This window comes from Bacillus ndiopicus (assembly GCF_000612805.1).
Lineage (GTDB): Bacteria > Bacillota > Bacilli > Bacillales_A > Planococcaceae > Metasolibacillus > Metasolibacillus ndiopicus.
This window is the reverse complement of the sequence record NZ_HG964407.1, coordinates 1-115,343: the sequence shown is the minus strand read 5'-3', so window position 1 is coordinate 115,343 and position 115,343 is coordinate 1. Positions and strand designations below refer to the sequence as shown.

The following is a 115,343-nucleotide window of genomic DNA, read 5'->3' as shown; positions in this document are numbered from 1 at the left end:
GAGATTTCAGGAGATTAGGCAGATAGTTTTTATTGATGAAAATGATTTTTTACGTGAGAAATGTTTAGATACTGATAAACTTTATGCTGCTCTTCGCCTAGGTGATTCTATTCTATTAGAGCCAACTATCGACGGTGATATAAAGTATAGAACATATCGTCAGCTCGGCTATTTAAATAGGCTAGCAGGGTGTATTGCTACGTCATTATATTACATAAAGGAAGCATTAGATTATTTCGAACCTAAGGGCGGAGAAGAGTATCTAATATCGCTAATTAACTACGGGGAAGCTATCAAGCATGCAAAAGAGTATGAAAAGGCATTAAGTTTATTTGAACAAGCATTAGCGTACTGTGAGGAGCATCATTTCCAACAATTCGAGGATAGTATATGGCAATTTAAGGGTAAGTGCTATTTAGAGCAGGGCAATGTAACGACTGCAGAGCGCTGCTTTTATAAAGCATATATGATTCGTAAAAAACGCAATGATAAAATGATGCTCGTTCCGTCTGAAAATGCGTTGAAGTATATAGGGAGAATTAAACGTTAAAGGGGGTGTCGGGAAAGTTCAAATTTTCCCGAAATCCCTTTATTGCTATGTTAGCGATTTGTTGTAAGCAGGTAACTCAAATCATTTATATTATTTAAAGAAATCATAAGCATTTTTAGCCAACAAAATAATAGTTACAACGATAAATAATATGCGAACATAGCCGCTGCCGCGTTTAATCGCGTATTTTGACCCACATATAGCTCCGGCAATTTGTGCTACCCCCATTATTAGACCGTATGTATAATTAACTTGTCCGAGTGATATAAACATAAGTAACCCACCGATATTGCTACCGAAGTTTAAAAATTTTGCATTGCCTGCTGCCTTCAAAAAATCAAAGCCTACGATAAGAAAAGCAAAAATTAAAAATGAGCCAGTTCCAGGACCTAAAAAACCATCATAAAAGCCGATTACAAAGAGCACTAACAAAAAGATAACTAGTTTTTTACGCGATAAATTTTTATACGTAGAAAGATGTCCCCAATCCTTTTTAAAAATTGTATAAATAGCTACAGCTGCTAGCATCACAAGCATTAAAGGCTTTAAAATTTCTGGATTGATTAAATGGACAACCCAAGCACCGAGCATCGAGCCGAAAAATGACAGTGGAAACCATTTATAAACAGACCTAATATCTAGTTTTCCTGAACGATAAAATGTAATAGTGCTCGTTAAAGAGCCTAGCGAGCCTGCTAGCTTATTTGTTGCTACTGCTGAAGCAGGGCTAAGTCCAGTAAATAATAAGGCTGGCAATGTAATAAGACCACCACCACCGACAACAGAATCGACAAAAGCAGCTAAAAAGCCAAAGAAAATTAAAATAACTATAAGTGAGATATCTAAATCAAGTGGCATTATATAACCTTCCTTCTACTTTACAATTGAATCGTACATGAAAATAGGTAATAATGACAACAATATTTTGCTATAGTAAAAGGTAGCATAATAAGAAAGAAGTGATGGCAGATGAAAAAGTACCAGCATTTATTATTTGATTTAGACGATACTTTATTAGATTTTGGAGCGGCAGAGGATATGGCGCTTCATCGCTTATTTGAGGAGCAAGGAATTCCTTTAACAGAAGATGTAGAGGTAAAATATCGTCAAATTAACGCTGGCTTATGGACAAGGTTTGAGCATGGTGAAATTACACGTGATGAAGTTATCACGACACGCTTTGCTAAACTATTTGAAGCATTTGGACAAGAGGTAGACGGTGAGCAATTTGATGAGAAGTACCGTAATTATTTAGCCGAAAGCAAAGTGTTTGTTCCAGGTGCATGGGAGTTAGTAAACCAGCTTGCACATAAATTTGATTTATACTTAGTAACAAATGGTGTGTCTACAACGCAATATAAACGATTGCAAATAACAGGACTAGCACCGCTCTTTAAAAATGTATTTGTATCAGAGGATACAGGCTATCAAAAGCCGATGAAGGGCTATTTTGATTATGTATTTGACCGCATTCCAAATTTCAATACCGAGGCAGCACTTATTATTGGTGATTCCTTCTCGGCAGATATAGTGGGAGGTATTCATGCAGGTATCGACACATGCTGGTTCAATCAACAAGGAAAACAGGGTGTAGAAAATTACGAACCTACATATGAAATAACTGAATTGCAACAATTAAAGAAAATAGTATTGTGAGTAAAACGAGGCTCAAATGAATAAACGCATGAAATCATAATTTTTTGCTTTGATTCCATGCGTTTTTTAATTAACTAAGCTTAAATTCACTACAAGCGTAAAACGTACAACCGTGAGTGTAATTTATTAAGAAAAGTAAAATCCAGTACATTCGATTTTGTGACATTATTGATAATGTAAAATAGTGTTATTAATTTCGTTTTCTTCATAGTTCGTTGCTTACGATCGTTATCGTTGTCACCGCATATTGGCAATAGCTGTAGCAAACTGAGTGGATGTTTGTACAGATTGATGCTGCGGTGGTGATTTTGATTCCATTAACAATAGAGAAGAATAGTATGCATCTGAAATTGCAATGAAATACATGAAAAATAAAATGATCCTTGTTCAATGATGATTCAACAAAAATTTCTCCTTATACTTTAAAAATTGCTAGCCTAGTTATTATACGATGGCGCCAAGAAAAAGTTTCAATTAATCAACCATACGTTTTTTGCACAAGATAATTGCAGCAACCCAAGCGGCGATTGTCCATAATACAATGCCGATCATTGGAACTAAACTATCCCCTTGAGCTAGGTCAGCTAATTGAGAGCTTGGAAGCCATTTAGCAATTTTAAGTACTGAAAAGCGTTCTGCAAACATTGAAATAAATGGGCCAAATGGGAAGATTATTACTACTGGTAGTACTGTGAACGTTGTTTCCATCGTTGATTTAGCAAATAAGCCACAAATCGTTCCTAAAGCAGCATAGAATACTATAGATAAAATAATTGCAATTATCATTGTAGCAGAAGGTGTATAGTTTACTGCGTAACAGCATAGAGCAATAATGATAACTGATATCGTTGAAACTAATGCACTTTTGCCAATTAAAATATCAGCAAGGGAAGCAGGAGACAGCAATAAACTACGCAATGTATTACGCTCCTTCTCCTCTGCAATAAGAGCAGCTTGCACAAAGGCTGTCACCATCCCAAAAGTGATAGCTAGTGGAAATAGCATTTTTTGAGCTGCATCAAACTCCATATCGCGATATAAAAAAGCCATAATAATTGGAATAAATACCATTACAGAAATAGCGTAGTTGCGAGAAAACTCTTTATAATCCTTCATAAAAATAGCTTGAATACGTGCAATTGAAATATTCATCATTGTAAATCACTCCCTGTAATTTTCATAAAAATATCGCCTAAAGTTGGTTCGTTGGAAAAGATTCGAGAAATTTGATTATTTGCCATCCAATCATGTAAAGACTGTGCATTTTGTGCATCGTTTTTAATAACTTGAGATGAGCCATCCTTCAATTCGACAGTGATTGTTTGCTCACTATATTGTTCCTTTAATTGTTTAGGTGTACCAATGGCTTGAATTGTCCCTTTATTTAAAAAGGCTACACGGTGACATAGTGTGTCAGCTTCTTGCATATCGTGGGTTGTTAAAAAGATTGTTGTGCCAAGCTCATTTAAAGCGCGCAATCCTTTGTAAATATGTGCTGTATTAACAGGGTCAAGTGCAGAGGTTGGCTCATCTAAAAATAGTAAGTCAGGCTTATGCAAAATAGCTCTTGCTAATAAAACACGCTGTGTCATACCTTTCGATAGCATACTTACTTTTTTCTTTCTTTCTCCATATAAATTGACAAATTCAAGTGCTTCTTTAATAGCTGTATTAGGTACATTATAAAGTTTGCAATAAAGTGCCAAGTTTTCTTCAATAGATAAGCGAGAATAAAGACCACTATTATCTGTTAAAATTCCGAATTTTTCCCTGTTTTTGCTATCCTGCATTGCGCTAACAGGCATATCAAAAACAAATGCTTCGCCTGCATCTTTATGAAGCTGCGCAGTTAATATTTTTATAGTAGTTGTTTTACCAGAGCCGCTTGGGCCAAGGAAACCAAAAATTTCTCCTTTTTGAATAGAAAATGTAACATCTGCTAAAGCATTTGATTGTTGAAATGCTTTTTTTAAGTGACGAACATCAATAATTGTTGTCATATTGTATTTCCCCTCCGTATTCGTGATGTCTTTAATGTAATGCAAAAAAAAGAAGCTTACATTAGATTTATGGCGAAAAGAGGGGAAATAAGGGTAATAAGAGAAATAGAATGGTTGAATGGAGCAAATTATTTCCCCGGAAATTCGCTAAATTCCGATAAGCTCTTTTAATGAGGCAAGTTTATTTTTAGATAAAGGCACTGTTGTTTTATTTGTGGTATGGATGGATAGGCTATAGCTATTTTTAGTCCATGTAATAATTTCTCGTACCTTTTGTAAATTGACTATGTAAGAACGATGACAACGGAAAAAGCCAAGTGGTATAAGACGCTGCTCAAGTTCTGTTAAGGTTAGTGAGCAAGGATATGCTTCACCAGCTACATAAATTGAAACATCACCTTCGACACTTTCTATATAATCAATTTCAGGCGGGTTAAATAAAATAATCTTGTCATTTTTCTTTGTTGGAATTTTTTCAATTTTCATTGGAGAAAATGTTGCTGTATCATTTGTTGCTGTTTCTTGTCCTGCCACATCTAATAATCGCAAGCCCTGTGCATCTAAGCGGTTTGTTTCATGACAAGAAATAAGTAAATCCTCTAAATTATTTGAGAGTAACAAAATCATCTTTTGAGACATTTTTTCAAATAATTGTACTGTTATATATTTGGGAAATTCCTCCATATTTTGTAATGGTTCTTCAACTATAATAATGGAAGCAGGCGTTAAATAAAGCTTTAAATAGTGGAGTAATTGGCGATTACTTTTTGAAAGCTGATTTATTTTAATATTTTGACAGTCAAATAAGTTAATAAGCTGTAATAATGCTTCAACTGTTTCAGATGAGTTGAATAGCTTTCTGTAGAAGGCAACATGCTCTCTCACTGTTAGACGTTCATAAAGATTGTCGTCCTTCAAATGTATATAACTATTTGGCTGTTTAATGAATGCTTTTAATACATATTGAATTTTAGCTTGGTCTGTATAAATTCCCATAATAAATGCTTGTTGATACGTAATGGTTAGCTTAGGACAAATAATATTGCCAGCTTCAACGTATGCGGGAATGTCGATTGTCTTTGGTTGCATGTAAAAAACCTCACTTTGAGTAAGCTAATATTATTATATAATAGTACAGAGCGTGTTAAAATATATAGTTAATGTTACTGCGATAATAAGATTTAAAAATAAAGGAAGTGTTATAATGATGACACCATTTTTAACTGTTGCAGAAGTTCGTTTAATCGAACAGCAATTAGTGAAAATAGTAAATGCAAAAGCCTCATCAAAAGATGCTAATATACTATCAACAGTGAGGGAACTTGCTTTAACAACATTGAGAGAGAAGCTACCACTTGCAGAAAATCAAGAAACGCTGTTAAGGGCTGTTGAAACTGTAGAGGATCGCTTAGATGTAACATTATTTGTCGAAAACTTACAGGCGTATACAATTCCGTTTAAAGCAATTTCTGAAAAAGGTATTGAAAAGTTATTTAAAAAAGATAAGAAACTAAAAATACCAAAACTAAGTGAAATCGACTGGAAGGGCATTAGCTACTTATCATGGCAAGATTCAGGCACACATCGCCAATATATTGTTATTGAGCGAGAGGGCAATTTCACGGGCTTACGAGGAACGATTGGCAATACAAATACGAAAGGTGTTTGTGCAATTTGTAATGAGCATTCAAATGTCCATCTTTTTACAGCAAAAGTAAAAGGACAGGCTGATGCTTATAAATCATATAGTCAGTATATTTGTGATGACGCAGATAATTGTAATCGTCGTTTAAAGGACTATGAAAAACTTGTTCAATTTGTTGAAAATAATTTGAATTAAATGAGGGAGAAAGCATAATGAACAAGGCTATTCTTTTGCTTGTATCTGTCCAATTTTTCGTTTATGTGGGATTCGGTTTAATCATCCCTGTTTTACCTGAGGTCGTTGTGAAGCAAGATTTTCACCCAATGCATGTGGGAGGCTTGTTGACCATCTATTCACTAGCAAGCTTCTTTACAGCACCTTTGTGGGGGCGCCTATCTGATAAAGTAGGGAGAAAAAAATTAATATTAGTAGGTTTGCTTGGCTTTAGCGCAAGCTTTATGTTAGTTTCAGTATTTATCCACTCATTGCCAATGCTTTATGCTTCACGCATTGTTGGAGGATTATTTTCAGGTGCTCTATATACAGCAGTAACAGGTTTTATTGGCGATATTTCTACAGAGGAGAATCGCAATAAATATATGGGCTTTATGGGGATGTCAATCGGCTTAGGGTTTATTTTTGGCCCAGCAATTGGCGGCTTACTCGGTGAAATAAGTCTAAGAGCACCATTTACTGTTTCAGCAATTTTAATCTTTGCGTTATTTTTCTATGCATTAGCAGTACTGAAGGAGCCAGACACTTACCGTAAAACAGAGGGACGTGCTATTATCCCAATGGCTGCTGGACAGCTTTTTAGCTATCGCATTCGCTACTTATTTATATTTTCATTTCTCGTTACATTTTTATTAGCAGGCATTGAATCTACACTACAGCTGTTCCAAATGGATGCAATTCAAATTACGTCAGCGCAAATTGGCTCACTCTTTTTATTTAGTGGCTTTGTTGACTTTTTCATTCAAGGAATGGTTGTTCGTAAAGTGAAGGATGGGCAGGAGCCAAAATGGCTAATGGCTGCGCAAATCATCACAGCAATTGGACTATTTATGTTACCTTTTACGAATAGTCTTATGTTTGCTGGAGCAGCACTTTGCGTATTTACAGCAGGAAATGCTCTTGCACGTACTTTGAATACATCGCTTGCTTCAAAAGAATCAGGTGGTTTGTACGGTACAGCGGCGGGAGTTATTTATTCAATGGATAGCCTAGGGCGTATTATCGGGCCACTATTCTTTACATGGCTACTGACAGTTGCTAGTGGAAAGACGTACTATTTATCTGCAAGTATTGCCTTTGCAAGCATTATATTGTTATGGATTTTCCAAAAAAGCATAAAGTCGTTGAGACAAGCCAAATAGAGCTACTTTTAAAGTAGCTCTATTATTTTTGGATTAGTACCTTGCATTAAACAATAGTGGATGCTATACTACTAATTAATAAATAGTAGTGGAGGGGGGAGCAAAATGAATCCACAGTTTAAAAAGGGTGTACTGAATTTATGTGTACTTGCATTGCTAGAAAAGCGTGATATGTATGGCTACGAGCTGGTGCAGGCGATTTCTAGTAAAATTGATATTTCTGAAGGGGCGGTATATCCATTACTCCGCAGATTAACTGCAGAGGGTTGTTTTACAACATATATGGTGGAATCGACAGAAGGACCTGCAAGGAAATATTATCAGTTAACAGACACAGGCAAGGAACAGCTAGATACACAAAAAATGGAATGGCAGCAATTTTATCAAGCGGTAAACGATTTAGTAAATAAGGGGGAACAATAATGATGGAACAACAATTTTTAAGTAAACTGGAGCAAGCATTAGTAAAGTTAAATGACAGTGAGCGCCAAGATATTATTCGTGATTTCAAGGAGTATTTTGCAAGCGGCCAGGCAGAAGGTAAATCAGTAGAGGAAATGATTGCTTCATTAGGTGATATAGATGAATTAGCAGCAGAATTATTGAAAGCTTATTCAGAGCAAGAATTCGTACAAACATCGAATATTGTGAAGGAAGATGAGTTCAACCATATTAAAATTGATAGTGAGCTCGCTTCTGTTCAATTATTACCGTCTCAAACAGGTAAATTTTATACAGAATTAAAAAGCAAAGGAGAGCAATTCACAACGGATGTGACAATCGCTAATGATACGCTGACAGTCAAAATTGAGCGACCAGAAAGTACATTTAAAATTTTCGGTTTAAATATTAATTTCAATTTCAACACTGAAGCAACTGCCATGATTTATGTGCCAGAAAAGCTTTATCAAAGCATTGTTATTGAAAATGAAGTAGGTGGCTCTGTTATTGAAGGACTACAAGCAAAGGACATTAAATGTCATACATCTGTCGGTAAGGCCAAGTTGAAAAAAGTACTAGTAAGTGATTTATATGTCAAATCAAGTGTTGGTAAGGCAGAGCTACAATCTGTCCATGCAACAACAGCGATTGTTAAAAGTGAAGCAGGAAAAGTAGTAATTGAAGATTGTACGGCAGAGAGTTGGGATGTGAAGTCTGAGGCGGGGCGCGTTGACTTAATCAATATTAAAGGTGAGATTGATGCGCGTACAGAGGCAGGAAAAATCATTATGGACGTTGAAAGCATCACGAAGCCATTAAAATTAAAAACAAGTGTAGGTAAAATAGAGGTATTTACAAAGGAAACGATCGACAATGCTACTATTGAAGCAAAGTCAGAGCTGGGAAAAATCTCAATTTATGGCGAGCGTGGCAAGCGAACAGTTTATGGTACAGGGGAAAATCTTATTAATTTAAAAACAGAGCTAGGTAGCATAATAATAGAGAAAAAATAATTTGGCCGTTATAGTTCTAATAGTGCGTAGTCAAGAGGTTGTAAGTTTGTTACAATAACAGTAATAAACGATTGATGTATGAGGTGACACGCCAAATGATGTGGATGCTGCTAGTTGTTTTCTTATTAATAGGTATAGTAATGCTTGTTGTTTATAAATATGATGATTCTTTATTTAGCAAAGCGACATCGTATTCGATTTTCGAGGTGTTAAATAATAGCAGGGTTCGATCATTGTATAAGCTGACAGAGGAATTAAAGGCGACAAAAGAAAAGTATGATATTTTATTCGATGTTCAGCTCCTTCCAAATGAGAAGCCAGTAGATGCTATTATTATGCATTCCTCAGGAATTTATATAGTTAATATTGAACAGAAAAAAGGATGGATTGCTGGCCGTGAGCAAGATGTAGAATGGTCGCAGCTCTTATATAAGGATAGAAAAAAATCTTTCCCTAACCCAATCCATTTAGCACAACGTAATATATATAAATTACGCGATTTACTGCCAACGATACAAGAAGAAGCATTTAAGGCAATAGTTATTTTTACAAATGAGTGTTCTTTCCAAAAGATTGAGCTTAATTCTGACAAAGTGGATGTGTTTAAGACAAAGGATTTAAAAGGTTGGATTGCTCAATTTGGTGGGCATGAGGCGCAATTATCGTCTGAGAACGTACAGGCGGCTTACGATGTATTAAATGATAGCAACAATACCCAGCAATTAACAAAGCAATTGGCTTAAATTCAAAACACTTTTAAAGGAGTACGTAGGCACTTCTTTAAAAGTGTTTTTTCAAGCATCTAGTTATAATTCCTGTACAATAGATAATACAAATAGCGCTTGCTTAATCAAGATAAAGCGTTTGGCTCTTGGGAATGGAAAGGGGAGTAAGATGGGACAATTATCTAAAAGGGAAGTAAGTATTCGGTATACTCAACAACATATTACTATGTTTTCTTGCCCGTTTTGTCAGAATGAAATGCAACTGACTGATACGGGAACGATGAGCTGTACTAATAAACATTCATTTGATATGGCGAAGCAAGGCTATATGAATTTTATGACAAAGCCTGTGGCATCAATGTATAGCAAGGAATTATTTGAGGCACGCCAAGAAGTTATTACTAGCGGTCTGTATGACCCATTGCAGCAAACAATCGTTAGTTTTTTATCAAGTAATCAAGTTATTTTAGATACAGGCTGTGGTGAAGGCTCGCATTTAGCTCGAATTTGCGCGCAACTACCAAATGCAGTAGGTGTTGGCATCGATATTGCTAAAGAGGGTATTTTAGCAGCTGCAAAGTTTTATAGTGAGAAAATATGGTGTGTTGGTGATTTGGCGAATAGTCCGTTTCAGTCAGAGAGCTTTTCTACCATTTTAAATATTTTATCCCCAGCAAACTATGAAGAATTTAAGCGCTTGCTTAAGCCGAACGGAAAAGTAATCAAAGTGGTGCCACAAGAAGGCTATTTAAAGGAGTTACGTGTCCAGGCATTTGCTGATTCAGACAAGGAAAACTACTCCAATGCACAGACCGTGGAACGATTTAAGGAAAGCTTCAATAAAGTAGATGTGCAACGCATTACTTACACGGTTCCACTTAATACAAAGCTTGTAGCAAAATTATTGCAAATGACACCGATGGGCTGGCATATTAAAAATATAGAAACAGTAGAGCTACCACAAATTACGATAGATGTAGATATTTTAGTGGGAGAAGTATAACAAAAAGGGGAGATTTGTATGAAGCGCATTTTAGTATTAGGTGGAACAAGATTTTTCGGTCGTAAATTAGTAGAGCTATTATTAGCTGAAGGACATCAAGTGACAATTGCAACGCGAGGGAAAACGGGCAATCCATTCGGAGATAATGTCGAACATATAGTTGTTGATCGCACAAAGAAAAATGATTTGCAGTCACTAATGGAAAATCGTACATTTGATATTGTATACGATAATATTTGCTATTCTCCAAATGAAGCAAAAGCATTTTGTGATGTGTTTAACGGGAAAATTGGCAAGCTTGTTTTTACATCAACTTTATCAACATATGAAATTGACGGTGCTGTAAAAGTGGAAGAAGATTTTGATCCATATAACTATGCGATTCGTATGGGAGATACAGAGGATTTTACTTATGGAGAAGGAAAGCGTCAGGCGGAGGCCGTATTTTTTGAGTATGCCGAATTTCCAGTTGTAGCAGTGCGCTTCCCTATTGTTATGGGAGTAGATGATTATACAGAACGATTACATTTCCACGTAAAGCGTGTGGCACAAGAAGAACCAATTGGCTTTGTAGATATGGATGCAGAAATGTCATTTATACATGCAGAAGAAGCGGCACGATTTTTATTATGGGCTGGACAAACAGCGGTCGAAGGGCCATTTAATGCAACAGCAACAGGCGCTATTACATTGCAAGGATTAATGGATTTAGTAGAGAAGGCGACTGGTAAAAAAGCGAAAATTGCACTTTTAGGCGATGATGAAATCCGCTCCCCGTACGCTGTTCCTAAGTCATGGTATATGAAAAATGATAAAGCCACAGAAGCAGGCTTTGAGTTTTCAAAGCTTGATAGTTGGCTAGAAAATTTAGTGCAAGACATCGCAAAGCAGTATGCTTAATTGAAAATGCGCATCTTTTTGATTAAAATAAAGGTATTAAAAAATAAGGTAGGGCAATGATGTGTATAAATTAGCAGCAAATATTTGTAAAGTAATTTTAAAAATAAATGGCGCAAAGGCAAAGGTTTATGGTGAAGAAAATTTACCAAAGGAAGGTGGCTTTGTCGTTGCATGTACACATACAGGTTATATCGATATTATTAATCTAGGTGTATCGATTTACCCACGTGAAATTCATTTTATGGCGAAAAAGCAGCTGTTTGAAATAAAAGGTCTTGGCTGGTTAATTGATAGATTAAATGCGTTTCCTGTAGATCGTGATAACCCGGGGCCAAGTGTTATTAAAATTCCACGTCAACTTATTAAGGAAGGCAAAATTGTAGGTATTTTCCCAAGCGGTACGCGCTCAACGGAAAATAATGATTTGAAGCAGGGGGCTGTAACCATTGCGCAGCTAGCAAAGACGCAAATTGTACCTGCTGCTTATATCGGTCCACGTATTGTTGGTGAGGTATTTAAACGTCAAAAGGGCCATCTAATTTATGGAAAGCCTTTTACAGTAGAAAGCGGTAAAGAAGCACGCGATGAAGCAACAAAGTTTTTAGAGCAAGAGCTTCTTCGTTTAACAGAAGAGTTAGAATCAAAATTATCTTAATTTAGCGTATCTCATAAATTTTGAAGGGAGCTAGGTCATAAATCAATTACGCCTTGGCGTAATTGCGTCCAGATTTTTTCGAGCTCGCTCGAAAACTCCCCTTCCAGATCTGTGACATCCGCCGGAGGCTTAACTTGAATCAGCAATACTTTTTGCGATGAGTAACCGTGGGAGCACATGTTTTTCTGCGACGAGTAACCGCAGGAGCACATGTTTTTCTGCGACGAGTAACCGCAGGAGCAGGAAATTTGGTACTCCCTCTGATCTAGTTACTTTTCCTGTATTCCTCCTGCCACTTATAGAATTGGGGACTTCTGTATCTGTACCTGTCGCTTCGCTTTTGATACAAAAAGAAATTGCTGAATCAAGTTAAAGGTGGTCATTTGTATGCGTATATTATTTGTATGTTTAGGTAATATTTGCAGGTCTCCTATGGCTGAGGCTGTTATGCGTGATTTAATAGAGAAGCGTGGGCTAAGTCGGGAAATAAAAGTAGACTCTGCTGGAACAAGCAACTGGCATGTCGGAGAACTGCCACATAAAGGAACGCAAGCGAAGCTAGGTGAGTATAGTATTTCGACAGCGGGCATGCTGTGCCGCCAACTAAAAAGTAGCGACTTTATAGAATTTGATTATATTGTAGGGATGGATGCAAGCAACGTGGATAATATCCGTGAAATGCTTAATCAGCCTGATGATACGAAAATTTTCCGCTTTTTAGATATAACACCACATCAAAAAGATATACCAGATCCGTGGTATACAGGGGATTTTCAAGAAACATATGACCTTTGCTTTGAGGGCTGTGAGGCTTTGTTGGAGAAGGTTTTAGCAGATAAAAAATGAGGATGGGACAGAACTTATTTTTTTGAAAAAAGCGAAAATGGATAATAATTTTTCCTCTTCATCAAGTTAAATATTCCTTTCTAAATCAAAAAAATGTTAGACCGATTTTATTTCGGTTTAACATTTTTTTCTTTTGTCCAAGCCTCGATTTTCTTATGGAATTTTTATAACGAAAAGTTTATCTTCGCCTTGACCTTGTGAGACTGTCCAATTATAAAGTGTTTCACTAGATACATCCTCAACGTTAGCTATTGAAAAATGTATTAGCTGGTTATCAGTCAATTCTTTACATACAAATACGATATTCTTAGCAAATATTCGCTGCAGTTTTCCATTGTTGCACAGAAAGCTTGTTCCATAGTAGCAACTCTTTTCTATATGATTTACTAATTATACGAGGAAGTAGTTGTTTGTGTTTTACCCAAAGGTAAACTTCTTTATTAATTGTACGATATCATGAGTAGCTTACTTGTAAAACGGGTACGAATATAGAAAAAGATAAATCGGAGGGACATTATATGGACGTGAAAGGAAGACGTAAAAGCAGTAATGTTGAAGACCGCCGTGGCATGAGTGCTGGGAAAATTGGCGGTGGCTTAGGTGGTATTGGGATTATTATTGCTATTATTTATACATTAATTAGCGGTGGAGACGCGGGCGATGTGTTAAATACGGTGACGCAAAGCATTACTCAAAATGGTCAAATGACGGAGGAATATACGCCAAGCCGTGAAGAGGAAGAGCTAGCAGAGTTCGTGTCAATTGTCTTAGCGGATACAGAGGATGTCTGGGGGCAAGTTTTTGAAGACAATGGTATGGCTTACAAAAATCCAACACTCGTGTTATTTACAGAGAGCGTAAGTTCAAGCTGTGGTCTTCAAAGTGCAGCAGTTGGTCCATTTTATTGCCCAGCAGATCATAAATTATATATTGATTTAAGCTTTTATGGTGAATTAAAAAATCGCTTTAAAGCACCTGGTGACTTTGCGATGGCTTATGTTGTTGCACATGAGGTAGGGCATCATGTACAAACCTTATTAGGCACTTCGCAAAAAGTCCATGCATTAAATGGCAAAGTGCCAGAGGCGGAGTATAATGAGCAGGTGAAACGTCTTGAGTTACAGGCTGATTATTTAGCAGGAGTATGGGCGCATTATATACAAAACAAAGGCTATTTAGAGGAAGGCGACTTTGAGGAGGCATTAACAGCTGCACAAGCGATTGGTGATGATACATTACAAATGCAGGCGCGTGGTTATGTAGTGCCTGAAAGCTTCACACATGGCACAAGCGAGCAGCGTATGCGGTGGTTTACAAAGGGTTATAAAAGTGGCACATTGCAGCAGGGGGACACATTTAACGCTAAAGAGTTATAATGATTCGCTGGATGTCACTCCCACTCAGCCTGAAAAAAATCTGGAATAGAGTTAGCTGGAGCGTATTTGATAATTTAAATTTCATTGATTTTTATGTATAATAGTTAAGTTAAAACATTATTTCATGAAATTTATATATAGCTGAAAGAGAGTGAATCCGATGGGGCGTAAATGGAATAACATTAAGGACAAAAAAGCAGGGAAAGACGCAGCGAATAGCCGAATTTATGCGAAATTTGGTCGTGAAATTTATGTAGCTGCAAAATCTGGTGAACCAAACCCGGAGTCAAACCGTGCTTTAAAAACAGTATTAGAGCGTGCAAAAACATACTCAGTACCAAAGCATATTATTGAAAAAGCAATCGACAAAGCAAAAGGCGGTGGCGATGAGCAATTCGATGAGTTACGCTACGAAGGCTTTGGTGTAGGTGGTACAATGGTTATTGTTGATGCACTAACAAACAATGTGAATCGTACTGCTTCCGAGGTGCGCGCAGCATTTGGTAAAAATGGCGGTAATATGGGCGTGAGTGGCTCGGCTGCCCACATGTTCCAAAGTACAGCAGTATTCGGTGTTGAGGGCAAAACAGAAGACGAAGTGCTAGAAATCTTAATGGAAGCGGACTTAGATGCACGTGACATTTTAGATGAAGAAGGTACAATTATCGTTTATACAGAGCCGGATCAATTCCATGCAACGCAAGAAGCATTTAAAGCCGCTGGTATTGAAGAATTTGCAGTAGCGGAATTAACGATGCTTCCAATGACAGAGGTAGCATTAACAGGCGACGATTTAGCAAAATTCGAAAAAATGATTGATGCACTTGAAGATTTAGAAGATGTTCAACGCGTATATCATAATGCGGATTTAGGGGAATAAATCAATATTAATTAGAGACACTGTTGAATGAAAAATTCCGCAGTGTCTTTTTTACATTATAATGTGGTTGAAGAAACTTTTCTCCCTTGAGAATTAAGTCGAAGTAAGTCACAATATTCATTAACTATCAAAAATGAGAAAGGAGACTATTTATGCGACAAAAGAATAGATTAGCGAGCCGTATTGTAGCAATTACGATTGCGGTATTTATTGTATTAATAGCATCTAATGTTTTTATGATGATTTATAATACGAAAAAGTCTGTGGAAGCAACAATAGGGGAGCACAACGTAACAATAGCGCAAAATATAGCGAAATATCTGGATATTGATGGCTATAAGCAGTTAGTAAATTCGCCTGACGAGAGTGAATTATACTGGAAACTACGTGAGCAATTAAATGAGCTGCGTGAAAAAAATGGCGTATTGTATGCATACACATTTGTACCTCCTACAAATGGAGAAGAGGGGCAGGCTGTTTTTTTAGTCGATGGAATGCCAGTTGACGATCTTGAAAATGCAGCCACTATTGGTAGCGAATCAAGTGCTACATCAAATGCAGATCTTATACAAGCTCTGAAGGAAGATTATCATTATACAGATGTAATAGAAAGCGAGTTTGGCCAATTTATTTCAGGAACAATTCCAGTCAAAGATGCAAACGGTGAGGTAGTGATTTATTTAGGAATTGATATTGCTGCAGAGTATGTTGATATAGTGAGTAGCCTAATTTCAAAGGAGGTTATACCTACTGTTGTTATTATATTTAGCCTAATTGCAATTTTTGGCTTAGCCATACTTTACTATTATATTAATAAATCACTACGACCTTTAAAATCCTTGCAGGAGTCGGCAACATATTTAGCTGAAGGAAACATTAAAGATGCCAATGAAGCTGCATCTAATATAGATATAACGAATGGTAATGAAATTTCTTTATTCGTAAAAGATTTTACGAGCGCTTTAAAGCAGCTTTCTACAACGTTTGAAACAATTCATACGAAAACACATAGCTTAGAGCAAGTCGTTGAGGATATTAATGCGACAGCGCATCATGTAAATAACTCAAATAATACAATCGCCACTAGTCTAACCCAAATTGCAGAAAGTAGCGGCAAACAGCAAATTAGTAATGATGAAGTAATGCAAGCGATGAGTGAAATGGCCATAGGTATTCAAAGATTAGCCGATACGACAAGTGATATTGCAGAATCCTCAAACGATATGACGGAGTTAGTTGAAAAGAGCACTACAAACTCAAAGCAGGTTGTACAGCAAATTCAGAATGTGGAAGCTTCGGTAGTTAAGACGTCTGAACAAGTACGAGAAATGGGAGAGCGATTCCACTCCATTGAAGAAATGATTACTGTTATTACAAGTATTGCAGATCAAACGAATTTACTAGCATTAAATGCAGCAATTGAGGCTGCACGAGCAGGAGAAGCAGGAAAAGGCTTTGCTGTTGTAGCTGATGAGGTGCGTAAACTAGCAGAGATGTCCCGCACTTCAGCAGATGACATTCACCAACACCTACAAAGCTTCTTAGAAATTGCGGAACGTGCATTAAGTGAAATGGCTGTAAGCACAGAAGATGTAAAAGAAGGAAGTTTAGCCGTTACTGCAATCGGCGAAAATCTAGAAAATATTTTACAATCAGTTATAAGGGTAAATAACAATATTCAAGAAAACTCGGCGGTTATAGAACAAATGTCAGCAAGCTCAGAGGAAATATTAGCCTCTGCTGAAGATATGAACCAACTTGTAACAAATACAACAACGCAAACGCAAGAAGTAGCAAAATCAATAGACATTCAAGTAGATATGGTTGAAAAATTAAATGATGTAGTAGACAAGCTTGATTCTACTTCAAAAGAAGTTGTTAATGAGATTGAGAAATTCAAATTGTAATTAGGGAATGTCTGAAAGTATGCTAGTGCGCTTTAATAAATGTTTGCTTTTTTGATATATTAAAAAACTGGACTCTGAGCCCCTTCTGTGATGGATAATCACAGAAGGGGCTATTTTGTTGAAGTGTTTGCTATTTAGAAAAAAAGTTTTATTCTCTGAAAAATTAAAACTAGAACCATTTGAGTTTTATACCTTAGAAAAAGATACTCTAAAAAACAGAGGAAATTTGCCTATTCACAAAATAATTCCATTTTATATTACTTTAAACCAATAATTATCTAATTATTAAAAATTTACAGAATTATTTGATTTTGTTGAAATAATGAGATATAATGGAAATATATTCAGAGGGGGGTGAATAATATGAAATTACGTGAACTATTAGAGCGTTTAGAAGTCTCAGATAGTAAACAAAAAGTTGCTGCTAACTCTGGTGCTAGTAATAGCTGCACAGGCGGGAATTGTCATACAATAGTAATTCAATAGAAGTTTATGTAAATTATGATATACAGTAGAAATATATTCGAATAGGAGGTGAATAATATGAAATTACGTGAACTATTAGAGCGTTTAGAAGTCTCAGATAGTAAACAAAAAGTTGCCGCTAACTCTGGTGCTAGTAATAGCTGCACTAGTGGGAACTGTCATACAATAGTAATTGAATAAAAATTTATGTAAATTATTCTATTTAATAGAAATATATTCAAATGGGAGGTGGATAATATGAAATTACGTGAACTATTAGAGCGTTTAGAAGTCTCAGATAGTAAACAAAAAGTTGCTGCTTACTCTAGTGCTAGTAATAGCTGTACAGGTGGGAACTGTCATACAATAGTAATTGGATAGAAATTTATGTAAATTCTGAGATACAGTAAAAATATATTCAAATAGGAGGTGAATAATATGAAATTACGTGAGTTATTAGAGCGTTTAGAAGTCTCAGATAGTAAACAAAAAGTTGCTGCTAACTCTGGTGCTAGTAATAGCTGTACAGGTGGAAACTGTCATACAATAGTAATTGAATAGATAATTATGTGTCAATCATTGCTTTACATCCATAAATGAACGGTTTTTATTAAAAACAATAAAAATCGTTCATTTATTTACTTTATAGGACCAGGAGGTAAGTTAGTATGAAAGAATTTATGCATGAATTTGAAACAAAATATGCAAAGGTAGACTTAAATAATTTTTATTTTAAAGCTAATTTAAAATTTGAGAAAAATATGACTGTTAGTGACGCGTCTCCTTTTAGATATATTATATTTGATAATGCACAACATTTTCAGGGATGGAAAATACATCTTTCTCCTACATTAGATAAATATCCGTTAGTATTAAATGAAGTATGTAAAATTCTTCAAAATAGAAGAATTTCTTTTAAATATGTTCCGGATATGAGGTCCTTCACATTTTTATCTAGTAAAAACACGAGCATTAGCCAATTCGGTAAATACATAACTATTTACCCATCGGATAAAGCAGAGTTTATAGAATTAATTGAGAAAATTTATTCAGAAATTAGTTGTGAAACAGGAGTACAGGTTCCCTCAGATCAACGATATAAAGATAGTAGTTTTATTTATTATAGATATGGAGCTGCCTTTCCTAAATATGAAACCTCTAATGAAAATGAGAGAAGCTATAATATAATGAACGGGTTCGCAGAACTAAAGGAAGATGTTAGAAAGGGCTATTTCACTCTTCCTTCAGGTATCAAAGATCCTTTTGAGAATAAAGCATTGAGCGATGAGGTCGTTCAAGAGGTTCCAGTAAAAGGTCATTTAACTAATTACACATTTTCAATCAATAAAATACTAAGACATTGTGCCTCTGGAAATGTTTACGAAGGGTATAATGATATAAATAATGAGAAGATTATCATTAAAGAAGGGAGATTGGGGGGAATCCCTTCTATAAAAGAACCTTTGTATAGAGCCCAAAAAGCTAGGATGAATGAGTTTCAATTCTTTACTGAAAACAATGGTAAGTATAATATCTTATTACCAAAAGCAATAGATTACTTTTATGAGGAAGATTCTGTATTTATTATAGTGGAGAAGCTTGAAGGTAAATCTCTAAAAGAATTTATAACTGAAGGCCCAATTTTAAAGCCAGAAAAATCTGAAGAAGAAAAAGCAGATTTCATAAAATCCCTTAAGGATATTTTTAATCAGATTTTCGATTTCATATTGCAATTACATTCAAATAATCTTGTTTTTAATGACATTTCTGATGACAATTTTTTTATAACAACTGACAATAAAGTTGCCTTAATTGATGCGGAAGGAATTTCAGATATTCAGAATAATGAATGGTATGGTATGGGTACTGATAGATTTATGTATAGAATGCCAAAAGGTATTAAAAGTGAAGATAAAGATTTATACATGTTTTCACAACTTATTTTATACTCTGTAATAAGTAGGAATAAAGGATATTCCTTTGATGAAAATTATTATGAAAAAGAATATAGTGCTATCTTATACAAACTCCCTAAAGGTACAAAAGGCTTGTTTAATGCTGGCATGATGTTAATGAATCATATATTAAAAGGGAATTTAACTAGTGATGTTAGTGCAAAATTTAAAGAACTTTTATTTACTGATGAAGAAGTACCCGCTTTAAATAAAAATAGCTTACAGCAAAAGCAAGATCTTCTTGCACGCATTGAAAATATTGAAAAAGTACTATTAAGATATTACTCTAACTTACTTGCAGATAATGTAAATAACGTATTTAAGTTTGCTACTTCTGACTATTATCGTAATAGATTGTCTTTAGTCTATGGATTGCCTGGTGTTTCTTTATGTTTGCGAGAATTTAACATCATAGATGATCGTCAATTGCTAGACATAGCTCATATACTGCAAGAGTACGCGTTAAAAGACGAAAATATAAGTAAACTAAATGACGGATTAGTCTTTGGTAAAGCTGGTTTTACTCTTTATCTTTCTCAGGCTGGCGTACCTATGGAAAATAATCATTTCTTTTTTAATTTAATAAAAGATTTAGGTATATATAATTTTGGGAATTTAGACTTTGCCAATGGATTATCTGGCATTTTTGTTAGCCTAAAGCTAATTAATCAATATAGCAATTATCCAGACCTTAGTAAATGGATTGATATAGTCAAACAACATTTGGAGAGCACAACGTGGCCGATTAGTAAATATCAAGGATTGGAGTATGGCAACATAGGTTTAGCATTTTCGCTAATACTTGCAGAGGCAAATACTTATAATTGGGATATTGCACACAAAAATATTGTTGAAGATTTACAGACGGTTGAACATGACGAAATTTTCTCGGGGCTGTCTTATAGTGTTCAGGAATGGCCGAACATTAGGTCTCCTTATGTTTTTTCAGGTAGTGCAGGATCAATTTTAGTTTTACTTCATCATTATCATGCTAATGGAGAGCCTGACTGGGCTTTGTTGAAGAAATTAGTTCTATCTTTAAAATCGCCATATTTCTATAATTATGGAGTGACTTATGGAACTGCTGGATTAGCATTAGTTATTATGGGGATTTTATTACTCCCTAATATCCCTAACGACTTTAAAGAAGAATTAGAGGATATGCTTACACACAAAATAAATTATGTTGCAACACATTTTCACAATAATAATGGAGCAGTTGGTTTTTTAGGAGACAAGCAATCATTTTATGCGGATGACTATGGAAATGGGGGGCTAGGAATCCTCAAAGTTTTCAAATTATACAAAGAATATTTAACAGATAAATTGACATGGAATAATTTGAATTTCAGCTCATTACCTATACTTCCATGTAAACAAGAGAACCTCGTAAATAATAAGGAGTACGTTTTAGAAAATTAGTACTCGCTCTGAAGGCGGTATTTACGAGGAGGAATGCAATGATTAAATTGGTTATCAGTTTATTTCGAGGGAAGTGGAAACTCGCATTTATCAGTTTTCTCTTGTTAATGGTTCTATCTTTAGATGGGATTGTTTTTCCATATTTTTTAGGTAAATTTACGGATGTGATGACCAATCAAGAATACGACCAAATACCATTATTACTATTTATCTGGTTTGTCTTGTGGCTATTGATTGTTGCGGCTCAATTATGGAATAACTATGTTTTTGGTAAGTTAAGAAGTAAGATAAATATTGATTTGAAAGACAAAATGTTTAAAAAATCATATGATGCTGGGAATAGCAAAGTTCCAGCTAGCCAGTATATCTCGACTATTACTTCAGATATCAAACAGATTGAACAAGATTTCATCAATAGCACAATGAACTTTATCTACAGTATATTACAAGGTGGTATTACGCTAGTATTTTTACTTTTTATCAACTGGAAAGTGGGTATGATTTTTGTGTTACTTGGCACTCTACCTACCCTTATCCCTAAGTTGACATCACGTTGGCTTCAAAAAGGAACTGAGAATTGGCAAGAAGCAAATCATCAGTATATTGGACAACTTGAAGATGGCTTGAATGCGAGGAATTTAGTAAAACGCTATGGCGCTAAAAACCTAATGTTCAAACAATTGTTAGGGGCAGTAACGACAGAACAAAATAAATATTTTTCCATGAACTTTAGAAGAGCTACATCTTCATTCTATGTGGGAGCGCTTTACGTAGTCTCTGCAATGGGATCATTATCATATGGTGCATGGTCGGTTATCAATGGAGAAATATCTACTGGTATGTTAATCACCATCTACATGGCTGCTGACCGAGTAGTATCGCCACTTATTTCCTTGGCGAATATTTATAATGCAATGACGGCATCAGAACCTTTACTCAGAAAAGTACTCAACGAAGAACCTACCCATGTACAGCCAGCAGAACCGGCATTTACTACAAGCGATGATTATTTAATATCTTTGGGAAATGTGAGTATCGGATTTGAAGAAGACAAGCCCATTTTAGAAAATATCAACCTTCAAGTAGAACGAGGTGATCGTATTTTGATAGAGGGGGCTTCGGGATCTGGTAAATCAACATTGCTAAAAACGATAATGAACGAGCAGGACACATTGTCTGGAGAAATCAAATATGGTAGTAGCTTAAATGGGAATTTAACAGAGGCATTTGCAGTTGTTGAACAACAACCATTTGTTTTCCGTAATACATTAAAATACAATTTAATGATTGGTCATGATATAGCTGATGAAAGATTGTATGAGGTTTTGCACAAAGTAGGTTTGAACCGTCTAGCGAACGAAGAAGGCTTACAAATTCAATTAGGCAGCGATGCCCATCAGCTTTCTGGTGGGGAACTGAAGCGATTAGAGGTAGCGCGTGCAATGCTGTCCAATAAAGAAATTCTTGTTGTAGATGAGGCACTTTCGGGATTGGACGGAGAGAATGCCGATCGTTTGAATCAGCTCATTACAAGCTACCCTGGGACGGTTATGAATATTGAACATAGAATAGATGAAGAAATACGGGAGCGATTTAACAAGAAGTTGAAGCTTTAGGGAACTCGATTTAAAAGTAAATACCAACTAGCGCTTCTCTACTCACTTTGTATGCGCTAGTTGGTATTTATCTTACCGCTAAAAGTATTTATCTTTAGGACGTTTTTTATTATTTCAGCTCTTTTTAACTTATCATTAGGCCTCCTTCCCTGTAGTCCCTATTTATGTAATAATATTAGTTATATATTATTAAAAAGGGATAGAGGGGATGATGACAATGACACGTTTTTTAAAATCCATACAAGGTAAATTGCTTGTGTTCTCATTTTTAATATTTTTTATACCAAGCCTCATTATTAGCATTGTCAGCTATACGACAGCGAAGCAAGGAATGGACGAGTTAGGGGAAACGGTAATTAAAAATAGCGTAGAAACGGCTTTGCAATTAATTGAATCGACCAATTATGAGGTAGAGCAAGGCACTATCACATTGCAAGAGGCACAAGAACGCGTCAAATCACAGCTAATTGGTAGGATGAATGAAGAAGGGCAACGACCACTTACATATCCGGCTGATTTGGGGGGAAATGGGTATGTTTATATTTTAGGCCATGACGGGACATTGCTTGGACATCCTACACGTGAAGGGGATAATTTATGGGAAAGTCAGGATAGCTCGGGGAATTATTTTATTCGGGAAGTGAAAGAGCAGGCATTGGCTGGTGGGGGGTTTACATATTATGATTTTGAGCTACCAGGAGAAACGGTTGTTGCGCCGAAATTAATTTATTCAAAGTTAGACCCTCATTGGGATTGGATTGTCGCATCAGGAACTTATATGCAGGATTTTAATTCTTCTGTAAGCGCTTTAATAAAAGTGATTGTTGCAACACTCATTTTCTCGAGTATTGTAGGTGGTATTATCGCTACTATTTTCTCGCGTCATCTAGCAATTCCATTAATACGTTTGTCAAAAAAGGTAAGTCAAATTGCTGATGGAAATTTAACTGTGACAATTGATAAGCTAGATCGGCAGGATGAAATCGGAAGTTTGAATAGCGGCTTTAACAATATGGTAGTTCAGCTAAAAGCACTTATTACAAATGTAGAGAAAACGATATCTGAAATTCAAGTAACTTCTGGCAACTTATCAGCTGTTGCTGAGGAAACCACAGCTTTAGGTGAAAATATCGTCCATGCAGTAGGAGAAGTTGCTAATGGTGCGACTCAGCAAGCGCTAGATACAGAGCAAACAAATCGTTCAACGGCTGAATTTGCAGCTCAAATTGACGTGCTGCATGCGAAAAATGAATCAATATTAACCGCCTCAGTGCAAATGCATGATTCAAATGAGCGAGGGTTAACTAACTTACAGCATTTACAGCAAAGTTCTGAGGATTCGAATAAGCTAATGATGCAAGTACAAGCTGTATTTAATAATTTAATACAAAAAGTGGATGAAGTTGAAGGGATTGTTGGAACAATCAATGAAATTTCAGATCAAACGAATTTATTAGCATTAAACGCCTCAATTGAAGCTGCAAGAGCAGGAGAGCATGGTAAGGGCTTTGCTGTTGTAGCGGAGGAGGTACGCAAATTAGCAGATCAAACCCAGCAGGCAACCGCTTCTGTACAAGGTACACTAAAGGGAATTGAAACAGAAACGAATTTAGTAACAAAAGAGATGGAAAAGGCAGCAGTTATTGTACAAAAGCAACGTGAATCTGTCATCACAACGCAAGGCTCATTTGAAGCGATTGAAAAATCTGTTGAGCATATTACAGCTATCATCAAAGATATGTCAAATAGCGTGAGTCAGCTAAATAACTCTAAAAATACAATGTTAGTTTCGATGGAGAGCATTGCAAATATTAGCGAGAAGAACGCAGTTGTTACGCAGGAGGTCACAGCATCTGTAGAAGAACAACAACATGCCATCCAGCTTGTAACAAACTCTTCAAATGATTTAACAAATGAGATTAGTAGCTTACAGGAGGCTATTAATAAATTCATAGTTCGTTAAGGTGACAATTTCTTATAATGAAAATCCCTTCAGAATAGTTGCAAAATAGCGAATAGTAGTAAATAATTAAAAGCGAAATGAATTCAAATTCAACAAAAAGGTAGGGGACATCATGGGAGTGACATTTAAAGATTATGAGTATAAACGCCCGAATTTAGATGAAATGAAAGTGGGGGTTCGTGCATTAATTGAGGATTTTAAAAATGCACAAAATGTGGAAGAGCAGAGCGAAGTAATTGAAAAAATTAATGCATATCGCAATGCTTTTTCGACGCAAGCTAACTTAGTGTATATTCGTGCGTCTATTGATACGAATGATACGTTTTATCAAACAGAACGTGACTACTTAGATGAAGTAGGACCACAGGCGGAAGAAATCGTATTTGAGTATTATCAAGAGCTTGTAAAATCACCATTCCGTGCACAACTTGAAGAAAAATGGGGTAAACAGCTTTTTGCATTAGCAGAAAATCAAATTAAAGGCTTCTCGCCAGAAGTGATTGAATTAATGCAACAGGAAAATAAGCTTGTTTCAGAATATAGTAAGCTAGTAGCATCTGCACAAATTGAATTTGATGGTAAAACATTAACGCTTGCACAATTAGGACCATATGGTGAAGCGTTAGACCGCAATGTGCGTAAAGCAGCACGTGAAGCGAGCTTTAACTTCTATGCACAAAACGGCGATAAGTTCGATGAAATTTACGATAAGCTAGTAAAGCTTCGCCATGAGATTGCGACGAAACAAGGCTATAAAAACTATGTAGAGCTAGGCTATATAAAGATGAATCGCATTGATTATGATGCACAGATGGTGGAGAAATTCCGCAACCAAGTGCGCGATTTTATCGTACCGGTAGCAACAGAGCTATATAAACGCCAAGCGAAGCGTATCGGTGTTGAAGACTTTAAATACTATGATGAAGGCTTGGATTTCTTAACAGGTAATGCAAAACCACAAGGATCCCCTGAGTGGATTATTGATAATGGTAAGAAAATGTATGAAGAGCTATCAAAGGAAACAGGTGAGTTCTTCAACTTTATGATTGACCGAGAGCTCATGGATTTAGTTGCGAAAACTGGCAAGGAAAGTGGGGGCTACTGTACATTTATTGATGACTATAACTCACCGTTTATTTTCTCAAACTTCAATGGGACATCAGGTGATATCGATGTACTAACACATGAGGCAGGTCACGCATTCCAAGTATACTCTAGCCGCAATATTGGCATTCCAGAGTACCTATGGCCAACACATGAATCTTGTGAAATTCATTCGATGAGTATGGAATTTTTCACATGGCCATGGATGGAGCTATTCTTTAAAGAACAAACAGATAAATATAAGTTCACTCATTTGAGTAGTTCATTATTGTTCTTACCGTATGGTGTAGCGGTTGATGAATTCCAGCATGTGATTTATGAAAATCCTGAAATGACACCTGCAGAGCGTAAGGCAGCATGGAAGGAAATTGAGGCGAAGTATTTACCACATCGTGACTTTGATGGCAATGCATACTTAGAGGCTGGTGGCTTCTGGCAACGTCAAGGCCACATTTATGCTAGCCCATTTTATTATATCGATTACACATTAGCGCAAATTTGTGCATTCCAGTTCTGGAAGCGTTCACGTGAGGACTTTGACAGCGCATGGAAAGATTATGTACATTTATGTGGTTTAGGTGGCTCACAGGCATTCACAGGTCTAGTACGTGAAGCAGGCTTAATTTCACCGTTTGAGGACGGTTGTGTTGAGTCAGTGATTGATACAATTAAAGATTACTTAAATTCAATTGATGATACAGAGCTATAAGTGAAATTTTAATAGGCGCAAGAAATCCATTTTTAAAAATGGATTTCTTGCGCTTTTTCAACATGTAGATGAACGGAAGTATCTCTTGGGTGAATCATTGCCTTGGGCTTATTCAAAAAGATGCTAGGATATCCTTATTTTTAGACTTCAGTGATTGTATTTTTTTGGTCTATATGCGATTATTGCTAATAGATAGATGATGATTGAGGTGGAAATATGACAAAGAAATTATGGTTTCAAGTAGCAATTGGTTTATTATTATCACTGCTTATTGTGAAATACTTTATGGAAATTCGTGCTATCTTTAAGCCATTTATTATTATTTTGAAAACCGTTTTTATACCATTACTATTGGGCGGTGTGCTTTACTATGTTACAGAGCCGATACAGCGCTTTGTTGAAAAACGTGGTGTGCCAAGATGGGGTAGTTTAATTATAATTGTTGTACTGCTAGTGGCGGGAGTTTCGGGCTTTTTATTGTTAATCGGTACACCAATCTCGAAGCAAGTAAATAATTTAGTGGATAATGCACCTTATATCGGTGAAAAAATCCAAGAAACAACAGACTATGTACTTGACAATAAAGATCACTGGCCACCTCAAGTTGGGCAATTTATTGATTCTATATCTAATTCTCTTCAAGATATCGCAGTGAAGGGGAGTAGAATGATTGTTACCTTTGTCAGTGGGGCAGTGTCCGCTACATTTACGCTTATTCTTGTACCATTTTTCTTTATTTTCATGTTAAAGGACCATGAGAAGTTCGCTCCTCGCATTTATGGATTATTTACTGGAGAGCGTCGAGCATGGATTAAGAAGACGTTAGGGGATATTGACTCGGCATTACGAAGCTATGTACAAGGACAAGTATTAATTAGCTTTTTACTAGCATTGATGATGTTTATCGGTTATTTAATTATTAAATTAGATTATGCATTATTATTATCAATATTGGCATTCTTTATGAATATGATTCCGTTTATTGGACCATGGGTTTCGCTTATACCAGCGCTTGTTATTGCACTTATTCAAAAGCCAATATTAGTTGTTTGGGTAGGTGTTATTACACTTGCTGCGCAACAAATCGAAAGTAATTTAATAACACCTAATGTTATGGGGAAATCTCTAGATATTCACCCATTAACAGTTATTACAATCGTTTTAGCTGCGGGTAATATCGCAGGTTTCATTGGGATTTTAATTGCCATCCCAACATATGCGGTTATTAAAGTAATTGTAAAAAATATTTACGAAGAGCGTAATAAAATTAAAGACGCAGCGACGAAGACGTTATAAAGTGAAACTTCAATCAGTGGGGGTTTTCTTTATCCCTCACTGATTGGTAGTTTCACCAATCGGGTTTTTACAGGCTGTTTGATCCCCAATTTAAACATCTTGATTTTATCTGCTGTTTTGAAATGGGGGTCTGGTGCTCCTGCGGTTACTCGTCGCAAAAGTACAGCCTATTAATACGGGATAAAGTGAAACTTCAATCAGTGGGGGTATCTAGCCCCCGCTGATTGTTAGCTTTCAGCACGGATACATGATACTTTGTATTGGGATAAAATTATTATTAAAAGGAGCATGTTTATGCTAACATTTGAACAAAAACAGGAGATTATTGAAACATTCCCTGAATTAACGAAAAAAGAAATTTCATTAAAGCGTTTAAATTATCACTTTGAAGATAGTTTATATGAAAAGACAATCGTTGTTGAAAAATTACATCCAAATGGCAACGGTTTTGTCTTTGTAGGTGATTTACTTCAATATGAGGATGAGGCGAATGATAAAGGTCTTGTGAATATTCGTGATTATGATGAACAAGCATTACGAGATATAATTGCAGCAGCCATTGTCTATTTATCTGAAGAGGCAGAGGAAGAGCCAATTATGGAGATTTGGCGTTCTCGAGAAGGTACAGCACTTGAGCTTATTTATGAAAACCGCTCATGGGCTGTGTATCATCAAAATAATTTAGAGGAAGCTTTCGGTACACGTGAGGCAGCAGTGGAGTATTTACGAGAAGAAGGATTCAGACCTTCAAAATAAGGAGGAGCCATGAATGGACGGGAAAAAGTTTGCGCTAATTGTTATCGGCTTAATTGTCGCTGCAGCGCTGTTTGTTGTCATTGTAATGCAATTATTTTTTAAATATTATGATCCACCAAAGCAGGATGGTGAGCTAAAAATAAACGATGAGTCAAGTTTGTTGACGCCAGAACAAGCACCGACTATAATTGTCTTGAATTCGAGATAATGAAAGGGTGGATAGCATGCAGCATATTTTTGAGCATGGCACAAATGGACGTACACTATTATTGCTACATGGTACAGGTGGGACAGAGAAAGATTTAATAGGTTTAGGCAAGGAAATTGATGCGAATGCTAATATATTAAGCGTTCGTGGCAATGTTTCAGAAAATGGAATGCCACGCTTTTTCCGTCGAATTGCCGAGGGTGTATTTGATATGGAGGATTTATTATTCCGTACAAAGGAACTGAATGATTTCGTGCAGCAAGCATCAGAGGAATACAAATTTGACCGCAATCAAGTCATTGCAATTGGCTACTCTAATGGAGCGAATATTGCTGGCAGCTTATTGTTCCATCATGAAAATTCATTACGTGCTGCGATTTTGCACCATCCGATGGTACCAAATCGTGATGCACAAATTCCAAGTTTAAACAATGTAGATGTGTGGATTGGTGCTGGGACGAATGATTTTATGTGTCCGTCACAGGAGTCAGAGCAGTTAGAGCAAATGCTACAAGCACATGGTGCAAATGTAGAAACTGCATGGTTTAACCATGGTCATCAGCTAACAATGCCAGAGGTGCAAGCTGCGAAAGCCTGGTATACAGCTATTTTTAAATAAAACAAAGCGCATGAAATCTATTTGATTTCATGCGCTTTTAAAAATGCGTGCTGATTGAAGCTGTTTACGTGCGAAATTTCCATGCTTATGCGCGAATCATAAGTTTCGGCACTACTTTGAGGCATTCGTTTTGCGCTTTGTAAACGGCAGCCACCAGTTCCAATCACCGAATAGCTTCATTAAGCTTGGTACGAGCATTAAGCGTATAACTGTTGCGTCAATGGCAATAGCAATTGCTATACCGACACCGATTTGTTTAACAGGCATTACATCTGTAAAAGCAAAGGCCCCTGTAATAACAATCATAATCAAGGCAGCAGAAGTAATAATTTTACTTGTTGACACAAGTCCATCAACTGTTGCTTTTGTATTATCCGCACCTTTCAAATATTCTTCTTGAATACGCGAAATTAAAAACACTTCATAATCCATGCTTAATCCGAACACTAGACAAAAAACAATAACAGGCATAATAAGTACAACAGTACCTGCCTCTATCCCAAAATGTCCGTATTGGAATATATAGACAATCAGTCCGAATGTTGAAGCGAGCCCAATAATATTCATAATTATTGCTTTTACAGGAATTAAAATGGATCTGAATGCAATCATTAAAATAATAAATGTAGTAATCATTATAATAATTAGAGCAAGCCCAATTTTGCTTGCAATTTCATCGAAAATTTCTTGGTTGAATTTTGGTGCTCCTGCTAATGTGAAGGAAACGCCTAAATCTTTGTCCTTCCATTGGCGTACAAAGTCTTGAGCTTCAGTCGATGAACCACTTGCATCTAAATGCACTGCCATATACATTTTTTTGTCTTGAATAAAATGTGCTTGCAATGCTTGTAATTGTGGGTTAGCACTAGCAGCTTGCCATAATTCAACAGAATCGATTTGAGCCGTAGTAAAAAGCGAATCAACTTTTTTAACAAGCGTTTCATTTTCAAGCTCTTTTTGAATATCAAGTATTTTCGTTAAACCATCCTCATTATCCCAGCCATTAGGGCGTTCTGCTAATAAGTACACAACTGCATCTGCACCGAAATCAAATTCCTTCTCCATTTTGTCAAATGTTGTACGAGATTCATATGCATTTGGTAAAGATTCCTTTGATGGAATTGTTAAATTCATATCTTTCACTGGAATAATTGCAGTACCTAATAAAGTAAGTGCTACAATGATAATAAGCAACGGCTTGCGCATAACGAAGGCAGCAAATGCTTGCCACTTTGTTGTAGTCTGTGTTACGCGTAATAGGCGCCATTTATTTAAGCGATCACCTAATAACATGATTGTTGCTGGTAGTAATGTTAAGCCTGAAATAATTGCTAAAAAGACAACGATAGAGCCACCTAATGCAATATTTTGGAAAATTTCTACTTTGATTACGACCATTGCACCAAGTCCAATTATTACACAGAGCGCTGAAAAAACAATGGAACGACCAGCTGTTTGAATCGCAATTTGGACAGCCTGTTCGACGTTTTTCGTTTGGCGCTCCTCACGGTAACGATTAATAAATAACAGGGCAAAATCAATGCTTAAGGCGAGCCCAAGCATCGGTACGATATTCAATATAAAAATGGATAAATCAAATGTGCCACTGAATAAAGTTAATACACCGAATGACACAATAACTGTTGCGGCTCCAATAATAATTGGTAACAGTGACGCAACGACAGTACCAAAGGCTAATAAGAGAACAATTAATGCAATAGGCAATCCAATTGCCTCAGCCTGCATTAAATCTTTTTGGCTAGCGACATTAATATCCTTTGAAATAGCTGGTTCACCTGTAATTGATATTTGATCGTCATATGCTAAAATGTCACGGATTTCATCCACTACAGGAAAATAATCAGTTACATCATTGCCGAAATGCAGCATTGCATAGGCAAAATCACCTTTGTGCAATTGCTCTACACCGATGGGGGATACGATTTCTTTAATTGTATCGACTTTTTCCAGCTTTTTAAGTGCTGTTGTAATTTCATCATCTGTTTTCTTTTCGAACAGAACAAAAATTGTTTTAGCTGGTAAATCGAATGTATCACTTAATTCCTGCATCGTTCGGCTGTGATCATCTTTCACAAAGAAGCCATCGCCTTGTAGTTTGCTTGGTAGCTGCAAAGCAAAATAGCCCATAACAAGGAAAAAAATAACCCAAATGCTAACGATGGCCTTTGCATGTTTAGTAACGAAAATAGAAAATTTCTGCATAATAGAAACTCCTTTCTTATTTAAGAGTTTACAAGGTTTTTAAGTGTAGTACAATTTTTATAAAAAATAAGAAGCCCTCTTTGATTTTTACTTCGAAAATCAAAGAGGGCTGTTATTTTTATTTAAAAGAAAATATTTAATAAGAAGTAGAAGGCAGCCGCCATTATTGCTGAAATTGGCATCGTAATTACCCATGTAATTACAATTTTACGGGCTGTTCCCCATTTTACATCTCTTACACGTTGCGCAGTACCTACACCCATAATCGCAGAGGAGATAACATGTGTTGTTGAAACTGGTAGGTGTAGCATTGTTGCACTAAAAATAACAGTTGCGGATGATAAGTCAGCCGCCGCCCCGTTAATTGGACGAATTTTCATAATTTTACCGCCAACTGTTTTGATGATTTTATAACCACCAATTGAAGTACCTAGCCCCATTGCAACCGCACAGGCCAAACGCACCCAGCCTTGAACTTCATCAGTTGTTTGAAGACCGCCAGCAATTAAAGCCATCGTAATAATACCCATTGCTTTCTGAGCATCATTTGTACCGTGTGTAAATGCTTGCAATGCGGCTGTACCAATTTGCATTGTTCGGAAGCCTTTGTTTGTTTTATATAGGTTCATGTTTTTAAATAATACTTTAAATAATGACATCATTAAGAAACCAACTGCTAGTGCAATAAACGGCGAGAAAATAAGCGCTTGGATAATTTTAATGAAGCCTGAATAGTTTAAAATATTAAAGCCCGCTGCTGCAATCGCTGCACCAGCGATTGAGCCAATAAGAGTATGTGATGAACTTGATGGAATACCGTAGTACCAAGTTATTAAATTCCATGTAATCGCTGCACATAATGCTGCTAAAATAACGACAGAACCAATCAACGGTGTTTCTGGTGTTGATAAAGAGAACGGATCGACGATATCGCTTGCTATTGCTTTTGCAACACCAACGAATGTAATCGCTCCAATAAAGTTCATAATAGCAGCCATTAATACCGCAGTACGCGGTGGTAGTGCACGGGTTGATACTGAAGTGGCAATGGCATTTGCAGTATCATGGAAGCCGTTAATAAAGTCAAATGCTAGCGCAAAAATAACGACTAAAATTGTAAGGATTAATATTGTTTCCATTAGTTATTTCTCCTGCTTTTACGCGTTGCGCATAATAATTGTTTCAATAGTATTCGCTACATTTTGGCAGTGATCTGCAATTTCTTCTAATTGCTCATAAATATCTTTGAATTTAATTAAACGAATTGGGTCTTTTTCGTTTAAGAATAATTTTTTAATCGATGAGCGTAACACTTCATCACATTGACGTTCATAATCTTTAACTAAAATAGCATGTTGACGCATGCCAACTAAATCTTTTTTGTTTAAAAGTGCCATTGCTTTTACAAGTTCATCTGCACTTTTTACGATATAGCCTAAAAAGTCGCGCATTGAATCATCAATTTCATTTAAAGAGAACATTTCGAAGTGAGCAATACAGCCTTCTGTTCCATCTAAAACATCATCCATACGGATAGCTAATGCTAAAATATCTTCACGCTCAATTGGCGTCATAAATGATTTATTTAACATAACGATTAATTCATGAATTAATTTATCGCCAGCAGTTTCGTATTCCTTCATACGAATGCTAATTTCCTTCAGGTCTGCTACTGTTTCGATACGGTAATCATTTGCATAATGAACAGCTTCTCTCATATTTTCAGCAATTTTATGAAGTGCTGAGAAAAAAGGATCTGATTTTCTTGAACTAAACATGGAATGCCTCCTAAGCATATATGAAAATTTTCTCTTCTAATAATAACAAAAGCTTAACAAAATCAATATAATTTTATTTTTGTATTTACAACTTTTACATTGCTGTAATATTTATTTTGTTCATACTTTATAGATATGCGTTGTCATTATCAGAGGTATACATATAAAATGCTGATATAACAAGGTTGCTGCTCATATTGTATGCAATGCTTACATAGCGTATACAATAAACAAATTTCAATTGTAAAGGCAATGTAAATTCAATATCGAGCAACAGGAGAGGCTTGGCTGCTCTATCTTAAGACAAGAAGGTGGGATTTTCCTGCTGAGTATACAAAAAATGTGTGTTATAACCACCGCAGTAGTGCCTTTTTTACAAATATTTAATATAAAATTTTTGAACAGCCAATCTCGTTCTGATTAACTTAGCTTTAATTAATGAAATATTTTTAAAACAAAATCCTGTGGGATGGGATAGAAATGTTCATTTTACAAATAACTTTGTAGTTCATTTTGTAAAAATGGCTTAGCATTTAAAAATTGAATGAATTCATCATATTTGTCGCGTTCCTCAGCAGTAGGCTTTTTGCCTGTAAAGTAGGCGCGAATTAAAATGTTTTTTGGCGTGTTTTCCATATCGATAAATTCAAGTAGCTGTGCCTCATAACCAACAAGCGATAGTAGCTGTGCTCGGATAGAATCGGTTGCTAATGCAGCAAAGCGCTCACGAATTAAGCCATGTTGAGTCATGATTTCTAGTGCAGGTGACTGTAATTGTCGATTTAGCTCATGTTGACAACAAGGGACACTTAAAATAACGCTAGCTCCCCATTTAACGGCACGTGCAAGTGCCATATCTGTTGCGACATCACAGGCATGTAATGTTACAACCATATCAACAGCCGTTTCATCATTGAAATCTTGAATATCCCCAACTAAAAATTGCAAGCTAGTGTAACCTAAATCTTGTGCAATTTGATTGCATTCCTCAATAACCTCCTTCTTTAAATCAAGTCCAGTAACGTGAATATCCAAATTTTTTACTATTTTTAAATAGTGGTAAAGGGCAAATGTTAAATAAGACTTTCCGGAGCCGAAGTCTAAAATTCGAATTTGGCGGTCTTTTGGTAAATGGTTTAGTGCATCATCAATAAATTCTACAAAGCGGTTAATTTGCTTGAATTTATCATATTTTTGCTTTTTAATAGCACCATTTTCAGCTTGTACACCAAGGCGAACGAGGAATGGGTGTATCACTGTATCATCTAATAAATATTGCTTTTTACGATTGTGCGCTAAGTCAACTTGTTTATTTTCCATTGCTTGTTCGGATTTCCATAATACTTTATTTTTCTTTGAAAGTTGAATATGCACAGTTTGATTAATAAATTGTGCATGGATTTGGCGGAATTGTTCAAGTAATAGTTCAAACTGTGTCATGAATTCTTCTAAAGGAATGTTTTCGTGTTTTAAAATACGTTCGTATTGGTATTCAAGCTGGATAGTATAGACGCCTTTTAGTTCAATCGGCTTTAGCTTTACCCGTTTTATTTCATTTGATTTTAAGCGTGGCTGGCTAATTGTTGCAGCTATTAGTGATTTATCATTTAAAAGTGTTAAAAATTGTTCTTTCATTTGTTGAAATTCCATAGCAATACCTTCTTTATTTATAAAATTGACATCAGTGTATCACAAATATTTGTGTGAAAGCGAAAGATAATGGGTATAACAAGTAATGAATTTAATCTAAAAGAAGTTAGGAGAATTAGTTGAAATACTGCTTGTTTTACAATGAAATACATTATATGTTTATTATAAGACTTTTCTATTGACATTTTCTATTGAAAAGTAATTTTTAAAAGGAGGGAAAAAATATGTCAGATCACGGATTTCAATTATTAGCTATTATTATTTACATGGTAACAATGGTAGTGATCGGATGGTATGCGTATAAGAAAACTTCTAATCTAAACGATTATATGCTTGGTGGACGTGGATTAGGTCCTGCTGTAACCGCACTAAGTGCAGGGGCAGCCGATATGTCAGGTTGGTTGTTAATGGGATTACCTGGTGCAATTTATTTGTCAGGCTTAGTAGAAGCTTGGATAGCAATAGGTCTAACAGTAGGTGCTTATTTAAACTGGTTGATTGTAGCACCGCGTTTACGTGTTTATACACAAGTTTCGAATGATTCAATTACGATTCCAAGTTATTTGGATAATCGCCTACGTGATAATACAAAATTAATTCGTATTGCATCAGGTATTATCATTTTAGTATTCTTTACGTTCTATGTATCATCAGGTATGGTAGCGGGTGGGAAATTTTTCAATAGTTCATTCGGCTATGATTACCATGTAGGCTTGCTTGTTGTTGTAGCTGTAACAGTAGGCTACACGTTATTTGGAGGATTTTTAGCAGTAAGTTACACAGACTTTTTACAAGGTTTAATCATGTTTTTAGCATTAATTTCAGTGCCGTTATTCGGTATTTTTTACACAGGTGGTATTAGTGAAACAATTGAATCGATTAAATCTGTAAACCCGGAGTCATTAAACTTATTTGCATCAACTGCTACTGTAGCGGGGGTTATATCCTCACTAGCATGGGGATTCGGCTATTTTGGTCAACCACACATTATTGTTCGTTTTATGGCGATTAATTCAGTTAAAGAAACAAAAGAAGCACGTCGTATCGGTATCGGCTGGATGATTTTAAGCTTGGCTGGTGCAATAGGAACAGCATTAGTTGGTATTGCTTACTACCAACAAAATGCTGCAACTTTAGGGGAATTAAAGGATGCAGAAACGGTATTTATTGTAATGGGGCAATTATTATTCCACCCATTCATTGCAGGCATTATGCTTGCAGCCATTTTAGCAGCAGTTATGAGTACGATTTCTTCACAATTAATCGTAACATCTTCTGCTCTAATAGAGGATATTTACAAAGCATTATTTAATAAATCAGCAACGGATAAGCATTACGTATTTATGGGACGTTTAGCTGTACTAGTTGTAGCGATTATTGCAGTTATTTTAGCATGGAATCCTGAAAACTCTGTTTTAAAACTAGTTTCATTTGCATGGGCAGGTTTTGGTGCAGCATTCGGACCTATCATTTTACTATCACTTTACTGGCGTAAGCTAACAAATATCGGTGCTTTAGTAGCGATGGTAGCGGGCGCTGTAACAGCTTTCGTATGGGGGAAAATTCCTGCATTATCAAGCGCTCTTTATGAGATTGTACCAGGCTTCTTCGTTTGTTTAATCGTGGCAGTAATTGTATCTCTTGTAACGTACAAAAAAGATCCCCAAATTGAAGCTGAGTTTGAGCAAACACTTGCATTAATGAAAAAAGAAAAATAATAGGAGCTGCTTGGGGGTCAGATGGAAATCTGATTTTCCAACAGCTTTTTATTTGGGAAATAGTTGCTCATAGTCACATTAGTGTTATCTGCACAAGATAATAGCGTTTAATATATTGCTTATGTTAGGATTAGGGCAACTAGGAGGAAGATATGTCGATGAAAGAAATTGAACGCATAGAAGAACGAGGGATATTAGTTGGCGTTAATTTAAAGCATGATGAGCATTTTACGTATTCAATGGAGGAGCTTGCAAATTTAGCAGAGGCTCTTGATGTAGAAGTAGTAGGTAGCGTAACGCAAAATTTAGAGCGTGTCACACCTTCTCACTATGTAGGTACTGGGAAAATTGAAGAAATTAAAGCATTTTATGAGGAAGCAGATGCTAATATTGTTATTTTTAACGATGAGCTATCTCCCTCACAAATTCGTAATTTAGAGCGTGATCTTGAATGTAAAGTAATTGACCGCACAATGCTTATCCTCGATATTTTTAGCCGTCGTGCTAAAACAAAAGAGGCGCAAATGCAAGTAGAGCTGGCGCAATTACAATATATGCTACCACGTTTAGTGGGCCTACATGCTTCACTGTCACGACAAGGTGGTGGCACAGGAGGAGGCTTTAAAAACCGTGGTGCAGGGGAAACAAAGCTAGAGCTTGACCGCCGAAAAATAGAAGATCAAATTGCTAAATTACGTCGTGATTTAGAGCACGCAAAGGCACAACGCGAAACGCAACGTAAGCAACGCCGTAAAAATGCAATACCTGTTGTATCAATTGTTGGTTATACGAATGCTGGTAAATCAACTATTATGAATCAACTATTAGCTAAAGCTGGACAACATGAGGAAAAGCAAGTATTTGAAAAGGATATGCTTTTTGCTACATTAGATACTTCCGTACGAAACATTGAGCTAGAGGATCATAAAGCATTTTTACTAACAGACACAGTTGGATTTGTGAGTAAGCTGCCGCATCATTTAGTAAAGGCCTTTCGTTCAACGCTTGAGGAGGCACGCGAGGCGGATTTATTATTACATGTTGTAGATGTATCAAATGAGGAATATCGTTTTATGATGGATGTTACAAATGCTACATTGAAAGAGGTTGGTGTAGAAGAAATCCCAACGATTTATGTTTATAATAAGTCAGATTTAGCAGGTGTAGAGTACCCATTAATGAGCGGGGATAATTTGTGGATTGCTGCGAAGGAAGGTGTTGGCTTAGACGAGCTTCTAACAATGATTCGCAAGCATATTTTTGCAGATTATGTTACATGTAAAATGCTAATTCCTTATGATGTAGGGGCAGTTGTTTCTTATTTAAATGAGCATGCGACGATTTTTAGCACAGATTATGAGGAGCAAGGTACGTTACTAAACCTTGAGCTAAAGGAAGCAGATTATCGAAAGTATTCGCAATATGTGGCGGAATAATGATGAAAAGCCTATTAGCAAGATTGCTAATAGGCTTCTTTTAGTTATCGGAAAATCGTTTGTCGTCTCGTTGCCATGAAAAAAGTAATTAATAATGCTGTTAAACCTTCTACAACAGGGAATGTCCACCAAATGGCTTGTGCGCCGAAAGCTTGAGGCAATAAAATAAGGATGGGAACAAATAATATCAAGCTACGTAGTAGCATGATTGTTGTTGCAAGGCGAATTTTCTCAATTGATTGGAAAAACTCCGCAAAAACCATATTAACGCCGAGAAATATATAGCCAATTGCAAACTGTGCAAAGCCTTGGGTCGCCATAAATTGTATCTCAGCTGTTCCTTTATTACCGAACATACCCATTAGCTGTGATGGGAACAGCATAGCAATAATAGCTGTTAGTAAGCCCAGAATAATAGCCGTTTTTACACCGATTTTCAATAATGCAGTTAAACGTTTCGTCAGCCTAGCGCCATGATGATAGCTGACTAAAGGTTGTAATGCCATACCAACACCAAAAAATACCATTAATAATACAGCGTGAATATAATTTACCATCGCATAGGCAGTTACACCGCTTGAGCCCAAATGATGTAAGAAAGTGATATTGTAAAGAATAATAATAAATGCCATTGAAGCTTCAACAATAAAGCTTGGGAAACCAATTGTCGCTATTTTTTTCATATCGCTAAGACTAAAGAAATTGCGTACAAATTTCAGCTCAGATTGCTTATTAAAGAAATGCAAGAATAATACAAACATACCAACAATCGTTGAAAGTGCTGTTGCTAAAGCGCAGCCTTTTACACCGTAATTAAGCACGAAAATGAAAATATAGTTAAAAATAATATTCAAGACAGATGTTGTGATAAGCCCCATCATTGCTAGTTTTGGACTACCATCATTACGGATGAAAATACTTAATAAATTTTCAATCGTATAAAACAGGCCAAATAATAAAATGATATGCAAATATTGTTGTACATAAGGATACGTTGTATGGTCAGCTCCGAAAATATAAGCAACTTCTTTTAAATTAAGTAATAGCACAGCAATAATTGCTGTAACGATACCAATCATCATAATAAATGATAGCGTGAACACTTGATGTGCACGCTTTTGATTGCCTTCACCAAGTGAGATTGAGAAGAGCGTAGCGCCACCCATACCGATCCATAGAGAAATAGATAGTAAAATAGAAAAAATAGGAACCGCAATATTTACCCCTGCTAAAGCTGTTGCCCCAACACCTCGGCTAACGAAAATACCGTCGATTAAAATATTGACGGACATTAACAGCATCCCGATCATTGCTGGGTATAAATAAGAGAAAAATAATGGTCTTACGGGTCTTGTTTCGATTGCATTAATAGTAGTCATAGGAAATGACCTCCTTTACAATCGTTTTTTCTCCTTTAATATTTAGCTCTCTATTAAAAATAGCTCTAAATTTACCATACAAACGAACTGCTGTATGGCAATTTGTGGTGGGAATTAATAAGAAATTTTCTTTCGTGAACATAAAATCAAAACCTTTCTATTTTTAAATTAATGTCTAGCGCAGCCTGCTAGATAACCCAGTTCTGGAAGATTCCGTTGAAAGCTGTCAATTGATTGCAAAAAGAGTAATATCAGCGTAATTGATTTCGTAGACAGCTATAATGTAATGTATATAGTAACTATATAGTCAAGGGGGATAAAAATGTTTAATAAAAATGTGAAATATTTTACAACAGGGGAATTCGCTAAAATATGCAAGGTGAATAAGCAAACGTTAATTTACTATGACCAAATCGGCTTACTATCTCCCGTAATAAAGGATGACAAAGGATATCGTTATTATTCCATTGCACAATACGACTTTTTTAGTGTGATAGAGCTTTTAAAAACATTGGGTATGTCTTTAAAAGGTATTCAAAGTTATTTAGCAGAGCAATCACCCGAAACATTTTTAGCTTTAATGCGCCAACAGCAAGAAATTGTAGCTCACAAAAGAAGAGAGCTTGAGTTAATAGAAGGAATTATAAAAGTTAAAATTGCTACGCTTGAAGAGGCTGTTAGTATCAACTTCGACGATATTAAGATAGAGCATTATCCAGAGACGACATATTATTTAAGTAGAAATATAGAAAATGCAACAGAGGAGCAGTTTGTTAAAGGAGTTGCTGATTTTATTGCAGAGCTTGATCGCTCACAGTTGGATACTGGATATCCAATTGGAGGTATGACAAAGAGAGAGCAAGTACTTGCTGGAAATTATACGAATTATAGTCACTTATATATGGAACAGCCTTCACCAATAGAGGGGCATCCATATTTTAAGGCGATTGCAGGGGATTTTCTTGTAGGTTATCACATAGGAACGACAGCTACCTTGCACGAAACTTATGAGAGATTGTTTAAAGTAATGCATAAGGAAGGCTATGAATTGGGACAATACGTGTATGAAGAATATATTTATGATGCAGTTGTCAAAGAGCGGGAAGAGGATTATGTAACAAAAATAATGATGGAAATAAAATGAAGTTTCCTTTGATAGAAACTACCGCTTGTGGCGTTAGACCATAAGGGAGGAATTTTGTAACTTGTGCAAATGTCACCATGTTGAACTGAAATTACTCCGTTAGATGTTGCTGTGCTTGAGTTGGAGGCGAGTTAAATACTTTAAAATGAAGATTGATAAAAATTAAATTATTCTGACAAACATGTTAAATAATAATTTATTTTCAGAAAATGGCGAATATACATTATATAATCAAATTTCTAATAAAAAACATTATACTTGAAAAATAAAATCATATGCTTTATTGTAATAAATTGAAGTTATCTGACGATTTTATCAATACTATTAATGTCAGAAACTTTAGAAACATTAAACGGGAGAAGGCAATTTTATGTATAGCAAAGAAGAAATAGTCAAATCCGTTCCACAGAAAGGTTTCTTTGGACATCCTAAAGGTCTGTTTACATTATTCTTTACAGAGTTTTGGGAGCGCTTCTCATATTATGGAATGCGCGCCATCTTAATCTTTTATATGTACTATGAGTTACATGAAGGTGGACTTGGCTTAGATCGTGTAACAGCGAACTCAATTATGGCGATTTATGGATCGTTAGTTTATATGTCAGGTGTAATTGGTGGTTGGCTTGCTGACCGCGTTTGGGGAACACGTAAAGCAGTATTTTATGGTGGTATTTTAATTATGTTAGGACATATTGTTCTATCGTTCCCTGGTGCTTTAGCAACATTATTTATTTCGATGTTTTTAATCGTAATTGGTACAGGTTTACTTAAGCCAAATGTATCAGCTGTTGTTGGGGATATGTATGCGCCAAACGATGCTCGACGTGATGCTGGGTTCAGTATTTTCGTTATGGGTATTAACATGGGTGCGTTCATTGCACCATTAATTGTTGGTGCTGTATCACAGAAATTGAATTTCCATTACGGCTTTGCGATTGCTGCAATTGGTATGTTCTTTGGTTTGATCATGTTTTGGGTGACTGCTAAGAAAAACTTAGGCTTAGCTGGTAGCGTTCCAACAAACCCTATGAATGCAACAGAGAAGAAAAAAGCAATTCGAAACTTCTTACTTGGTATTATTGTGATTGTAGTGCTTGGGGTTATTGCATATAATACGGGCTACTTAACTGTTAAAACATTTAGTTTGTTAATCACAACTTTAGGTATTTTATTACCGACTGCGTTCTTTATTGTTATGTACCGTAGTCCGAAAACAACTGGGGATGAAAAATCACGTATTCTAGCATATATTCCGCTATTCATTGCAGCAGTTATGTTCTGGGCAATTCAAGAACAAGGCTCAACAATTTTAGCTACATTTGCAGATACACGTACAGATTTAACGGTTGGTAGCTTCGAAATTTCGCCTGCTTGGTTCCAATCTTTAAACCCATTATTTGTTATTATTTTAGCGCCAGCTCTTGCGTGGTTATGGATGAAATGGGGAGACAGAGGACCATCTACACCAATGAAATTTGTCTTTGCGCTATTTTTCGCAGGACTATCATTCTTCGTTATGATTTTCCCATCTGTAATATCAGGCGGTGAGAAATTAGTAAGCCCATGGTGGTTAGTATTATCATTCTTCTTAGTAGTAGTTGGGGAAATGTTATTATCACCAGTTGGTTTATCTGCGACAACAAAACTAGCGCCAGCGGCATTTGCTGCTCAAACGATGTCGCTTTGGTTCTTAACAAGTGCTGCAGCACAAGCAATTAATGCACAGCTTGTCCGCGTTTATGAAGTTGTAAGCGAGGAAGTGTATTTTGGTATGATTGGTGGAGCATCTGTTGTACTAGGATTAATTTTATTAGTACTTACACCACTTATTAAAAAAGCGATGCGCGGTGTAAAATAATTATAGAAAACTATCACATAAATTTTCTGATTTATGTGGTAGTTTTTTTATTTTGATTCTGATGCTGTGCAAACTACCTATGGAATCGAAGAAAATAAAATGTGTATACCCTGGAATAGAATTCAACTTACCTGCTATCTAAATAAATTTTTCTCCTTTATAATAGAAATAAGGGTGACAGATGTTTTTTGTGCGAAAGTGGAGTAGTAGCAGGTATAGAAGACTTTTGCCTTTGGTGACTAGGTGACCGAATAAGAGCACTATATGTGTCTGTAACAACTGAATAACCATTTCCAAAATCTTTGAAGGTAAGCTTAAAAAATTCAATTACGCTAAAGTATATTGAATTAAACCTTTATGTTGCACTTACATAGGTAAAATCAAAGGGGGCCGTGAATGTATGTTAGAATCAGTGAAGGTTAAGCAAGTAGTAGCTTTAGAAGAACTAGAGCAAATCCGCCAACTAGAACAAGCAATTTGTTCTACAGCGACACCGATTTATCAACTTACTGCGTATATTCAAAATGGGGGATTTATACTAGGAGCATATGTAGATGAACAACTAATAGGCTTTAACTACAGCTATGCTGGGTTTGCTGAAGGTGAATATTATTTATATTCACATCTTACGGCTGTCACAAGAAGTTACAGGGAGCAAGGTGTGGCGGAGCTTTTAAAGCTTTACCAAAAGGATTTGGCGCAAGAGTATGGTTATAAAAAATGCAAATGGATTATCGATCCACTAGAGGCAATCCATGGACATGGAAGCTTTGCTAAATTGCGTGGCTACGCTTCAACATATAAAGTGGATACACACGGTCCGCTGGAGGAAAGCTACAATAGCAAAATTCCTTCAGATCGCTTAGTTGTAGAGCGATTATTAAACGACAATGATAATGCGCGCTGGGATGCACAAATAGAGGAGTTACTAGAAGAAGCACAGGAACTTGTAACATGGTCATATACATTGGATGGTTTGCCAATGCTAGATACACAAGCATCATTTGATGCGACATTAAAATATTATAAAGATTCATATTTATTGCCGATACCGCAATATTTTTCAAAAATAAAAGTAGAAAATCCTTCCTTAGCTGAAGATTGGCGCTATAAAACGCGCATAATTTTTGATGTGATGTTTAAGCAAGGCTACGCCATTGTCCATTTAGTAAAGGGGCAGGAGCCGATGCATTTTTATTTACTTGTTAAGAAGGCATTGTTTGCGTTATAAAATGACAGTGAGGTGCAGGTATCTGTCATAACGCAAAATAAATTACGAAAGGCTGCCACAAAGCTATGCGGCAGCCTTTCTATATTAATTTAGAATAGGGGAATTTAAAAAATGATTGAAGTGTGGAAAGATGTGAATACAATTGATGTACTTATGGATATATGGCTTAATACGAATATAGAAGCACATTCATTTATTTCTAGAGAATATTGGGAAGGGAATTATGAGCTAGTGAAGAGCATGTTGCCTACTGCGGATTTGTATATATACAGCCAAGATGAAAAGGTTGTAGGTTTTGCTGGAATTGTCGAAGAGTCCTATATTGCAGGGATTTTTGTACTAAAGGACTACCAATCACAAGGTATTGGAAAGGCATTACTAGATTTTTGCAAAACAAAATATAAGAAGCTAGCTTTAGACGTATACTGCAAAAATGAACAAGCGATAGCATTTTATAAGAGGAATAACTTTATTGTTGCAACACAATCAGTGGATGCCAGTACTAATGAAAAGGAATATCATATGATTTGGAATGGAGAGAAATAAAGGGCGTCTTTGAATAACGAATCTGCGATACGTCCTTTGCGGCGAGTAATCGCAGGAGTAAAATATTTAATATAGAAGCTGAGGCAGTCCGAGAAAGGTATTCCTTTTTTTGACTGCCTCTTTTGTATTAATGATGATGATGATGGTGATCATGCGCAGGTATCGCTTCTAATGTGCAAAGAATTTCCTCATCGTGGGTATGGTTTGTCGGTTCAACTTGCAATGTTACATGGTGAATCCCTTTATGTTGTAGCAAATGCTCGATTTCATGTGCAATTTTATTGCTTTCGGCGACAGTTAGTTGTTCATCAACTACTATATGGCAAGAAAATGCATGTAAACCGCTTGTAATTGTCCAAGCGTGTACATCATGAATACCTTTAACACCTTCTATTTTGGAAATAGCTTGAACTGCCTCGTCGATATTTATATCTGCTGGCGTCCCCTCCATTAGCACATGGATAGCTTTCTTTGCTACAAAATAGCCGCTGCGTAATACAAGAGCAGCTACAATCACACTCGCTAATGGGTCAGCCCAGCCCCAGCCAAAAAACATTATTAATAATGCGGCTGCAATAGCACCAATAGAACCAAGCATATCACCAAGAACATGTAAATAGGCGCCTCTCATATTCAAATTCTCTTCTGTGTCAGATCCACGCATCATAATCCATGCAACTAAAATATTGACAGCAAGCCCGATTGAGCTAATAATCAGCATTCCCACTGTAGCTACTTCTGGCGGATTAATAAAGCGTTCAATGGATTCGTAAAAGATGATAAGTGCAATGACAATTAATGTAGCACCGTTAAGTAGTGCTGCCAAAACTTCAAAGCGTTTATAGCCAAATGTTTTATTATATGTGACAGCCTTTTCTCCAAGCTTAAAAGCGATCAATGCTATGGCTAAGGAAATAGAATCACTTAACATATGCCCAGCATCTGATAATAGAGCAAGGCTTTTCGTCATAACGCCACCTACTGCTTCTATGAGCATATATGAAGTAATAATCAAAAAAGAAATAAGCAATATTTTTTTATTATTGCTATGTGAATGATTATGGTCGTGTGCCATCTAAACCCCTCCTAATGTGCAGCATGCTCTATTGCTTGCTGTAATAAATTCATAATATGGTCATCATCTTTTGTATAGTAAAGTGTTGTGCCTTCTCGTCGAAATTTTACTAATCGTAAATTTTTTAAAAAGCGTAGCTGGTGAGATATCGTCGATTGACTTAAATCTAATGTTTCTGCAATATTATTCACAGAATGTTCACCAGAGCAGAGTAAATTTAAAATGCGAATTCTTGTTGGATCACTTAGTGCTTTAAATGTTTGGGATACAACGAATAAAGTTTCTTCATCAAGACACTTATAATGCGGTTGTTGTTCGTTGTTGTTTGTCATTTATGTGCACCTCCTATATTTATATATGAGCATCTGTTCATATAATAATATATAGTATGCTATGTAATTATGTCAACGTTTTTTCTTATTTTCATTGTATTCTCAGTAAAATTCTCAATTAGCGGTTGACTATTGAGAAAAAGGTGCTTATAATGGGGACTGTTGGTAATGATAATTGTTCTCAACAAATTATTATCAATAGGTCTCAGCATAATTGTGTTATGGATTTTGTCATTCTCATTTACAAGAGGCTTTATCTTGATTCAGAAAGAATATAAACATCAGCTAGATCAAGATAGACAATAATGAATCTACCGGGGATTGTTATGAAAATAAGATATCTTTTAACTGCAACAATAGTGTTGTCAATAGTGTCGCTTTTTATTGGTGTTATCAATATTAAGCCATCCGATTTACTTGACTTCCAATCTGAGGAAACAAGATTATTTTTTATAAGCCGTATACCTAGACTTGTCGCTATTTTGCTAGCAGGCGCGGGGATGAGTATTGCGGGCTTAATTATGCAGAGCTTAAGTCGTAATAAGTTTGTGTCACCAACAACAGCTGGTACACTCGATGCGACACGACTTGGTGTGTTAATTTCGATGATGATATTTGCTAACGCAACATACTTGCAAAAAATATCATTTGCCTTCATATTTGCATTGATTGGCACACTATTATTTATGCAAATATTAAATCGCATCAAGTTTAAAGACGCAATTTTCATTCCATTAATTGGCTTAATGTTTGGTAATATTTTATCTTCTATTACTACGTTCTTCGCATATAAGGCGAATATCATACAAAACATGTCAGCTTGGTTACAGGGAAATTTTGCTTTAATCATGAAAGGTCGTTATGAGCTTTTATACATAAGTGTACCAGTGTTAATTATTGCTTACATTTATGCGAACCGCTTCACAGTAGCGGGGATGGGAGAGGACTTTGCCAAAAACCTTGGTCTATCCTATAAATTTGTTGTTAATTTAGGCTTAGTGCTAGTAGCTCTTATTTCAACAACAGTTGTACTAACAGTCGGTGTAATTCCGTTCCTTGGGCTGATTATCCCGAATATGGTGTCTTTATTTAAAGGAGATAATTTGGCGAAAACATTACCACATACAGCGCTACTAGGGATGGCATTTCTATTAGTGTGTGATATTTTAGGACGCGTAATTATTTTCCCTTATGAAATTCCGATTAGTATGACGGTTGGTGTGATTGGCAGTGCAATCTTCCTCATAATGTTATTTAGGGGGAAAGCATATGCGTAATCGTACAAAAATGTTACTTTTATTAGGCTTAGCAATTCTATGTGTGGCCCTTTATGTGTTTTACCAATTGAATGGGAACTATCACTATGCGTTTCCACGTCGTCTTGTGAAAGTATGCGCTATGGTTTTAACAGGTGTCGCAATTGCATATTCAACTGTTGTATTCCAAACAATCACACATAACCGTATTTTAACACCGAGTGTAATGGGGCTAGATGCATTATATATGCTAGTGCAAACGATAATTTATTTCGTCTTTGGTTCCGTTTCAATTTTCGTGTTAAATGCGTATGTCAATTTTTTAACGGCTACAGCAGCGATGATACTATTTGCGATGATATTCTATCGCGTACTATTTAAAGAAGGCAAACGTCCGATTTACTTTTTATTATTAGTAGGTATGATTGTTGGAACATTTTTAGGAAGCGTTACAACATTCATGCAGGTTTTGATTGATCCTAATGAGTTTTTAAACTTACAAAGCAAAATGTTTGCCAGCTTCAACAATGTCAATACGAACTTAGTATGGCTAGCGGGTGTCATTATTTTGCTAACGTTTATTTATGGCTGGCGCTATATGAGACAGCTAGATGTTATGTCTCTAGGACGCGATACAGCGCTTAATTTAGGTGTACCGTATGATAAGCTTGTACAACGTATGTTGATTATTTCTTCTATATTAATTGCAGTTTCAACTGCGCTTGTAGGACCTATCACTTTCTTCGGTTTAATTGTAGCAAATTTGTCTTATCAATATTTCAATACGTATAAGCATTCGATATTAATTGTAGGTTCTTGTTTAATGAGTGTTGTTGCTTTGGTTGGTGGACAGTGGTTTGTAGAGCGCGTTTTTAACTTTACTACAACCCTAAGTGTGATTATTAACTTTATAGGTGGAGTATACTTCATTTACCTATTATTAAAAGAAAGTAGGTCTGCAGGATGATTCAAGTAAAGGAAATTACGAAATACTTTGGGAAGAAGCCAGTTGTACAAGATGTGAGCATCGATATCGTACCACAAAAAATTACATCGTTTATCGGTCCGAATGGTGCGGGTAAATCAACACTGCTATCAATGGTTAGCCGTTTAATGAATGCCGATACTGGTGAAGTGCTACTTGATAAATCAGATGTACGTCGTTGGAAATCAGAGGAATTTGCAAAGCGCGTATCTATTTTAAAGCAGTCCAACTTCATGAATGTTCGTTTAACAATTCGTGAATTAGTAGGTTTTGGACGTTTTCCGTATTCGAAAGGGCATTTAAAGCCTGAGGATGAAGTGAAAATTGACGAGGCTATTGAATATATGAATTTAGAAGACATTCAGCATAATTATTTAGATGAACTGTCTGGTGGTCAACGACAACGTGCATTCATCGCAATGGTAATTGCGCAGGATACAGAGTATATTTTGTTAGACGAACCTTTAAATAATTTGGATATGAAGCACTCTGTGCAAATAATGAAAATTTTGCGTAAGCTAGTAGACGAACTAGGAAAAACAGTAATTATCGTCCTGCATGATATTAACTTTGCTTCTGTATACTCAGATTACATCGTCGCATTAAAAAATGGACGTGTTGTCAAAAATGGTCCAACACAGGATATTATTAATTCAATTGCATTAAAAGAAATTTATGATATGGACATCCCCGTTCAAGAACAAAACGGTTGTCGCATTTGCGTATATTTTAATTCTTAAAAATAAGGGAGTATTTTAATATGAAAAACTGGAAATTAATCACTTTATTAATGGCAATGATGCTATTAGTATTAGCAGCTTGTGGTTCAAAAGATAAGGAAGAGGAATCAACTTCAACAAATGGTGAAGGTCAGCAAACAGGATACTCAGTTACAATCCCAGGTAGTACAGTAGAAGGTCGCGATGGTAACACAACATTCAAGGAAGTAACACTTGATAAAAAACCTGAGAAAGTTGTTGTTTTCGATAACGGTTTCCTTGATACATTAGATGCTTTAGGTGTGGAAGTAACAGGAGTAGTTCAAGGCTCTATGCCAAAATACTTAAGCAAGTTTGAAGATGCTAAATATGTTAATGCAGGTACTTTATTCGAGCCAGACTACGAAAAATTATCTGAAATTAACCCAGATATTATTTTCATCTCTGGTCGTGCAGCAGCAGCGTATGATGAATTATCTAAAATTGCACCAACTGTTTATGTAGGTGTAGATAACAAAAACTTCTTACAATCATTTAAAACAAATGTTGAATTAGCAGGTAAAATTTTCGATAAAGAAAAAGAAGCAGCAGATGCATTTGCAGCATATGAAGCAAAAGTAGAAGAAGTAAAAGCAGTAACAGCTGCTTCAGAAGAAAAAGCATTAGTAGTTTTAGGTAGTGAAGGCGCGTTATCTGCTTATGGTAGTGGCTCACGTTTTGGTGTAGTGCATGATGTATTTGGTGCAAAAGCTGCTGACGAAAACATTGAAGCTTCAACACATGGTATGGATGCATCATTTGAATATGTACTTGATGTAAACCCAGATATTTTATTCGTAGTTGACCGTGATGCAGTTGTAAATGAAAACGGCGAATCAGGTACTAAAGATGCGATTGAGAATGAAATCGTTGGTGGTACTAATGCTGTGAAGAACGGTAAAGTATTCTACTTAAACCCTGAAACTTGGTACTTATCAGGTGGCGGTTTACAATCAGAAACATCAAAAGCTGATGACATTTTAAAGGGATATAAATAATTTGTTTGTACAAATTAAACGTATTGTTGTCACTGAAGGAAATTCGGATAAGATTGTAGAACGCTTTGGTGCTAAGCCAGGAGAGCCTTCTTTACTTGAAAAGCAACCAGGCTTTGTAGATAAGCAGGTACTAGTAAAAAAAGTCCGTCGCGGTGATGAAGAAGTGCTAATAATGGTTCGTTGGGAATCAGAAGAAGCGTGGAAAAACTGGGAGAAGAGCCCTGAGCATATCGCTGGTCATAAAGCGAATGCAGGCAAGCCTAAACCAGAGTTTGTTATTGAAAGTGGACAAGAAGTTTACTATGTAAAAGGTTAAAGAAAAAGGGGTGTCTGAACAGACGCCCCTTTTTGAATAGTCTGGGGTTTATGATTCGTCGACAAGGCTAGAAAAGGAGAGATATGATGACATTTGATATTACATCGACTTACACAAATTATACGTATAATATTAGCATGTATGTTCCTGAGATGGATGCGCCAGAAAAGGGCTTTCCAGTTATTTATGTGCTAGATGGCTCTGCCTATTTTGAATTTGTAAAGGAAATTGTACGTTTGCAAAGTCAAAACGTTGTGAGAACGAGAATTACACCATCTATTGTGGTGGGGGTTGGTCATGGCGAGGATATGCGTGTACGTAGATTTTATGATTTTACAGCACCAGCAGAAAACTATTATTATCCAGAGAAGTTTCGTGGCAATAGTGACAGACAGCATGGGGGCGCCGCAAAATTCAGCTGTTTTTTAGAGGAGGAGCTAAAGCCAGCTATACAAGAAAATTACCTTATTAATACGAACGAACAAACTTTATTTGGTCATTCATTAGCTGGTTATTTTGCACTTTGGCAGCTATTTAATGCGCCAGCAAGCTTTAATAAGTACGCCGCTATTAGCCCGTCAATTTGGTGGAATAATCACGAATTACAACAATATGCAAAGGTTTATTTAAAGAATCATAACAAAATAGAATCGTCATTATTTATTGGTGTTGGAGAGCTTGAAGAAAGCATGGTAGACGATGCACAGGATATGGCTCAGCAATTAAGTGCAGCAATGGATACATCCTTCTATATCACTCCTGATGAAAATCACAGCTCTGTAGTGCCGACAATATTGAGCAGGGCATTACGCTTTGTGAATAAATAATAAAGCGCCTGAAATCAAGGTATTTTATCTTGGTTTCAAGCGCTTTTATTTTTAAAAATTAAACCGCGTGCGAAAGGAGGCTTTTTATGTGCGAATTTGGAGTCTTCGCGTGCGAAATACAATCCCTTACGTGCGAATTATTACCTTCACCCTATTTCACATTTGGATAAATCATTGTTTTTGGGTCAACATATTGATTAAATTGTTCTTCTGTTAATAAGCCAGTTGCAATGGCAGCTTCTTTTAATGTAGTGCCTTCTTTATGTGCTTTTTTCGCGATTTTTGCGGCATTTTCATAGCCAATATAAGGGTTTAATGCAGTTACAAGCATTAAAGAATTTTCTAAATTATGCTGCAGTACATCCAAGTTAGGCTCAATGCCATTTGCACAATGATCATTAAAGGATTTCATTGCATCAGCTAGTAGCTGTGTAGATTGTAGGAAATTATATAAAATTACCGGCTTAAATACATTTAGTTCAAAGTTCCCTTGTGAAGCAGCAAAAGCAATTGTTGCATCATTACCAACAACTTGTGTTACGACCATTGTTAATGCCTCGCTTTGTGTAGGGTTTACCTTACCAGGCATAATCGATGAGCCTGGCTCGTTTTCGGGTATTGTTATTTCTCCAATACCTGAGCGTGGTCCGCTTGCTAGCCAACGAACATCATTTGCGATTTTCATTAAATCAACAGCTAATGCTTTTAATGCCCCATGCGCTACAACAGCCTCATCATGACTTGTTAAAGCATGGAATTTATTTGCTGCAGATGTAAATGCCTTACTTGTTAATTGGCTAATTTCTGCTGCTACACGCTCACCAAATTCAGGGTGTGCATTAATACCTGTACCAACTGCTGTACCCCCGATAGCTAGTTCTTTCATATACTGAATATTATGCTGGATCATTTGCTCTGATTTTTCAAGCATTGCTACCCAGCCACTAATTTCCTGGCCTAATGTTAAAGGTGTAGCATCTTGAAGATGGGTACGTCCAATTTTAATAATATTTTTAAACTGCTCAGCTTTATTTGCAAGTGTTGTCTTTAAAAGGTGTAATCGAGGTAGTAAATAGTCCTCTACTTTTAAAACAGCCGCAATATGTAGTGCTGTAGGGAAAGTGTCATTCGAGCTTTGCGATTTATTAACGTCGTCATTTGGGTGAATAATTGCCTCATCGCCAATCTCCTGTAGAAGTTGATTTGCTCGATTGGCAATAACCTCATTGACGTTCATATTGGTTTGTGTACCACTACCTGTTTGCCATACAACAAGAGGGAAATGGTCATCCCATTGACCATTTAAAATTTCATCAGTAACTTGTCGAATTGTTCGTGCCTTTAAAGGGGATAGCTTACCAAGATGCTCATTAACAGTAGCTGCGCTTTTTTTCAAAATAGCCATCGCTTGAATAAGCTCGATTGGCATATGCTCTATACCGATTTGGAAGTTCTCTTTACTGCGCTGTGTTTGTGCCCCCCATAATTTATTGACAGGTACTTTAATTTCACCCATCGTATCTTTTTCAATACGGTAGTCCATTTGAAACAGCTCCTTAGAAAGTAGTGTAATATTAATTATTCTTTTCCCTATTATTATGTGAAGAAACATCTTTTTTTAATTCATGAAGATGAAAGGGAATAGAGACAAAATCTTTTAAATGCCGCAGACTTTTTGGTAGTTATTTAAAGATGATATATCAAAAAAACATCAATATGATAATGATTATCATTATCGATAAATTCATTTTAATTAATAATATCTGAAAAAACAATATTAATGCCTTGTGTAGGTGACTAAAAAATAAAAATATTTTTTGAGGCAATAAAAAGCGTTGAAACATCTTATTTTTCTTAGCATAATAAGTGATGGAACACATGGAGGGTGAATTAGCTCAATATAGTGACGGAAGTCAATTTGTGAGTATATGTTAATATATAGCGCTATTTCTATAACGATATGAAATGGTTTTGAAAAGGGGGTATGAAAATGTTTGTTCAAATGAAGCATTTTATTGTCGTGGCAGGTAATTCATATAAAGTAATAGATCGCTTTGTACGTGGGCGTAATGAAGGCCCATCGAGTATGGAGCAGCAACAAGGTTTTTTGAGTCGGGAATTATATGTAAAGAAAAAGGATGTAAGCAGGGAGGAAGTTGTCGTATTGACTTATTGGGCTTCTGAGGTACAATGGGAAAATTACGATAAAGGTCTTCCATTGAATGATAAACCGAGATTTGAGCAAGCTGAATTTGAGCAATTAGACTATATTCTTGAATGCTCCTATACAAACTATCGAATTTTAAAATGAAATACTAGTATATTTTAAAGGTGGGGTAGAAATGAAAAAATGGATTTATAGCTTAGGGGTTGTTACTTTAAGTTTATTTATTATGCTACGTTTCACATACGCAAACCCATCGTTTATCACTTTTGATGAGAGGTGGGCGAAGTTGCTTGGTGGCAATGAGCTACTTATTTTTTTCCATTACATTGGTGAGCCGATTTTTGTAGTAATTGTAGCGCTAATCCTTGTTATTTGGCAGTGGAGGAAGGGTAACTATTATGCAATTGTCTTTGTACTGTTAACGATTGCAGTAGGTAATGCTTTAAACCAGTTATTAAAAAATTTGATTGAGCGTCCACGACCAGAGATTGCAAATCAATTACTGTCCTTTAGCTTTCCATCAGGACATTCAATGACAGGGGCTTTATATCTATTAACAATTGCTTACTTGCTGTCAGAAGGGTTAGGGCGCAGTAAGAAAGCGTTGATTATTTGGTTAGTCGCATTAATTTTAGTATGTTTAATTGGACTATCTCGCATTGCTGAAAGTCGCCATTTTGCAACGGATGTATTAGCAGGGTGGAGCATGGGCTATACATGGTTTGTTGTGTGCATGATATGGTATGAACGAGCGAAGAAGAAGAAAAAAGTGGCGTCTCTTTTATAGAAGAGCGTCATTTTTTTATCCAATATTAAAAGTTGAATTCATTCATAAAATATTTCCTAATAAAATAAAGTTGCCTTAAGGAAACAATTTGCGTATAATACGATTAACTTAGTTGAGGTGAGGAACAAATTATGGATGGAAATGTATTATTAGCACTTGGTTTAACATTGTTTGCAGGTTTGGCGACTGGAGTAGGTAGTTTAATAGCGTTTTTTACATCGAGAACCAATACGAAATTTTTATCTGCTGCACTTGGTTTTTCTGCAGGTGTAATGATTTATGTATCACTTGTTGAAATTTTTGTAAAGGCGAAAGATTCTTTAACGATAGCTCTAGGTGCAACGAATGGTTATTGGATGACACTTGTTGGCTTTTTTGGAGGGATACTTTTTATTGCATTAATTGATAAATTTATTCCAAATAAAAATAATCCACATGAAGTGCGAACGGTTGAAGATGTGAATGCAGTTGAAAGTAAACCGCATGTAGATGCTGATAGGCTAATGAAAATGGGGACATTTACCGCATTGGCGATTGCCATTCACAATTTCCCAGAAGGAATTGCTACATTTATGTCAGCATTACAAGATCCAAATTTAGGTATCGCTATTGCAATTGCGGTCGCGATTCACAATATCCCAGAAGGAATTGCGGTAGCTGTACCGATTTTCTTCGCAACAGGCATTCGAATGAAAGCTTTTCGCTTGTCATTATTATCTGGTTTAGCAGAGCCGGTTGGGGCGCTGGTCGCTTATTTAATTTTAATGCCGTTCTTAAATGATGTAATGTTCGGTGTAGTATTCGCGGGTGTAGCGGGGATTATGGTATTTATTTCACTAGATGAGCTATTACCAGCAGCAAAAAAATATGATGAAACACATATATCCATTTACGGCTTAGTTGCGGGGATGGCCGTAATGGCAGTTAGTCTGGTGCTGTTGACTTAATGTAGTTAAAATTACCAGAGATGAAATGTATTAATGGGTTTACGAAAATGTTAAAAAGCGCGAGAATCTAGTTTTTTACAATAGATTTCTCGCGCTTTTCGCAGCTCAAATATAAATATCCCGCTCCCAGAAGCGTTGCTTTGCGATATTTTGAATAAATTGCTGTGAGAAGTTTGGATTTGCTGTGGCGAAAAGAATTCCTTCACTCGCTTTAGCGCGTGTTGCATTAAAATATGGAACGCCTGTTGTAGCGATGCCAATAGGTTTGTAGTTTTGATAAACTTGACGAATAAAGGCTGTCATATCACTGTTAAATTTAGCTTGATTTGCTGCTGTTCCACCAACGACATAAAGGGCATCATAAAGGACAGGGGATGTTGTTAAAAATGTTGCATTGACATCAAACGTTTGCCCATTTGCTGCTTTCACTGGTTCAAACGATTCGGCAATAATTTGATAGCGTACGCCGTAGCGTTTAAATTCCTTCATTACCTGTTCTAGTTCCTGCGCGTTAAATTGATTGCCGATAATAATAGCTACACGCAATGTTTGAGGGACGAATATTGTATTTTGCTGGCTCAATGCAGGAGAAGATGCAGTTACATCAATTTGCTGCTGAGTAGGCTTATGAACTGCAAGGCGTTCAGCCAGTGTAGTCGCTAATGTGTGATCAATTTTAGCAAGCATATCAACCACCTGCTGTCTGACACTACGGCTCTCTACTTTACCTACTTCAAAAGTGAAAGCGTCTAAAATATGTTGCTTTTCTGGTTGTGTCATACTGTTCCAAAAGAGTCTTGCTTGTGAGAAGAAATCATCGAAAGATTTGCTACGCCCTTGAATAACTCGCCCTTCCACTTTTTCAGGAAAATGTACATAACCTCCCTCAGCAGCGGTGCTTGTTGCAGGTGTATTATTCGCCAAAGAATTTTTATGGTAGCTTACCCTACCAACATTAATCATTTGGCGGCTGAAGCCATTGCGTTGGTTGTTATGGAAAGGGCAGAGTGGGCGATTAATTGGTATTTCCGTAAAATTAGGACCACCTAAACGCAGTAGCTGTGTATCTAAATAAGAAAACAGACGCCCTTGCAGCAATGGATCATTAGAAAAATCAATACCTGGTACAACATTGCCAGGGTGAAAGGCTACTTGCTCTGTTTCAGCAAAGACATTATCTACATTGCGATTTAACGTAAGCTTGCCTATTTTTTTCACAGGGATTAACTCCTCAGGCCAAACTTTCGTCGCATCAAGTATGTCAAAATCATATTTAAATTCGTCAGCTGGATCAATCATTTGCACGCCGAATTCGTATTCAGGATAAAAGCCTGCTTCAATTGTTTCCCATAGGTCACGGCGCTGGAAATCAGGATCAGCACCAGCAATTTTTTGTGCCTCATCCCATATAAGCGAGTGTACCCCAAGAACAGGCTTCCAGTGAAATTTGACAAATTTACTATGACCAGATGCATTAACAAAGCGAAACGTATTAACACCAAAGCCTTCCATTGTGCGGAAGCTTCTTGGAATAGCTCTGTCCGACATTAGCCACATAATCATATGTGCGCTTTCTTGATTATTTGCGATAAAATCCCAAAAAGTATCATGCGCAGAGGACGCTTGCGGTATTTCATTATGTGGCTCAGGCTTCACAGCATGAATAATATCAGGGAATTTTAATGCATCTTGAATAAAGAAGACGGGAATATTATTGCCAACTAAATCAAAATTGCCCTCTTCTGTATAAAATTTCACAGCAAAGCCACGTACATCGCGTGCTGTATCATGAGAGCCTAAGCTACCAACGACATTCGAAAAGCGCACAAAAACAGGCGTCTTTGTGCCAGCCTTCTGTAAAAAGTGTGCTCTTGTAAATTCAGACATCGATTCATATAACTCAAACTCCCCATGAGCTGCGTAGCCGCGTGCATGTACAACTCTTTCTGGGATACGCTCATGGTCAAAATGAGTAATCTTTTCACGAAAATGAAAATCCTCCATCAATGTCGGTCCGCGTAAGCCTGCTTTTAAAGATTCTTCATCATTGGATATTCTAACTCGCTGATTCGTCGTCATCTTTGTGCCATCATTATTGACTTTGTAGTCATCAAGTTGCTTTAGCTTTTTATTTTCATCATTGTGATTGTCCTTCATAAAACCCTCCTCATAAAGCTTTGTATATCGTATGAGAGAGGTAGTGGATATATGAGATAAGTGACTGCTAAGCAATTTAAAAAGGAGAGGCTGCTTTTTAAACAGCTCTCCTTTTCAAATTAACTAGCCGAGGTCGTATTTTCAGAAGCTACTGTAAATGCTTCATTTATATGCTTAGCATTTTCTATTTCATCGATAATAACTACCGCAAAGTCGGCTTGGCTAATATAGCTGTTATGCTGCGAATTCATAAGTAAATAATCATGACCTGTAATGTAGTGACCAGTACGTGGACCTTCTGCATCGAACATTAACGCAGGACATATAAAAGTCCATGCTATAGAGGACTGTTGTAACTGCTGTAAATTTTGCAATTGATATTTAGCGGCAGCAGTTAATTGTGCAGGATACTCTTTACTATCGAGTAAGCGTAATGTTTTTTCTTTATTTGTAAATAGGCAACCTGAGCTACCGATATCTATTAAACGCGTTTTCGTTGGCTGTAAAATTGTGATTAAATGTTTGCCTGCTTCTACATATAAATGCTCCTCGCCACTTTTGGGGGCAAAGGCATTAACGATGCAATCAAATTCTTCAATATCAGCTGTTGTTAAATCGAATAAATCTTTTTCAAGTGTTTTCACATCTTCCTTTAATGTAGCTTGATTGCGTACAATTGCTGTTGTATCATATTCTCTCATGATCGATTCTCTTAATATATTACTACCAGCTTGTCCGGCAGCTCCAATAACCGCGATTTTCATTAACATTTCCCCTTTCTCCAATCAAGTGATAGTACTATACCCGATTTTAAGAAAAAGTATGCATGTATGAGAAAAGAGAGAGGGGAATTTAGAGGTTTGCTTAGGTTTTGAGATGAACGTGGAATAAACCTTTGAAAACGTGGAATAAACTTAAAAAAACATGGAATAAATCTCTGAAAACATGGAATAAACATAAAAAAACATGGAATAAAATTCAAAATAAGCCCTCGTACTATAGTTAATTAAAACAAACTATATGGATTTCAGCCTTCAAAAGGCAATACCCAAACTTTATATCTATTGCCAGTTGATTCTGTAACAACTCTGAATTCTTTTATCTCTGCAAGTCTAAATGCTAATGAATAAGCAATTTTATAATCGGGAGTATCATAACTATCATAGAGCCTAGCATAAATTTCGTTAGTTATTGAATCAGCCCATACATCTGCTTCATGTAAGCCATCGAATATAATATTCTCTTTATTCCATTTATGAAACATTAGATATCCCCCAATAATATATTTGATGAATCCACTCTATCGTTGGTTTTAAGGTTTTGACGCTTTCATACTACCATGAAAATCATAGTTATTTCACTAGTTCTACTCTAACGATACTTACAAAAAGTCTTCAATGCGCCAGTAAGTTTAAAATATGAAAAAAGCGCAAGAAATTCACTTTTAAAATGGATTCCTTGCGCTTTTATCCGAACTATAGCGGTGTCACCGCTATCCCGTGTCGATCAGCTACCGTCAAAACAATGCGATGCTCAGGAAATTGCTTTTGCATGCTGATAGCAAATTCATCAGCAATCGTTGTTGGTATAATCGAAATAAGTGTTGGGCCAGCACCGCTTAGTGCTGTGCCATATGCACCTGATTGCTTTGCTGCTTGGCGGATTTCCGCGTAGTTAGGAATAAGTTGTGCGCGGAAGGGCTCGTGGAATAAATCTGCTTCCATATAGCGGCCAATACGCTCATAATCTTTGGCAATAAGTGAGGCAGCAAGCATGTTTGCTGCTGCACTTGCTTGTACTGCATAAGGGCGCTCTAACTGTGTAGGAAGGACGCCGCGTGCGTCAGCTGTTTTTAATTCTGTGTCAGGAATAAATAATATGAAAGCTACATCAACGTCTTGTACATGAATCGTATCAACAATGCCGTCCTTAGTCATAGAGGAAATTGTTAAGCCTCCTAAAACAGAAGCAGTCGCATTGTCAGGATGACCTTCGATTTGTGATGAAATATTTAGTTTATCCTGTGTTGTAAGCTGCAAATCACACAGTAAATTTGCTAGCTCAATTCCGGCAACAATCGCCGCGGCGCTGCTGCCAACACCGCGGGCTAAAGGAAGTTCACTTGTCATCGTGACATGACAGCCAGGTAATTCTTTATCATAGCGCTCGGCTACTTGCTTGGCAATTTGATAGATTAAATGATTTTCTACTGTTGTATCTGATGGTACATGTGCACCTTGATGGATAAATTCCCACTCCTTCTGCGGTGTAGCGTGCAATGTTAAATAAAGCGATAAGCCGAGCCCGATAGAATCAAAGCCTGGTCCAAGGTTCGCTGTACTACCAGGAACTTTTATTTGCCAGCTCATAGTACGCCCTCAATATATGCACGAATTTCTTCTTCGTCGTTTTTCAAAGATACTAACTCTACTGTTGATACATTCATTGCTGTATCAGGATCTTTCAGCCCATTGCCTGTAAATACTGTTACGACTTGACTGCCTTGCGGAATAAGACCTGCCTTCACTGATTTAATGACCCCTGCAAGTGAAGCCGCTGAGCCAGGCTCAACAAAAATTCCTTCCTTGCCAGCGATTAATTTATAAGCTGCTATAATTTCATCGTCTGTTACAGAGTCGATAATACCACCAGACTCATCACGTGCGGCCTCTGCTAGTTTCCAGCTAGCGGGATTGCCGATACGGATGGCTGTTGCAACTGTTTCAGGGGTAGCAATTGGTTCGCCTTTGACGATTGCAGCAGAACCTTCAGCTTCAAAGCCGAACATTTTCGGTAAGCCTGAACTTTTTGCTTCATGGTAATCTTTAAAGCCTTTCCAATATGCAGAGATATTACCTGCATTGCCAACAGGAATACATAAGAAATCTGGTGCTTTACCAAGTGTATCTACAATTTCAAAGGAGGCCGTTTTTTGTCCTTCAATACGATACGGGTTTACCGAATTTACAAGTGCAACAGGTGTAGTTTCACTAATGTGGCGCACAATATTTAAGGCATCATCAAAGTTGCCATCAATTTCAATAATTTTTGCACCGTACATTGTTGCTTGTGCTAATTTACCAAGTGCTACTTTCCCTTTTGGAATAACAACAATTGACCCAATACCTGCGCGTGTCGCATAGGCAGCAGCGGCAGCAGATGTATTACCTGTAGAGGCACAAATAACATATTTTGCACCATCTTCAATTGCTTTAGCAACAGCAAAAACCATACCGCGATCTTTAAAGGAGCCTGTTGGGTTTGCTCCCTCAATTTTCCCGTATAATTCAATGCCTAGTTCCTTAGATAAGTTAACTAAATGCACTAATGGTGTATTTCCTTCATTTAAAGTTAAAGCTGGTGTATTTTCAGTAACAGGTAAATATTGTTTATATTCTGCAATTAAACCCTTCCACATATCAAACATAGCTCCTTTTGTTCTTTCTGAATGAACAGTTGTTTTTGTATACAAGACATTTTAACCCTCTCACTCACTCATTTCAATAGTAAAACAACAATTTAATTTAAACAATATTGTCACATTTAAAAAATAGGTGTATAGTATACATGCTTATACAAGTGTAAAGACAGGTGGTTATATTTACTATGACAAAACAACAAAACACGCAAATTTCACGCAATAAATTGCTCGGCGTTGCAGGCGTTGGCTGGATGTTTGATGCGATGGATGTCGGCATATTATCATTTATCATTGCAGCACTTAAATTAGAATGGGGCTTAAATCCATCACAAATGGGCTGGATTGGAAGTATCAACTCGATTGGGATGGCTGTTGGAGCTCTTGTTTTTGGTGTATTTGCTGATAAAGTAGGGCGCAAAAAAGTATTTATGTGGACACTTATTTTATTTTCAGTTGCAAGTGGTTTATCGGCATTTACAACAACATTAACGCTATTTTTAATATTACGCTTTTTCGTCGGAATGGGACTTGGTGGAGAGTTACCGGTTGCTTCGACACTCGTTTCTGAAAGTGTAGAAACTAAGGAGCGCGGTCGCGTTGTTGTATTATTAGAAAGCTTTTGGGCGGGTGGATGGCTGCTTGCCGCAATAATTTCTTACTTCGTTATTCCAGCGACATTTTGGCCAATTGAAGGCTGGCGTGTTGCACTTATTTTAACTGCACTTCCAGCATTTTATGCGATTTATATTCGCATGAAGTTGCCAGATTCACCGCAGTTTACAGCGAAGGCAGAAGCTAAAAAGCGCTCTGTTATGCAAAATATTGCAGAAGTGTGGTCTAAACCATATGCACGTTCAACATTTATGCTATGGGTGCTATGGTTTGCAGTCGTATTTTCATACTATGGTATGTTTTTATGGTTGCCAAGTGTGATGGTAGGTAAAGGCTTTGATTTAATTTCTAGCTTTAAATATGTGTTAATTATGACACTAGCACAACTACCAGGTTACTTTACTGCAGCTTGGTTTATTGAGAAGCTTGGACGTAAATTTGTACTTGTTACATATTTAATTGGAACAGCAGCAAGTGCTTTTGTCTTTGGAAATGCAGAATCCGTAACGATTTTACTTATTTCAGGCATGCTTTTATCATTCTTTAATTTAGGGGCATGGGGAGCATTATATGCTTATACACCTGAGCAGTATCCATCAATTATTCGCGGAACAGGCACTGGAATGGCAGCGGCAGTAGGGCGTGTAGGTGGTATCTTTGGTCCTCTATTAGTAGGGGCATTAATGACAAAAGGTTATGAAATAGGTTCAATTTTTGCGATTTTCTGTGTTGCGATTCTAATTGGTGTATCAGCTGTACTATTTTTAGGAAAAGAAACAAAGCAGTTGGAATTAGACTAGAGATAGTGCCAGAAGCTGTGTCAAGGGTAATTGTATTGTAATGCGATTATGGCAGAAGCACACACGTTATATAGAAGCTCAGGCTGTAGAGAAGGGAAATCCTTTCTCTACAGCTTTTTTTGAAACGAAATACATTACTTATCCATCTAATAAGTAGATAAAAAATTACTTTATCTAATGGAGCTATGAGCAATATGCGTTGTTCATAGCTATTTTTAGTCTTGTATGGGGAAAATTCGGATGACAGATTTTTCTGAAAAAATATTGAATGTAGTGATTATTCATGTTAATGTATGTTCAATTAAGCTAGTTGAGAAAGGATAGAGAGTAGAGCATGAGTATTTGTGAGAATATTAAAAAGAGGTTTATACGATTATCGAAGGGGCAGCGCCGCGTCGCGCAATTCGTCTTGAATGATCCAAGCATTGTAACGACAAAGATAGCATCTGAAGTCGGGAAAATAGCAGGCGTAAGCGAGTCGACGGTTATCCGTTTCTGTTATGCAATGGATTTTTCAGGATACAATGAGTTGCAAAAGAGAATGAAAGAAGATTTAGCTTATTATCATCACAAATAAGCTTAAACAGAAGCCTTCGTTCAGAAAATATTAAAAAGGCTGGGGAAACAAATATTCCTCAGCCTTTAAGTATTTTAAAACTAGTTAATTAGCTTACTATAAATAACTTCATCATAATAATTGTTATCAATTTTAACAGAGTGCTTTTTCTTGCCTTCGATTGTGAAGTTTTGTTTTTCAAAAAGGGTAATTGCTCTGCCATTATGGGACATTATGACTGCTTCTAGTCTTTCGACTCCATTTTGTTTTGCCCATTTTATACTATTTTCTAATAATGCGGTACCAATACCAGTGTTTTCATATTTCTCTAAAACGCCAATGCGCATTGTAGCAGCGTGTTGTAAACGTTGCTCTTTATGTCCGTTAATACGTGAATAGCCAGCAAACTCACCATTAACAATGCATAGAAGTATTGTGTGCTTTTTAAATTTACGCCACTCAGCCATCTGCTTGCGAATAACTTGTACTGTTAGATGTTGAACATTCGGTTCGTAATATTCAAATTCAGATTGTGCGTAGATTTGCTCTTGTAGACGAATAAATGAGCGAGCGTCCTCTGTTTCAATTGGTCTAATAATAGAAGTTTGCGTATTTTCGTCTATTTCGTTTTCATCATTTCCTATTTGTTTTAAACGAGAGAATGTTACAGATTGCCCTAACTGAACATCAATTACATTATAATTGGCGTTGAACCAAGATTGGTAATGTGTCAGAGGTGGTTTCGTTTTTTTCCACCAACTCAAGTTCAAATAAGCAGCATTTGGCAACGCTTGACCCATAATATTTTCGATGGCCTCATATGTTAATGTAATTTCATTTTGCGTTGCACTCTGGAAGAACTCAGCTAATGGAATATACTTCTTTTCCATTTTTTTAGACATTGCTATCCTCATTTCTATGACTGAATTTATTGTGTATACGATTATTTTAACATATGAATCAAAAAAATAATATTTAATGTTCAAATTTTTTGCATTTATACTAACCAACGATGTTAAAAAGGAGTTATGTCTATGCTTTTTTTTTATTAAATAGGAAGTTTGGAACGTTTCGATATGTGAATAAGGAATTAATAGACTAACCAATTATGCCTTAACTAACTTTTATTTGTATTTTTCCGAGTTGATTAGTGTGTTTTTCTGCCTAAAGCCTTGAAATACGGTTAATTACTATAACAGGTGTGTTGATTAGCCTTTATTTAATCAATCACAGCATTTGGTGATGAACTAATTTAGTTAAAATTATATAAAGTTTAGAAATTCACAAAATCTACATTTAAACTTCGAATTCAATTTAATATATAAATTGTGATAAAATAAGCTTGTTAATAAGCATTGATAAATTAGGAGGCTATTTCATGAGCAAGACTTTAGTTTTTGGACATAAAAATCCAGATACAGACACAATTACATCTGCAATCGTTTATGCGTATTTAAAACAACAATTAGGTGTTGAAGCAGAGGCTGTACGTTTAGGTGATATTAATAATGAAACAAAATTTGCTTTGGAAAAATTCGGCTTTGAAGCGCCACGTTTTATTGGCACAGTTGCTGGTGAAGCAAAGCAAGTCATTTTAGTAGACCATAACGAATTCCAACAATCTGCAGATGGTATTGAAGAAGTGCAAGTTACAGAGGTGATTGATCACCATCGTGTAGCGAACTTCCAAACGGCTGATCCATTATATTTCCGTGCTGAGCCTGTTGGCTGTACAGCAACAATTTTAAATAAACTATTTAAAGAAAATAATGTAGAAATTCCTGCAAATATCGCAGGCTTAATGTTATCTGCTATTGTTTCAGATACATTATTATTCAAATCGCCAACTTGCACAGAGCAAGATGTCAAAGCGGGTGAGGAACTAGCTACTATTGCAGGTATTGATGTAGCTGAATACGGCTTAGCAATGTTAAAAGCTGGAGCAGATTTATCGGATAAATCATTAGAGGATTTATTATCATTAGATGCCAAAGGTTTTGATTTTGGCACATATAAAGCAGTAGTAGCGCAAGTAAATGCTGTTGATATTGAAGATGTACTAGGTCGCCAAACAGAGTTAGAAGCATTACTTACAAAAAATGTTGCAGATAACGGTTTAGATTTATTCTTCTTCGTTGTAACAGACATTCTAAATAACGATTCTACGGCAGTTGCGATTGGACAAGTAGCTGAAGCCGCAGCAGCTAGCTTTGGTGAGAAAATCGTTGACGGTCGCATTAACTTAAAAGGCATTGTTTCACGTAAAAAACAAATTGTCCCTGTATTAACAGAAGGCTTAAAATAAAAAATTGGGTAGTCGAAAAAGTAGAAAAACATGCTTTTTCTGGCTGCCCTTTTGTATTTTTATCTTGATTCAGCGGATGTCACAGATTTTTGAAGAGGTTTCCCTCGCGAGATTGATAAAGAGATGTAAAAGGGGGGAGGAAATATGAGGAGAGCGTTCATATATTATTTTATATTTTTCTTGGTATTATCAGGATGCTCGTCTGGCGCCCCAACAAATCCATCAGCAAAATCTATTCTTAAAGAAGACCCTCAAGCTGATATTTTTCAATACAATGATTTAATCTATACTAATGTGTCTGATTTAGAGTGGGTACAAGATTCACAATATAAAAAAGGCAATAAAATAGGGAAGATAAAGAAAATGACAACAACTCCTATAGGCTTCAAAGATTTTTATGCGACAAAACTAGCTAGTGGTACAGAAGTTTTCTCGACGAATGGTGATGGGGTTCATTTGCTAATTGTGGAGGTAGATGGACAGCAACTACCTTACATAGCTTTGATAGAAGGCTAGTACAGAGTTGAGTTTTATATAGAAACGAGAATGTCTAGAAAATTGAAGTCACTTTTGATACAACGGAAAATTTAGTCTTACTTATACATTTTAAAATGCGAGGAAATGCCCTAGAAACCGATATTTGCAATTTTTAAAAGCTTACTGACATATTTCTATTTGGCGAATTTTTTAATTGAACAACAAAAGTTGTCCGGAAAGCGGCGAGTCAGCCTACTTTTCGGACAACCTTTTATTCATTTTCTAATTTTAATGGATAAACAGCTGGGCCTTCAATTACGTTCCCATTTTTATCGTAACGGGAGCCGTGGCATGGGCAATCCCATGTTTCATCCGCTTCATTCCACCGTGTTTTACAGCCTAAATGAGTACATTTGGGTGCTGACATGCGCGTCACATAACCTGCAATAAATTGTTCGCCAATAAAGCCTACTTTTGTGAGCATATCATAGACGGTACGCCCTTGTATGCGACTAGGCCTATACAATTGAGTAGCGCGGTGTTCATTATTTGTAAAATAGCCATGCAATATTTCAGCGGCGACAAGTGAGCTGGATAGCCCCCATTTTTTAAAGCCTGTTGCAATATAGATAGGAGAATCTTCTGTCATTGGACCTACAAAAGGTATGCTATCAGGTGTCGTCATATCTTGTGCACTCCATAAAAAACTTGGCTCAGATAAATCAAATTTACTTTCCAGCTCTTGAGCAAGTGTATCATAATACTTTATTGTGTCTCCTTCCATTCCAGCTACATGGGATGTACCACCATAGACAAAATAAGATTGCCCATCGATTTGAGCGGTACGAATTGTGCGAGCTGGGGAATCGATGCTGACATATTGACCTTGTAAAAGATCTGGACATGTTGTAGCGGTTAAATAGGCGCGTCCAACTGAAAGCTTCAAAGTACTTAAACCAGCAATTGAATCGATTGGATAATGTGTGCATAGTACAAGCTTTTTGCAGGCAATTGTATAGCCGTCAGCTGTTGTGACAGTCGGTTTATCTGTAACTTGTGTGACACGGGTATGTGTAAAAAACTGCGCGCCAGCCTGTTGTGCTAATTTTGCGAAATGGAGCAAAAAATGTACAGGATGAATTTGGGTTTCGTGTTGCATACCTAGAGCTAGCTGAATTTTATCTGCTAGCTCTGTATCATTTGTTATAAGTGATGGAATGCCAATCTTCTTGTATGTCTCATACTCTTGTTCTAATAAAACACGATTGTCCATTTCAGTTGTATAAATAAATGATGTTGCTGTTTTGTAAGTAGTTTTGTCGGCCTGTTCCAGCGCTTGTTCAATCGCTGCCTTATTTACTTGATAGTAAAGCTTAGCATCCTCCTCTTTTAGCGTATGATAAAATAGCCCGTGCTGAGCTGTTAGTTTACCTGTAGAATGCGCTGTTGCACCTTCACCAATGCTTTTTGCTTCAAGAACAATTACACGCAATCCAGCCTTTGCAAGTAAATAAGCTGTATAAACCCCACTTAAACCGGCACCTACAATGCAAATATCACAAACTGTGTCAGACGAGAGTGTTGTAGTAGTTATTGGTGTTGTATTATGAAGCCATAATGATTGTTGCATAAAAAGCCCCCTTACCTATATTTAACCTACAGTATAGGGAAATTTATCAACCGCTATTCATAAGTCAAAAAAATTGAATAATGTATTCGCTTATTTGTACAATGAGGAAACAAAGGAGGAGTAACTAATGATTATACAAGTATGGTCTGATTATGTTTGTCCATTTTGCTATATTGGAAAAAAACAATTAGAAAAAGCGCTTGAGGTGAGCGGTTATACAGAACAAATTGAAGTTCAGTATAAAAGTTTTTTATTAGATCCAACAACGCCTGTGGATTCAGAGGAATCTATTTACGGTCCATTGGCTGCTAAATATAATATGTCAATTGAGCAAACGAAGGCGATGACGCAAAATGTAGCGGAACGCGCAAAGGAAGTCGGTTTGCAATACGATTTTGATCGTATGAAAACGGCAAATACGATTAAAGCACATCGCTTAGCTAAATGGGCTGAGGAACAAGGTAAAGGTGCAGAAATGAACGAGCGACTACTACAAGCCCACTTTTTAGATGGCTTAGCAATTGGGCGCGCAGATGTATTAGTGGCATTAGCTGAAGAAGTTGGTTTAAATGGCGAGCAAGCGAAAGAAATGCTAGCTGGTGATGAATATAAAGAAGAAATGTATTCAGATATTGAAATAGCTCGTCAGCTAGGTGTACGTGGTGTACCATTTTTCGTGATTGATAATAAATACGGAATTTCTGGTGCTCAGCCACAACATTTATTTGAGGAAACAGTGGAAAAGGCAGCGATAGAAGCAGGCTTACAACGTAAATTAAATATGGTTGGTGGCAAAGGTGCGCTATGCGAAGATGGCATATGCGATATCGAGTAAAGAGAAGTTTTACTTTAATTCAGCGATGAATTTCAGACTAAAGTCTTAGAGCAGCAGGCTTGATTTTTTTTCGCTGCTCTATTATTATATGTATTATCTTGATTTCGAGATAAATAATATTGCATATTCCAAAGGAGCTTTTTATAAATGACAAACGTATTAGTAGTAAAAGCAAATAACCGCCCAGATGGCGTTTCAACAAAAATGTACGAAACTTTCGTAGCAGAGGCAAAAGCACAAGGTATTGAATTATCAACATTTGACGTATTTGAAGAAAATTTAGCGTACTTCGGACAAGAATTATTCAACGCTTTTGGTAAAGCACAAGCTGGCGAAGAATTAAATGAAAAAGAAGTAGCTTCGTTAGCTTCTTTCAATAAATCACGTGAAGCACTAACTGCGGCAGATGTAGTAGTATTCGCATTCCCATTATGGAACTTAACAATTCCAGCAGCATTACAATCATTCATCGACTACACTTACGGTGCAGGCTACTCATTTAAATATGATGAAAATGGCAACTTGGTAAGCTTAATGACAGACAAAAAATATATTGTTTTATCAGCTCGTGGCGGTATTTATTCATCACCAGAGGCAGCGGCATCTGAAATGGCTGTAAACTATATTAATAACGTAATCGGTGGCGTTTTCGGTATGCAAAAAATTGACGAAGTAGTAATCGAAGGTCATAATGCAAACCCAGCACAAGCACAAGAAATCATCGCTGCTGGCTTAGAAAAAGTAAAAGCAACTGCAAAAAACTTAACAGCTGTTTTAGCGTAATATAAAAATCGCATAAGGCGAAAATAGAAATGCGGATTTAGAAATTGAATAAATTTCTAAATCCGTTTTTTACTTTTATCAACTACAGCTTTTGATGATGAACCAATAGCGAACCTAAAGACGGTTTTACTTTCCTGTGAATTGTCGTTAAAATAGAAAGGATAGAGGTGAAAGACTTATGACTGAAAATAAATTATGTCCAAGGCTTGCAAAGGCGATGGAGCTATTAGGAAAGCGTTGGACGATACTTATTATTCATCAACTACTAGAAGGTACGAAGCGCTTTAATGAAATCGAATCGGCTCTTCCTATTAGCGGGCGCTTATTATCAGAGCGTTTAAAGGAGCTAGAAAAAGAAGGAATAGTTGAACGTAAAGTACATGCTGAGTCAGCAGTTCGTATTGAGTATACATTGACAGAAAAGGGACAGTCCTTAATGAATACAATCCAAGAGATTGAAAAATGGTCACAAACTTGGTTGTAAGCAACAATTTACTTGTCAAATAGGTCATAAAAACAGATACTTAGAAAGTATAATTTATGTAGAGGCTTAATCAATGGAAGAAAGGAAATTGTTTTATGACATTACAGCAATGGGTAAATGGTTTATCACAAATCATCGATCCTTCAAATATTAAAATAAATGAATCATTAAAAACTTATACAATGACAAAATTAGGTGGCAATGCGGATATTTTTGCTATGCCAAATACAGAGCAAGAGGCACAAGATATTGTGAAATATGCACATCAACACAAAATTCCTTTATTAATGCTTGGGAACGGATCGAATATGGTTGTACGTGATGGTGGTGTACGCGGCATCGTAATTAATTTTGCTAATTTAAATAAGATTCAAATAACAGATGGGCTTGTTTTTGCACAAGGTGGTGCATTGCTAAAGGATGTATCGAAATATGCAGCAGCCGAGAGCTTAACAGGCTTAGAATTTGCTTGTGGTATTCCAGGCTCGATTGGTGGTGCTATGGCGATGAATGCAGGTGCGTATGGTGGTGAAATTAAAGATGTTATTGTGGAAACAGTTGTGCTAACGAAAGAGGGAGAGCGACTTGTCTTAACGAAGGATGAATTAGAGTTAGGCTACCGCACGAGCGCAATTGCGAAAAAAGGCTACTATGTGTTATCTTCTACTTTCCAGTTAGGGTACGGTGACCAGCAAGCAATAGATGCTAAAATTGCTGACTTAACGCATCAAAGAGAGTCACGTCAGCCGCTAGAATATCCTTCGGCAGGAAGTGTATTCAAACGTCCTCCAGGTTATTTTGCGGGGAAATTAATTCAAGATAGCGACCTACAAGGAAAAGGTGTCGGTGGCGCAGAAGTTTCAGAGAAGCATGCAGGCTTTATTATTAACAAAAACAATGCAACAGCGACAGATTATATCGAAACGATTCAAATGGTACAGCGTGTTGTAAAGGAAAAATTCGATGTCGATTTAGAGCTTGAAGTAAAAATCGTAGGTGAGGATTAATATTGGGGGCCAAGTGCCTCCTAAATATTGTAAGGAGTAATAGAATGAAATTTATTTCATGGAATGTAAACGGTATTCGCGCATGTATAACAAAAGGTTTTTTAGATTATTTTCATGCAATGAATGCCGATTTCTTCTGTATTCAAGAATCTAAATGCCAAGAGGGACAAGTTGAATTACAGCTAGAAGGTTACTATCAATATTGGAATTATGCGCAGAAAAAAGGCTATTCAGGTACCGCTATTTTTACGAAGCATCAGCCGTTAAATGTTCATTATGGTGTTGAGGATGAGCAGAGTGAGCTAGAAGGGCGTATTATTACATTGGAGTATGAAAAATTTTATTTAGTAAATGTTTATACCCCGAATGCGCAGCGTGATTTAGCAAGGCTTGCCTATCGCATTGAATGGGAAGAAAAATTAGCATGTTATTTAAAGCAACTTGATGCGTTGAAACCCGTCATTTATTGTGGTGATTTAAATGTCGCACATCGCGATATTGATTTGAAAAATGCGAAGGCGAATCATGGGAATTCGGGCGTAACTGTAGAGGAACGTGCTAAAATGACAGAATTACTAGAATCAGGCTTCTGTGATACGTTCCGCACATTATACCCTGAGCGTTCAGATGCTTATACATGGTGGTCATATATGAACAAAGTACGTGAGCGCAATATTGGCTGGCGCATTGATTATTTTATTGTGTCAGAGCGCATTATGCAGCATGTTCAGGAAGCGGATATTCACTCGCACATTTTAGGCAGCGATCATTGTCCTATCGCATTAAAATTAAGAGAGGATGCAATATGATAGAGAGGTGGATTTTATGAGAAAAATAAAGAGCAAAAAAATAATTAATATCGCGATTTGGACTGTCGGTATACTTATTATTTTAGCTGGTGCCGCAGTAGCTGGCGTACATATGTATGTGGAAAACTCCTTGCCAACAATTGAAGGAGAAGTAGATGTAGCGATATTAGATTCGGATGTGAAAGTGACGCGTGATGGTATGGGGGTTCCACATATCGTAGCTGAGTCGGATGCGGATTTATACCGAGCGCAAGGTTATGTACAAGCACAAGATCGTTTATTCCAAATGGATTTATCACGCCGTCAAGCAAGTGGTCGATTAGCAGAAGTGATTGGGGAAAATGCCGTATCAACAGATAAGTTTTTCCGCACATTTAGTTTACGAAACGCGGCTGAGCAATCATGGGATGAATATGATGATGAAGCAAAGCAAATCTTACAATGGTATGCGGAAGGTGTTAACGCATTTATTGATGAAGTAAAAGGAACTAGTAAGCTTTCTTATGAGTTTAAGTTACTAGGATATGAGCCAGAGCCATGGACACCTATTGACTCTTTAACAATCGGTAAATATATGGCTTACGATTTAGGTGGAAACTGGAATATGCTAGCTTTCCGTCATTGGGCTTTACAAAATTACACAGAAGAACAAGTAGAAGAATTAATGATTGAGTATCCAGAAAATGCGAAATCAATCATTGAAGCGAACTTAAACAATCCAGTCGATGTAGCAGGTGCTTTCAATGTGGATTTATTGCCAAATGAATTTAACGGTAGCAATAACTGGGTTATATCAGGTGATTTAACGAAATCAGGTAAGCCGTTATTAGCGGATGATCCGCATTTAGGGTTAAATACACCAGCTATTTGGTACCAAATGCATTTACAATCACCAGAGCAAAATGTGAGCGGTGTTATTTTTGCGGGGATTCCAGGTATTATTTTAGGACATAATGACAAAATTGCGTGGGGGGTAACGAATGTAGGACCTGATGTACAGGATTTATATATTGAAACGCCAAACCCTGAAAATCCTAAGCAATTTAAATATGATGGCAAGTGGGAAGACGCGATTGTTAGAAACGAGCCAATCAAAGTAAAAGGTGGCAAAACGATTGATTTTGAAGTCGTTGAAACACGTCACGGTCCAATTATTTCAGAATTAGTGTTTAAGCAAGAAAAGCCAACAGCGGTATTTTCTATGCAATGGACAGCTCTGCAGCCAACAAGAGAGCTACGTGCAATTATTGGCTTTAATAAAGCAACTAACTGGGATGAGTTTGAAACAGCATTGAATGATTTCCGCGCACCTGCGCAAAATTTCGTCTTTGCTTCAACGGATGGCACAATTGCTTACAAAGCAAATGGCGATATCCCAATTCGTAAAAAAGGTGATGGACAACTACCAGTACCTGGAGATTCCTCTGAATATGGTTGGGAAGGCTTTATTCCTTATGACGAATTACCGAAAGTTATCAATCCAGAGTCAGGCTATATTGCCACAGCAAACAATGAGGTGATTGGGGAAGAATACCCGTATCATATTACAAAGTTCTGGGCACAGCCATACCGCTATGAGCGTATTGTTGAAATGATTGAATCGGTAAAAGGTAGTATCGGCTCAATTGATGAAGAAACAGGAAAAGTTCTTGAAGGCTTCACAAAGAATGATATGAAGGCAATGCAAATGGATAAGAAGAATTTGTACGCTGCTGAATTTTTACCAGGATTCCTAGAAACAATTAAAGCGAATGATAAAGAGGGCAAATATGCAAATATTATTACGCTAATGGAAGAATGGGAGCTTTATGACAATAAAGATAATGCAGAGCCACTAATTTGGCATTTCTTAATTGAAGAAATAAAAGAAACAATTTTCAAAGAGCAAATGCCGGCAGATGTTTATGAAATGATGCCTGGTAAATATCAAATTATGGATGAGATGCTGCGCGAAGCATATGCTGGTAACGAGGGCGTATGGATTAAACAGGCTGGTGGGCTTAATCAGGTAGTGTACGGTTCATTTGAACGTGCAATTGCCGATTTAAAGGCGAAGTACGGCACATCTGTATCGAAATGGCAATGGGGTAACTACCATAAAATATTATTTAAACACCCACTTGCAAGTGCATCTGATTTTATTGCATCGTATGTTAATCCAAAATCAATGCCAGTTGGCGGTTCACGTGTAACGGTGCAGGCAGCGGCAAATGATGCAAATGGTAATGTTAATCATGGTGCATCATGGCGCTTTGTAGCCGATTTAGCCGATTTGAAATACACAGATCATATCGTTGGTCCAGGACAAAGTGGTCATTTAAAATCGAAATGGTATGACAATCAAGTATCACAGTGGGTATACGGTCGCTATCATAGAACGTATATTAACGGTGAAATTGATCCAGCTTACGACTTAATTTTAAAGGCACAATAAAATGAATAAAGCGCATGAAATGACCTTAAATCATTTCATGCGCTTTTATTGTGTTTACTTTGTGCGAATTATTACTTCGAATCTGCTAATTGATCTTTTTTTTCTAATTTTATACTTAAGGCTGTTAAAATGACAGCACCTACTACCATAACACCGCCTACCCAGGCTGTGTGAATTAATCCTAATGAATTTGTGACAATACCACCTAAATATGCTCCTAGCGCGATACCGGCGTTAAATGCAGCAATATTGATTGCTGAAGCAACATCGACAGCGCTTGGGACAAATCGTTCAGCCAATATAACAACATAAATTTGCAGTCCAGGGACATTCATAAACGCGAATAATCCCATGAAAATAATTGTAATAAGCCCTGCTACTCGGAATGGCGCTGTAAATGCCAATATGAATAACACAATAGCTTGGATTAAGAACATATAAAATAACGCCTGAATTGGTTTTCGGTTTGATAGCTTTCCGCCAACCATATTGCCAATTGCGATGGCAATACCGTACACTAGCAAAATAATTGTAACAGTGCTCGCTTTAAATCCTGTTACTTCTTGTAGTAGGGGTGACAAATACGTAAATGTTACAAACGTTCCACCGTACCCTAATGCGGTAATGATGAAAATGAGTAACAGTCGTCCATTCGTAATCAATTTAAATTGATTGCGGAATGATACAGGTGCACCTTTTTTTAAATTAGATGGAATTAGTATGCTATTTGCAATTAAAGCAACCACACCAATTAATACAATAAGGATAAAAGATGCTCGCCATCCGAATTGTTGACCGATAAATGTTCCAATAGGCACGCCTGTAATAGTTGCTACTGTTAATCCAGTAAACATTGTGGCAATTGCACTAGCGCGTTTATCCTCTGGTACAAGTGCAGCTGCAATCGTTGAACCGATTGACATAAAAACGCCATGTGCAAATGCAGACACAACTCTGGCTACAAGTAAGACAGCAAAACTCGTTGCCATCGCTGCAATCCCATTACCTACTATAAAAATAACCATAATCCACATTAAGAGCGATTTGCGCGACATACTAGCTGTTAACGATGTTAAAACTGGAGCACCAAATGCTACTCCAAGCGCATATAAAGATACTGTTAAACCAGCTGTTGTTACAGAAACGTTTAAATCTTTCGAGATAGATGGTAATAAACCGACACTGATAAATTCGGTTGTACCAATTCCGAATGCACTAATTGCTAGTGCTAACAATGCAAAGATACTTCTGTTATTTGTTTGGGTATTTAAAGAAGATATTGTATTTGAATTCAAATGAATCCCTCCTAATATTAAAATATATATTTAAGTAATGTACGAGCTAAAAAGTAACATAGGAACTTTTAGTACTGTACTACTTATTGTCCTCTTCCGAATGCTATTATGAAACATATCGAAAGCAATAGTAAGTACGTACTTTTAAGTGATATAGGCACTAAAAGGTAACATTTATGTGATTTAGCTAACTTAAGTTGAAAATTATATTGTGGGAGGTTTTCAAAAGAAGGAAAATAAAAAACTGTGGTCTTTGTTATTTGAAGAAGGGGATATAAAAAACAACCCTGAGATAACAATGACGTGAAGATGCCATAGTCCTAAAATAGAATATTCATTGATTAGGTATGAATCAGCTTTAAATTCCGGCTAGCATGTCCATGTTCATTGTAGGAGAATCAGCATATTTAATAGGCTGAAGGGAGTTCATTATTTCCCTAGCAGCCCATTCCACTAATCTTTTTTGTCTAAAAAGCTTTCTATACGACGAACGAACTCTTCATTATTGTATGAGTGATATAAGCCACTAGCTAGACGAATTGGGTCACCAAAAAAGAATCGCTCATATAGTGTCTGCCTTGTGCCAAAGCTGCTCATCGCTAAGTCCCAAGCTAAGCGGAACTTTTTTACACGTTCTTTCCCACCGTCTTGAAATGACTGTAAATAATGCTCTAAGTCCCCATCATCTGCTGCAAAAGCTTTTTCACTTGGAATGGACATTAGTCCACTTGCGCCAAGTATCTGTATAATTTCTGTAAATTGAGGGTACATTTTAGGAAACACTTGTATGGCAACTTGTAATGTTGGCTGATGTGGTCGTAGAAACCCAAAAATATCTCTATGCGCCTCCAATTCAGATTTTAACAACAATGCTTTCATTGTTTCTAATGTCACGATAATATCCACTACCTTTTGCTGTACATGTGAATAATCTCCAATATTAATCGTCTTGATAATGGATTGTACCACGCCTAAAATAAATTCTGTTTTAACGATTTGCCGTGATAATACTTGGTGTAACGTGTATGCTTGAAAGCCACTAATATTCATAAATTGACTGGCTACCTCTAAATTTTCATAATAAAAAACACGCTCCCACGGTACAACGACATCATCAAAAACAACAACTGCATCCATTTCCTCGAAGCGACTACTAAGTGGATAATCAAACACAGAGGTATTATCAACAAAAGATTGTCTACAATAAAATTTTAAACCTGGGGCATTGCTCGGAATAGAGAACCCAAAACTCCGCTCTAAATCGAAGCTGATTGAAGATAACACTAGAAGTTCATCAGTCATTCCGCCTTGTGTAGCAAGCAATCGTGCTCCTCTAATAACAAGCCCTTGACTTGTTTTATCTACAATTTTTGCTGCAATAGTAGTTTCATCATCTTCTATATAATATTGTTTTCGATTCACTTGCGGCTCAATAAATGTGTGTGTCATCGTTAAATCTTGCTCACGCGCAAATTCGTAAAACTGCTGCAAATGCTCAGGAAAGCAATTCGGCTTCCCCTTCAAATAATCTGCGGCGGATGCTAAAGCCATCAATGTTGTGTTCATATAGTCAGGGCTTCTACCCATAAAGCCATGAGTACACAATGCCCACTCCCTTGCTGCTAGCCTTCTTTTCTTAAGGTCTTCGGCAGTCAAAACTTGGCGAAAGGACATTCCAACACGCTCAAGGCTTGTTGGCGATACATACGTCAGTTTGTCAATAAAATCTTCTTCATGTTGTCGGTCAAAAAGCTTTGCCTGACTGCACATCACGCCTTGAAAAGCGGGGTGCTCCGATACTTTTCCCTCTACTTTTTCACCATCGATGGAAATAAATGATTGGAGTGCATCAATTCGTTCAATATATTGTTTGCCTGTGCGTATGGACATACTTTCACTCCTACTTATTTTTGTATAGAGTATATGAGTAAAAGTATTAGATGGTTCGCATCCAAAGAACTAAAAGCTTTAACATTTTTTAACATTCAAATAAACATTTGAATGTTAGTTGCATATATTATATACTACAATCAAATGAACGTTTGAATGAGGTGAGAAAGTCATGAAAGATATTTGCGAAGTAACAAAGAGTAATGAAGAGACAGTAGAGCGTGTGCAAGGCCAATTGCCAGAGCTAGGGCATGTAGCAAAGTTTTTAAAAGCACTCTCGGATGAAACGAGATTAAAAATCGCTTATGCATTGACAATAGAAAAGGCATTATGTGTTTGTGATGTAGCAGCAATTATTGGATCGTCTGTCGCAACGGCTTCACATCATTTGCGTTATTTGAAAGAAAATCGTTTAGCAAAGTCTTATCGCGAAGGGAAGCAAGTGTATTATTCTTTAGCAGATGAGCACGTTTATCAAATTGTGAAAATTGCTTATGAGCATGCGGAGGAGGACAATTAAAATGGCTACTAGTGAACAGCAATATCGGCTTGAAAATCTGTCTTGTGCGAGTTGTGCGGCAAAATTTGAACGTAATGTTCGAGATATTCCAACTGTTGAAGATGTGCAGCTAAACTTTGGTGCGGCAAAATTAACTGTTGTCGGTGATGCTACTGTTGAGCAGCTTGAAGAAGCAGGTGCCTTTGATGGTATTAAAGTAAAGTCAATTAATGACCGACGAAAAACAGTAATCCCATTTTATAAGCGTAAAGAAAATATTTTTGCAGGCTTATCTTTATTATTTGTACTTGCAGCTTATATTACAAGCTCATTTAAAGGAGAAGAGAGTACGCTTGTTGTGGCTCTTTATTTAGGTGCAATTGTTGTCGGTGGGCATGCGATGTTCTTAACTGGTTTTAAAAATTTACTGCGCTTTGAATTCGATATGAAAACATTAATGACAATTGCCATTATTGGTGCGGCGATTATTGGTGAATGGCAAGAAGCAGCAGTCGTTGTCTTTTTATTCGCTGTGAGTGAGGCATTAGAGGCATATTCAATGAATAAAGCGCGTCAATCGATTGAAACATTAATGGATATTGCACCACCTATCGCTTTAATTAAACGCACACATGGCGACCATACGCATGAAGTAGAAGTTCCGACAGAGGATGTGCAAATCGGAGATATACTTATTGTTAAGCCAGGGCAAAAAATTGCAATGGATGGTATTGTGATAAGTGGCACATCATCAGTAAATCAAGCGTCGATTACAGGTGAATCCATTCCTGTTCATAAAGCGCTAGATGATGAAGTATTTGCAGGAACATTGAATGAAGAAGGTGCACTTGAAGTAAAAGTAACAAAGTTAGTAAATGATACAACAATTGCGAAAATCATTCATTTAGTAGAAGAAGCACAGGCGGAAAAAGCGCCATCTCAAAAATTTGTTGACCGCTTTGCAAAATACTATACGCCAGCCATTATTGTTGTTGCGATTCTCGTAGCAATTATTCCTTCGCTTATTACAGGGAACTGGCAGGAGTGGATTTATCAAGGCTTAGCGGTACTTGTGGTTGGTTGTCCATGTGCATTAGTTGTCTCAACACCTGTTGCTATTGTTACAGCAATTGGTAATGCGGCAAGACACGGAGTACTAATCAAAGGTGGCGTATATTTAGAGGAGCTAGGTCATATAAATGCAGTTGCCTTTGATAAAACAGGTACTCTAACAAAGGGAACGCCTGAAGTAACGAATATCATAACAGCAAATGTTACAGAGCAGGAGTTATTAACTTTAGTAGGGGCTGTTGAAAAAAAATCTCAGCATCCATTAGCACAGGCAGTTTTGAAAAGAGCGGCTGAGCAGCGTGTGGAAATCGCTAGTGCGGCAGATTTCCAATCGGTAACAGGGAAAGGTGCCTATGCAATGGTAGATGGGCATCAAATTGCAGTAGGTAGCGTGAAATGGATTGGCTCATTAGCTTCTATTAGTGAAGAGTTGATGCAGCAAATTGAGAAGTTAGCAACCGAGGGGCAGTCAGTTATTGTAGCAGCGCGTGATAATGAATGTATTGGTGTGTTAGCAATTGCTGACCAAATTCGTAAGGAAAGTAAGGAAGTAGTATCGGAGCTTGAGCATAGTGTAATGTTAACAGGTGATGCACCATTAACAGCGCAGGCAATCGCAAAGAATTTAGGTATTGCAGATGTTCGAGCAGGGCTATTACCAGAGCATAAACTACAAGCAATTAAAGAATTACAAGGACAGTATGGAAAGGTTGCAATGGTAGGTGATGGCGTGAATGATGCACCTGCACTTGCGACGGCTTCTGTAGGTATCGCAATGGGCGGTGCAGGCACAGATGCAGCATTAGAAACAGCCGATATCGTGCTAATGGGAGATGATTTAACGAAGCTACCTTACACGATGCGTTTAAGCAAAAGAACATTATCAATCATTAAGCAAAATATTACGTTCGCACTTTTATTAAAGCTAGTTGCGCTACTGCTAGTAATTCCAGGATGGCTAACTTTATGGATTGCAATTTTTGCGGATATGGGTGCAACTTTACTTGTTGTATTAAATTCACTACGTCTACTTAATAAACAATAATTTTGAGCTAGAGGGTTGTCCGAAAAGCAGGTGTGCTGCTTTCCGGGCAACTTTATTGAATTAAAGTAAGATAAATGCTAGTGATAGAGAAATTTACCTTAATATTATAGTGTATACTGTCATTTTTGTAATAATGAACGGGTTATTTGCATCATAGTATATGATGTTATATGATAAAAGAACATATGAAAAGATGTACTAGTACAAAACTTTTGGTTAGTAAAGGGAGTATGAAAAACTTCAAGTACATGAGTGATTGAGGCGATGTAAATGACACAACCAATTTTAGTGAATGTAACTGAAGAAATTGTCCGTGGACTCGTTCGATTTTTGTTGTATGGGGCAGAATACCAAACGTTTTGTCATTGTGAACAATGTGAAATGAATATTATAGCTTCAGCATTAAATAATTTACCTCAAAAATACGTTACATCTGATGTGGCGCGAACAAAAGCTTTCAGCGTTTTAAGTACACCACACAATATCGAAGCAATTAATAAAGAAATTATTCATGCGATTCATAAAGTAGGGCAGGGTTTAGATCATAGTGAATAATAGAAACAGCCTACAACGGTCAAAATGATACGTTGTAGGCTGTTTTGCTTGTTAAATTATAAAATTAAATTCATTATCCATAAAAAATTTTTATAACAAGATTAATTTGAAAATGAAAAAGTAGATTTACCTTCGAAACTCGGTTAAATATCCTTTTTTAGGTTGTTTTTTAAACATCTATGTTTTTGGTACGAAAAAGAGAATCATAAGTAAGAATGACTTTAATAAAATTGCGCAGGGCTATCGAAAAAACAGGTATTGACCTGCTTTTTCGATAGCCGCCGTTTTCAGTTAACTTTTCGCCCAAATATGTAGTAAACTTAATATAGTTAAATGAAAGAGAGGGGTTTTCGGATATGCCAACACCAAGTATGGAGGATCATATCGAGCAAATTTATTTATTAATTGACAATAAAGGGTATGCACGAGTGTCCGACATCGCAGAAGCATTATCTGTTCTACCTTCGTCAGTTACGAAAATGGTTCAGAAGTTAGATAAAGATGGTTACTTAGTATATGAAAAATATAGAGGTTTAACGCTTACAGCAAAAGGGGAAAAACTAGGAAAGCGATTGGTGCAAAGGCACGATTTACTAGAGCAATTCCTGCGAATTATTGGTGTAGACGAGGAGCGTATATATGAGGACGTTGAAGGAATTGAGCACCATTTAAGCTGGAATGCGATTGATCGAATTGCGGATTTAGTACAGCTAATGGAAGAAGAGAAGGACTTTGTGGCAAAGCTAGATGCAATGAAGGCACAGCAAAATATATAAATGACAGAGAGGAATTTGCAAAAGATGAATGAATTACGTTCAGGGCAAGTTGTAGAATTAACAGTATTGGAACAACAAGGTTCCCGCTATATATTAACGAATGGCGATGTTGAAATCCCATTAAATATGTCGGAGGTGGCAGAAACTGTTGATGTGGGAGAGCGCATTACAGTGTTTTTATATGCAGATCGCCGAGGCGATTTACAAGCAACAACTGCGCTGCCAACGATTCTTGAAGGGCAGTACGGTTGGGCTCGCGTTTTAAAAGTAACACGTGAAGGGGCAGCAGTTGATATTGGCTCATCGCGTGAAGTTATCGTAAAAGCAGAGGATTTACCAGCATTACAGGAGCTTTGGCCTCAGCCAGGTGACCATTTATTTATGACGCTGCGAACAGACCGCAATGGTGATTTATTTGGTCGCTTAGCAACAGAGGAAAAAGTGAATGAATTATATGAGGGTGCCTTTGAGGACATATATAATAAGAACATCCTTGCACGCCCATATCGTTTGTTACCTGTAGGCTCATTTTTAATTGGAGTTGATACACCATATCGTATCTTTGTTCACGAATCAGAAATGAAGGCTGAGCCACGCTTAGGACAAGATGTACAAGTTCGCGTTATTGATGTGAAAGAGGATGGCTCACTAAATGGCTCAATGTTACCTCGTAAGCATGAGCGTTTAGGTGATGATGCAGAAAAAATTTATGCATATTTAGAAAGTGTTGGCGGTAAAATGCCATTTGGTGATAAATCGGCACCAGAGGAAATTCAAGAGATGTTTGATATGAGTAAAGGTGCCTTTAAACGAGCATTAGGTTCATTAATGAAAGCACGTAAAATTAAACAAGAGGATGGTTGGACAGAGCTTGTGTAGGCTTGCTTGCAACCTTTTACTTTTAAACACGTACTAATAGACATGGGAAAGACGTATGATAGTACGGATTACCAACAAGAGATAGTAAAGTGTTTGAGGGGAGAAAAAATATGAAGCAAAAATGGATTATAAAGCTTGTCATAACGGTGTTAGCTTTGGCGGTATTTGCACCGCTTGCGAGCGCAGCAACACAGAAACCAATAAATGAAAAACTAGGTGTACCAATTGTCGTATATGGCGCAAATCTTTCAGAGGCAGAAAAAGAAACAATAAAAACAGCATTACGTGTTAACGAGGAGCCTGAGATTGATGAAGTAACGGTGTCTGGTGATGATTTAGTGCAATATATTAAAAATAGTAATGCCAGCTCTCGCATGTATTCTTCGGCAAAAATTACACGTCAGGAAGAGGGCAAAGGGTTAATTATTAGTATCGTTACACCAGAAAATATTACAGAAGTAACTGCTGAAATTTATGCGAATGCAATGATGACAGCTGGTATCGAGGATGCTATCGTGGAAATTGCAGCACCGAAGCCAGTAACAGGCCACTCAGCATTAGTAGGGATTTATAAAGCTTATGAAGTTAAAACAGGTGAGAAACTTGATATTGAGCGTACCGATGTAGCGAATGAAGAGTTAAATGTTGCGACAGCAATTGCTGATAGTGCGGATATCTCTGATGACCGTGTAGCAGAGCTTTTAACAGAAATAAAAAAAGTAATTGCAGAGCAAAAGCCTGCGACACGTGAGGAAGTACAAAAAATTGTTGAGGATCAATTAGCGCGTCTACAAATTAATTTAAGTGAGACAGATCGACAACTATTAATCGATTTAATGGATCGCATTCGTGGATTAGATATTGATTTTTCAAAGCTATCTTCACAGCTATCTGATTTAAGTAAAACTATTGAAGAAAAATTCGCGCCTATTTTACAAGATGAAGGTTTTTGGAATGGCGTGAAAAACTTCTTTAATAAATTAATAGAAACAATTTCTTCATGGTTTAAATAATCAATAAGGGGATGGATGCAATGGAATTTACTTTAGTAAGTAGTAATGGACATTTTGCTTATGAATACGAGCAGAATGGAGAGCGCTTAGCTGAAATTACATGGTCTGAGGAAAATGGTGTGATGCATATGGATCACACGTATGTATCTGATCAATTGCGTGGACAAGGGGTAGCTAAAAAATTGTTAGACAAAGCGGCAGAGTATGCTCGCGCTAATAATTTAAAAATGCACGCAATTTGCTCCTATGTGGTCGCTTCCTTTGAAAAGAGCGATGCATACGACGATGTGAAGGCATAGCAATATATTAAAAAAGAGTTGTCTGAAAAGAAGCTAGTACACTGCTTTCAGACAACTTTTTTGTTGTTTAATTTACTTAGAAAATGTAGCACTATTTAAAACACGAAGAAATACACGAGCGATGTTAACACGCCTGCCGCTCCTAGTATTGATAATACTTCTTGTCCGCCAAACTGTATGTCTTGAAATTTAAACATTTTTCATCGCCCCTTTCTATTATTATTGCTTTTATACCCTAAATTAAAAAAATAGAAACATTTTTTATGAAAAAATAGGGGATGTCACTGATTTACATACCAAAATGTTTAAACTATAAATCGGTAGGGTATAACTTCCATATAACGATAATAACAATGGAGGGATATATAATGGCAAAACTAAAAGGAAAAGGCGTTGTTATTGCAGGTTTAGTTGCAGGAGCAGCGAGCTATTTAAGTAAAAAGGAAAACAGGGACAAAGTAATGAACTATATTCAGGATGCAAAAGCAAAAGCGACTGAAATGATGGATGGAATGAGAGACAATAGGGCATCAATGGAAGAAGAAACACCGTTGCAAAATCTAGCTGAAACGGCTGGTAGCGCAGATACGACTGAAATTCGTGAAAACAATATGATTGCGGAAGGTGCACAAACATCGGTACAGTACTATAATGAAAATGACCAAAAAGAATTAACTTAATGAAGGAATTGAAATATAAAAGGGCGTGTCTTAAAAAAATATTAAGACACGCCTTTTATATTTTAATGTACAGCTTGTTTTTCTTTGCTGAAATTAATTAAGCTTACACCAGCGAAAATTAATAAAATTACACCAGTTAAAATGAAGCCTTGTGTATGGTTTAATGCAAGTAATCCTAGTAAAGACGAGCCGATGACAACACCAAATGAGAAAAAGGCGTAAAAATAGCCATAAGCTTTCCCTCGTACTTCTACTGCTGTGGAGTCGATTAACAAAGAGTTAATAGATGGGAATAATAAACCAAAGCCGACACCATAGCAAATAAGCGCACTATATAACATACTGCTATCACTTGATTGGCTTAAAATTAACTGACTCACACCCATTAAACCAATTCCGATTGCTAATGTATATGTAGGAGCCACTTTATCAAAAATTCGGTTTGTCGGTAAAATAAAGATGAGCACAGCTACAATGCCAAAGATGCTCATTAACATCCCACTCATGCGTGAATCAAAGCCTAACGATTGCACATGCAAAGGAAGTTGATAGGCGATGACACCTTGGGAAAACATTAGGAAGAATGCCCCGATAAAAGCTTTAATTGTTCCACTATTGCGGAAAAATGTGCTTACAGCAATTGCTTGTTCTTGCTTTTTTGATTTTACAATCTTTGTATTACGCAGCATAACGAGCGTTAAAACGCCTAAAACTAGTATAAAAATAGCCGTGATACTAAAAACAAACGGTACGCTTTGGCGGCTTGCCATGATACCGCTAAATGCTGGTCCGACAATTGCCGCAATACCTACGAATGCTCCAGAAATGGCGCTACTTTTGCCTCGCTTCGTGTGCTCTGTAGCATTTGCCAAGTAAGTAAAGGCAGCAGGAACGATAAGCCCAGCTACTAAACCGTGTATAAAACGAATAGTTAATAAAAGAATAGGTTCTTCAACAAATCGATATAATAAAAGGGAAACCCCTGTTAGCAATAAGCCGATAACAAGAACGTGGAAAGGTCCTTTTTTATCTGTCCAAAAACCTGACAAAATATTGCCGAATGTATTAGAAAATGAATACATACCTACAGCTAGTCCTGCTATAAACGGTGTTGCACCAACAGATTCTGCAAACGTACTCATTACAGGGAGCTGTGTAAATAAGTCAAAGAATGAGAAGAAAATAATCGCATATATAAAGAAACGCATAGCTAGCCTCCATTTGATAATATTTCTCAATAATTGATTATATCATTCTTTCAAGAGAAAAAGACAAAATCTGATTGAACAGATTTTGTCTTTTTCATTAATGTTAAGCTTGGGCAGGTACTTCTTGCTTCATTGTTTTATTTTTAGCAAGATTTACGTGCCAAGAAAGAGCTTCTTCTAAAATATGTGGTGTTTGGTGATTACCAGTTGCTTCAACAGCGCGGTTGTAGTAATCACGTAATTGATCTTTGAAATCTGGGTGTGCACAGTTTTCAATAATTAATTGAGCACGCTCTTTTGGTGCTAAGCCACGTAAGTCAGCAATACCTTGCTCTGTTACAATTACATCTACATCGTGTTCTGTATGGTCCACGTGTGAAGACATTGGTACGATTGAAGAAATAGCGCCGCCTTTTGCGTATGATTTCGTTACGAAAATACCTAGACGAGCATTACGTGCGAAGTCGCCTGAACCGCCAATACCATTCATCATTTTTGTACCTGAAACGTGAGTTGAGTTTACGTTACCATAAATATCTAACTCAAGAGCCGTGTTAATTGAGATTAAGCCCAAACGACGAATAAGCTCTGGATGGTTAGAAATTTCTTGTGGACGTAATACAATTTTATCAGCATATTTTTCTAGGTTGCCATATACTTTTTTCTGTAATTCTTCAGTAAGTGTAATTGATGTTGCTGCAGCGAATTTTACTTTACCAGCATCAATTAAGTTGAATACTGCATCTTGTAATACTTCAGAGGCTACTACTAAATCCTCAAACTCTGAATCAGCAAATCCTTCTAATACAGCATTAGCAACAGAACCTACACCAGATTGTAATGGCATTAAGTTGTTTGTTAAGCGACCCGCTTTAATTTCAGAACGGAAGAAATCTAATAACAAGTTTGCCATTGTTTGAGTTTCCTCATCTGCTGGTACGATTAATGAAGGAGCATCGGGCTCTTCAGAAATAACGATTGCTTGAATTTTTTCTAATGGAACACGGATACCAATTTCACCAATGCGTTGCTGTACATTTGTCATTGGGATTGGATCACGAGCACCTTGCTCACCTGGAATATAAATATCGTGGATACCTACTAATGATTCTGGATGAGAAATATTTAACTCTATAATAATGTTTTCAGCATATTGTGCAAAAATAGGTGAGTTACCAACTGAGTTTGTTGGAACAATTAAACCATCTTCTGTAATAGCAACTGCTTCAATAATTAAGTGTTTAATTGGGCCAATAATTCCTTGGCGAACTAATTCAGCGTTATGAGAAAGGTGAGCATCTACATAAGTTACTTGGCCTGAGTTGATTAGGTTTCGAATACCTGCATCTGCAATGAATGGTCCACGCTTACGGATTGCCCCTACAGTAGCTAAGTGATTGTCAACTTCCGGTCCTAATGATGCCCCTGTGTAAACATCAATTTTTAATGGCTCGTTTTTAGCGCGTTCTGCAAGTGCCTCTGGTACAACTTTTGCGTCACCAGCACGTGTAAAACCGCTCATACCTACTACAGTACCGTCTTGAATAAGAGCAGCGGCTTCCGCAGCAGAAACAATTTTGTTAGCTAATTCTTTTACCCCTAAACGTTTTTCAATTCGTGAATCCATTGAAAATCCTCCTCCGCAAAAAGTTTATAGAAAATTGAATTTTCTGTTTTTTAAAAACAGGTATTAAAATACATACCACCACATATTATCACTAAATTGTCACAATTTCTTCATGATATACATGAAAGTGCTTAAAAAATGTTTAAGCGAGAAAAAAAGGGAATTTGCGATATATTTAAGATTGTGTAGCGGTATGTAAATATGTCAAAAATATGAATTTTAATACTTAATGAACCAAAGGCTGTTTGCAACAAACATAATAATAAATATTCGTGATTTCTAAAAGTGGATTGAAAATTATCACTAAATTTATGAAGTGAAACAGCCCTCCTTTCAAATCGTATAAAAAATTTAGAAGCCTAATGAGCGTCGGAAGTAGCTTGCGTAACGCTGGCTTACAGGGATACGTGTCCCATCCTTCATAATAAGTAAAAACGTTGAGTGAGAATCTGGTTGAATTTCATCAATAAAGTCAATATTTACGATGTATGATCTGTGGCAACGAATGAAAGAGTCAGGTGCTAAAAATAGTTCTAAATCACTTAAATTCAAACGGTGGTAGCCTGCACGATTCATTGTTTTAACATATGTTTTGCGTAGTTGTGTTTCCAAATAAATGACTTGGCTATGCTTAATTGGGTACCAGCAATCATCTATTTTAATTGTAATGTAGTTTGTTAAAAATGGTGATGGCTTCTGAGGAAAGACCGCGGTTATCGCTCCCTTCATTTCGCCTTCTTCCATTAAAGGGATACTCATACCGAAGTAGGGTACTCCAAAAATCTCAGGCTCTATATATGTGCTTACTTTTTGACCATAAGTAAGAGCTTGAAATGCTGCAGAACCCTTTTTTACTGGATCACCTGGTTTAATTTTTAAATCTACTTTTTTACTGGGCTGGTAATACAAATATTCATCGGTATTTGAAATTGCAATTGATGTATCCTCTGGGAAAAACTCTTTAATTATTTCCATAATTTCTTCCACTTGTTTTGGATCCATAATGTGACACCTCTTTTAGATAAATAAAGTCTTTATCCTCTATTTTACTATACTCCTTTATATTTGTGCTATAGAAGATTTGAGAATAATGCAGAGATTATATGCTTTTTTCTACAAAGAAATTAAAATTTTAAAAAAAATAAGGGGCATCTAGTTATTATTAAAATATTAATTCTTCTATAAAAGTATATAATTGGATAAATTTTATTAACTCTTGTCCTATATTTAAATAATTTTAATTTTTGTTTAGATGTTGTTGAGTTAAGCTTACTATAATAAATAATATCGTCATGAGCTAAAAAATAATCAGATTTTAAATAGAAGTTGCAACTATATTAACATTGTTAATATAGGCTTTACGCTTTTGTTTTAAATGAAAATAATTTGTTAGTAAAATAAAGGGAATAGTAATTCTACTTTTTAAATAATAGTAAAATTCAACTAATGAAATAAAAAATATTGGTTGATAAAAAAACATAAATTATGGTAATATTCACTGTAGTTACTAAAAAATTTCTAGTAATTTAGCGAAAATATAGTTTCAGAGTAATAGTTTTTTTAATAGTATTAATCTTAATTTGACAAATTATTTTTGTATTAAAAGTGAAGCATCAGCAACAAATAGGAGTTGAACGTTTGTTTTTAACTCTAAAAGCAATACATGAGTGTGTAATGACTTCGCTCCCAATGTAGGGAATAGAAGTGGATGGTCTGTATAATGCGGGCTAGTTAATCGTGGGCGCATGGCGTGGCGATTTTAAGTTAACTTCTTCCTCAAATTAACTCGAAAAAATCTGAACTTGAGTTAGCAAAGACGTAATTGATTACGATGAAAATATGCATCTTGTTTAACAACTATGTAATCTAGGAAGGTATGAGAGTATTTTTAGGAAAGATGGGATATATTATGCAACCACAGCAATCGATAGCAGGGACAATATCTAAACGTTATTTTCAGGAAATTGATAATATTAATCAATACGATGGTGTGGAAGATTTTTTTGCTATAGAGTCGAGATTATTATTTGAGATTTACCATTTAGAAGAGATAAAGGCGAAAGAATCGTTACGTGCATTAATTGATATATTATCCATTCGCTTTGGTAAACAAATGATTAAAGCAGTGCGCCAATATTTTGTAGTTTTATCGTCAATTGTTGCACGAAAGCTGCTCGATAATCAAGTACCTCCTAAAAAGGCATTTGCATTTAATTTAGCTTGTACAGATATGATTGAGAATAAAATGAAGGATGCTGAATTTTTACAATTTGCGGATGATTTAATAGAGTTTTACGTGTATTTTATTGCGGATCGTAAGCAACCGACATTTAGCCATCAAACTGTTAATAAAGTTATTATGTATATAAATGATGAATTGGAAACGGACTTGACAGTGGAAAATATTGCTAATAATTTTCATATTAGTACAAGTCATTTATCACGTATTTTCCGAGAGCATGTTGGAATTACATTAGTTGAATACTTAAATGTGCGTCGTGTTGAAGAATCACAGTATTATTTAAGGCATACAAATAAAAGTATTACGTCCATATCAAATCAATTCCATTTTTGTAATCAAAGTTATTTTACGCGCATTTTTAAAAAATATACTAGTGTGACACCAAAGCATTTCCGTGATGAGCTTCACCATGATTTTTATCGCTTCGACATGGTTGATAAAAAGTTAGAGAATGCTTAATAAAGGGAATAATTACAAAAATAGGCAAAGTCAATAAAGTGACTTTGTCTATTTTTGTAATGAAATAATTGAGTGCTTGAAAAGATTGCTGTATACTCACCATATTAACAACTATAGAAGGTGACAGTATGAAAAAAATAATGATGTTTGGTATGTTAGGGAGCCTAGCTTTATTGCTAAGTGGTTGCAAGTCAGTGGAAAATCAAGAAGGCTTCTTTTATAGCTTTTTCGTAAAGCCAATGGATTATTTGTTAGATTTTTTAGGGAATGACGTATTTAACGGAAGTTATGGGTTAGCTATTATTGCTATAACGATTACAATTCGTTTAATATTAATGCCTTTTATGCTGCGAAATTATCGAGCACAAGCAGCCATGAAGTCGAAGATGGATATTGTAAAGCCGAAAATGGAAGAAATTCAACAAAAAATGAAAGAGGCTGAATCAAAAGAAGAACAGGCCAAATTACAACAAGAAATGCTTTCTCTTTACCGTGATCATAATATAAACCCATTAAATATGGGGTGTTTACCAATACTAATTCAAATGCCTATTATTATGGGGCTTTACTACGCAATTTTATACTCACCAGATGTGAAATCGCACCAATTTCTATGGTTTAGCTTAGGGTCACCTGATATTGTCATGACAGTTATCGCTGGAATTGTGTATATGGTTCAAGCGCAAGTATCATTATGGACTGTGCCTGAAGCACAGAAAGCACAAATGAAGATGTTTATGTACATTTCACCGATTATGATTGTCATCATTTCATTTTCATCAATGGCGGCATTACCGTTATATTGGTCAATCGGCGGTTTACTTCTTATAACCCAAACATATATTGGGCGAAAATATTATTCAGAGCATAAGTAAAGGAGATAGTATGAACGAGAAAGTAATATCAATCCTACTGGTTGTTATCAGTAGCTTGTTAGCTATATTTTTCATAATTAAGCAAAATTTTAATTTAGCGGTGTTATTTTTAACGGTTATGTTTACATTTTCGAATTTCTTTCGTTATCGTAGCTTTATGCGTCAAGGATATGTCAAAGAAGCAAAATGGATGCGTAATTTAGCTGTATTTTTTGGGCTGGCAACAGTGGCAGTAGTTTTTGTTTTAGTCACAAAGTAATTGTCATTTTCAAAGAATTAGATGGTACAATTAAGATAATTTAGTAAGGAAAGTAGGCGCAAGAAATGAGGGGCAATCGAGCGAAAAAAACAAGTGATGCTTGGAAAATCGTGATTATTTCAATTACTTCATTATTAATTATTGGTGCCATTGTGTTTACAGTAAAGGAAAAGCAAGAATTAATAAAACCTTCATTAAAACCGCCTGTTGAAGAACAGTCTAATGAAAACAATAATTCTACGGAAGTTCCAGCTGAAACAGATGTACAAGAAGAGAACGAAGATAAAAATGATGAGAAGTTAAATGAAAATCAGCAAGAACAACAGACTGAACAAAAGGACGAGCCAAAGTCAATTGAATATGATGAAAGTGGCTATCCAGTGACACATATTGAGCCAGTTGAGCCTACTTATGTGAAAGGAATTTTAGTAGCAAATAAGCAATACCCATTACCGAAAACGTACAATCCAGGCGAAAGCCCTGAATCGAAGGCGGCATTAGGAAAAATGCTTGCTGGTGCCAAAGAAGCTGGATTTGATTTAACAGCATTTAGCGGTTTTCGATCTTATGAATATCAAACAACTTTATATACAAATTACGTAAATAGAGACGGGAAAAAAGCAGCGGATCGCTATAGTGCGCGTCCAGGTTATTCTGAGCACCAAACAGGATTAGCCTATGATATAGGCGAAAAGGGACGCGAAAATTTATGGCTAACGAGTGAGTTTGGCGAAACAACGGCAGGGAAATGGCTACATCAGCATGCACATGAATATGGTTTTATTTTGCGTTATCCACAGGGCAAGGAAAATATTACGGGCTATATGTATGAATCCTGGCATTTCCGCTACGTAGGTCTTGAAATTGCAAAAGCAGTTTACGAAGCAAATACAACATTAGAGGAATATTTGGGATTAAAGTAATTGTTCGGTAAGATAAAAAATAATTGCTGATTTTTATCAAAGTGTAAATAGCTGTTGGGGAATGTAGGAAGTACCTACTTTCCCAACAGCTATTTTTATAATATTGGCGAAAGTAATCGGGAAATTGATTCCTTGAACTTTACCATATTTGAGCGATTATCATAAGTTTCCTTCGTTAATTCAGTGCTATCAAAAATATCTGTTTCAAATGCCTCTGCTAAGTAATGTGCAATCGGGCGATCATAAATAAAGGCATTTACTTCAAAATTTAAGCTAAAGCTACGCACATCAATATTTGCTGTACCAACTGAAGCGACTTCATCATCAATTACAAGTACTTTAGAATGAATAAAACCTTTATTATATTGATAAATACGTGCGCCTGCTTTTAGTAATTGTCCTACATATGAATAATTTGCCCAGTAAACAAAAGGATGGTCAGGTTTATTTGGAATCATGATACGGACATCGATTCCGGATAATGCCGCAATACGAATTGCATCTAAAAAACTGCTATCAGGAATGAAATATGGTGATTGTATATAAATATACTTTTTGGCATCTGCGATTAACCGTAAATAGCCGTTTTTAATAACCATCCAATCTGTGTCTGGTCCACTTGAAACAATTTGCAACGCCGCCGTGCCCTTTTGAGGGATAACAGGAAAATAACGTTCAGCATATTTTACACGATGATGGTGGCTGGCTTGATTCCAGTCAAGTAAGAAGCGAGTTTGTAAAGGGTGCACAGCGCTTCCTTCAATACGTAAATGTGTATCACGCCAATAGCCAAACTTTTTATTTAAGCCTAAATATTCGTCACCAACGTTAAAGCCACCGATATAGCCAATGCGTCCATCAATCACAACGATTTTACGATGGTTTCTGAAGTTTAAACGCGGATTAATAAGCGGTAAAATAGAAGGGAAAAATACTTCTATTTCTCCACCAAGATTTAGTAGCTCTTTGAATTGTTTTTTACGAACACTGCGAGAGCCCATTTCATCATATAAAATTCGCACCTTTACACCTTGTCTAGCCTTCTTAACTGTTGCGTCAAAGATTCGTTTTCCTATATTATCAAGCTTGAAAATATAGTACTGAATATGAATATGATCTTTTGCGTGCATGATATCATTAATTAATCGATCAAATTTTTCGGTACCGTCATTCAAAATTTCGACATGATTATCTTGAGTTAATACAGAGTGATTTGTAATTAAATTCATATAAATTAAATCCTGATGTGCCTCTATATGTCCTCCGCGAAATTCTAACTTATTTTCTTTAATAGCTTCAATTTGATAATCGATTAATGCTTTAATACCAATGCTTTCGCGACCTTCCCAGCGATAGAAATGCTTCTTACTAAGCTGTCTACCAAGCAATAAATATAAAACGAATCCAACGACTGGAAGGAAAAACAACACTAGTAGCCATGCCCATGTAGACGATGGGTCTTTGCGCTCCAAGAAAATGACTGCGATAGCAAATAAAATATTGAGCACTAAAATAATAAGAGCGACAAAGCTAGTTTCCAAAACAGTAAGCATAGCAACACCCACTTCCTAATTTTTTGAATACGCGAAAAATATGTACAATATCATAAATAATAGTAGCACATATAGACTGTTTTAATAAAGATATGTAGGGGTGGATGAATAAAATAATAGAAAAGGAGCATATTGTATAAGTGGGTAGGGAGAATTGAAATCACAGTTAATATAGGTTGTATTAAAAATAATTTACGTAGTTGTAACATAATTGATAAATTTTCAAGTGAGAATTAATGATATGATATGTATAGAAAAATAAGTCAGACCTCTTAAAGGTGAAACTTTCTACTATCCTGAAACGTTTATATAATATATAAAAGGCTGAGGTGGAGCAAATGGCGAAAGAAATCGACTTAAAGAAAATTGTTTCAAATTTATCTAAGTTAGGTGTGAACGCAACTGTTACGAAATCTCGCATTGAGCTTTTGAAAGTATTGACACCACCAACACAATCACCACAAGCACAACAAGCATAAGAAAAAGTAAAGTAGGCATCTCAAAATAATTTTTGAGGTGCCTACTTTTGTTTTAAGCAGGGAAAGAAATTTCCCTACTCAATTAAATAGTCACTTTATTCATCATCGTCATTACCAGAGAACATATATGTTTTATAGTGGAATCGCATACTAAAGACGAGTCCAATTGCGAGCGCATTCCCCATTAAAGAACTACCACCATAGCTTATGAATGGTAATGGAATACCTGTAATCGGTAGTAGCTGAATTGTCATTCCAATATTTTCGAAAACATGGAATGTAATCATTGCGATAATACCTGCACAAACATATGTGGAAAATGGATCTTTCAATAATAATGTTGTTTTAGTTAAATGATAGATTAATAGGAAGTATAAGCAAATAGTGAAGCTTGCTCCAACAAATCCCCAATCCTCGCCAATTACTGCAAAAATAAAATCTGTATGATTTTCTGAAACATATACTTCTCGCCCTTTAAAGCCCTTACCAAAAATCTCACCTGAGCCAATCGCATTCAATGAAGTGATAAGATGATATCCTTCATTTGAAGAATATGAATATGGATCAAGCCATGAATAGATACGGGCAAATTGATACGCTTTAAAACCGAATGTTTTTTCTAAAAAATCCTGCATATAAAGTGCCATCCAAAGTAATGCACCGCCAGCAGCAGCGCCGCTAACTAAGATAGGCAAAATAATTTTCCACGAAACACCTGCGACTATAATTAGAGCTGCTGTAATGGCAATAAAAACAAGTGATGAGCCAAGGTCCGGTTGTGTCATAATAAAAATCAGCGGTACCATAAGCGTAATTCCTATTTTAACGAGTAAAATAAAATCCGTTTTGAGTGATTTGATTAAATATTTTTCGTGATGCTTACTAATTAATCGAGCTACTGCCAAAATAAAAAAGGTTTTCATAAACTCGGAGGGTTGAATACTTCCGACACCTGGTATATGGTACCAGCTTTTAGCACCGTTTTTTCGCTCTACAAGATCCATTCCTTCAGGTAATACCGCCAGTACAACTAACAATAAAATACCAAAGCCAAATAAATACCACGACATCTTTTTATATTGATCTGGCTCGAAATACATAATAAAGGAAATAATGATTGCACCGACTACATACCACTGAAGCTGTCTTGGTACAAAGTTAATTCCATATTGACCGCTTGTTTGAGCGGATGAGATAGCTAGTAAACTAATAGCTAGAAACATTAATAATATGACAGCAAGTGCCCAATCAAAACGTTTCATAAATTGACGATTATTTTCCATAAAATTCACCTTATTCATAAGTGCTTAACTGCATTATTGTTCTTTAATCGGTAGGTGTTCAATTTCTCATTGAATAAGAGGAACTCCTACTAAAAGCACTACGTCTTATTTTAACGAGGTAATGCCCTAAAACCTTTGATAAATATCACAAACATTGAAAAAGTCAATTAATCAGCGTATCGTAACATTCTTAAATCAATGCCCAACTATTAACTAAAAAAATCTAAGTACGTATTAGCTAAGGCGTAATTGATTTTAACATATTATATGAAAAATTACTGTAGACTAAGTAATATAAAGTGAAACTCCATCCTACGGTAATTTTTACTAATAATGATTTAGAAGGCTATTGATTTTCCCACTAAAACCTTGAATACTTTTAGTAGAGAAAATGTTACTTCCATAATTACTCGTCGTAAAGAATATTATTGTATGTTAATATGTGATAAAAATTGAGACGATGCCACCATTTAAAATGTTTCAAAAAAACAAAGAATAGGCATATAATAGGAGTATTAATGGATTTGAAGGGGCGGGTAGGCAGTGGCAAGAAAAATGAGAGCAGCAGAGGATTATATGCACCATTTGTATATACATATGAACGATGTTGACCATTTTGTCATTTTTAGTAGGTTAACACATAAACAATTTCTTTCTTCTGCAGCATCATTACAAAATTTACTTTTAATAAAGCACGCTTATGAAGATGGTTCTTTTAATATGCACACACAGCTAGATTTTATTTCGACGGAAGATTTACCGAGCTTTGCGAAAACGGATTTAAAAGGAAATTTATGTTTATTAGATTTCAAAAATGAGCAACAAGTGAATGAGTTAACACCGTTAGAGCAAGCTGAGCTTTTATATATTGGTCATAAGCGAGAGCCTCTTGCTTCACCGTTTTTTCAAAAGCTACAAAACCGTTATATTTACTACGCTGCACCAGAAGATCAAATGACAAAAATATATTTCCGCTTTTTAGCTGACGTAGAACAGCTGATTGCAAATTTATTTAATCAAATGATTAAAGAAAAAGAAGGCGCAGGGAATTTTTGGAGACGGAAATCTGCGAAATTAATACCAGCTATTGATGCAAATGTGTTGCGTTCTTGGCGTCATTATATGAAAGAGGGGGCACTTTTGTCGTTAAGTAAGCAGGAAAAACCGAATTCTTGTTATAGCATAGAAATTAGAACTTTAGTTGACTATGATTTTCCTGATGAAGTTTGGGATGATTTGAATGATATTATAAAACAGAAGTATGATGAGCTTATTTTAATTAGCTGATTTCAATAGAGGTTGACAGCTAATATTGATAAAAAGATTTCTGGTTATCACAAACGTAGCAAGGTGGATTTGCGGGGGCTGGTTGGTTCAGCGCCCTCAAATTACTCCAATAAATCTTAGTTAAAATCGGCTAAGGTATAAATTGATGGCACCCGCTGTATTTTTTGCTAACAGCAGCTGGGTGTTTTTTTAACCAAGATTATGGTCAATCGTTCATATTGAGCAGTTAATCGTGATACAATACAAATGCTTTATAGACGAAGTTTTAAGGTTATTTTGATTAAATTAGGGGGAAACAAGATGATGAAAAAAATAGGGTTAGTATATGGAGGGAAATCTGCAGAGCATGAAGTATCGCTATCAACAGCGATGGCAGTTATAAAAGCTGTGGATTTTGCTAGCTATGAAGTGTATCCCATTTATATTACATTAGACGGTGAATGGCGCACAGGTCCCCAATTAACAGCTCCTGTAGAAAATGTGGAGCAATTACAATTTACTAGAGAAGAGAGCAAGCCAAATAATATTACAGAATTTATTGAAGCACATAATACAATTCAATTTGATGTTATTTTTCCATTGTTGCATGGAACAAATGGCGAAGATGGAACAGTTCAAGGTTTATTTGAAGTGTTAAATATTCCGTATGTAGGAAACGGTGTACTAAGTTCCTCTGCTGCAATGGATAAAGTTGTAATGAAGCAATTATTTGAAATAGCAGGTTTACAGCAGGTCCCATATATTTATTTCATACGCAGTGAATGGAAAAATAATCAACAAGACATCGTAAAAAAATGTGAGCAACAGTTAACATGGCCGTTATTTGTGAAGCCTGCCAACTTAGGCTCAAGCGTTGGGATTAGCAAAGTAAATAATGAAGAACAATTAGTAGAGGCAGTAGAGTATGCTTTTCAATATGATCGTAAAATAGTTATAGAGCAAGGTGTAGTTGCACGTGAAGTTGAAACGGCAGTGCTTGGTAATGATGAGCCACAAGTTTCAGTTGCAGGTGAAATTAAACCAACTACTGAATTTTATACGTATGATTCAAAGTATAAAGACGGCTCTACAACGCTTATTATACCTGCAGAGCTTTCTGCACAAGCTACTGAGCAATTGACAGATATGGCGAAACGCGCATTTAAAATACTAGATTGCGCTGGACTCGTGCGTGCAGATTTCTTTGTTACAGCTGAGGATGAAGTGATTATTAATGAAGTAAATACGATGCCAGGCTTTACACCTTTTAGTATGTATCCATTGTTATGGCAAAATACAGATGTTTCGTATCCGCAATTAATAGATCGATTAATTCAATTAGCTGTTGAGCGTTATGAAGAGAAGCAACAATTACAGTACAACAAAGATTGAGTGGGATAAAAAGTGAAAAAAACAATAAAGCAATTAGCTGCATGGTTAAAAATAGATGAGCAATCGCATGAAGATGTTGTTGTAACAGGTATTTCAATTGATACTCGCACAATTCAAACTGGTGATTTATTTGTACCATTTCGCGGTGAGTCGGTGAATGGTCATAAATTTGTTGAGCAAGCATTTGAAAAAGGGGCAGCGGCTTCTTTGTGGCTTAAAGATGAGCCAAACCCGCCCGAAAACCGACCATTAATATTCGTGGATGATGCAGAGCAGGCATTACAGCAAATGGCTATTGCTTATCGCAGCGAGCATAAGGCAACATTTATCGGTATTACAGGCTCTAATGGTAAAACTTCTGCGAAGGATATAGTAGCAAGTGCATTAGCGCCGTATTTTAAAGTGCAAAAAACAATTGGCAACCTTAATAACCAGCTAGGACTACCGATTACTATTTTACAGCTTGCTGAAGATACGGAAGTATCCGTGCTCGAAATGGGCATGAGTGGCTTTGGTGAAATCGAGCTTTTATCACGTATTGCGCGCCCACACTTAGCGATTATTACAAACATAGGTGAAGCACATATGCAAGATTTAGGCTCACGAGCAGGCATTGCGCAAGCAAAATATGAAATTACACAAGGCTTATTGGAAGAAGGCTTCCTTATTTACGATGGTGATGAACCATTATTACGTGATTTAGTAGCTGAAGATGTATATACAGAGGCAAAGGCATTTGGCTTTGATACAGAGCATGAGCTTTATGTAACTGAAATTACAACTACTGAAAAAGGTAGTAGCTTTACTGTAAATGGATTAATTAATGGCGAGTTTGCAATCCCTATTTTAGGTAAGCATCAAGTGAAAAATACACTAGCTGCGATGCTTATATGTAGAGCGATGAATTTAACAGATGAACAAATTGGCACGGCGCTTGCGCAAATTGAGTTAACAGATATGCGCATGCAATTAGTGGAAAAGGGTCCATTGTTATTTATTAATGATGCGTATAATGCAGCACCGACATCTATGCGAGCTGCTATTGATTTTATGCAAACGACAACAATTCGACCAGAAAAATGGCTTGTGCTTGGCGATATGTTAGAGCTTGGAGATGACGAGCAAGCCTTTCATGAAAATATTGCACAATATATAGATAAAGCTACTGTGCAATATATTTGTTTATATGGTTCACGCATGAAATGGTTATATGAAAAACTATCCACAACATTTGATTCTGAGCATTTAATTTACAGTGAAGAAGACTATATGCCAATCGCACAAAAAATTCAGGCTAATGCCAATGAGCAATCCATTATTTTATTAAAAGGCTCACGTGGTATGAAGCTCGAAACGATTTTGGAGCATCTGTAATAAAACAAAATACCAATCAATAGAATTTTTTTCTATTCTAATGATTGTTAGTTTTCATCAAATCATCTTTTGAAGATGATTTGTGCTTCCTGCATTAATATATGCTCCTGCGATTACTCGTCGCAAAAAAACATATGCTCCTGCGATTACTCGTCGCAAAAAAACATATGCTCCTGCGATTACTCGTCGCAAAAAAACATATGCTCCTGCGATTACTCGTCGCAAAAAAACATATGCTCCTGCGATTACTCGTCGCAAAAAAACATATGCTCCTGCGATTACTCGTCGCAAAAAAACATATGCTCCTGCGATTACTCGTCGTAGAAAAGATTGCTTAATTAAGGATCTATAGCATGTTAGGAAATATTTCTGACATGCTATTTTGTTTCTGTAAATTGGGTAATATAAAGTCACAAGAGATATACAGAAAGGAAGGTGTAACAAAATGAAGCAAGGAATTTTATTATTGCATGGTTTTTCAGGTGGACCATATGAAATAGAGCCATTAACAGAATATATACGGCAACATATGGAATGTGATATTGTTACACCTACTTTTTGTGGACATGGCGAGGAGCTTTCTATGCGTGGCTATAAAGCACAGCACTGGTTAATGGATGCGGAAATCGCTTATCGCCAATTAGCGAAACGAGTAGATAACATTACAGTTATTGGCTTTTCAATGGGGGGCGTTATCGCTTTATATTTAGCGAAACGTTATCCTGTGAAAAAGCTTGTATTATTGAGCGCAGCCATCAAATACATGAGTCCTGTCCAAATGTTAGAGGATTTGCGTGAAATGGCAAAAGAGGCAGTTCGAGGGCATTTAAAGGATAATGAATTATTTCAGCGTTATGAGCGCAAACTAATTACTGTCCCACTTAGTTCGATGGTTGAATTTATGCGCATTGTCAAAAAAGTTGAGCCTTACATTGAGCAGATCGATGTTCCAACATACATTATTCAAGGTGAAAAGGATGGCATCGTTCCACATGTCGCAGCACACTTTTTATACGATAACATTCGAACAGAGGATAAGCATTTATATTTATCGGCAAATGGTAAGCATCATATTTGTTTTAGCGATGATTGTGAAGAGTGGTTTTGTGAGGTATTGGCATTTCTTTGCACACCTTAAAAAGTCAGATTATTAAGTTAAGCATTATCATTGCATACTGACTGTGCACGTGATAGACTATGTAAAGCAATGGATACATTTTGTGCGAAGACTCTTCAGATTATTTGTTGAAGAGTGCTTTTTTTTGAATTTAACGGTTTCATTCTATAGTTTTTCATGTTTAATGTTGATTACCTAGGTAGAATTAAACCGCTCGGCAACGACCGGGCTTTCCTTTTCATATTAAGAAAGCTTCTGCGTGAGAAATCATCATGATATCAATGAAGCGCAGAGAGAATTTTTACGTAACGGAAACCGTTCCACATATAGGCTCGATTTTGCCGACACTTCATCTGAAAATGTAACCATTTGTCAACTTATAAGGAAAAAAAGGAGATTGAAGAGTTTGACAAATTTTTCAGAATTAAATATTAGTGAATCTACATTACGTTCAGTAAAGCGTATGGGATTTGAAGAAGCAACGCCAATCCAAGAAGGTACAATTAAATTTGCATTAGATGGTCGCGATATATTGGGCCAAGCACAAACAGGTACTGGAAAAACTGCCGCATTTGGTATTCCTCTAATTGAGAAAATTGACCCTAAAAACCCAAACATCCAAGCACTAGTTATTGCTCCAACTCGTGAATTAGCGATTCAAGTATCGGAAGAACTTTATAAAATTGGATATGACAAACGTGTGAAGCTATTGTCTGTTTATGGCGGTCAAGAAATTGGACGTCAAATTCGCGCATTGAAAAACAAGCCACAAATTATTGTCGGTACACCAGGTCGTATTATTGACCATATTAACCGTCGTACATTAAAGCTTGAAGATGTTCAAACATTAGTTTTAGACGAAGCAGATGAAATGTTAAACATGGGCTTTATCGATGATATTAATGCGATTCTAGAAAATGTACCAACAAATCGCCAAACATTATTATTCTCAGCGACAATGCCTCCAGCGATTCGCAAAATTGCTGAAACATTTATGCAAGAGCCAGAAATCGTAAAAATTAAAGCGAAAGAATTAACAGTTGATAATATCGAACAATATTTTGTAAAAGCGCAAGAGCGTGAAAAATTCGATATTTTATGCCGTGTAATCAATGTACATCAACCAGAACTAGCAATTATTTTTGGTCGTACTAAACGTCGTGTAGATGAATTAACACAAGCATTAAATTTACGTGGCTATAATGCAGAGGGAATTCATGGTGATTTAAGCCAAGCGAAGCGTATTTCTGTATTACGTCAATTTAAAGAAAACCAAATTGACATCCTTGTAGCAACAGACGTTGCAGCACGTGGACTTGATATTTCGGGTGTTACTCACGTATACAACTTTGATATCCCACAAGATCCAGAAAGCTATGTACACCGTATTGGTCGTACAGGTCGTGCTGGTAAATCAGGTCTTGCTGTTACATTTGTAACACCACGTGAGATGGGTTACTTACGTATTGTTGAAGAAACAACAAAAAAACGTATGACACCATTAAAGCCACCTACAACAAGCGAAGCATTAGTAGGCCAACAACAGCAATCAGTTGAAAACTTAGTAGAGCTAGTGCAATCTGCTGAGCTTAGCGATTACCGCTTATTAGCGGAAGAGCTATTAGAAAGCTATAATGCAGTTGATTTAATCGCTGCTGCATTAAAATCGGTTACACGTGAGCCAGATGCAACACCTGTAACGATTACAGAAGAACGTCCATTGCCAATGCGCCGTGAGCGTGGTTCGCAACATGGCCGTGGTGGCGGTGGTCGCAATGACCGTAACCGTCGTAATGATCGTGGTGGTAGCCGTGACCGCGGACGTAGTAATGACCGTAACCGTGCATCATCAGATCGCAATCGTGATCGTCGTCGTGAAAGCAGCGGAAGCCGCCGTCCACGCCGTCGCGAAGACTAGACAAAATTTAATAAAAGGATGTAGGAGAAAGCTGAAATATAAACTTCTCACTACTGCCTTTAATGAAAAAACTGCTCTAGAAAACAATTCGTTTTCCAGAGCAGTTTTATTTTAAGGTAATACAGATAGAATTTACTTTGTAAATTTAAGCTTTTTTCTATTTTTTATTTTTAAATTATTCATAAATATAATGTAGCTTATTATCCCACCACTAACGATAGGAATTATAATTTTATAATCTACTTTGAAGAAAAAATTGAATATGAAGACAGTTATGATACTTCCCAAAAATATTCCAATAATAATTAGCAACCAAGTTAAATTTTTATTAGTACCCATCCGTTCCCTCCTTCTATCCGTTTAACTACAAATATAAGATATACACCCATTATATTCTAAAATGTGCCATCATCAATAACACTTTCATTCAGATAAAAGTAATTTCAAATGGATTATTTTGAAACAAAAATGGCATTTACACGTATAATGAAAGGGAGAGGAAGGGATTGAAGTGAGAAATGAACCAAAATATCAAATTCCTAAAAAAGGATTAACGGTTTGGCGGCTATATGGAATACTAGAAACCCTAGTGGCTGCTATTATTGCTGGAGGAATAAGTTTTGCTACATACCATTTCGAATGGCCTAAATATATTTATTTCATAGTGACAGCAATTGTTATCATGATTGCCATATTCGAAATATGGGTTTTTCCAAATATTCGCTGGCGCATTTGGCGTTATGAAGTGCGTGAGCAGGAAATTGAAATTCAAAGCGGCTTGTTTATAGTTAAGCGCACACTTATTCCGATGGTACGTGTGCAACATGTAGATACAGGGCAAGGTCCAATATTAAAAAAATATGATTTAGCGAATATTTCAATCTCCTCTGCTGCAACGACACATGTTATTCCGATGTTAATTACAGCAGATGCAGATGAGCTACGCGCTAAAATTTCAGAACTAGCAAGGGTGGCTGAAGAAGATGTCTAAATATAAATTGCATCCTGTATCAGCTATTATTAACTTTGCAAAGACTTTAAAGAGCTCGCTAATTCCGATTATTATTATTGTTTTGGCCAATGGCTCTAATTTTAGTTTCAATTTTCGTGATGAACGTTTTTTTCAATCCATGATTCCGCTTATTATTTTATCCACAATTATAATTTTTTCGTTATTTAGTGGAATTATTAAATGGTGGACGTTTATTTATTGGTTTGAGGATAACGAGCTGCGGGTGCAGCACGGTCTATTTATTAAAAAGAAACGTTTTATCCCATATGAACGTATTCAAAGTTTAAATTATAAAGAGGGTATTTTTCACCGTATTTTTGGTTTGGTGCAGGTGTCAGTTGAGACAGCGGGTAATAAGTCTGGAAAAGCAGAGGCAGAGCTAACAGCCATTACACGTGATGCGGCAGATTTTATTGAAAACGAAACTAAAAAATTAAAAGAAACGCAGCCAGTTGTAGAAGGGGAAGAGCTACCGACCGCTCGTTTAATTCATAAAATGTCTCCAAAAGACCTAATAATTTTAGCGACAACTTCTAATAGTATAGGTGTTGTATTAGCGGGGGTATTAGCTGTTATTTCGCAGTTTTCAGAGTTTATTCCGTATGACTGGATATACGCAGAGATGGCACAATTATTGCGCTTTGGCTTTTTATTAATTATGATTTTAGTCATCTTTGGTTTATTAATTGCGTGGTTCGTATCCGTAGCGATTACTTTTATTAATTATTATAATTTTACAGTGTCTGAGGAAAACGAGCGACTTATCATAACGCGAGGTTTATTAGAGAAAAAGCGAATTACCATCCCTTTAAACCGTGTACAAGCAATTAAAATAGTTGAAAATCCATTTAGACAAATCTTTGGGCTAGCAGCAGTAATCGTAGAAAGTGCTGGAGGTGGCTTTGGAGGAGAAAAGGATAAAACCGTTGTCTTATTCCCTCTAATTTCAAAGAAAAATATGATGCGACCTTTACAACAGCTATTTCCGTATTTTGATCTTAATTTAGAGGGAGCAGTACGTCCACCAAAGCGTTCACGTCCATACTTTTATCGCATAGACTTTGTATGGCTTGTTCCGTTGATTGGTGCATTGTCATATTTCTTTTTCCCGTATGGTCTATTGTCTTTAGTCTTAATAATTCCTATATTGTTATTGGGAGTGTGGCAATTTAGAACAGCTCGCTTTAAAATCTCAAACGAGCAAATTACGATTATGTATCGAATATTAAGTCGAGTAACATTTATCGCTGAAAAGCGCCGTATTCAAATTGCCGAGCAGCAGCAAAATTACTTCCAAAAACGCAAAAATGTAGCATCGGCGAAAATCGTTGTTATGTCAGGTGCGACTGGCGCATCTGCAAAGGCGTATCATATGGAAGAGCAGCAAATTGATGATTTAATGCGATGGTATGAGCGTTAGAAGATGAAAAAGTGAAGGGGATTGTTCATTTTTGAACAATCCCCTTCGCTTTTATTTCTATATTAATCTGTGAATTTTACCTTGATAATCCAATCATTAATAAAGAAAATTGAAACGTAGGTAAATGCAATCAATGTATAAACAAAAAGTAATTCAGTATCCCATCCAGTTAACAATAAAAACAGTACAACACAAAGTAGCCCACAAATTAGATGCTTAATATATAAAATTAAAATATTGTTGAATTTACTGAAAAGCTCAATCGCTAATGCAAATGAAATTCCTATTATAAAAAGTGTGGGTACAGTGATTATACTTACAGATAAACCAATAATAAAATACGAGTTATAATATTCGTTGAAAAATAAAGGAACTATAAAAAAACAAATAACAGTAGTGAAAAAAGCTGCGGTTAACTTTCTATTTAACATATTTTCATCTCCTATATGTAATTAAATAAAGTGTTGCAGAGATGTAAATGAAAGATATCAAAAAAGAGTAGCATTCGCTACTCTTTTTTATTGTCGCTAACGCAACATATTTTTTGGTTTAAAATAAAATAGTCCTAGGACAAAGCCAGTTGCAAGTCCCCCTAAATGGCTGGCGATATTAATATTAGGTTGTAAAAACGTCATAACGACACTGATTACGATAATCGGTAATATAATTTGACGCAACTGTGGCATAGTGCGGCGCATATAGTATAGCAATCCACCAAAAGCGCCAATAATGCCAAAGATTGCTCCACTTGCCCCTACACTTGCATAAAACGGATCGTTTTGTATGACGAATGTGGTAATGCCACCGAAAATACCTGCAAGAAAATAGATGGTTAAAAAGCGCATTTTTCCAGCAATTTTTTCTAGCTCAGGTCCAAATAAAAAAAGTGAGAACATATTAAATAAAATATGCAAAAAACCACCGTGTAAAAACATAGATGTAATAATACGCCACCATTCTCCAGCAGCAATCGCCGCATTCAAGCTCATCCCTGCATAAAGGACTTTGGTGCCAAAGTCAGGAATGAGTGTGATAATATAAGCTATAATATTTAAAGCTATAATAGTTGAAACAATGGGATACATTTTAATATACTGTTGAAAGCTTTCTCTACGAATAAACATTTTTCCACCTCGTTTTAATTATACATTGGTTATGATAAATAATGAAAGGAATAACATAACGATGATTAAGGGAATTGGATTAGACATAATTGAGCTTGAACGCATAAAAAAAGCAATGCAGCGCTCTGAAAAATTTGCCTTACGTATTTTATCAATTCGTGAACAAGCATTTTTTGCAAAGCTCTCTGATGCGAGGCGGGTAGAATTTTTAGCAGGACGCTTCGCAGCGAAAGAAGCTTATGCAAAGGCGAATGGTACAGGTATTGGAAAAGGCTGTGAATTGCAGCAAATTGAAATTTTAAAAAATGAATTAGGTGCCCCTGAATTATATTTTGATGACAAGCGTGTGAAAGGCTTTGTAACAATTACTCATACACAAACAGTAGCAGCTGCTCAAGTTGTCTTAATGGAATAAGACATATTTTGATGTAACGCTCCATATGCTAAATTACTAGAGCGAAAGTGGAGAAAGGATGGAATTGTGCACTTCCGAAAGGTCATTTTTATGATTGGCTGCTGTATTTTCCTGTTGGCGGCATGTGGTAAGGCATCGCAAGAGGACGTTGTTCAAAAAATTGGAGAAAAATGGGGAGATACAAAGGGTTATGAATTAACTGCCTCGATGGAGATTAAGACTGGTAAGGAGCCTCGTGCTTATGATGTGAAAGTTTGGCATACAAAGCCTGATTTTTACAAAGTAGAGGTAACTGCAGAAAATGAGGATATTACACAAATGATTGTCCGAAATGAAGAAGGTGTATTTGTCGTTACACCAGCATTATCAAAAACGTATAAATTCCAAAGTGATTGGCCAAAACAAAATAGCCAAGCATATTTAATCGGAGCATTAGCGGAAGATATACAAGCCGATAAAGGGTTACAAATGGAAAATGTTGAGGATGCATATGTTTTTACCGCTGCGATGCGCAACACAGATAAAACAGGTATGACGACGCAGCTAGTGACAGTGGATAAAAAATCTATGTTGCCAAAAAGCGTCGCTATTTTAAACGATGCAGGCGAAGAGCAAATTACGATTAAGTTTAATGATGTAAAGCTAGGTGTGACACACAAGGCAGAGGAATATGCTGTAGAAAAATTTCAAGAAAATAAAGAAAAAGAGGCAGCGAGTGCCGATATAAAAAACAGTGAGGCGTTTCAAACACATTACCCAATATTGCAATGGGATCATACGAAATTAGTTGATTCACAAACGATTCGAGAAGATGGAGTAGAGCGCGTTATTTTAACATTCGAAGGTGAAAAAGCATTCACTTTAATGCAGCAACCTGCTATGACAATGGCTTCGACAGTTCCTGTCTTTGCGCCTGGAGACCCAGCTGACTTAGGATTTGCTATTGGTGCAGTTACAGATAATTCAATTAGCTGGGAAAGAGATGGCATATCATTTTTCATTGCTTCAAGTAAGATGACAAGAGAAGAACTAATCGAAGTTGCAGCATCTGTCACATCTGGTGGGATGAAGTAAAATAGTTGTTCAGTAATAGCCCTTATTTAAACCTATAATAAAAGAGGGCTGTTACTGCCTAAATGTTTAGATTTTGAGTAAAGAGGGTAGAAAGCACATGGAAGAGATCCAATATTATCGTCCAACAAAAGCAGTTATAGATCTACGAGCTATTCAAGAGAACATCAAGCAACTACGAGAACACCTACAATCAGATGTGCAAATTATAGCTGTCATAAAAGCAAATGGCTACGGTCACGGAGATATAGAAGTAGCGCATGCTGCAATACAGGCAGGCGCTACGATATTAGCAGTTGCGACTCCTGAAGAAGCGGTTCATGTACGCTCACATATTTCAAATACGGATATATTAGTATTAGGGGCAAGCCCTGTTTCCTTTGCCACATATGCTGCCCAAAACAATATTTTACTTACTGTTTTTTCTAAAGAGTGGGTAGAGCAAGTGGCATTATTACAATTAACAAATAAATTGAAGTTACATATTAAAATGGATACTGGCATGGGTAGGCTAGGAATAACTTCAACATACGAACTGCAACATTTATATGAAGCGATTGCAGCGACGAAACAAATGGAACTAGATGGGATATTCACCCATTTTGCGACTGCTGATGAGAAAGATACGCAATATTTTAATGAGCAAGTAAAACTCTTTGCTGATATGTTGCAAGTGTTACCTGTTAAACCTCGCCTCGTACATGTTGCTAATACTGCTACTGCATTAGTAAAAGACAGGTCGCTACAACTGGATGCGATACGATTTGGGATTTCGATGTATGGATTGGCGCCGTCTCATTATGTAGCAGAAAATTTACCATTTCCATTAAAGCCTGCTATGTCGTTAGAAACGGAATTAGTACATGTAAAGAAACTTGCAGCAGGGCAATCTGTTGGGTATGGTGCAACGTATACTGCAAAAGAAGATGTTTTTATCGGTACATTGCCGATTGGCTATGCTGACGGAATGCTTCGTAAATTAACAGGACAAACGGTGTTAATTGATGGAAAACGTGCTCCTATAGTTGGGCGAATTTGTATGGATCAATGTATGATTTTACTTCCAAAAGCATATACTGTTGGAGAGAAAGTGACATTGATAGGTACACAGCAAAATGTAACGATCTCACTAGATGAATGGGCAAACAAGCTCGATACAATTAATTACGAAATACCATGTATTATTACAAACCGAGTGCCGAGGATATATACCAGCTAAAATATTTGTACTTTCGACAAAAAACCGCTTTTCATACAGAGATTGTCAGTTTTTTAGATTTCTTGTCTTTTCATTGCATGTATTCAATGGTAGAATGAGATTATGAAAAGCAGAAGTTTTGCGGTCTTTTGTGGAGGTGCTTGTTGTGTACACGAAAAATAGAGAGAATACGAACTCTTCAAACGAGTCATTAGTAGAAATTCAACAAATATTTGCCCAAAGAAATTTCTATAATGGCGAAATGCTGTATGTTTCAACATCTAAACGAGTGAAGCAGACACAACCAAATCAGATACGGGAAGCTTTAGAAAAGGGCTATGTGGAAATGTCGCATATTAATCTGATGATTTGCAGCGAATGCCTGCATGCAGAATATGAAGCGGAACATATGGTGGAGCAGCGTCTCGTTAGCGGGGGATGACAATTTGAGCGTAAAACGTGGAGACGTTTTTTTTGCAGATCTATCACCTGTTATAGGCTCAGAGCAAGGTGGTACAAGACCTGTACTAATTATTCAAAATGATATTGGCAATAGATTTAGTCCAACCGTCATTATAGCTGCTATTACTGCGCAAATTCAAAAAGCAAAATTGCCAACCCATGTCGAAATCGATGCTAAAAAGTATGGGTTTGAACGCGATTCGGTAATTTTGCTTGAGCAATTGCGTACTATTGATAAATCGCGATTAACAGATCGCATTACACAGCTTGATGATGAATTAATGGAAAAAGTTGATATGGCATTAGGTATTAGTTTAGGCCTCGTAAGTTTTTAATACATAATAATGAAAATAGCTGTCTGGAAAGCATGCTGATGCATGATTTTTCAGACAGCTATTTTTTTGATGCCATTATAGAAAGTAACTTCGAAATTTTGAAAGAATTATAAAATTGCTTGGCTTGATGCTGATTAAAAATAACGTGTTATTTCACTTTTTATTTATAAAAAAGGCAAAAAAACCGAATTTTCGGCCTTTTATAGAGAAATTAAGCAAATGAGCAAATATTACTCGGGGCGAATTTGTTTGCGGACTGCTTTATCATTGAAGGGGAAAATCCTTGCCGTTGCATCACAAATCATTTCTCAGGAATTTTCAACGTTAACAAATAACTTTGGATAGAATTAATTTTACAAAATATTTTTATAAGGTATATTTAAAATAGACTTTAAGATGTCATCAGGGACGGTGAGAAGCATGAAATCTACTATAAATATTACAACGGAATGGGATATTGTTACAGCGCGCGAAATAGGGCGTAATGAAGCAAAAAAAATAGGCTTTGACACAGTAAATCAAGCACGCATTGCAACAGTTATTAGTGAGCTAGCGCGCAATATATATTTATATGCCAGTGTTGGAACGATTACAATAGAAACTGTAGAGCAGGATGGTAAAGTTGGCTTGGCAATAACTGCTGCTGATCAAGGTCCAGGTATAGAAGATGTACGCGCCGTAATGCAAGATGGATTTTCTACATCGGGTAGTATTGGAGCTGGCTTACCAGGGGTTAAAAGATTAATGGACGATATAGAAATTCAATCACAATTAAAAGAAGGGACAACTGTTCGCGTAAAAAAATGGTTGTGATAGGGAAAAGTATATGAAAGAACTAAAAATCCAATATAAAAAAATTCTCGTAGATTATATTGAAAATCAATCAGAGCGAAATTTATATATTGGACAAAACTTTATTCGGCAATTGATTCAAAAAAATATAACACCAGAAGAAGTAATACATATGCATAAGCAAGTGATGGAAGAAATATTTCCTGAATTACCGGTCGTGAGTAGACATGGCTACGATTTTTTAATCGAAATAATGGTTTATTTCGGTTTAACATTGAAGGAGCATCAAATGCTACTGGAGCAGCAGGAGGAAATGCGGATTGAAATGAATGTAGCGACGAAGATTCAAAGTGTTTTATTAAAAACGACAGTGCCGCAAATTGATGAAATTGATATTGGTATGTTATCCATTCCAATACGTAAAATGAATGGCGATTACGTTCATTTTCTAAATGATGAGGAAAATTATGTAGGTGTAGCAGTAACAGATGTAGTTGGCAAAGGGGTACCTGCCGCACTCTGCATGTCGATGGTGAAATATGGACTTGATACATTAGAATACGCAGAGAATAATCCTTCTTATGTACTAGAAGTATTAAATCGCATTATAGAAAAAAGCGTGGATGATAGCATGTTTGTTTCCATGTTTTATGGCCGATTAGATTTAGCGCGTAGCATATTCACTTATGGCTCGGCTGGACATGAGCCTGCCATTTATTATAATGCTGCTGATAATGCTTTTTATGGCTTAGGTGCGAAAGGGCTGTTGCTTGGTATTATGCCTGAAATGAAATATGAGCAGACGGAGATTCCACTTTATGAAGGCGATTTTATCATTATGATGACAGATGGCGTAACGGAATTTAGGCATGATGATAAAATTGATTCAAGAAAAATTATTGAACAGCTAGCACTTACATACTCTCATTTAAGCGCACAAGAAATGTGCGAGAAATTATATGAAGAATTGCAGAAATTACAAGAACAAGGTTTGGATGATGATTTTACCGTCGTTATCTTTAAAAAATAAAATTCTAAGAGAAGTTTAAAATTTTGAAGAAAGGGAATCGTTGTATAGGTTATAACGGAGGTGTGTTAAAAGTATGAACATAAATGTGAAATTTCAAAAAGATGGGGAAGTAGTGCATGGATATATAGATGGAGAAATCGATACGTATACAGCACCTATTTTACGCGAGGAGCTTGACGCTCTTGAAATTGAAAAAGATTTATTAGTGCAATTAGATTTATCAAAGGTAAGTTATTTAGATAGTACAGGATTAGGAATTTTCGTTGCATTTTATAAAAAAGTTGTGAAAGAAAATGCGCATTTTAAGCTAGTCGGTTTAACAGCACGCCTAGTTCGTTTATTTGAAATTACTGGTTTAAGTGAGCTAATGGATATTGAAACGAATACAAAGGTGGAGTATAACAATGAAAGCATTTGATTATATAGAAATAAGAGTCCCTGCTAAACCACAATATGTTAGTGTCATTCGCCTTACTATTTCAGGTTTAGCATTGCGAGTTGGGTTTACCTATGATGAAATTGAGGATTTGAAAATTGCCACAGGTGAAGCTGTCACAAATGTCGTTCATCATGCTTATCATGATACTGAAGAAGGTGAAGTTGTTATTGGCTGCGCTTTATTCGATAATAAAATCGAGATTATGGTAGCTGATTATGGCAATAGCTTTAATTTTGAAGAAGTTAAATCTAAAATCGGTCCCTACAACGAAAATGAGAAAATATCAATGTTACGTGAAGGCGGCTTAGGGCTATATTTAATGGAAGCACTCATGGATGAAGTGAAGGTAAACAATGAGGGCGGTGTCACTGTTTTCATGACAAAGTATGTCGCAAGAGAGCAGGTGGAAGATTATGACGAGAGAATCGTTACCTAATGAAGCCTCAGATAAAGAGGTACTCCATTGGATTGCACAATATCAAGCTACAAAAGACGAAGCCGCTCAAACAGAACTAGTACTTCATTATCAACAACTAGTAGAGGCATTAGCGCGTAAATACGCGGCTGGTAAAACGTATTACGAGGATATTGTTCAAGTTGGCATGTTAGGTTTACTTGGAGCAATACAACGTTTTGATACGACAGTAGGACGAAGTTTTGAAGCATTTGCAATACCTACAATTATCGGAGAAATTAAACGCTTTTTACGAGACAAAACTTGGGACGTGCATGTACCACGTCGCATTAAAGAATTAGGCCCACGCATTAAATCAACAGTGGAGCACTTAACGACTGAACTTCAGCGTTCACCTACAATTACTGAAATCGCTATACGTTTAGAAGTGCAGGAAGAGGAAGTGCTTGAAGCGATGGAATTGGGGCGTGGTTACCAAGCGTTGTCAATGGATCGTGCAATAGAATCCGACTCTGATGGTAGTACAGTTACATTGTTCGATGTTGTCGGTAAAGAAGACTTAGAGTTTGAAATGGCAAACCAAAGAATGATTGTATCTGAAATTATGCATGTTTTAAATGAGCGCGAGCAGAAGGTAATAGAGCTTACATATTTAAAACAACTGAGTCAAAAAGAGGCTGGAGAGCAACTAGGCATTTCGCAAATGCATGTATCCCGAATTCAAAGGGCAGCAATAAAAAAACTACAAGATGCAGTTGTTGCAGTCAATAATAGTTAAAATAAAATCAGCATGTTAGAATAAAGTGAAACTTTAATTGGTGGGGGCTTCTTCTCCACTAATTTTTAGTTCCCACTAATCAAGTTTTTACAGACAGTTAAGCTCCCACTTAAAGCTTTGAAGTGGGCATCTTGTATCGGTTACTTTGATTTCGATACAAATAAATTGCTCCTGCGATTACTAATCGTAGAAGACATTACTGCCTGTTAATGCGAGAGAAATTCTAGCACGCTGATTTTTTGTAATCGTGAATAACGTAAGAAGGAATGTGATAAATTTGGATAACAAACAAATGTTTAAGTTAATTGCGGCAGACGTAAATGTATTACCACATCAAGTAGAAGCTGTTATTAAACTACTTGAAGATAGCAATACAGTACCATTTATTGCGCGCTATCGTAAGGAAGCGACAGGCTCCTTGGACGAAGTGCAAATTAAAGCAGTTGATGACCGCTACCAATATATCCAACAACTTGAAAAAAGAAAAGAAGAGGTATTGCGCTTAATTGATGAGCAAGGTAAACTGACGGAAGAATTACAGCGTGCAATTAAAACCGCAACAGTCCTTCAGCGTATAGAAGATTTGTATCGACCATATAAACAAAAACGTAGAACAAAGGCAACAATTGCTAAGGAAAGCGGATTAGAACCACTTGCAGATATAATGATGCAGTTTACAAATAGTGATATTGAGGTGCAAGCACAAAATTTTGTGAATGATGAGAAAGCAGTGCCAACTGTTGATGACGCTTTAGCTGGAGCGCGTGCTATTTTAGCAGAACGTTTCGCGGACGACGCAGCAATTCGAGAACGTTTGCGTAAATTATCTTGGCGTGAAGGGAAAATTGAAACGGCAAGTAAAAATGAAGATAAAGACGAAAAGCATGTTTTTGAAATGTATTATAGCTATGAAGAGCCAATTAATCGCATTGTTCCACACCGTATTTTAGCGATAAATCGAGGAGAAAAAGAAGAGATTTTAAAAGTCTCGATTACTGTACCAGTAGAGCGCGCAACGCAAATAATGGAAAATGAATGGATTCCTAAAAATCGCTCATGTTCTTCTATTCCGCAAGTAAGAGAGGCAATTAATGATAGCTATAAGCGCTTAATCCAACCTTCTATTGAAAGAGAGCTTCGTAATGAATTATCGGAAAAGGCGGAAGCACAGGCTATTCACATTTTTGCTGAAAACTTACGGAATTTATTATTACAACCACCGATGCGTGGTAAAATGGTGCTTGGTGTTGACCCTGCATATCGTACGGGCTGTAAGCTAGCAGTTGTAGATGAAACAGGGAAAATGTTAGAAGTTACAGCAATCTATCCACATCCTCCAAAGCCCGATGTAGCCAACTCAAAAAAGGTTGTAAATCAATTATTAGATCGTTATCCGATTAGCATTATTGCGATTGGAAATGGGACTGCCTCTCGCGAAACAGAGCAATTTATTGCAGATGTAATAAAAGAGCGTGGTACAACGGAAATTGCTTATGTTATTGTCAACGAGGCGGGCGCTTCTGTATACTCGGCATCTGATGTAGCACGTGCAGAATTCCCTGAATTGCAAGTAGAGCAACGTAGTGCGGTATCAATTGCACGTCGTTTACAAGATCCTCTATCAGAGCTTGTAAAAATTGAACCAAAGGCAGTAGGCGTTGGACAATACCAACATGATGTATCGCAGAAGCAGTTGGCGGAATCTTTAACATTTATAGTAGAAACAGCAGTAAACCAAGTAGGGGTTGATGTTAACACAGCTTCAGCTTCTTTATTGCAATACGTGTCAGGTTTATCGAAAACGGTTGCAGAAAATATTGTTAAGGCGCGTAGTGAGAGTGGGAAATTTACTTCCCGTGCACAATTAAAAAAAATACCTCGTCTTGGAGCTAAAACATACGAACAGGCAATTGGCTTTTTACGTATTGCGGATGCTAAAAATCCATTGGATGCAACAGGTATCCACCCTGAAAGCTATGAGTTAGCAGAACAAATTCTACAAATGTCCAATTTGACGAAAAAGGATGTAGGAACTGAAAAGGCAGAACAAGCTATTTCAGGACTTTCTATTGAAGAATTAGGTAAAGCATTAAATGTTGGGGAAGTGACAGTTAAAGATTTAGTAGATACATTAATGAAGCCTACTCGTGATCCACGAGACGCTTTCCCTCAGCCATTGCTAAAAACAGATGTTTTACAAATGGAAGATTTAAAAGTGGGAATGGAATTGCAAGGAACAGTGCGCAATGTAGTCGATTTTGGTGCCTTTGTAGATATCGGTGTTAAACAGGATGGTCTTGTGCACATATCTAAATTACAAAAACGCCGTATTAAACATCCTCTTGAAGTTGTTGCACTTGGAGATATTGTAACCGTTTGGGTAGAGAAGGTAGAAGTAGAAAAAGGCCGTATTTCTTTAACGATGCTTCCGCCACAATAAAATTTAGAATGTAACGGTGGAAATCCATGCTTGCACTTTTAAGCTGCAACTTGGATTTTTCATCGTTTAGCATAAAGATTTTTGGAGATGATAAATATGGATGATTCACAATTACAGCATTTAGTAGAGCAGTTATCAGAGCAATACTTCCAAATACCTTTTAAGCATAAAGTTTATTTTAATTCACGTTTAAGAACGACAGGCGGACGCTACATGTTAAATAGCCATAATATCGAAGTGAACAAACGTTATTATGAACATTTTGGTATTGATGAGTTAAAGGGGATTATTCTGCATGAGCTTTGTCATTATCATTTGCACATTCAAGGTAAAGGGTATCGGCATAGAGACCAAGATTTTCGAGTGTTATTAAAAAAGGTAGGAGCGCCTCGTTTTTGTTCAACAATTGAAAAAGAAGAAAAGAAAAAAACAACTTATTACAATTATCGCTGTACGGATTGTGGTGAGTTATATAGAAGGAAAAGAAAGATCAATGTAAAATCTTATTGTTGTAGTAATTGCCGTGGTGCTATCGAATTAGTATGAATGCGTTAAAAATTGAGAGGGTGTTGATTAATGTGTGATTTATGGATTATAATTTATGAAATTTAACTGATAAACTAACTGCGAAATTAATTTTCAAAAAAAATATAAAAAAATGTTGACTATCTGAAATAAGGTGTCTATAATAGAAAAAGTCGGTGAGGTTATCACTGATTAAGTAATGATTAATCCGAAGTAGCTCAGTGGTAGAGCAACCGGCTGTTAACCGGTTGGTCGCAGGTTCGAGTCCTGCCTTCGGAGCCATGGCCCGTTGGTCAAGTGGTTAAGACACCGCCCTTTCACGGCGGTAACACGGGTTCGAATCCCGTACGGGTCACCATTTGCATTTATATTTGAATAATTTAAGGTCCCGTGGTGTAGCGGTTAACATGCCTGCCTGTCACGCAGGAGATCGCCGGTTCGATCCCGGTCGGGACCGCCATTTCGTTGGGGTATAGCCAAGCGGTAAGGCAACGGATTTTGATTCCGTCATGCCTAGGTTCGAATCCTAGTACCCCAGCCATTTCACGAGCCATTAGCTCAGTCGGTAGAGCATCTGACTTTTAATCAGAGGGTCGAAGGTTCGAGTCCTTCATGGCTCACCATTTTCAACTTGTTAATTATGAAGTAATACAGATAATTATGTAGCCTCAAGTAGAAAGTTGAATGCGGTCGTGGCGGAATGGCAGACGCGCTAGGTTGAGGGCCTAGTGGGGGCAACCCCGTGGAGGTTCAAGTCCTCTCGGCCGCACCAATAAAATTATAATAATTTAGCGCCCGTAGCTCAATTGGATAGAGCGTCTGACTACGGATCAGAAGGTTATGGGTTCGACTCCTGTCGGGCGCGCCAAAAAAATATATGCGGGTGTAGTTTAATGGTAAAACCTCAGCCTTCCAAGCTGATGTCGTGAGTTCGATTCTCATCACCCGCTCCAAAAAAAGATGTTGACAAACAATTAAGTGATATGTTAAAGTTTAATAACTGTCGGGTGTGTTAATATCGATAGAATAAAATGAACCTTGAAAACTGAACAAGCAATACGTGAATGAATAAAGTTTCATTGAATAGATGAAACACAATTTTG

General features: G+C 36.5%; 111 protein-coding genes, 8 tRNA genes and 1 pseudogene (1 of these 120 running past the window's edge). 92 read left to right on the top strand and 28 right to left on the bottom strand.

Annotated features, from left to right (window positions below; all coding sequences use genetic code 11):
* Positions 1-550: the 3' portion of a tetratricopeptide repeat protein gene (locus TY13_RS13930; RefSeq protein WP_042477200.1), read on the top strand. It extends 23 nt beyond the left edge of the window; 550 of the gene's 573 nt are visible here — the last part of the coding sequence; its start codon lies beyond the left edge, outside the window; it ends in the stop codon at positions 548-550.
* 90 nt (positions 551-640) lie between these two features.
* On the opposite strand, the gene TY13_RS13925 is transcribed toward TY13_RS13930, so the two are convergent.
* A complete protein-coding gene (locus TY13_RS13925) occupies positions 641-1,408 on the bottom strand; it encodes a TSUP family transporter (protein ID WP_042477197.1) in 768 nt (255 codons plus the stop codon).
* A 111-nt stretch (positions 1,409-1,519) separates the two neighbouring features.
* Here TY13_RS13925 and TY13_RS13920 point away from each other — a divergent pair, with 111 nt between their 5' ends.
* Positions 1,520-2,206 carry a YjjG family noncanonical pyrimidine nucleotidase gene (locus TY13_RS13920; RefSeq protein ID WP_042477195.1) on the top strand — a complete coding sequence of 229 codons (687 nt, stop codon included), beginning with the start codon at positions 1,520-1,522 and terminating at the stop codon, positions 2,204-2,206.
* Between the two features lie 474 nt (positions 2,207-2,680).
* Here TY13_RS13920 and TY13_RS13915 read toward each other — a convergent pair whose 3' ends face one another.
* From TY13_RS13915 to TY13_RS13905, 3 genes are all read right to left on the bottom strand, one after another.
* Positions 2,681-3,361: an ABC transporter permease gene (locus tag TY13_RS13915; RefSeq protein WP_230199445.1), complete on the bottom strand. Its 681-nt coding sequence runs from the start codon at positions 3,359-3,361 to the stop codon at positions 2,681-2,683.
* Entirely contained in the window at positions 3,358-4,206 is an 849-nt protein-coding gene (locus TY13_RS13910; protein ID WP_042477190.1) for an ABC transporter ATP-binding protein, read from the bottom strand. The genes TY13_RS13915 and TY13_RS13910 overlap by 4 nt, the downstream gene beginning before the upstream one ends.
* A 147-nt stretch (positions 4,207-4,353) precedes the next feature.
* Positions 4,354-5,295 carry a LytTR family transcriptional regulator DNA-binding domain-containing protein gene (locus tag TY13_RS13905; RefSeq protein ID WP_042477187.1) on the bottom strand — a complete coding sequence of 314 codons (942 nt, stop codon included), beginning with the start codon at positions 5,293-5,295 and terminating at the stop codon, positions 4,354-4,356.
* Between the two features lie 115 nt (positions 5,296-5,410).
* On the opposite strand from TY13_RS13905, the gene TY13_RS13900 reads away from it, so the two are divergent.
* The 24 genes from TY13_RS13900 (at position 5,411) to TY13_RS13805 (ending at position 29,086) form a co-directional block, all read left to right on the top strand.
* Complete coding sequence (locus TY13_RS13900) at positions 5,411-6,046, top strand: FusB/FusC family EF-G-binding protein (protein ID WP_042477185.1); 636 nt, start codon at positions 5,411-5,413, stop codon at positions 6,044-6,046.
* A gap of 17 nt (positions 6,047-6,063) precedes the next feature.
* The gene (locus TY13_RS13895; RefSeq protein WP_042477178.1) at positions 6,064-7,227 is read left to right on the top strand and encodes an MFS transporter; all 1,164 of its coding nucleotides are present in this window, start codon (positions 6,064-6,066) and stop codon (positions 7,225-7,227) included.
* Positions 7,228-7,332: 105 nt separating this feature from the next.
* The gene (locus tag TY13_RS13890) at positions 7,333-7,650 is read left to right on the top strand and encodes a PadR family transcriptional regulator (protein WP_042477175.1); all 318 of its coding nucleotides are present in this window, start codon (positions 7,333-7,335) and stop codon (positions 7,648-7,650) included.
* A complete protein-coding gene (locus tag TY13_RS13885) occupies positions 7,650-8,681 on the top strand; it encodes a DUF4097 family beta strand repeat-containing protein (RefSeq protein WP_042477172.1) in 1,032 nt (343 codons plus the stop codon). The genes TY13_RS13890 and TY13_RS13885 overlap by 1 nt, the downstream gene beginning before the upstream one ends.
* A 95-nt stretch (positions 8,682-8,776) precedes the next feature.
* Complete coding sequence (locus TY13_RS13880; RefSeq protein WP_052344341.1) at positions 8,777-9,424, top strand: nuclease-related domain-containing protein; 648 nt, start codon at positions 8,777-8,779, stop codon at positions 9,422-9,424.
* A 151-nt stretch (positions 9,425-9,575) separates the two neighbouring features.
* Positions 9,576-10,409 (top strand): putative RNA methyltransferase, encoded by an 834-nt coding sequence (locus TY13_RS13875; protein ID WP_042477169.1) that lies wholly within the window; start codon positions 9,576-9,578, stop codon positions 10,407-10,409.
* Positions 10,410-10,427: 18 nt separating this feature from the next.
* Entirely contained in the window at positions 10,428-11,309 is an 882-nt protein-coding gene (locus TY13_RS13870) for an NAD-dependent epimerase/dehydratase family protein (RefSeq protein ID WP_042477167.1), read from the top strand.
* A 61-nt stretch (positions 11,310-11,370) separates the two neighbouring features.
* The gene (locus tag TY13_RS13865; RefSeq protein ID WP_042477164.1) at positions 11,371-11,964 is read left to right on the top strand and encodes a lysophospholipid acyltransferase family protein; all 594 of its coding nucleotides are present in this window, start codon (positions 11,371-11,373) and stop codon (positions 11,962-11,964) included.
* A 387-nt stretch (positions 11,965-12,351) separates the two neighbouring features.
* Positions 12,352-12,810 (top strand): low molecular weight protein-tyrosine-phosphatase, encoded by a 459-nt coding sequence (locus TY13_RS13860; RefSeq protein ID WP_042477162.1) that lies wholly within the window; start codon positions 12,352-12,354, stop codon positions 12,808-12,810.
* A gap of 518 nt (positions 12,811-13,328) precedes the next feature.
* Positions 13,329-14,186 carry a KPN_02809 family neutral zinc metallopeptidase gene (ypfJ, locus tag TY13_RS13855; protein ID WP_042477159.1) on the top strand — a complete coding sequence of 286 codons (858 nt, stop codon included), beginning with the start codon at positions 13,329-13,331 and terminating at the stop codon, positions 14,184-14,186.
* A 160-nt stretch (positions 14,187-14,346) separates the two neighbouring features.
* Positions 14,347-15,066, top strand: coding sequence for a YebC/PmpR family DNA-binding transcriptional regulator (locus TY13_RS13850; protein ID WP_042477156.1), 720 nt, complete (start codon positions 14,347-14,349; stop codon positions 15,064-15,066).
* A 152-nt stretch (positions 15,067-15,218) separates the two neighbouring features.
* Positions 15,219-16,973: a methyl-accepting chemotaxis protein gene (locus tag TY13_RS13845; protein ID WP_042477153.1), complete on the top strand. Its 1,755-nt coding sequence runs from the start codon at positions 15,219-15,221 to the stop codon at positions 16,971-16,973.
* 363 nt (positions 16,974-17,336) lie between these two features.
* Positions 17,337-17,459: a hypothetical protein gene (locus tag TY13_RS21155; protein ID WP_268258012.1), complete on the top strand. Its 123-nt coding sequence runs from the start codon at positions 17,337-17,339 to the stop codon at positions 17,457-17,459.
* A gap of 57 nt (positions 17,460-17,516) precedes the next feature.
* On the top strand, positions 17,517-17,639 hold the full coding sequence (locus TY13_RS21150) for a hypothetical protein (protein ID WP_268258011.1): 123 nt from the start codon (positions 17,517-17,519) through the stop codon (positions 17,637-17,639).
* 57 nt (positions 17,640-17,696) lie between these two features.
* The gene (locus TY13_RS21145; RefSeq protein ID WP_268258010.1) at positions 17,697-17,819 is read left to right on the top strand and encodes a hypothetical protein; all 123 of its coding nucleotides are present in this window, start codon (positions 17,697-17,699) and stop codon (positions 17,817-17,819) included.
* A gap of 57 nt (positions 17,820-17,876) precedes the next feature.
* Positions 17,877-17,999 (top strand): hypothetical protein, encoded by a 123-nt coding sequence (locus TY13_RS21140; RefSeq protein WP_268258009.1) that lies wholly within the window; start codon positions 17,877-17,879, stop codon positions 17,997-17,999.
* Between the two features lie 107 nt (positions 18,000-18,106).
* Positions 18,107-20,815, top strand: a complete 2,709-nt coding sequence (locus TY13_RS13840; protein ID WP_042477151.1) for a class III lanthionine synthetase LanKC N-terminal domain-containing protein — start codon at positions 18,107-18,109, stop codon at positions 20,813-20,815.
* 38 nt (positions 20,816-20,853) lie between these two features.
* Positions 20,854-22,431, top strand: a complete 1,578-nt coding sequence (locus TY13_RS13835) for an ATP-binding cassette domain-containing protein (protein WP_042477148.1) — start codon at positions 20,854-20,856, stop codon at positions 22,429-22,431.
* Positions 22,432-22,648: 217 nt separating this feature from the next.
* A complete protein-coding gene (locus TY13_RS13830; RefSeq protein WP_042477145.1) occupies positions 22,649-24,394 on the top strand; it encodes a methyl-accepting chemotaxis protein in 1,746 nt (581 codons plus the stop codon).
* 112 nt (positions 24,395-24,506) lie between these two features.
* Entirely contained in the window at positions 24,507-26,207 is a 1,701-nt protein-coding gene (locus TY13_RS13825) for a M3 family oligoendopeptidase (RefSeq protein ID WP_042477143.1), read from the top strand.
* Positions 26,208-26,423: 216 nt separating this feature from the next.
* Positions 26,424-27,503 carry an AI-2E family transporter gene (locus tag TY13_RS13820; RefSeq protein WP_042477140.1) on the top strand — a complete coding sequence of 360 codons (1,080 nt, stop codon included), beginning with the start codon at positions 26,424-26,426 and terminating at the stop codon, positions 27,501-27,503.
* 294 nt (positions 27,504-27,797) lie between these two features.
* The gene (locus TY13_RS13815; protein WP_042477137.1) at positions 27,798-28,259 is read left to right on the top strand and encodes a hypothetical protein; all 462 of its coding nucleotides are present in this window, start codon (positions 27,798-27,800) and stop codon (positions 28,257-28,259) included.
* 13 nt (positions 28,260-28,272) lie between these two features.
* Entirely contained in the window at positions 28,273-28,467 is a 195-nt protein-coding gene (locus TY13_RS13810) for a hypothetical protein (RefSeq protein ID WP_042477133.1), read from the top strand.
* Positions 28,468-28,483: 16 nt separating this feature from the next.
* A complete protein-coding gene (locus TY13_RS13805) occupies positions 28,484-29,086 on the top strand; it encodes an alpha/beta hydrolase (protein WP_042477130.1) in 603 nt (200 codons plus the stop codon).
* Between the two features lie 111 nt (positions 29,087-29,197).
* On the opposite strand, the gene TY13_RS13800 is transcribed toward TY13_RS13805, so the two are convergent.
* The 4 genes from TY13_RS13800 to TY13_RS13785 form a co-directional block, all read right to left on the bottom strand.
* Positions 29,198-31,309: an MMPL family transporter gene (locus TY13_RS13800; protein ID WP_042477127.1), complete on the bottom strand. Its 2,112-nt coding sequence runs from the start codon at positions 31,307-31,309 to the stop codon at positions 29,198-29,200.
* 122 nt (positions 31,310-31,431) lie between these two features.
* Positions 31,432-32,448 carry an inorganic phosphate transporter gene (locus TY13_RS13795; protein ID WP_042477123.1) on the bottom strand — a complete coding sequence of 339 codons (1,017 nt, stop codon included), beginning with the start codon at positions 32,446-32,448 and terminating at the stop codon, positions 31,432-31,434.
* An 18-nt stretch (positions 32,449-32,466) separates the two neighbouring features.
* A complete protein-coding gene (locus TY13_RS13790) occupies positions 32,467-33,087 on the bottom strand; it encodes a DUF47 domain-containing protein (RefSeq protein WP_042477119.1) in 621 nt (206 codons plus the stop codon).
* A gap of 489 nt (positions 33,088-33,576) precedes the next feature.
* Complete coding sequence (locus TY13_RS13785) at positions 33,577-34,737, bottom strand: class I SAM-dependent methyltransferase (RefSeq protein ID WP_042477116.1); 1,161 nt, start codon at positions 34,735-34,737, stop codon at positions 33,577-33,579.
* A gap of 224 nt (positions 34,738-34,961) precedes the next feature.
* On the opposite strand from TY13_RS13785, the gene putP reads away from it, so the two are divergent.
* Together putP and hflX are read left to right on the top strand one after the other, a co-directional pair.
* The gene (gene putP / locus TY13_RS13780) at positions 34,962-36,455 is read left to right on the top strand and encodes a sodium/proline symporter PutP (protein WP_042477113.1); all 1,494 of its coding nucleotides are present in this window, start codon (positions 34,962-34,964) and stop codon (positions 36,453-36,455) included.
* A 158-nt stretch (positions 36,456-36,613) separates the two neighbouring features.
* Complete coding sequence (gene hflX, locus TY13_RS13775; protein WP_042477780.1) at positions 36,614-37,891, top strand: GTPase HflX; 1,278 nt, start codon at positions 36,614-36,616, stop codon at positions 37,889-37,891.
* 44 nt (positions 37,892-37,935) lie between these two features.
* Here the strand turns inward: hflX and TY13_RS13770 are convergent, their stop codons facing one another.
* Positions 37,936-39,270, bottom strand: a complete 1,335-nt coding sequence (locus TY13_RS13770; RefSeq protein ID WP_042477110.1) for an MATE family efflux transporter — start codon at positions 39,268-39,270, stop codon at positions 37,936-37,938.
* A 322-nt stretch (positions 39,271-39,592) separates the two neighbouring features.
* On the opposite strand from TY13_RS13770, the gene TY13_RS13765 reads away from it, so the two are divergent.
* The 4 genes from TY13_RS13765 to TY13_RS13750 all read left to right on the top strand — a co-directional run bounded on the left by TY13_RS13765 (position 39,593) and on the right by TY13_RS13750 (position 44,049).
* Complete coding sequence (locus TY13_RS13765; protein WP_042477107.1) at positions 39,593-40,414, top strand: MerR family transcriptional regulator; 822 nt, start codon at positions 39,593-39,595, stop codon at positions 40,412-40,414.
* A gap of 370 nt (positions 40,415-40,784) precedes the next feature.
* The gene (locus TY13_RS13760) at positions 40,785-42,272 is read left to right on the top strand and encodes a peptide MFS transporter (RefSeq protein WP_042477105.1); all 1,488 of its coding nucleotides are present in this window, start codon (positions 40,785-40,787) and stop codon (positions 42,270-42,272) included.
* A 400-nt stretch (positions 42,273-42,672) separates the two neighbouring features.
* The gene (locus TY13_RS13755) at positions 42,673-43,503 is read left to right on the top strand and encodes a hypothetical protein (RefSeq protein ID WP_042477102.1); all 831 of its coding nucleotides are present in this window, start codon (positions 42,673-42,675) and stop codon (positions 43,501-43,503) included.
* 111 nt (positions 43,504-43,614) lie between these two features.
* Positions 43,615-44,049, top strand: coding sequence for a GNAT family N-acetyltransferase (locus TY13_RS13750; RefSeq protein WP_042477098.1), 435 nt, complete (start codon positions 43,615-43,617; stop codon positions 44,047-44,049).
* 127 nt (positions 44,050-44,176) lie between these two features.
* Here TY13_RS13750 and TY13_RS13745 read toward each other — a convergent pair whose 3' ends face one another.
* Positions 44,177-45,124 (bottom strand): cation diffusion facilitator family transporter, encoded by a 948-nt coding sequence (locus tag TY13_RS13745; RefSeq protein WP_042477096.1) that lies wholly within the window; start codon positions 45,122-45,124, stop codon positions 44,177-44,179.
* A gap of 11 nt (positions 45,125-45,135) precedes the next feature.
* The gene (locus tag TY13_RS13740) at positions 45,136-45,456 is read right to left on the bottom strand and encodes an ArsR/SmtB family transcription factor (RefSeq protein WP_042477093.1); all 321 of its coding nucleotides are present in this window, start codon (positions 45,454-45,456) and stop codon (positions 45,136-45,138) included.
* 326 nt (positions 45,457-45,782) lie between these two features.
* Between TY13_RS13740 and TY13_RS13735 the strand changes: the two genes are divergently transcribed.
* The 6 genes from TY13_RS13735 (at position 45,783) to TY13_RS13710 (ending at position 50,596) form a co-directional block, all read left to right on the top strand.
* The gene (locus TY13_RS13735) at positions 45,783-46,733 is read left to right on the top strand and encodes an ABC transporter permease (protein WP_042477090.1); all 951 of its coding nucleotides are present in this window, start codon (positions 45,783-45,785) and stop codon (positions 46,731-46,733) included.
* Positions 46,726-47,679, top strand: a complete 954-nt coding sequence (locus tag TY13_RS13730) for an iron chelate uptake ABC transporter family permease subunit (protein WP_042477087.1) — start codon at positions 46,726-46,728, stop codon at positions 47,677-47,679. Before TY13_RS13735 ends, TY13_RS13730 begins: the two co-directional genes overlap by 8 nt.
* A complete protein-coding gene (locus tag TY13_RS13725; RefSeq protein WP_042477081.1) occupies positions 47,676-48,437 on the top strand; it encodes an iron ABC transporter ATP-binding protein in 762 nt (253 codons plus the stop codon). Before TY13_RS13730 ends, TY13_RS13725 begins: the two co-directional genes overlap by 4 nt.
* 20 nt (positions 48,438-48,457) lie before the next feature.
* Positions 48,458-49,453 carry a siderophore ABC transporter substrate-binding protein gene (locus tag TY13_RS13720; RefSeq protein WP_042477078.1) on the top strand — a complete coding sequence of 332 codons (996 nt, stop codon included), beginning with the start codon at positions 48,458-48,460 and terminating at the stop codon, positions 49,451-49,453.
* Position 49,454: 1 nt separating this feature from the next.
* Complete coding sequence (locus tag TY13_RS13715) at positions 49,455-49,769, top strand: antibiotic biosynthesis monooxygenase family protein (RefSeq protein ID WP_042477075.1); 315 nt, start codon at positions 49,455-49,457, stop codon at positions 49,767-49,769.
* A gap of 86 nt (positions 49,770-49,855) precedes the next feature.
* Positions 49,856-50,596 carry an alpha/beta hydrolase gene (locus TY13_RS13710; RefSeq protein ID WP_230199444.1) on the top strand — a complete coding sequence of 247 codons (741 nt, stop codon included), beginning with the start codon at positions 49,856-49,858 and terminating at the stop codon, positions 50,594-50,596.
* 151 nt (positions 50,597-50,747) lie between these two features.
* Here TY13_RS13710 and fumC read toward each other — a convergent pair whose 3' ends face one another.
* The gene (gene fumC, locus TY13_RS13705) at positions 50,748-52,139 is read right to left on the bottom strand and encodes a class II fumarate hydratase (RefSeq protein WP_042477070.1); all 1,392 of its coding nucleotides are present in this window, start codon (positions 52,137-52,139) and stop codon (positions 50,748-50,750) included.
* A 447-nt stretch (positions 52,140-52,586) separates the two neighbouring features.
* Between fumC and TY13_RS13700 the strand changes: the two genes are divergently transcribed.
* From TY13_RS13700 to zupT, 3 genes are all read left to right on the top strand, one after another.
* Positions 52,587-52,907, top strand: coding sequence for an antibiotic biosynthesis monooxygenase family protein (locus tag TY13_RS13700; protein ID WP_052344340.1), 321 nt, complete (start codon positions 52,587-52,589; stop codon positions 52,905-52,907).
* A gap of 31 nt (positions 52,908-52,938) precedes the next feature.
* Positions 52,939-53,550: a phosphatase PAP2 family protein gene (locus tag TY13_RS13695; protein ID WP_042477066.1), complete on the top strand. Its 612-nt coding sequence runs from the start codon at positions 52,939-52,941 to the stop codon at positions 53,548-53,550.
* Between the two features lie 131 nt (positions 53,551-53,681).
* Complete coding sequence (zupT, locus tag TY13_RS13690) at positions 53,682-54,497, top strand: zinc transporter ZupT (protein ID WP_042477063.1); 816 nt, start codon at positions 53,682-53,684, stop codon at positions 54,495-54,497.
* A 105-nt stretch (positions 54,498-54,602) separates the two neighbouring features.
* Here the strand turns inward: zupT and TY13_RS13685 are convergent, their stop codons facing one another.
* The 5 genes from TY13_RS13685 to thrC all read right to left on the bottom strand — a co-directional run bounded on the left by TY13_RS13685 (position 54,603) and on the right by thrC (position 60,072).
* A complete protein-coding gene (locus tag TY13_RS13685; RefSeq protein WP_042477060.1) occupies positions 54,603-56,654 on the bottom strand; it encodes a catalase in 2,052 nt (683 codons plus the stop codon).
* A 119-nt stretch (positions 56,655-56,773) separates the two neighbouring features.
* Positions 56,774-57,424, bottom strand: a complete 651-nt coding sequence (locus tag TY13_RS13680) for an NAD(P)-dependent oxidoreductase (protein ID WP_326584072.1) — start codon at positions 57,422-57,424, stop codon at positions 56,774-56,776.
* A gap of 257 nt (positions 57,425-57,681) precedes the next feature.
* Positions 57,682-57,918 (bottom strand): hypothetical protein, encoded by a 237-nt coding sequence (locus TY13_RS13675; protein WP_042477054.1) that lies wholly within the window; start codon positions 57,916-57,918, stop codon positions 57,682-57,684.
* A gap of 211 nt (positions 57,919-58,129) precedes the next feature.
* The gene (gene thrB, locus TY13_RS13670; protein WP_042477051.1) at positions 58,130-59,023 is read right to left on the bottom strand and encodes a homoserine kinase; all 894 of its coding nucleotides are present in this window, start codon (positions 59,021-59,023) and stop codon (positions 58,130-58,132) included.
* Positions 59,020-60,072 carry a threonine synthase gene (gene thrC, locus TY13_RS13665; RefSeq protein WP_042477775.1) on the bottom strand — a complete coding sequence of 351 codons (1,053 nt, stop codon included), beginning with the start codon at positions 60,070-60,072 and terminating at the stop codon, positions 59,020-59,022. Before thrC ends, thrB begins: the two co-directional genes overlap by 4 nt.
* Positions 60,073-60,260: 188 nt before the next feature.
* On the opposite strand from thrC, the gene TY13_RS13660 reads away from it, so the two are divergent.
* Complete coding sequence (locus tag TY13_RS13660; RefSeq protein ID WP_154661609.1) at positions 60,261-61,487, top strand: MFS transporter; 1,227 nt, start codon at positions 60,261-60,263, stop codon at positions 61,485-61,487.
* A gap of 334 nt (positions 61,488-61,821) precedes the next feature.
* Entirely contained in the window at positions 61,822-62,064 is a 243-nt protein-coding gene (locus tag TY13_RS13655; protein ID WP_042477048.1) for a MurR/RpiR family transcriptional regulator, read from the top strand.
* A gap of 80 nt (positions 62,065-62,144) precedes the next feature.
* Here TY13_RS13655 and TY13_RS13650 read toward each other — a convergent pair whose 3' ends face one another.
* A complete protein-coding gene (locus TY13_RS13650) occupies positions 62,145-62,945 on the bottom strand; it encodes a GNAT family N-acetyltransferase (protein WP_230199443.1) in 801 nt (266 codons plus the stop codon).
* 476 nt (positions 62,946-63,421) lie between these two features.
* Here TY13_RS13650 and TY13_RS13645 point away from each other — a divergent pair, with 476 nt between their 5' ends.
* The gene (locus tag TY13_RS13645) at positions 63,422-64,348 is read left to right on the top strand and encodes a manganese-dependent inorganic pyrophosphatase (RefSeq protein WP_042477043.1); all 927 of its coding nucleotides are present in this window, start codon (positions 63,422-63,424) and stop codon (positions 64,346-64,348) included.
* Between the two features lie 144 nt (positions 64,349-64,492).
* On the top strand, positions 64,493-64,864 hold the full coding sequence (locus TY13_RS13640; RefSeq protein WP_052344339.1) for a hypothetical protein: 372 nt from the start codon (positions 64,493-64,495) through the stop codon (positions 64,862-64,864).
* A gap of 232 nt (positions 64,865-65,096) precedes the next feature.
* On the opposite strand, the gene TY13_RS13635 is transcribed toward TY13_RS13640, so the two are convergent.
* Positions 65,097-66,455, bottom strand: coding sequence for an FAD-dependent oxidoreductase (locus TY13_RS13635; protein ID WP_042477039.1), 1,359 nt, complete (start codon positions 66,453-66,455; stop codon positions 65,097-65,099).
* Between the two features lie 127 nt (positions 66,456-66,582).
* Between TY13_RS13635 and TY13_RS13630 the strand changes: the two genes are divergently transcribed.
* The 6 genes from TY13_RS13630 to TY13_RS13605 all read left to right on the top strand — a co-directional run bounded on the left by TY13_RS13630 (position 66,583) and on the right by TY13_RS13605 (position 72,807).
* The gene (locus tag TY13_RS13630; RefSeq protein WP_042477036.1) at positions 66,583-67,290 is read left to right on the top strand and encodes a DsbA family oxidoreductase; all 708 of its coding nucleotides are present in this window, start codon (positions 66,583-66,585) and stop codon (positions 67,288-67,290) included.
* A 147-nt stretch (positions 67,291-67,437) separates the two neighbouring features.
* On the top strand, positions 67,438-68,073 hold the full coding sequence (locus tag TY13_RS13625; protein WP_042477035.1) for an FMN-dependent NADH-azoreductase: 636 nt from the start codon (positions 67,438-67,440) through the stop codon (positions 68,071-68,073).
* A gap of 178 nt (positions 68,074-68,251) precedes the next feature.
* Entirely contained in the window at positions 68,252-68,557 is a 306-nt protein-coding gene (locus TY13_RS13620) for a winged helix-turn-helix transcriptional regulator (RefSeq protein ID WP_042477032.1), read from the top strand.
* A 95-nt stretch (positions 68,558-68,652) separates the two neighbouring features.
* Positions 68,653-69,564: a UDP-N-acetylmuramate dehydrogenase gene (murB, locus tag TY13_RS13615; RefSeq protein ID WP_042477030.1), complete on the top strand. Its 912-nt coding sequence runs from the start codon at positions 68,653-68,655 to the stop codon at positions 69,562-69,564.
* A gap of 44 nt (positions 69,565-69,608) precedes the next feature.
* On the top strand, positions 69,609-70,373 hold the full coding sequence (locus tag TY13_RS13610) for an exodeoxyribonuclease III (RefSeq protein WP_042477027.1): 765 nt from the start codon (positions 69,609-69,611) through the stop codon (positions 70,371-70,373).
* A gap of 16 nt (positions 70,374-70,389) precedes the next feature.
* Complete coding sequence (locus TY13_RS13605; RefSeq protein WP_042477024.1) at positions 70,390-72,807, top strand: penicillin acylase family protein; 2,418 nt, start codon at positions 70,390-70,392, stop codon at positions 72,805-72,807.
* A gap of 71 nt (positions 72,808-72,878) precedes the next feature.
* On the opposite strand, the gene TY13_RS13600 is transcribed toward TY13_RS13605, so the two are convergent.
* Both TY13_RS13600 and hpaB read right to left on the bottom strand, forming a co-directional pair.
* Positions 72,879-74,102, bottom strand: a complete 1,224-nt coding sequence (locus tag TY13_RS13600) for an MFS transporter (protein WP_042477021.1) — start codon at positions 74,100-74,102, stop codon at positions 72,879-72,881.
* A gap of 453 nt (positions 74,103-74,555) precedes the next feature.
* Positions 74,556-75,992: a 4-hydroxyphenylacetate 3-monooxygenase, oxygenase component gene (gene hpaB, locus TY13_RS13595; protein ID WP_042477018.1), complete on the bottom strand. Its 1,437-nt coding sequence runs from the start codon at positions 75,990-75,992 to the stop codon at positions 74,556-74,558.
* Positions 75,993-76,164: 172 nt separating this feature from the next.
* On the opposite strand from hpaB, the gene TY13_RS13590 reads away from it, so the two are divergent.
* The 8 genes from TY13_RS13590 (at position 76,165) to TY13_RS13555 (ending at position 82,809) form a co-directional block, all read left to right on the top strand.
* Positions 76,165-76,512: an ArsR/SmtB family transcription factor gene (locus tag TY13_RS13590; RefSeq protein WP_042477015.1), complete on the top strand. Its 348-nt coding sequence runs from the start codon at positions 76,165-76,167 to the stop codon at positions 76,510-76,512.
* Between the two features lies 1 nt (position 76,513).
* Positions 76,514-78,607 (top strand): heavy metal translocating P-type ATPase, encoded by a 2,094-nt coding sequence (locus tag TY13_RS13585; protein ID WP_042477012.1) that lies wholly within the window; start codon positions 76,514-76,516, stop codon positions 78,605-78,607.
* Between the two features lie 270 nt (positions 78,608-78,877).
* The gene (locus tag TY13_RS13580) at positions 78,878-79,162 is read left to right on the top strand and encodes a late competence development ComFB family protein (RefSeq protein ID WP_042477008.1); all 285 of its coding nucleotides are present in this window, start codon (positions 78,878-78,880) and stop codon (positions 79,160-79,162) included.
* A 356-nt stretch (positions 79,163-79,518) separates the two neighbouring features.
* Entirely contained in the window at positions 79,519-79,938 is a 420-nt protein-coding gene (gene mntR / locus TY13_RS13575; protein ID WP_042477006.1) for a transcriptional regulator MntR, read from the top strand.
* 24 nt (positions 79,939-79,962) lie between these two features.
* Positions 79,963-80,817, top strand: coding sequence for a CvfB family protein (locus TY13_RS13570; RefSeq protein WP_042477003.1), 855 nt, complete (start codon positions 79,963-79,965; stop codon positions 80,815-80,817).
* 110 nt (positions 80,818-80,927) lie between these two features.
* Positions 80,928-81,830, top strand: coding sequence for a DUF1002 domain-containing protein (locus tag TY13_RS13565; protein ID WP_042477002.1), 903 nt, complete (start codon positions 80,928-80,930; stop codon positions 81,828-81,830).
* A 20-nt stretch (positions 81,831-81,850) separates the two neighbouring features.
* A complete protein-coding gene (locus TY13_RS13560; RefSeq protein WP_042477000.1) occupies positions 81,851-82,129 on the top strand; it encodes a GNAT family N-acetyltransferase in 279 nt (92 codons plus the stop codon).
* A 368-nt stretch (positions 82,130-82,497) separates the two neighbouring features.
* Entirely contained in the window at positions 82,498-82,809 is a 312-nt protein-coding gene (locus TY13_RS13555) for a hypothetical protein (RefSeq protein WP_042476999.1), read from the top strand.
* 62 nt (positions 82,810-82,871) lie between these two features.
* Here the strand turns inward: TY13_RS13555 and TY13_RS13550 are convergent, their stop codons facing one another.
* From TY13_RS13550 to TY13_RS13540, 3 genes are all read right to left on the bottom strand, one after another.
* Positions 82,872-84,017: an MFS transporter gene (locus tag TY13_RS13550; protein ID WP_042476998.1), complete on the bottom strand. Its 1,146-nt coding sequence runs from the start codon at positions 84,015-84,017 to the stop codon at positions 82,872-82,874.
* A 103-nt stretch (positions 84,018-84,120) separates the two neighbouring features.
* The gene (locus tag TY13_RS13545; RefSeq protein ID WP_042476996.1) at positions 84,121-85,644 is read right to left on the bottom strand and encodes a succinate CoA transferase; all 1,524 of its coding nucleotides are present in this window, start codon (positions 85,642-85,644) and stop codon (positions 84,121-84,123) included.
* Between the two features lie 351 nt (positions 85,645-85,995).
* Positions 85,996-86,646, bottom strand: coding sequence for a LytTR family DNA-binding domain-containing protein (locus TY13_RS13540; RefSeq protein WP_042476993.1), 651 nt, complete (start codon positions 86,644-86,646; stop codon positions 85,996-85,998).
* Between the two features lie 895 nt (positions 86,647-87,541).
* Here TY13_RS13540 and TY13_RS13535 point away from each other — a divergent pair.
* The 4 genes from TY13_RS13535 to TY13_RS13520 all read left to right on the top strand — a co-directional run bounded on the left by TY13_RS13535 (position 87,542) and on the right by TY13_RS13520 (position 90,402).
* Positions 87,542-88,345, top strand: coding sequence for a helix-turn-helix transcriptional regulator (locus TY13_RS13535; RefSeq protein ID WP_042476990.1), 804 nt, complete (start codon positions 87,542-87,544; stop codon positions 88,343-88,345).
* A gap of 128 nt (positions 88,346-88,473) precedes the next feature.
* The gene (yidC, locus tag TY13_RS13530; protein ID WP_042476988.1) at positions 88,474-89,220 is read left to right on the top strand and encodes a membrane protein insertase YidC; all 747 of its coding nucleotides are present in this window, start codon (positions 88,474-88,476) and stop codon (positions 89,218-89,220) included.
* Between the two features lie 10 nt (positions 89,221-89,230).
* The gene (locus tag TY13_RS13525; protein ID WP_042476985.1) at positions 89,231-89,479 is read left to right on the top strand and encodes a hypothetical protein; all 249 of its coding nucleotides are present in this window, start codon (positions 89,231-89,233) and stop codon (positions 89,477-89,479) included.
* 65 nt (positions 89,480-89,544) lie between these two features.
* A complete protein-coding gene (locus TY13_RS13520) occupies positions 89,545-90,402 on the top strand; it encodes a D-alanyl-D-alanine carboxypeptidase family protein (protein WP_042476984.1) in 858 nt (285 codons plus the stop codon).
* A 95-nt stretch (positions 90,403-90,497) separates the two neighbouring features.
* Here the strand turns inward: TY13_RS13520 and cls are convergent, their stop codons facing one another.
* On the bottom strand, positions 90,498-91,955 hold the full coding sequence (cls, locus tag TY13_RS13515) for a cardiolipin synthase (protein WP_042476981.1): 1,458 nt from the start codon (positions 91,953-91,955) through the stop codon (positions 90,498-90,500).
* Positions 91,956-92,293: 338 nt separating this feature from the next.
* On the opposite strand from cls, the gene TY13_RS20900 reads away from it, so the two are divergent.
* Positions 92,294-92,434, top strand: coding sequence for an Lmo0850 family protein (locus TY13_RS20900; protein ID WP_195891703.1), 141 nt, complete (start codon positions 92,294-92,296; stop codon positions 92,432-92,434).
* A gap of 95 nt (positions 92,435-92,529) precedes the next feature.
* On the opposite strand, the gene TY13_RS13510 is transcribed toward TY13_RS20900, so the two are convergent.
* The gene (locus TY13_RS13510) at positions 92,530-93,717 is read right to left on the bottom strand and encodes an FtsW/RodA/SpoVE family cell cycle protein (RefSeq protein ID WP_042476979.1); all 1,188 of its coding nucleotides are present in this window, start codon (positions 93,715-93,717) and stop codon (positions 92,530-92,532) included.
* 543 nt (positions 93,718-94,260) lie between these two features.
* Here TY13_RS13510 and TY13_RS13505 point away from each other — a divergent pair.
* From TY13_RS13505 to TY13_RS13465, 8 genes are all read left to right on the top strand, one after another.
* Positions 94,261-95,004 carry a hypothetical protein gene (locus tag TY13_RS13505; protein WP_042476977.1) on the top strand — a complete coding sequence of 248 codons (744 nt, stop codon included), beginning with the start codon at positions 94,261-94,263 and terminating at the stop codon, positions 95,002-95,004.
* A 300-nt stretch (positions 95,005-95,304) separates the two neighbouring features.
* Positions 95,305-96,375 carry a D-alanine--D-alanine ligase gene (locus tag TY13_RS13500; protein ID WP_042476974.1) on the top strand — a complete coding sequence of 357 codons (1,071 nt, stop codon included), beginning with the start codon at positions 95,305-95,307 and terminating at the stop codon, positions 96,373-96,375.
* 12 nt (positions 96,376-96,387) lie between these two features.
* On the top strand, positions 96,388-97,749 hold the full coding sequence (locus tag TY13_RS13495; RefSeq protein ID WP_042476973.1) for a UDP-N-acetylmuramoyl-tripeptide--D-alanyl-D-alanine ligase: 1,362 nt from the start codon (positions 96,388-96,390) through the stop codon (positions 97,747-97,749).
* Between the two features lie 82 nt (positions 97,750-97,831).
* Positions 97,832-98,101, top strand: a complete 270-nt coding sequence (locus tag TY13_RS13490) for a hypothetical protein (RefSeq protein ID WP_042476972.1) — start codon at positions 97,832-97,834, stop codon at positions 98,099-98,101.
* 93 nt (positions 98,102-98,194) lie between these two features.
* A complete protein-coding gene (locus TY13_RS13485; RefSeq protein WP_042476970.1) occupies positions 98,195-98,887 on the top strand; it encodes an alpha/beta hydrolase in 693 nt (230 codons plus the stop codon).
* Between the two features lie 385 nt (positions 98,888-99,272).
* Complete coding sequence (locus TY13_RS13480) at positions 99,273-100,784, top strand: DEAD/DEAH box helicase (protein WP_042476968.1); 1,512 nt, start codon at positions 99,273-99,275, stop codon at positions 100,782-100,784.
* 511 nt (positions 100,785-101,295) lie between these two features.
* Entirely contained in the window at positions 101,296-101,775 is a 480-nt protein-coding gene (locus TY13_RS13470) for a PH domain-containing protein (RefSeq protein WP_042476961.1), read from the top strand.
* A complete protein-coding gene (locus tag TY13_RS13465; protein ID WP_042476958.1) occupies positions 101,768-103,216 on the top strand; it encodes a PH domain-containing protein in 1,449 nt (482 codons plus the stop codon). Before TY13_RS13470 ends, TY13_RS13465 begins: the two co-directional genes overlap by 8 nt.
* Positions 103,217-103,278: 62 nt before the next feature.
* On the opposite strand, the gene TY13_RS13460 is transcribed toward TY13_RS13465, so the two are convergent.
* Together TY13_RS13460 and TY13_RS13455 are read right to left on the bottom strand one after the other, a co-directional pair.
* On the bottom strand, positions 103,279-103,647 hold the full coding sequence (locus TY13_RS13460) for a hypothetical protein (RefSeq protein WP_042476956.1): 369 nt from the start codon (positions 103,645-103,647) through the stop codon (positions 103,279-103,281).
* A gap of 96 nt (positions 103,648-103,743) precedes the next feature.
* On the bottom strand, positions 103,744-104,340 hold the full coding sequence (locus TY13_RS13455; protein ID WP_042476954.1) for a rhomboid family intramembrane serine protease: 597 nt from the start codon (positions 104,338-104,340) through the stop codon (positions 103,744-103,746).
* Positions 104,341-104,401: 61 nt separating this feature from the next.
* Here TY13_RS13455 and acpS point away from each other — a divergent pair, with 61 nt between their 5' ends.
* From acpS to TY13_RS13355, 20 genes and pseudogenes are all read left to right on the top strand, one after another.
* A complete protein-coding gene (gene acpS / locus TY13_RS13450; protein WP_042476952.1) occupies positions 104,402-104,755 on the top strand; it encodes a holo-ACP synthase in 354 nt (117 codons plus the stop codon).
* Positions 104,756-104,845: 90 nt separating this feature from the next.
* Complete coding sequence (locus TY13_RS13445; RefSeq protein WP_042476949.1) at positions 104,846-105,829, top strand: LolA family protein; 984 nt, start codon at positions 104,846-104,848, stop codon at positions 105,827-105,829.
* A gap of 97 nt (positions 105,830-105,926) precedes the next feature.
* Positions 105,927-107,045, top strand: a complete 1,119-nt coding sequence (alr, locus tag TY13_RS13440) for an alanine racemase (RefSeq protein ID WP_042476946.1) — start codon at positions 105,927-105,929, stop codon at positions 107,043-107,045.
* 145 nt (positions 107,046-107,190) lie between these two features.
* Positions 107,191-107,466: a hypothetical protein gene (locus TY13_RS13435; RefSeq protein ID WP_042476943.1), complete on the top strand. Its 276-nt coding sequence runs from the start codon at positions 107,191-107,193 to the stop codon at positions 107,464-107,466.
* 4 nt (positions 107,467-107,470) lie between these two features.
* On the top strand, positions 107,471-107,821 hold the full coding sequence (locus TY13_RS13430) for a type II toxin-antitoxin system PemK/MazF family toxin (protein WP_042476940.1): 351 nt from the start codon (positions 107,471-107,473) through the stop codon (positions 107,819-107,821).
* Between the two features lie 420 nt (positions 107,822-108,241).
* Positions 108,242-108,634 (top strand): anti-sigma regulatory factor, encoded by a 393-nt coding sequence (locus tag TY13_RS13425; protein WP_326584071.1) that lies wholly within the window; start codon positions 108,242-108,244, stop codon positions 108,632-108,634.
* A gap of 7 nt (positions 108,635-108,641) precedes the next feature.
* Positions 108,642-109,643, top strand: a pseudogene (locus TY13_RS13420) (SpoIIE family protein phosphatase); the annotation flags it as partial.
* A gap of 73 nt (positions 109,644-109,716) precedes the next feature.
* A complete protein-coding gene (locus tag TY13_RS13415; protein WP_042476932.1) occupies positions 109,717-110,061 on the top strand; it encodes an STAS domain-containing protein in 345 nt (114 codons plus the stop codon).
* Positions 110,048-110,518, top strand: a complete 471-nt coding sequence (rsbW, locus tag TY13_RS13410; protein ID WP_042476928.1) for an anti-sigma B factor RsbW — start codon at positions 110,048-110,050, stop codon at positions 110,516-110,518. Before TY13_RS13415 ends, rsbW begins: the two co-directional genes overlap by 14 nt.
* The gene (sigB, locus tag TY13_RS13405) at positions 110,496-111,275 is read left to right on the top strand and encodes an RNA polymerase sigma factor SigB (RefSeq protein WP_042476926.1); all 780 of its coding nucleotides are present in this window, start codon (positions 110,496-110,498) and stop codon (positions 111,273-111,275) included. The genes rsbW and sigB overlap by 23 nt, the downstream gene beginning before the upstream one ends.
* A 277-nt stretch (positions 111,276-111,552) precedes the next feature.
* On the top strand, positions 111,553-113,715 hold the full coding sequence (locus TY13_RS13400) for a Tex family protein (protein WP_042476923.1): 2,163 nt from the start codon (positions 111,553-111,555) through the stop codon (positions 113,713-113,715).
* 96 nt (positions 113,716-113,811) lie between these two features.
* A complete protein-coding gene (locus TY13_RS13395) occupies positions 113,812-114,261 on the top strand; it encodes a SprT family protein (protein ID WP_042476922.1) in 450 nt (149 codons plus the stop codon).
* Between the two features lie 186 nt (positions 114,262-114,447).
* A tRNA-Asn gene (locus TY13_RS13390) sits at positions 114,448-114,522 on the top strand.
* A 1-nt stretch (position 114,523) separates the two neighbouring features.
* Positions 114,524-114,598 (top strand) — tRNA-Glu (locus tag TY13_RS13385).
* A 26-nt stretch (positions 114,599-114,624) separates the two neighbouring features.
* Positions 114,625-114,700, top strand: a tRNA-Asp gene (locus TY13_RS13380).
* Positions 114,701-114,706: 6 nt separating this feature from the next.
* Positions 114,707-114,781: transfer RNA gene (locus tag TY13_RS13375), tRNA-Gln, on the top strand.
* A 6-nt stretch (positions 114,782-114,787) separates the two neighbouring features.
* A tRNA-Lys gene (locus TY13_RS13370) sits at positions 114,788-114,863 on the top strand.
* 63 nt (positions 114,864-114,926) lie between these two features.
* Positions 114,927-115,012: transfer RNA gene (locus TY13_RS13365), tRNA-Leu, on the top strand.
* A 19-nt stretch (positions 115,013-115,031) separates the two neighbouring features.
* Positions 115,032-115,108, top strand: a tRNA-Arg gene (locus tag TY13_RS13360).
* Between the two features lie 11 nt (positions 115,109-115,119).
* Positions 115,120-115,193, top strand: a tRNA-Gly gene (locus TY13_RS13355).
* Positions 115,194-115,343 lie beyond the last annotated feature (150 nt).

Bases quoted from the DNA above. Each gene is read 5' to 3' on its own strand.
- TY13_RS13925 (WP_042477197.1), bottom strand. From the start codon at position 1,408: ATGCCACTTGATTTAGATATCTCACTTATAGTTATTTTAATTTTCTTT.
- TY13_RS13920 (WP_042477195.1), top strand. From the start codon at position 1,520: ATGAAAAAGTACCAGCATTTATTATTTGATTTAGACGATACTTTATTA.
- TY13_RS13915 (WP_230199445.1), bottom strand. From the start codon at position 3,361: ATGATGAATATTTCAATTGCACGTATTCAAGCTATTTTTATGAAGGAT.
- TY13_RS13910 (WP_042477190.1), bottom strand. From the start codon at position 4,206: ATGACAACAATTATTGATGTTCGTCACTTAAAAAAAGCATTTCAACAA.
- TY13_RS13905 (WP_042477187.1), bottom strand. From the start codon at position 5,295: ATGCAACCAAAGACAATCGACATTCCCGCATACGTTGAAGCTGGCAAT.
- TY13_RS13900 (WP_042477185.1), top strand. From the start codon at position 5,411: ATGATGACACCATTTTTAACTGTTGCAGAAGTTCGTTTAATCGAACAG.
- TY13_RS13895 (WP_042477178.1), top strand. From the start codon at position 6,064: ATGAACAAGGCTATTCTTTTGCTTGTATCTGTCCAATTTTTCGTTTAT.
- TY13_RS13890 (WP_042477175.1), top strand. From the start codon at position 7,333: ATGAATCCACAGTTTAAAAAGGGTGTACTGAATTTATGTGTACTTGCA.
- TY13_RS13885 (WP_042477172.1), top strand. From the start codon at position 7,650: ATGATGGAACAACAATTTTTAAGTAAACTGGAGCAAGCATTAGTAAAG.
- TY13_RS13880 (WP_052344341.1), top strand. From the start codon at position 8,777: ATGATGTGGATGCTGCTAGTTGTTTTCTTATTAATAGGTATAGTAATG.
- TY13_RS13875 (WP_042477169.1), top strand. From the start codon at position 9,576: ATGGGACAATTATCTAAAAGGGAAGTAAGTATTCGGTATACTCAACAA.
- TY13_RS13870 (WP_042477167.1), top strand. From the start codon at position 10,428: ATGAAGCGCATTTTAGTATTAGGTGGAACAAGATTTTTCGGTCGTAAA.
- TY13_RS13860 (WP_042477162.1), top strand. From the start codon at position 12,352: ATGCGTATATTATTTGTATGTTTAGGTAATATTTGCAGGTCTCCTATG.
- ypfJ (WP_042477159.1), top strand. From the start codon at position 13,329: ATGGACGTGAAAGGAAGACGTAAAAGCAGTAATGTTGAAGACCGCCGT.
- TY13_RS13850 (WP_042477156.1), top strand. From the start codon at position 14,347: ATGGGGCGTAAATGGAATAACATTAAGGACAAAAAAGCAGGGAAAGAC.
- TY13_RS13845 (WP_042477153.1), top strand. From the start codon at position 15,219: ATGCGACAAAAGAATAGATTAGCGAGCCGTATTGTAGCAATTACGATT.
- TY13_RS21155 (WP_268258012.1), top strand. From the start codon at position 17,337: ATGAAATTACGTGAACTATTAGAGCGTTTAGAAGTCTCAGATAGTAAA.
- TY13_RS21150 (WP_268258011.1), top strand. From the start codon at position 17,517: ATGAAATTACGTGAACTATTAGAGCGTTTAGAAGTCTCAGATAGTAAA.
- TY13_RS21145 (WP_268258010.1), top strand. From the start codon at position 17,697: ATGAAATTACGTGAACTATTAGAGCGTTTAGAAGTCTCAGATAGTAAA.
- TY13_RS21140 (WP_268258009.1), top strand. From the start codon at position 17,877: ATGAAATTACGTGAGTTATTAGAGCGTTTAGAAGTCTCAGATAGTAAA.
- TY13_RS13840 (WP_042477151.1), top strand. From the start codon at position 18,107: ATGAAAGAATTTATGCATGAATTTGAAACAAAATATGCAAAGGTAGAC.
- TY13_RS13835 (WP_042477148.1), top strand. From the start codon at position 20,854: ATGATTAAATTGGTTATCAGTTTATTTCGAGGGAAGTGGAAACTCGCA.
- TY13_RS13830 (WP_042477145.1), top strand. From the start codon at position 22,649: ATGACACGTTTTTTAAAATCCATACAAGGTAAATTGCTTGTGTTCTCA.
- TY13_RS13825 (WP_042477143.1), top strand. From the start codon at position 24,507: ATGGGAGTGACATTTAAAGATTATGAGTATAAACGCCCGAATTTAGAT.
- TY13_RS13820 (WP_042477140.1), top strand. From the start codon at position 26,424: ATGACAAAGAAATTATGGTTTCAAGTAGCAATTGGTTTATTATTATCA.
- TY13_RS13815 (WP_042477137.1), top strand. From the start codon at position 27,798: ATGCTAACATTTGAACAAAAACAGGAGATTATTGAAACATTCCCTGAA.
- TY13_RS13810 (WP_042477133.1), top strand. From the start codon at position 28,273: ATGGACGGGAAAAAGTTTGCGCTAATTGTTATCGGCTTAATTGTCGCT.
- TY13_RS13805 (WP_042477130.1), top strand. From the start codon at position 28,484: ATGCAGCATATTTTTGAGCATGGCACAAATGGACGTACACTATTATTG.
- TY13_RS13800 (WP_042477127.1), bottom strand. From the start codon at position 31,309: ATGCAGAAATTTTCTATTTTCGTTACTAAACATGCAAAGGCCATCGTT.
- TY13_RS13795 (WP_042477123.1), bottom strand. From the start codon at position 32,448: ATGGAAACAATATTAATCCTTACAATTTTAGTCGTTATTTTTGCGCTA.
- TY13_RS13790 (WP_042477119.1), bottom strand. From the start codon at position 33,087: ATGTTTAGTTCAAGAAAATCAGATCCTTTTTTCTCAGCACTTCATAAA.
- TY13_RS13785 (WP_042477116.1), bottom strand. From the start codon at position 34,737: ATGGAATTTCAACAAATGAAAGAACAATTTTTAACACTTTTAAATGAT.
- putP (WP_042477113.1), top strand. From the start codon at position 34,962: ATGTCAGATCACGGATTTCAATTATTAGCTATTATTATTTACATGGTA.
- hflX (WP_042477780.1), top strand. From the start codon at position 36,614: ATGAAAGAAATTGAACGCATAGAAGAACGAGGGATATTAGTTGGCGTT.
- TY13_RS13770 (WP_042477110.1), bottom strand. From the start codon at position 39,270: ATGACTACTATTAATGCAATCGAAACAAGACCCGTAAGACCATTATTT.
- TY13_RS13765 (WP_042477107.1), top strand. From the start codon at position 39,593: ATGTTTAATAAAAATGTGAAATATTTTACAACAGGGGAATTCGCTAAA.
- TY13_RS13760 (WP_042477105.1), top strand. From the start codon at position 40,785: ATGTATAGCAAAGAAGAAATAGTCAAATCCGTTCCACAGAAAGGTTTC.
- TY13_RS13755 (WP_042477102.1), top strand. From the start codon at position 42,673: ATGTTAGAATCAGTGAAGGTTAAGCAAGTAGTAGCTTTAGAAGAACTA.
- TY13_RS13750 (WP_042477098.1), top strand. From the start codon at position 43,615: ATGATTGAAGTGTGGAAAGATGTGAATACAATTGATGTACTTATGGAT.
- TY13_RS13745 (WP_042477096.1), bottom strand. From the start codon at position 45,124: ATGGCACACGACCATAATCATTCACATAGCAATAATAAAAAAATATTG.
- TY13_RS13740 (WP_042477093.1), bottom strand. From the start codon at position 45,456: ATGACAAACAACAACGAACAACAACCGCATTATAAGTGTCTTGATGAA.
- TY13_RS13735 (WP_042477090.1), top strand. From the start codon at position 45,783: ATGAAAATAAGATATCTTTTAACTGCAACAATAGTGTTGTCAATAGTG.
- TY13_RS13730 (WP_042477087.1), top strand. From the start codon at position 46,726: ATGCGTAATCGTACAAAAATGTTACTTTTATTAGGCTTAGCAATTCTA.
- TY13_RS13725 (WP_042477081.1), top strand. From the start codon at position 47,676: ATGATTCAAGTAAAGGAAATTACGAAATACTTTGGGAAGAAGCCAGTT.
- TY13_RS13720 (WP_042477078.1), top strand. From the start codon at position 48,458: ATGAAAAACTGGAAATTAATCACTTTATTAATGGCAATGATGCTATTA.
- TY13_RS13710 (WP_230199444.1), top strand. From the start codon at position 49,856: ATGACATTTGATATTACATCGACTTACACAAATTATACGTATAATATT.
- fumC (WP_042477070.1), bottom strand. From the start codon at position 52,139: ATGGACTACCGTATTGAAAAAGATACGATGGGTGAAATTAAAGTACCT.
- TY13_RS13700 (WP_052344340.1), top strand. From the start codon at position 52,587: ATGTTTGTTCAAATGAAGCATTTTATTGTCGTGGCAGGTAATTCATAT.
- TY13_RS13695 (WP_042477066.1), top strand. From the start codon at position 52,939: ATGAAAAAATGGATTTATAGCTTAGGGGTTGTTACTTTAAGTTTATTT.
- zupT (WP_042477063.1), top strand. From the start codon at position 53,682: ATGGATGGAAATGTATTATTAGCACTTGGTTTAACATTGTTTGCAGGT.
- TY13_RS13685 (WP_042477060.1), bottom strand. From the start codon at position 56,654: ATGAAGGACAATCACAATGATGAAAATAAAAAGCTAAAGCAACTTGAT.
- TY13_RS13680 (WP_326584072.1), bottom strand. From the start codon at position 57,424: ATGTTAATGAAAATCGCGGTTATTGGAGCTGCCGGACAAGCTGGTAGT.
- TY13_RS13675 (WP_042477054.1), bottom strand. From the start codon at position 57,918: ATGTTTCATAAATGGAATAAAGAGAATATTATATTCGATGGCTTACAT.
- thrB (WP_042477051.1), bottom strand. From the start codon at position 59,023: ATGAGCTGGCAAATAAAAGTTCCTGGTAGTACAGCGAACCTTGGACCA.
- thrC (WP_042477775.1), bottom strand. From the start codon at position 60,072: ATGTGGAAGGGTTTAATTGCAGAATATAAACAATATTTACCTGTTACT.
- TY13_RS13660 (WP_154661609.1), top strand. From the start codon at position 60,261: ATGACAAAACAACAAAACACGCAAATTTCACGCAATAAATTGCTCGGC.
- TY13_RS13655 (WP_042477048.1), top strand. From the start codon at position 61,822: ATGAGTATTTGTGAGAATATTAAAAAGAGGTTTATACGATTATCGAAG.
- TY13_RS13650 (WP_230199443.1), bottom strand. From the start codon at position 62,945: ATGTCTAAAAAAATGGAAAAGAAGTATATTCCATTAGCTGAGTTCTTC.
- TY13_RS13645 (WP_042477043.1), top strand. From the start codon at position 63,422: ATGAGCAAGACTTTAGTTTTTGGACATAAAAATCCAGATACAGACACA.
- TY13_RS13640 (WP_052344339.1), top strand. From the start codon at position 64,493: ATGAGGAGAGCGTTCATATATTATTTTATATTTTTCTTGGTATTATCA.
- TY13_RS13635 (WP_042477039.1), bottom strand. From the start codon at position 66,455: ATGCAACAATCATTATGGCTTCATAATACAACACCAATAACTACTACA.
- TY13_RS13630 (WP_042477036.1), top strand. From the start codon at position 66,583: ATGATTATACAAGTATGGTCTGATTATGTTTGTCCATTTTGCTATATT.
- TY13_RS13625 (WP_042477035.1), top strand. From the start codon at position 67,438: ATGACAAACGTATTAGTAGTAAAAGCAAATAACCGCCCAGATGGCGTT.
- TY13_RS13620 (WP_042477032.1), top strand. From the start codon at position 68,252: ATGACTGAAAATAAATTATGTCCAAGGCTTGCAAAGGCGATGGAGCTA.
- murB (WP_042477030.1), top strand. From the start codon at position 68,653: ATGACATTACAGCAATGGGTAAATGGTTTATCACAAATCATCGATCCT.
- TY13_RS13610 (WP_042477027.1), top strand. From the start codon at position 69,609: ATGAAATTTATTTCATGGAATGTAAACGGTATTCGCGCATGTATAACA.
- TY13_RS13605 (WP_042477024.1), top strand. From the start codon at position 70,390: ATGAGAAAAATAAAGAGCAAAAAAATAATTAATATCGCGATTTGGACT.
- hpaB (WP_042477018.1), bottom strand. From the start codon at position 75,992: ATGTCCATACGCACAGGCAAACAATATATTGAACGAATTGATGCACTC.
- TY13_RS13590 (WP_042477015.1), top strand. From the start codon at position 76,165: ATGAAAGATATTTGCGAAGTAACAAAGAGTAATGAAGAGACAGTAGAG.
- TY13_RS13585 (WP_042477012.1), top strand. From the start codon at position 76,514: ATGGCTACTAGTGAACAGCAATATCGGCTTGAAAATCTGTCTTGTGCG.
- TY13_RS13580 (WP_042477008.1), top strand. From the start codon at position 78,878: ATGACACAACCAATTTTAGTGAATGTAACTGAAGAAATTGTCCGTGGA.
- mntR (WP_042477006.1), top strand. From the start codon at position 79,519: ATGCCAACACCAAGTATGGAGGATCATATCGAGCAAATTTATTTATTA.
- TY13_RS13570 (WP_042477003.1), top strand. From the start codon at position 79,963: ATGAATGAATTACGTTCAGGGCAAGTTGTAGAATTAACAGTATTGGAA.
- TY13_RS13565 (WP_042477002.1), top strand. From the start codon at position 80,928: ATGAAGCAAAAATGGATTATAAAGCTTGTCATAACGGTGTTAGCTTTG.
- TY13_RS13560 (WP_042477000.1), top strand. From the start codon at position 81,851: ATGGAATTTACTTTAGTAAGTAGTAATGGACATTTTGCTTATGAATAC.
- TY13_RS13555 (WP_042476999.1), top strand. From the start codon at position 82,498: ATGGCAAAACTAAAAGGAAAAGGCGTTGTTATTGCAGGTTTAGTTGCA.
- TY13_RS13550 (WP_042476998.1), bottom strand. From the start codon at position 84,017: ATGCGTTTCTTTATATATGCGATTATTTTCTTCTCATTCTTTGACTTA.
- TY13_RS13545 (WP_042476996.1), bottom strand. From the start codon at position 85,644: ATGGATTCACGAATTGAAAAACGTTTAGGGGTAAAAGAATTAGCTAAC.
- TY13_RS13540 (WP_042476993.1), bottom strand. From the start codon at position 86,646: ATGGATCCAAAACAAGTGGAAGAAATTATGGAAATAATTAAAGAGTTT.
- TY13_RS13535 (WP_042476990.1), top strand. From the start codon at position 87,542: ATGGGATATATTATGCAACCACAGCAATCGATAGCAGGGACAATATCT.
- yidC (WP_042476988.1), top strand. From the start codon at position 88,474: ATGAAAAAAATAATGATGTTTGGTATGTTAGGGAGCCTAGCTTTATTG.
- TY13_RS13525 (WP_042476985.1), top strand. From the start codon at position 89,231: ATGAACGAGAAAGTAATATCAATCCTACTGGTTGTTATCAGTAGCTTG.
- TY13_RS13520 (WP_042476984.1), top strand. From the start codon at position 89,545: ATGAGGGGCAATCGAGCGAAAAAAACAAGTGATGCTTGGAAAATCGTG.
- cls (WP_042476981.1), bottom strand. From the start codon at position 91,955: ATGCTTACTGTTTTGGAAACTAGCTTTGTCGCTCTTATTATTTTAGTG.
- TY13_RS20900 (WP_195891703.1), top strand. From the start codon at position 92,294: ATGGCGAAAGAAATCGACTTAAAGAAAATTGTTTCAAATTTATCTAAG.
- TY13_RS13510 (WP_042476979.1), bottom strand. From the start codon at position 93,717: ATGGAAAATAATCGTCAATTTATGAAACGTTTTGATTGGGCACTTGCT.
- TY13_RS13500 (WP_042476974.1), top strand. From the start codon at position 95,305: ATGATGAAAAAAATAGGGTTAGTATATGGAGGGAAATCTGCAGAGCAT.
- TY13_RS13485 (WP_042476970.1), top strand. From the start codon at position 98,195: ATGAAGCAAGGAATTTTATTATTGCATGGTTTTTCAGGTGGACCATAT.
- TY13_RS13465 (WP_042476958.1), top strand. From the start codon at position 101,768: ATGTCTAAATATAAATTGCATCCTGTATCAGCTATTATTAACTTTGCA.
- TY13_RS13460 (WP_042476956.1), bottom strand. From the start codon at position 103,647: ATGTTAAATAGAAAGTTAACCGCAGCTTTTTTCACTACTGTTATTTGT.
- TY13_RS13455 (WP_042476954.1), bottom strand. From the start codon at position 104,340: ATGTTTATTCGTAGAGAAAGCTTTCAACAGTATATTAAAATGTATCCC.
- acpS (WP_042476952.1), top strand. From the start codon at position 104,402: ATGATTAAGGGAATTGGATTAGACATAATTGAGCTTGAACGCATAAAA.
- TY13_RS13445 (WP_042476949.1), top strand. From the start codon at position 104,846: ATGATTGGCTGCTGTATTTTCCTGTTGGCGGCATGTGGTAAGGCATCG.
- alr (WP_042476946.1), top strand. From the start codon at position 105,927: ATGGAAGAGATCCAATATTATCGTCCAACAAAAGCAGTTATAGATCTA.
- TY13_RS13425 (WP_326584071.1), top strand. From the start codon at position 108,242: ATGAAATCTACTATAAATATTACAACGGAATGGGATATTGTTACAGCG.
- TY13_RS13415 (WP_042476932.1), top strand. From the start codon at position 109,717: ATGAACATAAATGTGAAATTTCAAAAAGATGGGGAAGTAGTGCATGGA.
- rsbW (WP_042476928.1), top strand. From the start codon at position 110,048: ATGAAAGCATTTGATTATATAGAAATAAGAGTCCCTGCTAAACCACAA.
- sigB (WP_042476926.1), top strand. From the start codon at position 110,496: ATGACGAGAGAATCGTTACCTAATGAAGCCTCAGATAAAGAGGTACTC.
- TY13_RS13395 (WP_042476922.1), top strand. From the start codon at position 113,812: ATGGATGATTCACAATTACAGCATTTAGTAGAGCAGTTATCAGAGCAA.